Raw genomic sequence first — 115,343 nt, forward strand, 5'->3', positions numbered from 1 at the left:
GCTACATCTGTCACAGGAGGAGAAGACTTTTGGACCGGGCGATTCATCTCCCGCCTACGCTGGGCTACGCCCCGAGACGCTTAGAGGAGGGAGAATTCTCGCCTGATTTAGTTAAAGAACACTAACAAAAACCGTTCAATCGAAGCAGGACGCGTTGTCGCAGCTTCATTTGAACGGTTTTAGCGTCATACCATCTTAAGAAACGTCTTCGCCTGTTGTTCGAGTGTAGCGGCTGAATCCGCTAATTTCTCGAACTCTCGGACCGTCTGTTCGAGCTGTCCAGAGCTATCTTTCACTTTGTGAGAGATACGTCCGATGCTCGTCGACACGTCGTCGATCCGTTTGACGATGCCCTCAATGTTATTGTTCACTTCTGAAATGGAGAGCGAGACTTTGTTTGAGAGATTGCGAACTTCCGTGGCGACGACATTGAACCCGCGCCCATGCTCACCTGCTCGTGCCGCCTCGATGGCCGCATTGAGTGCGAGCAAATTCGTTTGGGCAGCGATTTCGCGAATCGTTTGGACGATGTCCGTGATCGTCTTTGCCTCTTGTTGGAGTGCAAGAAGGTGTTCCCTGTTTTGAATCGATTCTGCTTCAATTTGTTTCACATTTTCTAGCACATGTTCTCCGTCCTGCTTACCAACCTTAGACTGTGCGGATAAGTACTCTGATGTTTCTTGAAGGTTGTTTGCTAGATGGAGAACATCCTGTTGACGTGATGTGATATCAGCTGCAATCTTAGAGACACCAATGACACGTCTGTTCGTATCATCAAAAATAGGCATATAGGTGGCTTCTAACCAAACCGTTCGACCATCTGCAGCAAGACGTTCGATTTTGTCATGATAACTGACTCCTTGCATCAGTTTTCGCCAAAACAAGTCATACTGGGGACTGTTTGCAAACTCCGGCAAGCAAAGGTCACGATGGTGTCGTCCTATCAATTGAGTGACTTCATAGCCCATCGTTCTGGCGAAAATCTCGTTGACGTAGGCGACTCGTCTGTCTTCATTAAATCGGATGATGGCCAAATTATTCTCGATGGCTCGAATCACATGTGTGTCGGTGACATGGGTCGTACTAGAGTGCAGTTGCATCCTAACATCCTCCCTATATCGTTTAGCTTGTTTGTTTTAGGATACCTGATAACTGTAAAAATAAGTATATTATTGTGGCAGAACAAAAAAAGACCTCTTCCACGTGGAAGGGTCAAGGTGTGAGTGTCGCCATGCTTTCATGTAAGTATTCACCGATTTGACGTTCGATGTCGCTTTCTGAACGTTCAAGAGCGAGCGAGAGTTCTTTCACCAAAATGGTTTTGGCGTTCTCTAAAATTTTACGATCTTGTTCGTACAGCTTTTTGTTTGCCTGTAGTGCCTCGATGTGTCGACGGCTCAACGTATTCACGACTTGAGCGATCTCGTGACGATTCCCAGAATGGACAACATTTAAAAATTCACGATTGCGATTGTTCGAATGCGGATTCCATTCAACGCCAGGCGAGCGGAACGACTCTAAAATCTCTAATGCTTCGTCTGCTTCGAGCAACGTCAACATCATCACATTGTCATTATCGACCGGGATGCTGATCTGCAACTTCTGTGAGTTGTTGATGGGGTGAAGCGTATAGTACGATTTCGTTTCTCCTGCGACCGTTTTGTCCGAAATGTCGTCGATCCGACATACGCCATGGGTCGAGTAGATGATTAAGTCTCCAGCTTTAAACAAGTCGATCACCTCTTCCTTACCTATAAGCATAGTCATTCAGAAGGTGAAATGTCAACTCGGTTGACGTTTAGTGCAAGGTGTGCATATAAAAATCGTGACGAGTGAACCCGACACGATTACAGTTTCCAGTCCATCCGTAGAATGGTTTTCAGTTGATCGAACGCCTCTTGTCCGATGCCTTCTTGGATTCGTTGCTCGAGTTGCGCTTTGAGCGCCTCATTCTGTTCATAACAAGTGTGACCGAGAGAGGTCAGCTCGATGCATTTGTCCTTTCGATTTTGCGGATGGTCCGTCACGAGGACGAGCGCCTTACCTTCTAGATTCTTAATCAGTTTATGAATCGCTTGCCGCGAGATGTGGACGTCTCGTGTGACCTCGGCAATGGTCGTTTTAGCTTGATAAAGTGTAGCGAGAATATACCATTCGGAGTTTGAGATGTGGATGTCACTCTGCTCATTCCAGGATTGTTCACTTATGCGTCGCACTTGATCGTTTCGTTCTGTCAGTAAATCAAGTAGACGTGTTGACGTTGATGGAGTCAAATCAAGTCACTCCTCTTTCGTTTCCGGCTTTTAGACGTTCCTAACTATACAAAAGCAACTATACCCCGTCAACGTCAATCTAGAACAAAACGAGGCACAAGGCCCCGTTTTTTACTGGCAATCTTTATTTTTGAAATCGATGACCATCCGTCCCTGAATTTTCCCTTGTTCCATTTCTTCAAAGACATCTTGTACTTCGTGAAGACAACGTTTGTGAACGACCGGCACGACGAGTCCTTCAGCCCCGAACTGGAAGGCTTCCTCTAGGTCTTTACGTGTCCCGACGAGAGACCCGACAACTTCAATTCCATCGAGAACGAGACGGGGGATGTTTAAATCCATCGTTTCAGAAGGAAGACCAACAGCCACGACTTTCCCGCAGGCTCGAACGGCGTTGACCGCTGAATTGAAGGCGACTTTTGAGACGGCCGTAACGACTGCAGCGTGTGCTCCGCCGAACTTCTCTTGAACGATGTTCGCCGCATCTCCCTCGTTCGAAGGGTTGATCGTCAAATCGGCGCCACTCTCTTTAGCGAGTTCGAGCTTGTCGTCGTTCAAATCGACAGCGATGACGTGCGCGTTGAAGACGTGTTTCGCATATTGGATGGCTAGGTTGCCGAGTCCACCACAACCGTAGATGACGACCGTCTCCCCAGGCTTCACGTCCGCGACTTTGATGGCCTTATACGTCGTGACGCCCGCACATGTGATACTTGAGGCTTGTGCAGGATCCAAGCCTTCTGGCACTTTGACGGCATAATCTGCCACGACGATACTTTGCTCGGCCATGCCACCGTCAACGCTATAGCCGGCATTTTGAACGTTTCGGCAGAACGTCTCGCGTCCCGTCGTACAATATTCGCAGCGACCACACGCATGGTACATCCAGGCGATGCTGACACGATCGCCGATTTTGAGACTCGTAACATCGTCCGCGATTTGTGATACAATCCCAATCCCTTCATGACCGAGCACACGTCCTTGCACATCCCCGAAGTCACCGGCCGCGACGTGAAGGTCCGTGTGACACACGCCACAGTACTCGACATCGACGAGCGCTTCCCCGGATTGTAATGGACGAATTTCCTTTTCCACGACTTCAATGTTGGCTTTGCTTGCTGAATTGACAACGACTGCTTTCATGTTTGAACACACTCCTTGTGAGAAATTAGCGAATCTGCCTAAACAACACTCTGAATCACACCGTCAGGATATCACAAAAAATGGAAAGGAAGCGCTTTATTTTTGGATAGCATTTGTCTGAAACATGAACTTTTGTCACATGAAGATTTAGGGAAATAGAGATGAATGAAGCAAACGAAAGGAGTGTCAGTTACATGACGCGGACGGAGTTATTTCACACATACAAATCGAAAATTTTACAGTTATCAGATTTGGAGGAAGAGACGTTAAAAAGCGAAGAATTCTTGTTGGACCGTGACGAAAAGAAACAACTCGACATCTATTACGCACCATTCGAATACATTAATCCAAATGCGAAAGTCGTCATCGCGGGAATCACACCTGGTTTGTATCAAATGCGTCAGTCGTTCGAGGCGATCCGTGACTTGAGGGACGCGACAGACGAAGAGGCGCTTCGAGCCGTCAAACAACGTGGCAGTTTTTCCGGTCCGATTCGGAAGAACTTGGTGACGATGCTGGATGATTTAGAGCTACATCATCACTTAGGAATCGAGTCCTCGCTCGATTTGTTTGGGTCAGCAAATCATCTCGTACAAAACACGGCGGTCCTCCCTTATCCGGTCTTTTATAAGGGCAAAAACTATAACGGGTCGAGCCCAGATATGATTCGAACGGATTTGTTTCGACAGTACGTGGAAGGAACTTTCGCTGAAGAGATGGCATATCTTCAAGATGCACTCATCTTACCGATGGGCGTCAATGTGAAGCGAGCTGTGGAATTATTGGTTGAGCGAGGACTCTTGGATCAGGATCGCGTAGTGAGCGGGTTCCCACACCCCTCTGGTGGAAATGGTCATCGCCATCGCATCTTCGCCGAAAATCGAGACGCCATGAAACGACACATCGCCGAACATTTCAAACGCCATCCACTCTGAACCGCACTGCGGTTCTTTTCGTGTGAGCACATGACCTGACATCGACTCTTTACTTCGCTAAAATGGTAAACGGTTGACTCACTCACGAGATGTAGAAAGGATGTCCGCCATGATCACATTGTCGTCCGTCCATAAACGTTATGGACAAGAGATGGCCGTTCGCGATGTATCGCTTCACATTCGAAAAGGAGAGATTTACGGGATCATCGGCGCGAGTGGTGCCGGGAAGTCGACGCTTCTTCGATTGATGAATGTATTGGAGCGACCCGATAGTGGAAGTGTCATAGTCGATGGCGACCAATTGACCGAGCTCTCCAATCGGGAACTCCGCAAGAAGCGCCATCGGATCGGTATGATTTTTCAACAATTTAATCTTGTCGCGAATAAGACCGTCTTTGATAACGTCCTCGATTCACTGAAGCTTGCGAAGCGCCCGAAAGCGTCATGGGAAGCACGCGTGATGGAATGTCTCCAGTTTGTCGGACTTGAAACGTATCGCGATAAATATCCTTCCCAGTTGAGTGGTGGACAAAAGCAACGGGTCGCCATCGCTCGTGCACTCGCAAGCGAACCGAGCGTGCTCCTGTGCGATGAACCAACCTCTTCCCTCGACCCGAACACGACGGCAGAAGTGCTACGTGTCCTCCAGTCAGTCAATGAACAACTAGGCGTCACCATCGTCCTCGTCACGCATGAGATGGATGTCATTCGTCAAATCTGTCATCGCGTCACCGTTATGGCAGAAGGAGCCGTTCATGAGACGATTGAACGGGAGCCGACGGGTGTGGTCGCCATCGATCAGAATCCGAGTTGGTTCGTCGAACAGTTACGGAAGGAGGCTGAACCGAATGCCTGACATCTTGTTGCGCTATCAATCGGAGATTTGGCAGTCCATTGCCGAGACGTTCATCATGGTCGGGGTATCGATTCTTGCCGCGATCCTAGTTGGACTTCCATTAGGTACGTGGCTTTATCTTTCGCGTAAAGGACAACTGTTAGAGAACCAAGTCGTCTTCTCCGTCCTCAACCTGGTCGTGAATATCGTTCGGTCTTTCCCGTTCTTGTTACTCGTCGTGTTTTTGATTCCATTTACACGGCTCATCATCGGGACAGCCATCGGAACAGCGGCGGCGACGGTGCCACTTTCTATCATTGCCATCGCGCATTATGCGCGCCTCGTCGAACAGTCGTTGATTGATGTTCCGCGAGGAGTCGTTGAAGCGGCGCTTTCGATGGGGGCGTCGGTGAAAGATATCATCTTCAAGTTTCTTTACGTCGAAGCCAGATCCGGTCTCGTGCTCGGATTGACGACATCCATCATCAGCTTTATCTCGTACTCGACGATTATGGGGGTCGTCGGGGGCGGTGGCATCGGTGACTTTGCCATCCGTTATGGGTATCAGCAGTTCCAGACCGAACTCATGCTCTATATGATTCTCATCATGCTCGTCTTCGTACAGCTGATCCAATTCACGGGAACGACCGTGGCACGTATCATCGACAAACGCTAAACAGAAAGTAGGAAATGAATATGAAAAAATTGATGGCACTTCTTGCCTCACTCACACTCGTCCTCGCCGCATGCGGGAACGACACAGAAACACAAACAGAACAAGCGAACGAACCGCAGACATTGAAAGTCGCGTCACTCATCCCACCGATGACAGATATGCTTGAAATCGCGAAAGAACAGCTCGCAGAAGAGAACATCGAACTCGAAATCGTCGTCCTCGGAGACAACGTCCAACCGAACTCGGCACTTGCGGCGAAAGAAGTCGATGCGAACTTCTTCCAACACGTCCCGTACATGGAAGAGTTCAACCGTAGCAATGATGCGAATCTCGTTCCCATCGAACCGATCTATTTCGCAAACTACGGCGTATACGCGAAAAACTATGACAACATGGAAGACATTCCGGAAGGCGCGACCATCGCCATCGCCAACGACGTATCGAACATCGACCGTTCGCTCTCCCTTCTCGCACAACATGATGTGATCGAGCTCGGAGAGAAAGAAGGCACGTACTATACACAAGCCGATATCACATTGAATCCGAAGAACTTCAAGTTTGAAGAAGTCGACTTGTTGATGCTCGCTCGTGCATACGATGATGTCGATGCGGTCTTGATGACACCGGCTTACGCAGCACCGCTCGGTTTGACACCGAAGAGTGACGCACTCCTCACAGAAGGTGTCGAGAACGACTTTGCGATCACGCTCGTCGCACGTGAAGACAACCAGGACGACGAAACAATCCAAAAACTCGGTGAGGCCCTCACGAGCGATGAAGTTCGTGCGTTCTTAGAAGAAAATTATGAAGAAACAGCCATTCCGGCGTTTTAAATAAAAAAGATTGAGCCTTCGTCGGCTCAATCTTTTTTAGTACTCTTCGTATTCTCTTGGATCTTGATCATCGATGCGACCATCTGGCTTCGTCAACGCATTGAGCGTCTCCATCTCTTCATCTGTCAATTCGAAGTTGAAGACGTCGAGATTCTCTTTTTGGTGTAACTCACTAGAAGAGCGGGCGAGCGGAATCACACCGAGCTGGATATGCCAGCGCAAGATAACTTGAGAGACGCTCTTGCCTTTTTGTTTGGCGAGTTCGGTGATCTTCTCGTCATGGATGACTGTACGGGCGCGACTGAGCGGGCTCCATGCCTCTGTGATGATGCCGCGTTCCTTATCGGCTTGCCGCTGCTCGACTTGCGAGAAGTACGGGTGTAACTCGATTTGGTTGATGACCGGTGTTTCTCCCGTCTCCTCAATCAAACGGTCGAGATGTTCCGGCATGAAGTTCGATACCCCGATGGAGCGAATCCATCCGTTTTTCTTCGCCTGAATCAAGGCACGCCATGCCTCGACGTACTTGTCTTGTTTCGGGTTTGGCCAATGCAAGAGGAACAAATCCCAATAGTCGAGGTTGGCCCGATACAAGGACTCCCGAATCATCTCGAGTGCCTGGTCGTAGTCATAATATTGCGCGCGCAATTTTGATGTTAAGAAAAGTTGTTCGCGCGGGATGCCGGATTGGCGAACCGCCTCACCGACTGTACCTTCATTATCATAACGAATCGCCGAATCGATCAGTCGATATCCGTTTCGGATGGCACACGTAATGGCGTCGACCCCTGCTTCACCTTTTAAATAAACCGTCCCGAGTCCGATGACCGAGATCTCATAACCGTCATGTAGCTTGATTGTTGGAATACCCATCAAATGCCTCCCCATTCAAAATCCGTTCTCTAGTCGGGTATTCCACTTTCCCCGGAAATGAAACGTTTGAATGTGAGGTCAACGACGAAAGGCTTTGATCAAACCTTCGGCCAGGTCGAGGATACACACGACGATGATCGTGAACAAAATACTCCATACACCCCAGCGACTGATTGTTTCGATGTCGATATTCGTTTGTTCAGTAATCAAAGAGAGCGCTTCGGTCGAAATTAGATCAGGTTGCAGTAAAATGAGTGCCGTGACGATGATCCATACGATATTGAAGAGGGCGTTACACAAGGCGAGCGGCTTCGTCCAGTGTCGAACGATCCATTTATAAATGGCAATCGTGATGCCGAAAACGGCCAAGGCAATGACAAATGGGAAGAATTGATTCAAGACGGACGAATTGAGTAGTGGATAGGATTCGCCATCCGTGACGACGCGAATCAACTGTTCGGCGTTCACATACAATACGACCATCAAAACGGTGGCGACAACATCAAACAAGATCGAACCAAGAGAGATCGAGGTCGAACGAGGTTTCACCTTTTTCAGTTGCTCAGGTTTCCATCTAGAGAAGGGGACCTCGCCCTCAGGTACAACCCGTTCGATGATGAAAAACGTGAGGGTAATCCAGAATAGCGTCTGGACGACAACGTTGAAGATGGCAGCACCGGTCTGAAGGAATGCTTGAATTAAGAATTGACTCCAAGACGTGTCGTCAATCGGGTTGGTCAAATAACCGATGATGGAGAGAATCGTGATGACCGTGACGGCAATCGGTAAGACAATCTTGATGATGTTCACGTACTGTGTGAAGAAAGCTGGTCCGATGAGATGGAGGGGACGATTCGCATAACGAGCAGCGAGAACATGAGGGTCGCCGAGTTCGCGCAACGCTTCAAATAAGGCAGTTTCAGACGGGTCATTTCCAGTCATGTCATCGATGGTCGATTCCAATTCAAGGGCGACATCTTGCCGCATCGATTCAGGGATTCGAGAAGTGACTTCATCGATATACACATCACGAAGATTCATGATTATTTCCTCCTTCAATGAGACGGGTCAACGTTTTCGACATCTTCATCCATTCTTCGTACAACTCCTTCAAAATAGCCATTCCATCCGAGCTGAGCACATAGTACTTTCGAGGCCGACTCTCCGTCGTGTCCCAGGAACTCGTGACGAGTCCTTGTTTTTCAAGTCGACGTAAGAGCGGATAGAGTGTGCTTTGATCAATGTTGATCTCGGCATCAAGTAATGCTTGGACGAGCGAGTAACCATACTGTGGTGTCTTTAACTGACTGAGCACCGCAATCGTCAACGTACCACGACGCAACTCTGTCACCAACGAGGCTTTGACATCGGACATTTTTTCGCCTCCTTCATTCGTTCATCTTTATACTGTATATCATACACTATGAGTCATCATACATCAATGTAGTTAATTATCTAAAAAAGAAATTGAGTCTTTTCCTGATTTTGGGATAATGAAGGGGAGGTGATGTTCATGAAGTGGTGGTGGATGGTTGGCGGTATCGTAATTGTCATGTTGATGGAAGTGAACGTTCGGATATATGGTGGAGCCGCAACGTTCGGTGTGCCGATTGGATGGATGATCACGCTATTGGTCATGACCCAGTTTCGAAAGCCGACATCAACTCGATGGGTTGTGGCGTTTGGGGTGATTAGCGTCAGTATTGGAATCGTGTTATCTGTACCGACTTATTCGGTAGCGGAAGCGGAAGAGACGTTGGACAAAACGTACAGTGATGTGACGTACATGGAAAGCGTACCGACAACCGGGGGAGAATGGAATCCATTTACCCCTCGAAGGGGCTACCGATTTGAGACGGGGAGCGGAAAAGCGGTCTTATTCATCCCGGACTCCGGGAAAACGTTTGAATTGTAAAAAGACTCGCTCTCATGATAGAGGGCGAGTCTTTGTATTAGTTGCGAATCATGTAGTCGAAGGCGCCGAGTGCGGCTGTCGCACCAGAACCCATCGAGATGATGATTTGTTTGTAGGCGCTGTTCGTGCAATCTCCTGCCGCGAACACGCCTGGGACGTTCGTCGCGCCATGACGGTCGACAACGATTTCCCCGAAGTTGTTGCGTTCGACCGAGTCGAGCCAGTCCGTGTTCGGGACGAGGCCGATTTGGACGAAGACGCCTTCAAGTTCGACATGGTGTGACTCGTTCGTCTCACGAGACACATACGAGATGCCGTTCACTTTGTCCGTACCTGTGATTTCTGTCGTCTGAGCGTTCGTGATGACAGTCACGTTCGGGAGGCTGTGGAGACGGTCTTGAAGCACTTGGTCGGCCTTGAGTTCAGGAGCGAACTCGAGGACCGTTACGTGCTTGACGATCCCTGCGAGGTCGATGGCCGCTTCGATTCCAGAGTTACCGCCACCGATGACCGCGACACGTTTCCCTTCGAAGAGAGGACCGTCACAGTGCGGGCAGTAAGCGACCCCTTTGTTTTTGAACTCCGCCTCACCTGGGACGTTGACATTACGCCAGCGTGCACCGGTTGAGAGGATGACACTCTTACTCTTCAAGACAGCGCCGTTCTCGAGTTCGATTTCGACGAGGTCATTTTTCTCAAGACGCTTCGCGCGTTGGAGGTTCATGACGTCGATTCCGTACTCTTTGACGTGCTCTTCTAGACTTGCGACAAGTTTTGGACCTTCCGTATAAGCGGTACCGATGAAGTTCTCGATGCCCATCGTGTCCATCACTTGGCCACCGAAGCGCTCCGCGATGATTCCGGTACGGATTCCTTTACGAGCCGCGTATACGGCCGCACTTGCACCAGCTGGACCGCCACCGACAACGAGGACGTCGTACGGGTCTTTGTCCGAGAACGCAGACGCGTCAGGACCTGTACCGAGTTTCGCTAAGATCTCTTCGAGTGACATCCGACCGTTACCGAACGATTCTCCGTTCAAGAAGACCGTCGGGACAGCCATGATCTCTTTCGCTTCCACTTCATCCTTGAACGCGGCTCCGTCGATCATCGTGTGGGTGATGTTCGGGTTGAGGACGCTCATGACGTTTAGCGCTTGCACGACGTCAGGACAGTTGTGGCAGCTGAGGCTGATGTATGACTCGAAGTGATACGTGCCTTCGATGTTTTGAATCTGTTTGATCGTGTCCGCATCGACTTTCGGTGCGCGCCCGCTCACTTGGAGGAGGGCGAGGACGAGTGATGTGAACTCATGTCCGAGTGGAATCCCCGCGAAGACGATTCCTGTCTCTTCAGACAGACGGTTCACGCTGAAGCTCGGCGTACGCTCGAGTGTCGCGCGTTCGACCGAGATGCGTGATGACATGCTGGCGAGTTCGTTGACGAGCTCGAGCATCTCGTTTGAGACTTTGTCTTCCCCAGCGCTCACACGGAGGACGACATCGCCCTCCATGAGCTGGAGATATTGGTCGAGCTGTTGTTTAATCGCTGCTTCTAACATGCAATCGCTCCTTACAATTTACCGACGAGGTCAAGGCTTGGGCGGAGTGTTTCAGAACCCTCTTCCCATTTCGCTGGGCAGACTTCGCCTGGGTTGTTGCGTACGTATTGTGCTGCTTTGACTTTGTTGACGAGCGTGCTCGCGTCACGGCCGATGCCGCCAGCGTTGATTTCGACAGTTTGGATGACGCCGTCTGGGTCGATGATGAACGTACCACGGTCTGCGAGGCCGTCTTCTTCGTTCAAGACGTCGAAGTTGCGTGAGATGACGTGTGATGGGTCACCGATCATGATGTACTCGATTTTTCCGATTTTCTCAGATGTTTCGTGCCAAGCTTTATGTGTGAAGTGTGTGTCTGTTGAGACAGAGTAAACTTCTACACCGAGGTTTTTAAGTGTAGCGTACTCGTTTTGAAGGTCTTCGAGTTCAGTTGGGCAGACGAATGTGAAGTCAGCTGGGTAGAAGCAGACAACGCTCCATTTGCCTTTAAAGTCGTTCTCTGTAACTTCGAGGAATTCACCTGTTTGGAATGCTTGTGCTTTGAATGGTAGTACTTCTTTGCCGATTAATGACATGGGTTATGTCCTCCTTGTTTTTTACTCTAGCGTTTCTATCTCGACTAGAATAATTATAATGTAATACTAACTTCATATAACGAGCTGGAATTGTCAAGGCGTTTGCATGCTTTGAAATGTGTTGAAATAACTAATGAATATTTATGATTAGCTTAATATCAATGAAGAAAACGGTTACAATAATGATGTATTTTCTTTCTTTAAGTAGTATCTTTACAAAATATTAAATGAGTCACAAACTCGATTGAAAGATGGAGAGTGTATCGTTATTCTCGTCTTTCTGTTCGTGATTATCATTTACAGACGGGGGATTTATTATGAATTATCGAGTTCATTCCCACCGATTCGGTGAGACGATATTGCAGAATAATGAAGAGTTCAAGGAGATTTGGTCAGAGATTCATGACATCATTCAATCAATTAGCGACGATGACATCATCAAATTATTTAATGAAAAATACGCTAAAAAGAACAAGAGTCTATCAAAGGCTTTGAACGAACTATTCAGACTGGAATTTTTGAGAAGAGGATGGATGAGCGAGAGTCCGATTTTTCAGGATCGTGACTATTCAGAGAATGTGTGGCGTCTTGATTTCGCCAAAGACAATATCTCACTCGAGGTCGGATTTAACCATGCGGGTACCATCGCTTGGAACTTATTGAAACCGGTCATCGCAAGCGAACTGAATCACGTTGAAAAAGCGATTCAAACTCGAATCGGAGTAATCATTTGTGCGACTCAACGATTACAGCGAGCTGGTAATTTTGATGGAGCTATTGGGACGTATGAGAAATATGTCCACCATTTGAAGCCGCTGAACACGCAACTCACCGTACCGATTGTCATTATCGGACTTGAAGCACCTGATACATTCAAAATCGTTGAATATTTAAACGAGAAAGGCGAAAAAAGAGGCCACGTAGAGGAATTCTACGCGAACCTGCTTGTCGATGAAACGACCGAGACCTATGATGAACCGATGTTCGATAAAGATTTGGACTGACGTACTTTTTAATCTCAACCACTTCGTATGTGTCGGTTTTGCTTGGCCATATCAACGAAATGAGTGATGGTATAGATGACATGATCAAAATCATCATTGACCTGGTGTTCCCAAAATCGAAGGATGATCCAACCTTCCTCTACATAATGTTGTGTGACGTCGGCATCACGCTCGATGTTACGTCCAATCTTTTGACGCCAAAAATCGGCATTCGTCTTCGGTAGTTTGAAGTGGAGGGGACAGCCGTGCCAATAGCAAGAGTCCAGAAATACGACGACGCGTAATCCAGGAAACGAGATGTCGGGCGTCCCGTAAAGTTTGCGATTGTTTTTGCGGTACCGATATCCGGCCGCCCACAGCGCTTTTCTGACTTTGACTTCCATCTTCGTATCTTTCCCACGGTTTCCGCTCATCGTCTTGAACACGGCTGGACTCGATGCTTTCGGTACGTTTCTGGCCATACCCTCTCCTCCTTGAGTTCTTAGAGAAGGTATTCCCTATACAATCAGCAGATTATCAACAGAATATGTTCAAGATTTAATCATCATGGATTGCTGAAACTTTTTGTGTAAAAAATCTTTGTTGAACATGAAGCATGTTTTTCGTCCACCTTTGAAAAAAGCTTCATAACAAGAGTCACCTCTTCCGCCTTTCGTAGAAATGACTAGAGGAGAATCTGGACATTTGGTCGCTGTTGGGAGGTCCGAAATCTTGTTTGTGATAAGCGCCTTCTGAATCTGTTTATACGTCTTTGCGAAGTCCTCGATTTCGTCAGGGGTGAATGCGACTTTGAACAAACACTCTAACTTTCGCTGTCCATTTTTAGAGGAGTTCTTTTCGCCGAGATAACCGACATAGAAGAAAGTACTCTCTTCAAAAAATAACTTCCAATCAGAAATCTCCCAAGCATCTTGAAAATCTTCTCTGTGGAGAGTTCGGAAGGTTGCTTTTTCAAGGGGATAGTAGTTTGTTTTTATGGGGATACTCCTGATGTCATACGTCAATTTATTGAAAATCTCGACCTTCTCCAAATCCTCTTCGGTGCCAATGACACGTTTCTTAATCATTCCACCTATGCCTTTCGGGATTTTATCTTTAGCAGAATCGGGGTCTACAGTCTTCAGGATTTCAATCTGGGTCATCCCTTTGAATTTTCTCAATCGATTCCACAACCACTCTTCCGGTGTAAGTTCTTTCGGTAGATGCACATCATAGCTTGCGCGATGCTCTTTCAAGACACCTTTTATGAAAGAGTTTTTAATCGAGAAGGCTCTTGTTTTAGCTTTGATGGGAGAATAAGGTTGAACTTGTGTTTGCCCAGACGCGCCTTTGGTGGCGGCTCCTAAAACGACGCTGTTTCCCTCAGATAGTTCGTGTGCGAGTCCTTTCTTTACAAAGTCTTGAATCACCAAGTAATCTTTTTCGATTACTGGTTCGATGGCCGTCATATCGTACAATTGATAGTCACGAATAACAAAATTTCTAGGGTCGCCTCCTTTGACAAATTCATACCAAATAAATAAAATTTTTCGGTTTTTTGAAATTAAAGAACTATATTGAAACTCTTGCTCAACGATTTTTGAAAAGTTGATTTGAGAGAGTGATATCCGTTCTTTGGCAGACCATAGCCCCTTCTTAGTCACTGTGAACCCGGAGACTTTTAGTTCAACCCCTAAATTGTCAAAGTCCGCTTCGGCTTTGTTGTTGTTAGGATATCCATAAAATCCTGTTTCAACTATTTTTCCGAGGATTCCCTTGTCATTCGAAAGTCGTTCAAAATAATTTTCTGTGTCGATTTCACCAAAAGTTTTACCAACAATTTCACTCGTCTTACTTAAAAGTGACTCGATTGAATCAAATTTCAACAATATATAGACCTCCAATAATGGTTATTATTAACATATTACTATAGATTATGATTATATTTTGTAGAAAAGATAAAATAGGATAGGCTTGATCCTTTTTGATATAGGTGATAAACTGTTTTCATTGAGAGAAATGTGTAAATGAAGTAAATTAAAGATAGAAAATACGAAAGGGTGTTCCCATTGATTAAAGTAGTTGAGTTATTTGCCGGTGTAGGAGGTTTCCGCATCGCGCTTGAAGGAATTGAAGATGTGAATGCCGAGCCTACATCCGACAAATTCGATGTGGTTTGGGGCAATCAGTGGGAGCCGGCGACGAAGGTACAACCGGCCTTTGATTGCTATGCTGAACGTTTTAAAGGACGTGGTCAACACGTGAATGAGGATATCGCGCTGTCGTGGATGGAAGCAGGGCCACACCATTTGCTTGTTGGTGGCTTCCCGTGCCAAGACTACAGCGTGTCACGTAGCTTGAAGAATGAGCAAGGGATTCAAGGGAAGAAGGGTGTCTTGTTCTGGGAAATCATGAACATCATCGAGCAGGAAAAGCCACCTTACGTCTTACTTGAGAACGTCGATCGCCTCATGAAGTCACCTGCGAAACAAAGAGGGCGTGATTTCAGTGTCATGCTTCGTGCGTTTGCCGATCAGGGATATACGGTCGAGTGGCGAGTCATCAATGCTGCCGATTACGGTTTTGCTCAACGCCGCCGTCGCATCTTCATCTTTGCGACTCGAGCAGATTTAAAGCATTCAACCCGAGCGGGGAAAGCAAATCCTGAGCAGTGGTTGTTGAAAGACGGGTTCTTTGCACCGACTTTCCCGGTCATGGAGATGACGAGCGAGAAGCATCCGGGCTCGACATTCGAATTGCCGAAAGACATCGTCGAAATCTCGGACACATTCTCTGCGACTTATCGAAATGCAGGTGTGATGACGGGAAATCAAGTGACGACGCTTGAGACGCTCCCGGTTCGAGAAACACCTAAGACGCTCGGCGAAGTCGTCCAAGAGGTGTATGAACAGTTTGGTCCTGCCCCGAAACACTATTACCTGGATACAAAGAAGATTAAAAAATCCGGACGTACAGAAAAAGAAGAATTGGCTTATATGAAAGGGCCGAAAAAAATCGAACGTACTTCTGCGAGCGGTCACGTCTATGTCTATGCCGAAGGAGGCATGTCATATCCAGATTCGCTAGACCTTCCAGGTAGAACGATGTTGACGAGCGAAGGAACGTGCAATCGTTCGAGCCATGTCATCGAAGACCCGTATACGAAAAAATTGCGCTATTTGCGTCCGGAAGAATGTGAAGGGTTGAATGGCTTCCCATACGGATGGACCGCGACAATGACAGACCGCAAGCGATACTTCACGATGGGGAATGCTCTCGTCGTCGGATTGATTGAGCGGATGGGTCATCGAATTGCGGAGATTCATGAGCAAGAAGATGAAAAGAGCTTGTTGCATGAAGTGAAACAGATGCAGTTGTTGGGGACATATAATAACTTTAAATGACAAAAAACTCCCATTATAAAATGGGAGTTTTTTGTTTTGTATTTAGAAAGTATCCCCATGTTTGTTATTATGTAATTATGAAAATATACGTGAAGGTGGTAGTTTGACATAGAGAAATCAGTACTTTCTATTCTAAATTCCTCACAACAAGTTGAAGAGTTTTTAGATAATACTTATTCAAAATATAATGAAATTCCAGAAGTTATTCCGGTAGAGACACATCCGGCAACGACATTTGGACTCCCTAGTTTTTTGTCAAAATTAAGAAAGCAAATTTTTTTATTAGACAGATTACCCACTGTAAAGGAGTTTGCGGAATATTTCACCGAATCTGTATTATCAAACGTTAACCAGTTAGAGTTAGTAAAATACCATATTCAAAGTAAGGCACAAACAGCATATTTAGGACTGGTTCGAGATTTCCATTTCGCACTCCTTCTTAGAGAATCAGGATATTTCGATGAGGTAATCAATCATGAAGAAACGGATCTTCAGATGAAGCTAGATATCATTGTAAAAAAAGACGATATCTTTATGGGGATTCAGCTGTTTGCTGGAGATGAAGATGAAAAAACATCAAAAATGTCGAACGCCCTTAAAACGCGATCCATTCAGTCAGGGATAAAAGAATACTACTTTCCATTGGGTGGGAAATTTGCTAGACCGCAACGGAGAAAAACTAAAAATGGAAATACGACATATGAATTGTATAGTCGTGCCGATGTCGAACACATCGCTGAAATCTTCATAAAAGAGTCTCCGAATAAAGTCGATTCTTCTGCAGTTCCAAATCAATTTATATCATTGTCACCTCATCTGACCAAAGAGGCTTACCGTACTGGTGAAAAGACTCCTTATTCAATCTTATTGATTGAAAATGAGCTTTCAAATTGTCGAATAGAAGAGCTAAAAAAATGGGCAACGCAGGGGACGAAGGTTGACGTCATTACAAGAAATATAAGTAGCATAGAAGAGCAAAAGAACCTTGCGGTGTATGAGCTTTCTCAAAAAGTTGATGAGACGCTTTTGATTAATGATGGCCGGATGTCTTCGAAGCATGAACGTTACATAGAGAACAACCATTTGAGTTCCCGGTTCAACTGGGGTCAATATCGTGTTGAACACGCTCCATCAACTGCAGACATTATAGTGAACGCTGGTGCCGGTAGCGGGAAGACAACCACGATGATTTCGCGCATCATGTATTTAATTCATACAAGTGACGTCAAACTAGACTCTATAGTGATGATTACATTCACTAGAGAGTCTGCGGCGCATATGCGAAAAAAAATTAAAGAACGTCTCCAATCTTATTATCAGACTACAAATCTAATTAAATATTTAGATTTGATGGAGCAAGTCAATAGTATGAGAATTATGACGATAGATGCCTTCTCCAAATATTTGTTTGAGCAATTAGGTGTGGTCGAAGGCTGGGGGAATACTGTCAGTGTTGCATCATATAAATATCGAACAGAAACAATCATTCGAGAAGAGTTTGCAAGGTACCTTACTGAAGAGATTGACGAAGAAGAGGTTTCTTATTTTTCTGATGTTAAAGAGTATGAAATGATTAAATTTTTCATGCACGTCCAAAGCGAACTAGATAAAAAAGGATTAAGCGGTGACAGCGAGTCTCTCACTTGGGATCTTGCAGAAGACAGCCAGAGAGACATGAAGTATCAGCAAGCGACCCAATATGTAATTGAGCGCATGGCGAATCGAATCAAGCAAGAAAAATTGAGAGATAATGCCCTGACGTTGTCGGACATAAAACGCGATTTATTAAAAGTTGTTAAAGGTAATCGACAACTGTCGATAGAGCCTAACATCGATTATATCTTTGTTGATGAATTTCAAGATACGGATGATCCTCAAATCGAATTACTCGTATCTTTATCGAACTCACTGAAAGCCAGGTTGTTCGTAGTGGGAGATATCAAACAAGCGATTTATCGTTTTCGTGGGGCGAGTCATACAGCCTTTGAGAGTTTAAAACGACTAAAAAATGACTTTCTCTCTTATGAATTGACAATTAATTACCGAAGTTCGAAAGCGTTGCTAGTAGAAATGGAAAGACTGTTCAAAGCATGGAAGCAGAAAGGTCGATTACCAAATGAAATGAAAAATGGTATTGATACGGGTAGATTAATTTCTCATCTATCCTCGTCAGTTGATAAAAAAGAAACTTTAAATATCTCGACAACTAAAAATCCTAAACTCGACGATAGCATTCTTCACATGTATGATACATTGCCATCAGATGATAAAAAACAATCAGTACTTGGTATTTTAGTAAGAAAGAACAAAGAGGCACAAAAAATAAAGGAGTTATTAAGAGGTATAAGGAAAAATGGTCGAAATGATTTAATATTTGAAGTTTCCGTAGGTGGAGGTCTCTTTAAATCGTCAGCGGCCAAAGACCTCCTTCTGCTGATTCGTGTATTAAAAAATGAGGGTTGTCCGGAAAGTTTTTTTGCTCTTCGTCAATCATCTTTCGTTGAGGACGTGTTTGATGTTAATCATCTTGTGCAGTACGAAGGGGATATTGCTCGACTGACTTTAGAGATGAATCGAAACCTAGATGACGAAAGATGGCAGTGGATACGCAAGGTGCGAGAAGATTTACGAATCAAACCTTTTTATAAAGTGCTTCAAAACGCCGTGATGGAACTTCCGTATAAGAGAATCATGGGAGAACAAGGGTACCAACCACACGAACTCATTCAGTATGAAAGAAATCTGTATAAAATACTAGATATTGCAGTCAAACGTTTGAAGGGCGAGGTCAACGATCCAGTCTCTATATATGATTGGTTGAAAATTCAATTGGCAACGAATCGAGACGAAGATGAAGCCGATATCGATTCCAAAGATATTAACGAAGATAGAGTCATTCGAGTTATGACTGTTCACAAGGCGAAAGGACTTGAATTCCACTCTGTATTCCTTCCGTTTACCGATTCAAGTCTGATACAAGGTCATCAACATAAAGTACTACTCACTTCTAAAGGTCTGAGCAATCATGAAAAAGTATTAGCTTTTCACTTTAAAGAAGGTGATGAAGTTGTGACTACAGCTTCATTCAAAACGATAAAAGCTGAGGATATCGCCGAAACGTTAAATGAAGAAACGAGACTGCTCTATGTTGCGATGACCCGAGCCGAACAACGTCTATGGATTAATGCGGCTCGACCTCATACTCAAAAGGGATTAAGGGATAAGGACACGTGGGAAAAATTAATACGAACTGCTGCACGAAAGGAAACATCAAATGAATAGACAGGTACTTACTTACCGGGTGCCGAGTGACTTAACATGGAAAGACTCAAAGTTTCAAAAAGAATATAATGATGTCCTCCATATCACAGCGACACCTACGTTACATGAATCAATTAATGAGAATCTGAGGATATATCAATGGTTAAAATCACCTCTTCTAACGATCAATCCATTGTTAGAAGAGGTGCAAGGCAAGGCGTGGAGTGGTCAAAAGAATCAAATGCGTCAATACTTAGAGATTTCACAAATTCTTAGAAATAGATGGGAGTCTTCGTCGCAAGCTGACGTTCGAATGAGGAAACATATTCTATCATTCGAAAAAAATAGAAAAGAACTGATTTATACTATCCGATTATTAAAAGAGTTGCGGTTAGACAATGTGTTTTCGACTCTTGTCGACAAAAGTGATGAAGAGTTATTGCTCCATGACATTATGAGTGAGATGCGTGATGATATTCGACCGGTCGAATGGGAAAAACAACTACTGTCAAACCCCGCGTATTTTTCTCGAATTGTAAAAGAGTTCTTGCAGCAGAATTCGAAAACCAAGAATAATCTGCATCAGTTTAATGTTGGTGAAGAAGAGCAGATTAATGATCGGGTTGAGGCTTCTTTAAGTAAAAGAAAGATAGTCTTACATGGCTTTTACTTCATTACCCCGTTGCAGGAGTATTTTTTCAAGCATTTAGAACAACAGTTTGAATTGATATTCGTGAATTATTATGATGAACTTTTGCCTCATACTTATGAAACGGTAGAACGATTCCTATGGAAAGATGAGGTACCGTGGTCAGCCTCATTCAACGAACCAGCTGTTCAACATCCATACTCGGTACAGTTGTTAGAGGGGATTGAAGGTCGTCAATTCCATTCTTTCAAAGAAGAAAAACTAGGAAAAGTGACTGTGTATTCGAACATGCTAGAGTTTCTTTCGAAGGAACGGGAAGTTCGAGAGCGTGAAAAAGATGAAAAATATGAACATTTCGTTTCTTGTCGAGGTGGAGAAATACGGGAACAGTTATACTATGCTGGGTTGATTGAAAAAAAAGCGCCATCATTAATTGATTATCCTATTGGTCGTTTTCTATTCGAACTGCATAACTTGTACACAGAGCAAAAAACACCGCACAATAATTCTTCGGTTATTGAAAAGGTATTGAAACCAGATGTATTACAAAGATTATTTAACAGTGGACATCTTTATGTCGATGGAAAAGATGGTTCCAAAATCAACATGTCCATGTACACAAAACAGTTAGACCAGCTCCTTCCTTATTTTTACCTTGGTGAAGGATTTCTTGATGGACGAGAGGCTCAATTTCTGACAATAGAAGAATGGCTTGAAAAGATAAATTTTTTGATAGAAGAAAAAATGAGATGGGAATCATTCCGTCCATTGCCTGCGGGACGTGTCCATCGCCTCCACGGGAGGCCTCTTGAGCAGCTTTCTTATTTCAAAGTAAGCATCGAAGATATGAAAGTGATACAACAGGGTCTCCTTATGATTGGTCGAATGGTTCATCAACTTTTCGAAGTGGAAACTGACGTGAGAATTGGAGAACATCTTGAAAAACTCAAGACCTATGTCAGTGTCTCTGCCGAAGAGAAACGTCATGAGGAAGAAGTAGTCTTGTTGAAAGACTTGATGATGAAACTTGGAGAATTGAAAGATGAGACTTTGAAATTCTCACTATTAGACATCATGGATGGTTTACGTTTTTATCTCCAATCTGGACTACAAAGTTATGACGATGAAGAAGAGATGATAGACAAGGTGGGGGCGCTATTCGTCGCAGATGGGATGGCGTTTAAGCAAAAACGAAACATCCACCTGGGCTTCACTGATGCGGACGCGTTACCGATGAGTACCAAATATAAAATCTGGCCACTTTCAAGTAAAACTATCGATGAATTGAGCGTCTTCAGATCAGAGCTACACCTTTTCAAAGAGTTGAAGGATCACTCTGGGGCCATAACTAGATATTTGTTATATACGTTGTTAATTGGCGCAGATGATGTAAGGATTTCGTACGTAAGAAATTTAGAAACGGGTTACGATTTAGACATGGCTTACTATTTCAAAGTGGCTAATTTCATCGAAGAACCTTCGAACCTAAAAAATGAAGAGATTGATTCAACAGAAAAGAAAGACGATATTTCCTTACCAGATTTTAAAGATAGACTCTTAATAGATGAGGCCAATCAATGTCCACAACGTGCTACATTCTCATATATCTTGAATGATTTTGGCACTTATTCGTCTCGGTTCCATCAACAACTTTTATATAAGAAAATGTTGAGAAGCGTTTATCATACCTTCAAAAATTGGGAAAAAACTGAGATGTATCTTTCTTGCCTCTATCCGCAGTTGAGCGGGGCATACAAGAAATTAATTTTGCAGGAGGTTAAAAATGAAGTTGCCCAATATCCTCGTCAAGATGATCGATATAAAATCGAAAACGTTAGTTATAACGGTTCTTTGAAGAAATTTAGATTATTTTATAATTCACCTAATCAGACAACTGACAGTCTAGCTAACCCAGGAAGCCATTGTCGATTTTGTGAGTTTCTAGAGATATGTCGAGAGGGGCATTACGCGATTGATGATGAAAAATAGGAATCGAGAAAAGTTCGAAACCTTGAGTCAAGAGTTTATATCGGCATGGATAATACCTCTTGTGAAAAGAGAGCCGCAAGGGATTCGGCAGGAAATTACCGATTTAAGTGTTTTGAAAAAGCAGGATCAAGAATTAGAGGAACAAAGACGGAAGAGTTTTTTTGAAGACGACTTTTTTTAAAGATGGAGTGATCACATGGTTAAAATCACCGTTACAAAACAGCAAAACGACGCCATCAACTTTCAGGCAGAGCACGTGTTAATCAAGGGAGCTCCGGGTAGTGGGAAAACGACTGTCCTCTTAATGAAAATTGAAAAGATTTTACAAACAAATCCAAGTGCTAAAATTTTGTTGATTACATACAATAAGACATTGGCCGCCTATGCGCAGAAGTATTTAGCAGACAGAGGATACAGTCAGAGAAACCTAGAGGTGCGCACGTTTCATTCTTGGGCGTATAAGTACTTGAAACCGATTAAGGGAAGGTTTTCTTCCTCATCTTATCAAGAGGCTACGCTTTTTGATAACTGTTATGAGGATCGAAGAACGACAAATCATCGCTTCTATAGCGATGAGAAATTCAAATCATTCTTGAAAGACGAGATTAAATGGATTAAAGGGAAAGGCATCATTTCTGAGGAAGAGTATTTGAACGTGCGACGGAGTGGACGTGTAGTCAGTCTTCAGCAACCTGATCGCAAAGAAGTGTTCGCATTCATGAAGCACCTGGATAAGGGCTTGGCTATGAAATCTCTTGTTCCTTTCGATGATTACGGCATCCAACTATACAAAAATCTTGATGTGGTTAAAGCGAGAGAGACATATGATTACGTTATGATTGATGAAGCTCAGGATTTAACACAAGTTCAGCTCATCGTATTGAGAGAGTTGAACCCAAAGAGCCTAATTGTCTCTGCGGATATTGGTCAACGTATTTACAAGACAGATTTCACTTGGAGAAGTGTTGGAATTAATATTGTCGGAGGACGCACAAAACATTTGGAAGAGATGCATCGATCATGCCGAGAAATTGTCACCATGGCACTTCCGCTCTATAACAAAGATTTGAACAGCAATTCCTCAAAAAACAGTGAAGAAGCTCGAGAAGAGCTTGTTATACCTAAAAAGAGTAGCGGGTTCACTCCAGAAATCTATCAGTATGATACTTACCAAGATGAGTATGAGGGTCTCGTAGAATTGATTAAAGAGCAGTGGGATAAAACTACGAATAAAGACATTACAATTGGTGTTCTATTCCGACACAACAAACAACTCAAAGGATTTATAAAGATGCTGCCTTACAATATCCCGAATGAGCATATCGAAAAGGAGAACGGGAGTTGTTTAACACCCGGAGTTAAACTCGTGACGATGCACTCCGCAAAAGGGCTCGAATTCGATATTGTCATTATTCCGAGATTTACCGACAAAAATCTTCCGAATCTAAAAAATGTAGATGAAGAAGAAGTTGAGGACGCTATTCAAGTGGAAAGAAGATTGCTATATGTGTCGATGACAAGGGCAAGGAGCAGGCTTTTCTTAACTGGATACGGCAAGAAAATGAGTCGCTTTATGGACGAATTTGATAAAGCGACATATAACCTCATCTCATATATCTAGGTTTTTGGAGAAAAAAATAAAGTTAAGCAAAACCTCTTTTAAGAGCGATTTCGTGAAGGATTTATCACTTGAATTCTAACCGTTTCAATCAATCTAAAAAGAGGTTTTTTATAATGGATTTATGAAATTTGTAAAAATAGGAGGATGTTTATGTATTTACCACCGTTGCAACCTAGTGGTAGGGACCGAGAATTTAAACAATATAGTGAATTACAAAGATATCAAGTGATTATCGGACATTTGATGGATGGATTGACACATAGAGAGATGGATGAGAGATTCTTAGGTTTAGATTCAGAAGAATCAAAGGGTTACCAATCCATGGGGATTCTTCATTATCTGGGTTTGAAGAAGGCATTCAAGTCAGTGTTTAAAAGTTTTACATTGGAACAGATGTTTCAAGAATTTAAGAGTCAAAAGGGTTATGAAAATATCGTTGCAGTTCTATCGGAAGTTGATTTAGGCGAGTATAACGCAATGGAAGATATCAGAGCGGAAGAAGCAGAAGATGGTAATTTTGTTTATGAAGGTAAAGAGAGATACTACTACGGTAAAAAGTATGAACGAGATGCTTCGAACCGGAGAAAAGCCATAGAATTTCATGGGGTCAACTGTATCGTGTGCGGCTTCAATTTTGAGTCTGTGTACGGTGAGAGAGGTAAAGATTTTATTGAAGTACACCATTTAAAACCATTGAGCACTCTAGATGAACCTGTGATAGTAAATCCTAAAACTGACTTGATTCCCGTCTGTTCTAATTGTCATAGGATGATTCACCGGAGAACTGAACAAGTACTGTCACCAAATCAGCTACGGCAGCTGATGAACAATAGATAAATGAAAAGACAGAGGTCGCCCTCTGCCTTCACCGTCACTCCGCCATCAACGCACACACCGCATTCGAATACGCTACCGGATCTTCAATCGGTAATCCTTCAATGAGGAGGGCTTGCTGATACAAGAGGTCTGTATATTGTTTCGCTTTTGCTTCATCTTCCTTATAAACACGTTGGAGCGTCTGGAAGATGGCATGCTCAGCATTCACTTCAAGTACTTTCTCCGCTTTCATACCGCTGCCATTTGGCATCGCGTTCAAAATCTTCTCCATCTCGATCGAGACGTCACCTGCGACCGTCAGACAGACCGGATGTGACTTGAGGCGTGTCGAGGCACGCACTTCTTTGACGCGGTCCCCGAGTTCTTCTTTCATGAAGGCGAACAAGTCTTGGTTGTCCTCGTTGAGCGACTTCGCTTCCGCGTCATCGAGACCGAGGTCGCCGCTCGCAATCGATTTGAACTCTTTGTCTTCATACGACTGAAGCATCTTGATTGCGAACTCGTCGATTTCTTCTGTGAAGTAGAGGATTTCATATCCTTCCTCTTTTAAGCGCTCTGCTTGTGGTAAGAGATCGATGCGATGGATTGATTCGCCTGTCGCATAATAGATGTATTTCTGATTTTCTTTCATCCGCTCAATGTACTCTTTGAGCGAGACGAGTTTCTTCTCATGAGAAGAATGGAAGAGAATCAAGTCTTTCAATTCGTCTTTGGCTGCGCCGAACTGGTCGTACACGCCGAACTTCAATTGGCGACCGAACGACTCGTAGAACTTCTCGTAGTCCTCGCGCTCGTTTTGGAGCATCTTCTCGAGCATCCCTTTGATTTTGGACTTCACGTTCTTCGCAATCACGCGAAGCTGGCGGTCTTGCTGCAACATTTCACGGGAAATGTTGAGTGAGAGGTCTTCAGAGTCGACCATCCCTTTGACGAAACCGAAATAGTCCGGCAAGAGGTCTGGTGACTTCTCCATGATCAAGACGCCGTTCGAGTAGAGCTCGAGCCCTTTCTCAAATTCTTTCGTGTAATAGTCGAACGGAACCGTTGACGGGATGTAGAGAATCGATTGATAACGAATCGTCCCATCGACGTTCAAGTGAAGATGCTTGAGCGGCTCATCAAAGCCATAGCGCTTCTCGTGATAGAACGCTTTGTAATCTTCGTCTGTCAACTCGCTCTTACGTTTTCGCCAAATCGGCACCATGCTGTTGACGGTCTCTTCTTCCTTGTAGTCCTCATACTCTTCTGAGTCCTCTTTTTGACGATGCTTCGTCACATCGAGTTTGATTGGATAACGGATGAAGTCCGAATGTTTCTTGATGAGCGAACGAATCTCATACTCTTCAAGGAATGACGAATACGCATCATCTTCCGTGTCTGCCTTCAAGTGGAGCATGATTTCTGTACCGATGTCCGCTTTGTCTATCGGTTCAATCGAATAGCCATCTGTGCCTTCTGACTCCCATACGTATCCTTGTTCACTGTCAATCGAGCGAGTCCGCACGATCACGCGGTCAGCGACCATGAACGCGGAATAGAACCCGACCCCGAATTGACCGATGAGGCTATGGTCTTCTTCCATCTTCGTCGCCTGTTTCATGGCGAGTGAACCGCTCTTGGCGATGATTCCGAGGTTCGTTTCGAGTTCTTCTTCTGTCATCCCAATCCCTGTATCGCGAATCGTGATTGTCCGCGCTTCTTTGTCGAGTTCGACTTTGACGAAGTAATCGTCTTTGTTGAACTCGATGCTCTCGTCGGAGAGGGCGCGATAATACATCTTATCGATCGCGTCACTTGCGTTCGAGATGAGCTCGCGCAAGAAGATGTCCTTATGTGTATAAATTGAGTGGACCATCAACTCTAAAATTCGTTTCGATTCCGTTTGAAACTGTTTCTTTGTCATGATCGTTCTCCCTTTTTTGTCTGTATTTTGGCACTCTCGTATAAAGAGTGCTAACACTATTGATTATCCTAAAAATTAGGAAGATGTCAACCGGATTTGAAGAAAAGATTGACGAGGACGTAGGTTTCGCATATAGTTGAGTACATGCGATGAGCTGGTCTATGTAAGACGGCGGACATTCCCTTGAGGAGCACGTTGTGGAGCGTGGTCCGTCGCGGTAGACTTTCGAGAGCACCTCTAGTGAGAGGTGCTCATTTTTTGTATACGGGGGTAGAAGGATGAACTTACACACGATTCACCACGTCGCAATCATTGCGTCGGATTACGATAAAGCCAAGCAGTTTTATGTCGAGGCACTCGGATTCGAAGTGATTCGAGAACACCACCGCCCCGAGAAACAGGATCACAAAATCGACTTACGTCTTGGTACATATGAGCTCGAGCTGTTCATCAAACCGGACAGTCCCGAGCGTCCAAGTTTTCCGGAAGCATGTGGTCTTCGCCACTTGGCCTTCAAGGTCGAGGACATCGAGTCCGTCGTCGCCGAATTGAATGAACGTGGGATTGCGACAGAACCGATTCGTCGTGATGATTTTACAGGAGAGAAGATGACTTTCTTCTTCGACCCCGATGGACTACCGTTAGAACTGCACGAATAAACCCCTTCACAAGGAAGGGGTTTTCTTATGCCCGAATGGATGCGAGGAACATCTCTTTTAAAGCACGCAATTGTACGGCCGGTTCGATATCGTCCTCTAAATAACTGATGTGAGACTTCAATAGGATGTTGTTGCCGAACGTCCCGAACGTATTGATGATTGTGACGACGGTCACCTTCACATCGATATCCGAGCGGAATGAACCGTCTCGTTTCCCGTCTTCAATCAACGGTTCGAGTGTCTGCATGATTCGTCGTTGTACCTCAATGTATGTCTCGATGCCAGGAAGGGGTGTGGCGACGAACGATGCATAGCTCTCGAACGCCTCACGAAAACGGGCGTGGTCCGTCCGCTCCAACTGCATCTCGAAAAAGTGGTTCAAGATGATCTCGAGCCGTTCATAGGCATTGCCTTCCTCATTCACAAACTGTTCAAATCGCTCGAGTGTCGGCTGTAGATTTTTGACGGCCGCTGCGACGATCAATTGGTCTTTCTTCGGAAAATAGCGAAACAGTGTCGCTACCCCAATCCCTGCCGCATCCGCAATGTCCTGCATTTGAACTTTCTCAAAGCCATTCTCTAAAAATAAGCGTTCGGCCTCTTGGATAATCAGCTGGATTCGTTCTTCTTTGTTTTGTTGTCGTTTACTCAATTCCATCACCTCATTGTCTGTCCCTAGTATATCGTCTTCGAGCAGTTTCGTTGAGATTAATGCCATATCCAATTATGATTATGATAGTTAGACTATCATAATTTAATGAATGGAGCTGGGACAATGCGTTTACAGGGGAAAGTAGCGGTCATCACAGGGGCAGGAAGCGGTATGGGAGAGTCGACGGCATGTCTATTCGCAAAAGAAGGAGCGACGGTCGTCGCAACAGATATCAATGAACAAGGGGTACAAAGCGTAGTCGAGTCGATTCGTGCACAAGGTGGGGAAGCCATCGCAGTGAAGCATGACGTGACCTCACGCTCGAGTTGGGAAGACGTGTTTGCAGAAGTGGAAGCGACGTGTGGCAAATTGGATATCCTCATCAATAATGCCGGAATCGCACTCGCGAAACCGTTCTTGGAACAGACAGAAGAGGACTGGGCGCGCACGTATCGCATCAACATCGATGGGGTTATGTTAGGGACGCAGTATGCAATTCCGCTCATGACAGAGAATGGCGGAGGATCGATCGTCAACATCTCCTCCATCTCAGCACTGACAGGTATGGCAGGTGCCGGGGCATACACGGCCTCGAAAGGTGCTGTCCGTTCTCTCACGAAAGCAGCGGCCGTCGATTACGGGAAGCAAAACATTCGCGTCAACTCGGTACATCCAGGGTACATCGTGACACCGATGAGTGCGCCACACATGGAACATCCAGACTATAAGCAACATTTCTTGAATCAAATCGCTTTGCCGAATCTCGGACAAGCGGATGAGGTGGCGGCAGCCGTGCTCTTCCTCGCGTCAGACGAAGCGAATCATATTAGCGGGATCGAACTTCCGGTAGACGGTGGCGTGACGGCGAAATAACACCATGTGGATTTAGTTCTTCTGAACTGAATCCTTTTTTGTATTCTTGAGTCGTAACTGTCTATGCTAACTAGGAGGTAGTTTCGTTATTTAGGAGGGATTAGATGAACTGGTATTTAGATGATGCACATGCATTGCATCGAGCAGCTCCTTATACGTTTTATATACCGAGCACAGCGGTATTGAGCCGATTAAAAGTCGATGACTATGTGAAATTGATTTTTGCGACTGATGTTGCTGAGCCTGATGGGTATCGGGGAGAACGGATGTGGGTCCGAATCACATCGGTCAACGGTAATCAGTTTGAAGGTGTGCTCGATAATGAGCCGTATCGTTTACCAATCACGTTAGGTACCGTCCTTTCGTTCGGGATGGAGCATATTTGTCAGACCGAACTTGAAGATCCAGCTGAGGATGAGTGGGATTATTATATGGATACGCTTGTGACGGTCAGTGCGGATGTGTTAGAACGTGAAGAATTTCATTTTATGTTGCGAGATGAGCCACATGAGGAAGGGGATTCAGGTTGGTCCTTTTTGAGCGGATATGAAGATGATGCTTACTTAAATGATGCAGATCATTTTCACATCGTTTCAATCGGTGTCATCTTGAATATCGATGACTCTATCCTAACGTTCGTTAAACAGCCACCACTTTGTGTGTATGAACGTGACGAGGATGGAGAGTTTCAAGAAATTGAAGACTTCGACTGGGATGGGTATTTGAATGGCTAACAAAAAGTCGTCGGTGTGCCCTTTGTTTACCAGATTAAATAGGCACGTTAATTTAGAGGAAGTTGGTGCGAAAAGTGAAAACTCAATTCGAGATGGAACGGATTTGGATGGATGAGACTGAGCTGTTCTATCAGGTTAGGCTTCAGCTCCATGCATCCGTCTGTTCGAGCAATCAAGATGTATATATACAGGACGAGACGTTGCAAGAACTGATTGACTCAATCGATGGATTCAATAACATATGGGGAAAGAATCCCGTGACTTGGGAGTTGTTGAACCCGGATGCGGATGACCAAAAAATCAGCCTCACGTTCACACTGATTGATCGGACAGGCACGATTCAAGTCGACGTCTTCATCCATGACGAGTGGCCACACGATTCGTTCGATCACTTCCATGCGACTTTCAAGTTCAGAACGACAATGGGTCAGCTCGATGACTTGAGCGCTCAACTCAAACGTTTCATTCGCCGTGAGACCGACCATGTCGCATCACTTCGACCAGAATAAAAAAACAAGCCTAGACGCGCGTCTAGGCTTGTTTTAGTACCATTCTTTCGGTTCGTAATTCAATTCACGGAACAACTGCTCGCGCTCTTTTTTCGAAAGGTCGCGCCATTGTCCAGGCGGGAGTTTCCCGAGCGTGATGTTCATGACACGCACGCGTTGAAGACGGAATACTTCATAGCCGAGCGCCTCACACATCCGACGGATCTGACGGTTGAGTCCTTGCGTGAGGGTGATGTTGAAGTCGAATTTCGAGAGCGGACGCACTTTACACGGTAGCGTCTTCTGTCCGAGGATTTTGACGCCGGCTTCCATCTGTTCGACGAACTCTGGTGTGATCGGCTTATCGACCGAGACGATGTATTCTTTCTCGTGCTCGCCTTCTGCGCGGAGGATTTCGTTGACGATATCGCCATCGTTCGTCATGAGGATGAGACCTTCTGAGTCCTTATCGAGACGACCAATGTTGAAGATGCGGAGCGGGTGGTTGACCATGTCGACCAAGTTTCCTTTTACTTTCTTCTCTGTCGTACTCGTGATCCCGACCGGTTTATGGACGGCGATATACACGTTGTTTCGTGCGACACGTGCGACCGAACCGTTGACGAGGACTTCATCCCCCGGTTTGACCTGGTCGCCGATTTTTGCTTTTTTCCCGTTGATGGTGACGCGTCCCTCTTCGACGAGACGGTCGGCTTGGCGGCGGGACGCCTTGCCTGATTCACTGATGAATTTATTGATGCGCATGTATACACGTCCTTTGTTTGGCTTCGTCCTATCACTATAACGCATTTTATGAACTCTCGAAAGCGGGAAACGAACGGGAGAGGAGGGATGACATGGAGGCAGTACAATTGTTACAAGATGCAATCCGATTTCAAGCAACGTTATGTGAGACATCGTTTGGTCAAGAACTGATTTCGGAGGCATCGCCTGTCCTTTGGTACGGTCGTCCTCGTGCGAATCAATGGCTGACTATTGGGACGAACCCGTCACGCGGCGAGTTTTTACATCGAGATGGGACACCGAGAACGGGGCAAGCCCAAAAGTTCTATTGGCGTGACGCGCTCTCGTTTGAAGATTACCTCGGAAATGAAGAGGCGCTACAAGAAACGATTGAACGAGCATCGGCCTATTTCGAATCAGGTCGCGCGACGACGAGCTGGTTCGGAAAACCGGGTGGCGCCAAACTTGAGGCGCTGTTGAACGGGATGGGGCGAACGTTTTATGACAATCCGGCCTCTGTCATCCACGTCGATTTTTTTAAACTTGCGACGTATGAACAAATGGGGAAGATGAAGGCCGGACGCGGTTGGATGGAGCATCCGACCTCAATCGAGTTATTAGAGCGCACAATTACAACCATCAACCCGACCCGTTTGATTGTGCTCGGGCGAGAGAATTGTCGTGCCTTCACAGGTTTCTCGACGACGGGGAGACTGGAAGCTTATCCTGCCATCACCTATGAAATCGGACGCCATGAATCAGGCATCCCGATGATTGGACTTCATATGAAGCCGTCTGAAGTGTTCGTCGGGCTCGGGAATGGTCGTGATTCAAACGGGCTACATTACGGGTCATATGCAAAGCGCGAGCATCTGTTACGAATCGGACAAGCGCTTGAAACGATTATGGACGAGTGGCTGGTGGATGGACGCGTGTGATACTTCCCCAGAAATTGAATTCATTGAAGTCGATATAGCGCACGTCTTTTGAACGGTTGTCGAGCACGGCCAACAAGATGACGTCCGGAAAACCCCGTTTTTCAAACTGTAAATAACCGATTCCCGTGACGGAATGATTTTTATAAAAACCGTTCGCCATATTCAACACAAACGGGCGACCCGCTTTCAGCTCACGCTCAAACGTCGACCATTTCCATAGATAGCGGGAACTGCCTCGACCGTCATACCCGTATCGCTTCCACAGTTTCGTAATGATGGTGGCGATTTGAGTCGGGGGTGTCCCTTTCTCATCTTTGAAATGATGCCTGAAGGCGATCTCGCGCACATCTTCTTGAATCTGTGTCACATCATCTGGGATATTCGTATACCCATGGTCTCGATAGAAACGAAAGATTGCGGTGATGGACGTCAACGTACAGTTGTTCTTTCCGTTTTCGAACTGGCGTTGGAGTAAGACGGGCACGCCTTCAATCTGTACAGAGCGCTTTAATGTCCAGCGTCCGTGATACCGATCGTTCACGTAAAGCTCTGGGTCGATGATTCCGGCATATCCGTTGTTCGCGACCTCGAGTTGTCCTGCAAATGGGTGCTCCATCTTGATCTCCCTCCTTTTTCTTTTAGTATACAAAGGACGCCCTATCTCATAAAAGAGAAAGGGCGTCGTTTTCGTTAAAAGACAAGATGCGCGATTCCGACGATGATCGGAAGCGTGATGAAGGTGCGTAACAAGAAGATTAAGACGAGGTCGAGGAATGAAATCGGTAGTTTTGAACCGAGCAACAACCCCCCGACTTCAGACATGTAGATCAGCTGAGTGACAGACAGTGTGGCGATGACGAAACGTGTCAATTCGCTCTCGATGCCGCTTCCGAGGACGGCCGGCAAGAACATATCTGCGAAACCGACGACCATCGTCTGAGCGGCCTCTGATGCCTCAGGCACTTGCAGGAGCATCAGGATTGGTTCGAACGGCTTTCCGATAATGGTAAAGAACGGCGTATATTCTGCGATGACGACCGCGATTGTCCCGACCGCCATGACGACAGGGAGAACACCGATCCACATATCGAGGACGTTTTTGAAGCCGTCTTTGAGTGTCTCTAGGAAACTTTTACTCGAACGTGACTTTTGTAGCGCTTGTATCAACGCCCACTTCCCGAGTGAAACGTCTGACGGCACCTCTTCTTCCGGTTTAAGCTCGGTCTTCTCATAAGCCGTATCTGCTTTTTTAGATAGTGGATAAATCCGTGGCATGATGAGCGCTGCGACCAAGCCAGATAAGACAATCGCTCCGTAGTATGGCAAGAAATATTGGTCGAGTTCGACATATTGTAAGACGACGATGGTGAACGTGATCGAGACGACGGAGAAGGTCGTCGCAATAATCGATGCTTCCCGTTTCGTGTAATAACCTTCCTCATACTGTTTGGTCGTCAGTAGAATCCCAATCGTCGCATCCCCGACCCATGAAGCGAGCGAGTCGAGTGAGGCGCGCCCTGGCAAGCGGAAGAGTGGGCGCATGATTTTCATCAAGAACGTCCCGACGAACTCGAGAAGCCCAAAGTTCAAAAGGAGCGGTAACAACATACCTGCAAAAAAGAATGTCGCAAACAAGATTGGAATCAAATCAAAGAGGAGCAAACCTCCTGTGAATTCTGACGTGATCATTTCTGGTCCGAGTGTGAGTAGCGTCATCACACCGGCGACAAAACCGATGATGCGCATGACGAACCAAAACGGTGTCACGCTAAAGAGTGCGTTGATGGACGGTCGTTCCACCATAAAAGCAGGACGTGTCGTAAACAACAATAAAGATCCGACAATCGAAATCCCCATCATGATGACAGCGAGTGTCGGGACGAATTCGCCAATCCACTCAATCAATAGATTGGATAAGAAAGCGACCGGAATCGTAAAGCCTTCTTCTGATGAAATTGGTACGATGAAAAACATGATGCCGATGAGCGATGGAATCAAGAACTTAAAAAAGTCTCGACTCGAAAAAGAAGGTTTCTTTCCGTCTGGTGTTGATGAACCATTCATGATGCATTCCCCATTTCCCCGAAGTGTTTGTACTGTCTATGTATCCCCATTACACATCCAGCCCTTATTAAAACGTATTTCTTTATTAGTATAAAAAATAGGACCAGGTGCTATCAACCGAATGCGTAAATTTTCTGAAAAATATAAAGCAGACACTAGGCAAAACATTCGTATTCCCTTGAAGCATTTAGTATGATGACGGCGAGTCCAACAAATTCAAGATATTTAGAAACTTCATTATAGAGATAGGAGAATGCATCATGAGATTGAGTGTGTTAGACCAGGCGCCGGTCACATCGGGTCATACAGGCGAGCATGCGCTGAACAGCGCGGTCGAGCTCGCACAAGTCGCAGAGGAGTTAGGATATTACCGGATGTGGATGGCGGAGCACCATGGCGGCATGTCGTTCGCGAGCTCGGCTCCGGAAGTCATCACGGCCTATCTGGCAGCAAAGACGAACAAGATTCGTCTCGGGTCCGGCGGCATCATGATGATGCACTATTCGCCACTGAAGATGGCGGAAGTGTTCAAGACGCTCAGCGCCCTTGCACCAGGACGCATCGACTTCGGTGTCGGACGCGCCCCAGGCGGTGACGCGAACGCGATTTATGCGATGTCACAAGGGCAGAAGCCGATGATGGACGGTCTATACGAAAAGCTCGATACGACGCTTCAATTAATCAAAGATGAAGCACCAGAAGAGAGATGGTATAAGAACACACCGGCCGCCCCAACAGGCGTCACGCTTCCGGAAGCGTGGTTACTTGGGTCGAGCGGAAACAGTGCCGTACAAGCCGGTCGGATGGGACTCGGCTATTCCTTCGCACAGTTTTTCAATGGCGAACTGAGTGCCGACACACTCGATACGTATCGTCACCACTTCACTCCGTCTGACTTTATGGAGAAGCCGGACATCAGCGTCACGTATTTGGTCACGACGGCAGAGACGGAAGAAGAGGCGGAATATTTGGCTCGGCCGTCCGATTTGTCGCGTCTCTTCTTGATGCGCGGACAGTTGAGACAGCTGTTGAGTCCAGAAGCAGCCCACGACTATCCGCTCACGGAAGTCGACAAGATTCATATCGCCAACAACCGGGCGATTCACCTCGTGGGGACGCCCAAAAAAATCGCAGAACAACTGCGAGACGAGTCGGAGCGCTATGGTTTTGACGAAGCGATGATTTGTAGCATCCAGCATAAACAAGAGGATCGCTTGAACGTCTATCGCCTGTTGGCGAACGAGTTGCTTTGATTCGACGAACACCTTCTCAGATTGAGGAGGTGTTTTTGTATGAATGAAAAACGTTTTCCCATTTTTTCAAAGGTTTTCTCCATAGTCGGAGCGAAACCAACTACACTATAAGAAAAAGGAACAGGTGGAGGTATACGATGCAACGGATGAAAGGCGACCCATATTATCTATTCGAGCTGTTCACACGCTTGTATCGAATGGTATTTCTAATGGAAGTGACGGATGAAGGCTATCGTTATGTTCATGTGAGCGATCAGGGAAAAGTCGCTTCCTCGCTTCCTGATGATGTGGAAGGTCAGTATTTACATGAGATGTATCGCTCAGAAGTAGCAGATGAATTGATTGGACATTATGATGCGGTCGTCGAGACGGGGGAACCGGTCTATTTCATGTCAAAAATGAATATCGAATCCAATACGGCCCGATTCGCCTCCTCTATGCTTGTGCCGATCGAAGATGAATCGGGTGTCGTGCGCTACGTGCTCAGTTTGACGACGGATTTGTCAGAAGAAGCGGAAATCAAGTTGTTGCGTAGTATCGAACATATGGACTATTTGACGGGAATGCCGAATTTGATGAAAGTCAAATTGGACCTTGATCAACTGTTTGAGCGCCAGAGCACGGAAGAAACGAGTGTGATGCGCCTACATATCAATCGTTTCAAGATGATGATGTCGCTCCAAGGGGTGGAGCGCTCGAATGAATTGATTAAAGACATCACGCGTCAATTGGCGAATACACTCCCGCAAGGTTCCATCATCGGTCGGGTCGATGGGGAAGATTTTATCGCGGTCTTGCCCCACGTCCCGATGAAGACGGCCTTTATGTATGCGGAACATTTACTTGATGTCATCGCGAATCAGTCTTACAAAGTGGCCGATGCAGAATTCCCATTATCAAGTTGTATCGGCATCGGTTCAGGAACGTCTGACGCTGATCGCGTGATTATGAACGCTTCAACCGCTCTGCTTGAAGCACGCCAGGCCGGTAATCAAACGATTCGTTTATATGAACACGATGAGTATGTACAGCGTTACATTGATGAAATCATGATCGAAACGGAACTGGTAAAGGCGCTCAAACAAGACGAACTATATATGGTCTATCAACCGAAAGTGTCGATGGATGGGTCGATTCATTTTGAGGCGCTCATTCGTTGGAATAGCCCGGTACTTGGGTTCGTCTCTCCTGAAACGTTCATTCGTGTTGCGGAACAGTCACTTCTCATTGAAGACGTGACGCAATTCGTCATGAATCGAGTCTGTCAGGACGTATCTGCACATCCAGAGCAATTCGAAGGTCGTCGTGTCGCCGTGAATGTGTCACCGAATTTGTTTCATGAGCATCACATGAATGAATTGGTGACCATCATTTCGTCATATGACCTGAAGCCGGAGCAGTTTGAGTTCGAAGTGACGGAGCACACACTTATGCATGAACCGGTAGCTGCCATCAAAACGGTTGAATCGTTGAAGCAGCAAGGATTCCGATTGATGATTGATGATTTTGGGGTAAGTTATTCTTCTTTAAATTACTTGAAGCTATTTGAAATCGATGGCATCAAGATTGACCGATCATTCGTTGCACAACTCGATCAAGAGAATGGGATGAAAGAATACGAAATCGTCAAACTGATTGTGTCACTCGCTAAAAAGTTAGAACTCGAAGTGACAGCAGAAGGCGTGGAAACGGAAGAACAGTATCGTATTTTACGTCAGCTCGGCTGTGATGAAATTCAAGGTTATTTCTTTAGCCGTCCGATGGCGCTCGAAAACCTAGATGAGGCACTCGAAATCTTGTATTCTCACCAGGCGGTCTTATTGAAAATTGAACAGCCGTCGCAGTTACTTCATCCTTCACTTGATGAACGCGAGATAAAGCGAATAAAGGCCATCTTACGATTGGAGATTTTAAACACGCCACAAGAAGAACGGTTTGATCGGATTTCTCGTTTGGTCGCACAAACGTTGCAGATGCCGATTGCCTTCATCTCCATCATGACGACGGACCAGCAATGGTTCAAATCGTGTGTCGGGATCGAACTCGAATCTTCTCATCTTAAGCGAGAGTGGACGCTATGTACGCGAGTCGTCACGTCGGAACGTCCGATTGTGATTGAAGATGTGGCAGCTGAAGCATTTGAGAGTGACAGTCCGTGGCTCGATCAAGTCGGGTTTTATGCCGGGGTGCCGCTCCGGACGAAACAAGGTCACGTCATCGGTACGCTTTGTGTGGTAGATGCTCAGGCGAGAACATTCACTGAAGAGAATCTACATGCGCTCGAGTCGTTCACACACTGGGTCATGGCAGAGATTGAACATACAGAAATGTCACGGCGACAAATCAAACGCCAACAAGTCGTAGAGGCGTTGTATGAAGCGACGGCACTTCGCATGCCGTTTCAAGACCAGTTGGCACGAGTTCAAGAAATCTTATTGGAATGGGTCGGTTACTCGCATGCCGTGATCTTCTCAAGTGAATCCTCACATCGTCTCTTGGTCGAGAATGGGGTGTCTCGTCTGATGTGGGAGGAAGAAGAACTGCGCACCCTCCATCAACTGACGACGGTCGGTTCACAAACTCTTCAAGAAGGAGAACTGATTGTAGATGGAATTGAGTTCACAACGATTGTCAGCTTCCCTTTGACACATAAACACCAAGTGTTTGGGTGGATTGTCTTATTGGCGGAACAAGGTAATTTAAACGATCAACTCGACGAAGAAACCCTGCAAGAGTTGGCAGACACGATTCGATTGCTTGCAAGATGGTTAGAGAACGGAATCCGGAAAGAGCGGAAACAACGCGAAATGATTCGAATTGCGACACAGGATCAACTAACAAAACTCTGTAATCGATATACACTCATGACCGATCTATATAGACAGATTCAGCGTTCACAAACAGTCACATTGTTGTTGATCGATATAGACGACTTCAAACGGATTAATGATCAATATGGTTACCTGATCGGAGATGAGTTATTGATTGAAATCGCACAACGATTGAGCGGATTCGTGGAAACGTTCGGAGGTCAAGTATATCGATTTTCAGCTGATGAATTCGTTGTCGTTCAAGAGGATGGACCTGTTGGCTTAAAGGAGATGAACAACGTTATTTCCCAGGGAATAAACGCGTCAAATGGTGAAACCATACGTCTTACAGTAAGTATCGGAGTCGCCACAATCCAATCTACCTCAACGATTGATTCGATTCTTCAGCAAGCGGATGCGGCTATGTATATTGCGAAGAACAATGGTGGCAACCAATGGTTTCAATACGATGGATATTCAAATGGTGAGGAGTTTTGAATATGGGGAAATTGTGGTTGATTGAGGGGCTGCCGGGAAGTGGGAAATCCACATTTGCTGAAAAGATATGTGCGTTGAAAGAAGGTATCTTCTATTCGGAAGTGGACGCTGCTCACCCCGTCGATCTGCATGAAATCTACTGGGTAACGGAACCACCTTCACATGGTACGATTCTTGATGAAATTGAAGGCGGGTGGCTCGTTCGTTACGATGAAGGGGAAGAGCGCGTAGGAACGGATGTCTATGAGTTGCCCTTTGCACTCCACACACGAATCATGTGCGAACGATGGCGACGTTATGTAACGAAATTCGAGCAGGAAGAACGTGACGTCGTCTTTGAATGTGCGTTGTTTCAAAATCCGTTCACGATTGGGATGGTCGCCCAAGACGTTTCGTTAGAGGCGATTGAAGCATACGTTCAAGAAATTTCATCGATTCTAAAACCAATCGAACCAATCATCATATATTTGGAGTTAAACGATGTCGCTCGGATATTTCCAGTCGTCTACGACGAGCGACCGATTGAATGGCAACAGGGGTTTGTCGAGTATTACACGACAGGGTCCTATGCATCGAAACGTAACCTTGTCGGTGTATCGGGGACGATTGCGGTATTGGCGGACAGACAGCGACTTGAGCTTACATTGCTTGATCGGATCCCGTTTCGTCATGTCCGAATCCAAAATGATGAGCGTTCTTCATTTGAAGAACTAACCAAATTGATAGAAGAGGAGTCGAGCCGTTCATGCAAACCTTGATCAAACATTCGGAACGTTTTTGGTATATGACGCCGGTTGCGCATACGGACCGTCCGATTCTTGGTGCCGTTGTCGGTGACACACATACGTTACTCATTGACGCGGGCAACTCCGTGGCCCATGCCTCAACCTTTTTAGGACAGCTTCAAGAGCGTGGCCTCCGTGCGCCTTCGATGGTTGCATTGACACATTGGCACTGGGATCATATCTTCGGTCTTCCTGCCTTAGAAGGAGTGGTCTCAATCGCAAGCGAGGCGACAAAGCACGAGATGGAGAAGCTCGTCCCTTACGCTTGGGACGATGCATCATTGAATCAACGAGTTGCTGAAGGAATTGAAATCGAGTTTTGTGCCCAGGCGATCCGCGAAGAGTATGGTGATTCGCGAGACATTCAAATCGTTCTGCCGACACTGACGTTTCAGGAATCGTTGACGCTCGATCTTGGTGGGATCCATGTCATATTGAGGCATGTCGGTGGCGACCATGCAAAAGATGCTGTTGTCCTGTATGTCGTAGAAGAGCGGGTTCTATTTTTAGGAGACGCGTTATACGCGGACATCTATTCTCCGACACGGCGAATGACTCCGGAAGAAACCCTTCGGTTGTTGGATATATTGGAGGCGTTTGATGCCCAACAGATTGTCTGGTCACACGGTGAGATGGTGAGTCGTGAAGCGTTCGCAGAAGATTGTCTGGCATTAAGAAGAATCGCCACCATTTCGCGTGATTTCCCGGGAAATGGTGATAACATCACTCAATCATACGCTTCACTCGTCAATCGTGAGATCAACGAGGAAGAGGAGGAATTGATTTCGTTTTTTGTGAATGGGACGGTGGAGAATTAATGCATACGATTGTACGAATCCATGAAGAAGACGAGTCATTTCAACAGTTTTTGACTGGGAAGCTACGTGATTATAACAATGTTCACTCTGCGCATCATCGCGAGATTCGCGAGGCGATTGTACCGGCCATTCAATTGAAAATCGAGCAAGAAGGACGGATCATTGCTGGCTTGTACGGGAGTGTGTATTGGGGATGGTTCGATTTAGACCGTTTATGGGTGGAGTCGAACGTTCAGGGACAGCGGCTCGGGAGTCGGTTGCTTGAAGAAGGGGAGACGATTGCGAAGTCGCTCGGTGCGACGCGTGTGAAGTTGACGACGTTCTCGTTTCAGGCGAAATCATTTTATGAGCGCTTTGGCTATACGGTCGCCGGTGTGCTACCGGACTACCCGCCTGGATCTGACTATTACATGATGATGAAGGAACTATAAAAGGCGACACGAGGTCGCCTTTTTTTAGTATACTTTATCCCCATTGAAGATTGAGTTTTTCACCATGACATAGTCTACCGTGCGCAATGCTTCGAGACTGTCGCCACCCGCGTAAGAAATCGCCGACTGGAGGTCTTGCTCCATCTCGGTCAATGTGTCTTGTAGTGCCCCTTTGTGTTCGACAAACATCTTTTTCCCCTCGACGTTTTTTCGCTCACCTTTTTGGAACTCGGAAGCAGAGCCGAAATACTCTTTCAGTTGTTTGCCGTCTTGCTCGAACGTTTCCCCTGGAGATTCGTCATGGCCAGCGAACAATGAACCGATCATGACCATCGAAGCGCCAAAACGAATCGACTTGGCGATATCCCCATGTGTACGGATTCCCCCATCCGCGATGATTGGCTTCGTCGCTGCCTTGGCACACCAGCGAAGTGCCGCCAATTGCCAGCCGCCCGTGCCGAATCCCGTTTTGATTTTCGTGATGCATACTTTCCCTGGTCCGATTCCGACTTTCGTCGCATCCGCTCCGGCATGCTCCAATTCACGAACGGCCTCTGGTGTCCCGACGTTCCCCGCGATGACGAATGATTCAGGAAGATGGTGTTTGATATGCTGAATCATGCGAATGACCGCATTCGAGTGTCCATGTGCGATATCGATCGTAATGAATTCTGGTGTATGACCAGTCGACTGAAGCATCTCGATAAATCCATACTCATCCTCTTTCACCCCGACGCTGATTGAGGCATAGAGACCTTTCTCATGCATATCTTGGATAAACGCAAGGCGCGTCTCAGGATTGAAGCGATGCATGATGTAAAAGTAACCGTTCTCGGCCAACATGAGCGCCACTTTCTCATCAATAATCGTTTGCATGTTAGCCGGAACGACCGGTAAACGGAACGTGAAGCCTCCGAGCTCGACGGTCGGATCACATTCCGAGCGACTGTCGACAATACATTTTGCAGGAATTAATTGAATATCTTCATAATCAAATACTTTATCCATAAGTTGCACCCCTATTCACGAACATTAACGTCTTGAACTATGAAAAAACTTCGCCCATTCGGTAATATAACGTGAACGACTCTCAAAGTCAAAGGAAAACTTCGTAAAAATGGTCTAAAAATGAATGTATTTAGATTTATGAGTGTTTAATGTTCGTGTTTAAGGGATGATTAGATGTTTCACGTGAAAAAAGGACCATAATCATAGGTCCTTTGCGAGTACATATTGGTTTCGACCGTCTGCTTTCGCCTCATATAAAGCGAGGTCGGCACGTTTCAACAGCTGTTTAGTCGACAATCCTTTTGTATAACGAGCGCCACCGACGCTCGAAGTTGTGATGAATGTATGCTGGTCGATTTCCCAAGGTCGTTGTAACGCTTGGATAATCTTTTCGGCGACACGATGGAGAGAAGAAGGATCGGTGAATCGGATGAGGACGGCGAATTCATCGCCCCCGAGTCTTGCCACCATATCTTGTTTTCGGAGTACCGACGTCAATCGGCGCGCCAATTGACGCAAGAGCTCATCCCCGACATCATGACCGAACGTGTCGTTAATTTGTTTAAACCGGTCGACATCGAGCGCGAGAACGCCTAATTGCTCTTTCTCATATCTCGTCTCTTCGATGGCTTCTTCAAGATAGGCGAGGAAGTAGCGTCGGTTCGGCAAATCAGTCAGCGTGTCGTGATATGCCAAGTGCTTTAAGCGCTTCTCAAGCGCTTTTCGCTGCATGATTTCTCGACTGACCGTCAAGTAGTGCAGAAGATGCCCTGATTCGTCATAGATAGCTTGAATTTTTGTCTCGAGCCAAATCCAGCGTTGATCCGCGTGAAAGTGTCGGAATTCAAGAGTCAGCGAGACGTCTTGCTCTTTCAAGTCCTTCAATTGTGAACGGACGATTTGAATGTCATCTGGATGAATATAGTCGAGCGTATTCTTCCTTTCATAGTAATCGGCCGCAAAGCCGAGAACCGTACGATGAGAAGGGGAGGCGTAACGAACCGTCCCATCCCGTTCTAATATGCAAACGAGATCACTCATGTTTTCCGTAATCAGTCTGTATTGTAACTCACTTTGTCTCAGGGCCTGTTCCATTTCTCGTTTTTCCGTGACATCGCGCAAAATCGTCAATACGGCCAGCCGTCCTTCATAGTCGATGAGGAGACTGCTGATGTCCATATGAAATCGGTCCCCGCTCGGCGTCACAACGACCATCTCGGTATCTTGAACAGGTCCACCTAATTCAAGGGTAGCGAGACGTGTCTGAGTAGATTGGTGATATTCTTCTGCAATGAAAGAAAAGATGGATTCACTCTCGAGATAAGTCTCTCCAATCGTTTCGAGCGCCATTGCGTTCGCATATAAAATCTTCCCATCTTGGTGAACGATGATGCCTTCCGGAATCGTTTCGATCAGTTGGCGATAGCGACGTTCACTTTCGATTGTGGCCCGTTCAGCATTCTTCTCAGGCGTCAAATCGATGATGATGGCAAACAATCCGGTGATGTTGCCACCGACTTCGATCGGGATGTTCAATACGGACAAATCAAGCCGTTCCCCAGACTCATGAATGGCGTAAACCGAATACTTGTGCGGAATGCCGGATAACGTGAACTGCAACCCTTTCCGCACACGAGAGCGTTCGTCCTCGGGAAGCCAGTAAAGGAACGGTTGATGGAGCATCTCCTGCTCGGCATATCCAGTGATGCTCGTGACGGCCGGATTGACCGATTTGATATTCAGATGTTGATCAAGTACAAAAATGCCATGAGGCGAGTAACGTCTTAATGACTCATGATGATCTTTCAAAATGGACAATTCCAGTTCACGACGTTTCCGTTCCGTCACTTCACGGACGACAGAGACGATATGTGTACATTGTCCTTCGTCATTAAAAATAGGAGTCACTTCTGACTCAAAGTAATGAAGGGGGAGCGTCAATACATCATTTGCTTCTACCGTATCGGTGTAGAACGAGTCAGCAAGACGATAGTCTTCATAGACGACACTTTTTTTTGTTCGAATCGCTTCATCGTAATAGGTTGTGATGAGCGCGGCCGTTTCAGCGGGGACGAGTTCGTCAATCTGTTTTCCGACATCTGCGTCCGACCAGTTGATTGCGCGTTTTGCGGGTTCATTCACAAAGACGTATCGATAAGCTGAACCATCGACTTCCATAAAGAACACATAGTCTGAAATTTTATCGAACGTCCGTAATAAAATCGATGCGTTGTATTGAAGTGTTTGGTCAGCCTTCATCTCGTCTCCCTCATTTCGTTCTATTTTTTACACGTCATTTTTATCTTAACGTATCCTTCGATAAAATGTGTGAACTTTCAAAAAAAGACAGGATGCAATCACATCCTGTCAGGCAGCTTCTTTCAATTGTTTCTGTTCGCTCCGGCCGTTCATGAGGTAATACAAGAAAATGGTAAAGAGAACGACGCCGGAAAGCATCAAGTATAGCGTCGAAAATCCAGTCAACGGAATGAGTAGACCGATGAAATACGGACCAAACCCGAGACCTGCATCAAGTGCGATGAAGAACGTCGAAGTAGCCATACCCATCCGGTGGGGTGGGGAAGCCTTGACGGCAATCGCTTGTGTACCCGACTGGATATTTCCAAACCCGAGCCCGATTAGAGCACCTGCGAGTAACAGCATCCAGCCGCTATTCGCTTGACTGAGCACGAGAAGCCCGGCGGCAAAAATCGCGATTGCTGGATACATGACGACATTCGCCCCGCGCGCGTCCATCAATTTCCCGGTAATCGGACGAGACAACAGGACGGCGACGGAGTAGACAAGGAAGAAGATACTCGCCGCTTCAATCAAGTCAAGTTCACTCGCGTAAAAGTTGATATAGGACAAGACGCTCGAGTAGCTGAGCGCGGCCATCCCGATGATGAGTGCGATCGGTAACGCCTTCGGTTCAACGAATGATTTCAATGAGAAACCACGAACGACTTCCGGTGCGTCTACTTCTGGCACGTTCACGAAAAACGTACTCGCCAAACTGATCAGTCCAATCACGAAACAAAGTCCGAAAATGACGGTGAAGCTCGTATATTGGCTAAGGAGTAACCCAACAAATGGTCCGATGGCTGTCGCCAAGGTAGAGCTCATACTGTAGTAGCCAATCCCTTCGCCTTTTCGTGTCGCAGGAATGACCTGTGCCACGATTGTTCCGGTTGCGGTACTCGATAATCCCATCCCGAGACCGTGTACGAAACGAGTGAGCAATAAGAACCCGACGCCCCAATGGACGAAGTACAACAAGATGGTGGCGGTGAAAAAGACGAGCCCGATATAAAGCGTCTTTTTCCGGCCGATTGAATCGATGAGTCGACCGATGAACAATCGCCCGGTCAACGTTCCGATGATAAAGATGCCGGTGACGAGCCCTGCTTGACTCGTCGTCGCCCCGTACGACTCGACGGCATGTACTCCGATGGTGACCATCAATAAGAAAAAGATGAGCGTCAGGAAGAAGTTGATGAGCGAGATAATCAAAAAGTCTCTCGTCCACAGTTTTTGAATAGGTTGTTGCATCGAACACGACGCCTCCTTTTCTTCAAATTCGAATAGTTAATAAACATAACTAAAAAAGTATACCAAATCAAAACAGGATTGTCTGAGATGATGCATTCCACGAGTTCATGGAGCAAATAAAAACTCGACTCGTGAATCGAGTCGAGTGGTATCGTTATGCGCGGTCCCAGAAGCGGGCGGTCGCGATTCCGTCGATGAACGTATCGAATCCATCGAGGTTATGCGCATCAAACGTGAAGACGCCAGGCTGGTCTGTCTTTACACGACATGTTGCGAGTGCTTCTTTATGATGCACGTGCAGGGCGAGCGGTTTAAAGTGCTTATACGTATTCTCGATGAACTCGAGGACATCATCTTCGACCGAGGTTGCGGCACTCACCAAGAAGGCGGCGTCGAAGAGGCTCGAGTCGACCGTGTCGTACGTCTCTTTTACTTTCAAGTCACCGAGCATATAGGCTTTCTTACCGACGAGACTATAGTTGACGTTGTGGTCGGCGAGTTGCTTCACCCATTGCTTCACTTGATTCGCATCCACGTCACCGGCGAGGAGAAGGGCGACGCTCTTCGTGTCCGGTTTTTTGATCGTGTTCGCCATCGAGAGGGCAGGGGACGTCTTGTCTGACTGGACTTCATTGTTTTCTTCAGGTACTTGCACGCCCAAATTATCCGCGACGACCTCAGCGAGATGACGGTCAATCCGGTTTAATAAATCAACAGCGTTTTCTTTCACCATATCGGACTCACATTTCCCGAGCTCGAAACTGCAGGCGTCTTGAATGTGTTGCTTCTCGACATCGGTCATGCTGTTATAGAAGAGTTTCGCCTGTGAATAGAAGTCTAGGAAGCTGTCGCTGCGTCCTCGAATTTTATGTCCGTCAATCTTCTCTTGATAATGCTCAAATCCGCCTTGGTCAGCTGGTACGGGTTCAGGCTGATTGTTATTGAGCGCATTTTTATGATAACTCGTCTGTCCTTTGTGGACGGCCATTTGATGCATACCGTCACGCTGATTGTTGTGGAACGGACAAACGGGTTTGTTGATCGGAATCTGGTGGAAGTTTGGTCCACCGAGACGCGAGAGTTGTGTATCTGTATAAGAGAATAAGCGCCCTTGTAAGAGCGGGTCGTTCGAGAAATCGATTCCTGGAACGAGGTGTCCCGGATGGAAGGCGACTTGCTCGGTTTCAGCGAAGAAGTTATCGACGTTTCGGTTAAGTGTCATCTTCCCAACGAGTTTCACAGGGATTTCTTCCTCAGGCCACAGTTTGGTCGGATCTAAAATGTCGAAGTCGTAGTTGAACTCATCTTCTTCAGGGATGAGTTGGAGTCCGAGCTCCCATTCCGGATAATCTCCTTTGTTGATGGCTTCATACAAATCGACACGGTGGAAGTCCGCATTTTTCCCGACTGCTTTTTGAGCTTCGTCCCATACTTGTGAATGGACACCGAGCTTCGGTTTCCAATGGAATTTGACGAAATGTGCCTTTCCTTCCGCATTCACGAGACGGAACGTATGAACCCCGAAACCTTCCATCATGCGTAGACTACGTGGAATTCCCCGGTCACTCATCGCCCACATGACCATATGAGCGGTCTCATGGTTTTGTCCGACGAAGTCCCAGAACGTATCGTGCGCGCTTCCCCCTTGCGGCACTTCCGTATGCGGTTCAGGTTTTACGGCATGGACAAGGTCAGGGAATTTGATGGCATCCTGAATAAAGAAGACAGGGATGTTGTTTCCGACTAGGTCATAGTTCCCTTCGTCTGTATAAAACTTCGTCGCAAAACCGCGTACATCACGTACCGTATCCGCGGACCCACGTGAGCCTTGGACGGTCGAGAAACGGACGAATACCGGTGTCGTCTTTGAAGGGTCGTTCAAGAAATCAGCTTTTGTGATGTCGGCGAGCGGTTCATATACTTGGAATTCCCCGTGAGCACCGACGCCGCGAGCGTGGACAATCCGTTCTGGAATCCGCTCGTGGTCAAAGTGGGTCATCTTCTCCCGAAAATGAAAATCTTCAATCAAGGTCGGACCGCGACGCCCTGCCTTCAGTGAAAATTCATCTTCCGCCATCTTCAATCCTTGGTTCGTCGTCAAGCCTGCTTGTTGTTCGTTATCAATCGTATGTTGTTTTAACTGCTCTTCTTTCTTGTTCCCCATGTGATTGCCTCCCTTAAGTATGACTGACCGTTGTAAGTCACGTTTTGACCTACTGTATCGGTGTTCCCTAACCCAAATAAAAAAATCCCTCTTTTTTCAAAAAAGAGAGATTTCACACAAACGAGTGACTCACTTATAGTGCGATCCATACGTGCTGTTTTAAAACGGTTTGTTGCACCATTTTCGGGTCGAAATCATATTCATCGGAGACGATTCGTGTCACTTTTGACTTTACGTCCGGGTCGTCTGGATCCTGTTTCGTATATTGTTCCTGCCATAATGTCCAGATTTGAATCTCTTTTTCGGTCAATTTCGTCGACCACTCTTTTTCACGAAGCTGCCAGCCGAACGTCATCTCGTCTGTTTGACCAGGTTCGACCCAGTCCGCAAGCGCATAGTCGCCTTCAGGAGCGAATACGGCCTCACCGAGTGGGGGTTCTGTCCCGATATAGGCGGCGTCATCATAAAATCGTAACAAGGCGGCCTGGAATTGGTCGGACTGTTGGACGTCTTCGATGACGTCATGGCTAATGGATTGAAGTTCATCCGTACTTGGTTCACCATGCACCACAACGTCATATTCATATCGAGTCACACCATCTTCTACAACGGGTGTACGCTTTTCAATCGTATATATTTCCTCGGAAATAGAGACTTGTTCAGACTTTAATTGCGTGGTGGGTGTCGACTCGTTTGGCCAAAACCAGATGACGAAGCCAAGAGGGACGAGAAACACGATTAGTCGGCGAAACGTGTATACCCACCTTGCTTTTCTTTTTTTCTTCAATCCAAAAACACTCCTTCAATATGTAACAACCCCAAGATAAAGGGGTTATATTCGATCTAGACGAACGAGATCAGCGTCTGGATGATTCTGACCACGAACGAGGGCGCTCAGGATGTGAGAGCCGAGCATGCTGTACACCGTCCCATTTCCCCCATATCCGAGCAAATAAAACAAATTCGGTCGATTCGGGTGCTCTCCGATGAAGGGGAGTTGGTCAACCGATTCTCCAAACAAGGCGACCCAGGCATAGTCGACTTCGAGGTCGTACATCGGGAAGAGTTCTGCAATTTTTTCCTTCACCCGTTCAGCCCGGTCGTTCATAATTGCCTCATCGTGAGGTGTCTCTGCTTTGTCTTCGTCGAGACCGCCAGCGATAATCCGACCGTCCGGAGTCGTACGTAAATATAGGTATGGTCGTTTCGTCTCCCAAATGAGCGCGCGCCCTTCCCATTCGCTAAATTCTGCAATCGGATTCGTGGCGATGGCATACGAGCGATTCAAATCGATCCGATGAGAATCGAGTAAGGGGGCAGGACCGTAACCTGTCGCAAAAATGACTTTGTTCGCTTTGAATGTACCGTTTGACGTGAGGACAATCCATCCTTCACCGTCTGAAACGACCTCATCCACCGACGTCTCTTCAAAAATCGGGACGTTTTGTTTCGATAAATGACGAATGATTTGACGGCTGAGTGTGAGCGGATTGACTTCGGCATCACCTGTTGTAATCAAGGCCGCCGGTTTGTCGAACGGGAAACGTTCACGCAATGCATCGCGGTCGAGCCATTCCACTTCAAAACCATGCTTCGAAAGCATCTCATACTCAAGTTTCAATTTGGCAACATCGGCCTCCTCACTCGCAAAACAAAGGCTATCCCGGCGAATATAAATATCGGCTGCCCCGACATCTTCCGCTACCTGATCAAGTGATTCGACGGCATCGAGACAAAGACGATAGAAGCGTACCGCCGCGTCTTCTCCGATTTTTTCGGCGAGTTCATGTAACATAATGTCATTTGAATATTGAATAAGACCGGTGTTGGCCGACGTGCTGCCTGTTCCGACTTTTCGTCCGTCGAGCACCGCGAAATCCACACCATCCTGTTGCAACGTGTAAGCTGTCAGCGTTCCCGACATTCCTGCTCCGATGACGAGCACGTCATACTGCTCCTTTTTCTCAGGTTGTTGCAACACCACGTCATCTGATTCGGTCGTTGGCCAATATAAATCTCCGTTATACAATTCCATCCGTTTCATCCTCCATGATTCAGCATCTTCCTTTTTATCCCCGCTTAAAGGGAGCTGAAACCAAAAAAAACGCAGACGATGTGTCTGCGTTTCAGCATGTTATTTCTTGATGGTGATGGATGATGGGGAAGCACCTTTCGCATATGTGATGCGCTGGACATTTTTCGCCCCACGAATCTCGGCAAGGTTTTTTCCGTCAACGATCACTTCTTTCACTGTTGCGCCTTTGAAGTCGATGATGGCACCGGCTTCTTTCGGTTTCACTTGAACGACGACGTTTTTCAACGCATCACCCGTCAATTCCGTGTAAGCGCCACGGACAAAGATTCCGTTTTTAAAGTTTGTTCCTTTTCCAATCGTCACACCGATAAAGTCCTCTTGAAGGACGAGGCGAGCGGCTGGATGATTTTCTACCGTGTAACGCGTCAATTCCACTTCAGGTTCTGGAGTGAAGTCGATTTGTGCGAGAACCGGATCATGGTCACTCGCGCGACCTGACATCTCGGTGAAGTCCGCATTGACGTGAATCATGTCAATCTTCGTAGAAGCGGCCAAGCGGTTCGACACGAGGATGTGGTCGAGTACTTGTGAGTTTCCTTGATAGACATATGAGTAGCGGTCAACAGCAGGGACTTTCTCGACCATGTTCGTCATCAAGTCTCCTTTAAAGATCTGAAGCGCATCCGAGAATTCGAAATCGTTAAAGTCTCCAAGTGCGACAACGTTCGCTTCCGGGTTTTTCGTCTTCACGTCCGCCACGAAGTTGTGGACGACTTGTGCAATCTTCTTACGTTGTACTTCACTTCCGAGTACGACCGGTTGTTGTGAACCGAAGAATCCAGTATCGCCGCCTTTTGAGTTCCAGTGGTTCGCGATGACAATCACGTTCTCACCTTGGAAATCAAATTGAGCTGCCAACGGTTTACGTGAGCGATTGAACGCTTCGTTCGTCGGGTCGATACGTCCCGGGTTGTGCGTCAACTTCCCGTCAACATATCCGACTGCCGTCGTCGCGTCACCGGCAGGCATTCCATCCGTCAACGATACACGCGCAGGGTCATACAAGAAACCGACACGAATGTTGGCATCCGGTGCACCACCGTCTTGGTTGTTCTCAGGGTCGATGTTGACATACTTATACGTTTTCCCGCCGACAGCGACGATGTTGTCGATCAAGCGTTGATAGCTTTGATCAGCGGCAGAACCCGCACCTTTGTCTTGTCCATCGTTGTCCTGTACTTCTGTTACGCCGATGATGTCAGGGCTGTTCAATTCATTGACGAATGCTTTTGCCAATTTGAGCGCCTTCTCATCTGACGTTTCTTTAATGTTGTTCGAAAAGTTTTCTAAGTTGTAAGACGCAATCGTCAATTGATCTTCTTCTGCTTCGATGAACGTCTTCTCACGCTGCGCATCCCCTTTGACGAAGGCAGCTTTCATGTCTTCGAGCGACGCTTGAATCTTGTAGTTTCCGAATGAGTAGCCGACGACACCAACGATTGGTCCGTTGAAACGGTCGCCTGTCGCCACATCGAAGTCACGCGCTTCTGCGTTCGGTTCGAGACGGAATTGAATGCGCTCCGGGTTTGCGTCGTTCTTTTTCAATAAGACACCACCATTGTAAGTCTCCGTTGGCGTATCTTCGAGCACGGTCACGAGGTCACCGTATTCTTGTGGTCCGACTGATTTCAAGTTGTTCGTTTGAACGCGCATGCCTTCGAGACTTTCCCAGAAGTCAATCGCGTCCTTCTCCGGGTTGAAGACAGCGAGGTTATCACTATCGATAAACTCTGTCGGTAGGTTTGAAGCATCGATTGTAATCGGAGTTGGGAGTGTCACACCGCTCGCGACGACTTCGACTTTTCCGTTACGTGTATCGATTTGCGTCATCTTCATGTCTGTCTGTTGGCGATCACTATATCCTTCAATCGCGTATTCGCTCACTTTCCCGTTCACCTTGACGAGGTCACCGACTTGAATACCAGCGATTGAACGTCCACCGTAAAGGACAATCCCTTCAGATGTGCGTGCATCGTTGTCGGCTTCAGCATCCGGTGTCTGGATGAAGTAATATGTCGTCCCGCTCGAGATGAAAGTAGACGTGACGATTCCTTCGACGCCCTCAACCGTCTGTCCGTTCATTGGAGCCGTATGGTTCGCTCCTTGGATGTCGTGAATGCGAATCTTATCTGTGATCTTGTATGAGAACGTCGAGACAGCGCTGAACGTGTCACCTGTTTTCACGACCGTCTTCACCGTAGTCGAGTTTTCGATACGAATCGAACCTTCGTAACGAGTCCCGTTCTCTTTTGGATCTGAACCGTCGAGCGTATAGAAAATTTCAGCATCTGCCGTCGTCGTTGAGAGCGTGACGTCTTGCGGTCCGACAAACGTGCCGGCACCTGGTTTTGCGACGGCCGGGCGAAGGACCGACGTATCGATGACCGTGTCCGCTGGGTCACGCGGGATGATTTGATAAGCATCGTCAAACTGCTGAACGATTCCTGTGATGGATGAATAGTTCACATCCGTCTGTAAATCGAGGATGCCCCGTTCGTCACGAACGATGAACTCTTTCGTTCCGTCCGTTGCCGTCAAGTTTTGACCGCTCCCTGTGAGCGTAACATTGTTGACGGTTACGAGTTCTGATTCGACGTCTTCGTTGATTTCTTCTCCCGTCACTACTTGTGCAGTAGGAAGCGTCGCTGCTTGTTTCGAGACGACGACCGCGCTGTTCAATTGCAAGAGTTCACGATACGAACCGACAACGCCTGTGACGACGACTTCATCCCCAACGTTGACCGCAAGGGACGTCGGTCGGATAGAAAGACCGCCTGTCGCATCTTGAATCGAAATCGTGTTCGCAAGCTTTCCAGTGACGACTCCTTTTACAGTGACCGTCTCATTTTCTGCTTTTGTCCGTGCGTCTGCGATTGAAATCGGTGTGACCGGTGCAGGTGGTTCTGTCGTACCGCCATCGCCGTACTCGACGCCTTGGAACGTATGCGCCCCGAGGTTATCGAACGAGTCTTGTGGTGTCGATGTCCATTCGACAGCAGGATCGAAAGCATCGCTTCCGTCACTGTCGCCACGCGTCACTGTATCTTTACGAATGAGCGATTGGTCGGCAGTCGCGACAGTCGTTCCCCATTTCGTACCTGGGTCGACACCGAGTTGACCGAAGACGTCGAGAACAGTGTCTCCTTTTTTCAAGACAATCGTGTCATCTCCGTTGAAGTTCGTCACAGCGCTCGTCGTATTCGATTTCGCTTTCAATGCGTCCGACGCACTACCGTTCACGATGACATATGTAGCTCCTGGTGCGAGTGTTCCCGTCAAATTCAATGTGTTTCCGGCAGTCGTGCCACCGTTTGAATAGAGTTCAATCTTGTAGGCAGAAAGGTCGATTGTCGCGTTCGTTCCGTTAAACAACTCGATGGCTTTATTGTTGCTTGAGCCTTCTACATACTCTGAGATGAAAAGATCTGAAGCATTCAACGTCTCGGCATGTACATTTGCCGCGATCGGCGTCATGCTACTGACGATGAGTCCTGCTGACAAGGCGAGTCCAGTGACTGCCTTAAATGATTGTGTTGGTTTCCCCATGTGTAAGTCTCCCTTGAATGTAATTGTGTAATCCGATTTCCCCATCGTACGTTGTCATAAATTGATTATAAACAACCCTCCTTCACATCAAAAAACACCATGATAACGCTTACATTACTATCCTTTTAACGAATCACTTGAAAAATTATTCGTGTATTGTCAAAAACGACAAACACATTTCCCAAGTTTTAAACTACATGTTAAACATAACCAAGCAGACGTCAGAACTCAATCCACTAAATACGAAGTTATGATTACAGTTTGATGACAAAGTAAATGATCATTGAAGAACTTGACGATTACTCGGATAACTTTTACACTCTTCTAATACTAATTAATTGTATCTGTTAAGTGTGTATTAAAAGGAGGCAGTAATGAGAGCGATCAACTATCCAGTCATTCCTGGGGCAGGCGCATTTTATTATGAAGGAAACGAAATCGGAATTTTGCTTTGTCATGGGTTCAATGGAACGCCTCAAAGTGTTCAAGACGTCGGAATCGAATTGATGAAACAAGGCTTTACGGTGTATGCTCCGCGTTTGAAAGGGCATGGGACAGATCCAGAAGATTTTCGATGTTCAACGCATCGATGTTGGTACAAGAGTGTCATCGAAGGAATTGAACGATTGCGCGAGTCGTGTCGGACGGTCATCGTCGTCGGTCAATCAATGGGTGGGACGCTAGCGCTCAAAGCTGCGCTTGAAGAAAAGGTAGATGCCATCGTCACAATCAATGCAGCCTTATCCGTACCTGGGTATGCGTGTCATGCGTCTGATACCGAGTGTCGATTCATCGATGAAGACGCGCCCGACATTCTAGCAGAGGATGTATACGAGATTGTCTACGACCGCGTGCCTACAAAGGCGATTCGGGAATTGCTGGCGTTAATTGACGAGGTACGCCCGCACGTCGGGTCGGTTGATGTGCCGGCATATGTCATCCATTCGGCAGTCGACAACGTCGTGCCACCAATCGATTCGATTTGGTTGTTCGATCAATTGCAAGGTACAAAAGAATATGCGGTGCTCCCGAACTCGTATCACGTCGCGACGATGGACAATGATTGGAAACACTTATCGAAGCTCATCGCCACTTTTTGTGAACAAGTTGGGGCGCTTCATTCAAATGCAGTGTAAACTGCATTTTTTTGTGAGCTGATTCTTTGCAAACGCTTGCACTAATGCTATGGTAGATGTGAATCATACCTTATTGTAGGAGGCACGTGCCGTATGGAGACGTTGTTCAGCCAAACAAAACAAACAGAAGTGAGTCGCGTATGGTGGAAAGAGGCGATTGCTTATCAAATCTATCCACGAAGTTTCAAAGATTCGAATGGGGATGGAATCGGAGATTTACGTGGGATTATCGAAAAGCTCGATTACTTAGAAGACCTTGGCATTGACGTGATTTGGATTTGTCCGATGTATAAGTCGCCAAACGATGACAACGGATATGATATTAGTGACTATCAAGACATTATGGAAGAGTTCGGGACGATGGAGGATTTCGATGCGCTATTAGAGGCCGTACATGCACGTGGCATGAAACTGTTGCTCGACCTCGTCGTCAATCATACATCGGATGAACATCCGTGGTTCCTCGAGTCGAAAAGCTCTAAAGATAATCCGAAACGGGATTGGTACATTTGGCGAGACGGAAAAGATGGTGCGCCACCGAGCAACTGGGCGAGTATCTTTGGCGGCTCTGCTTGGGGATACGATCAACAGACCGATCAATATTACTTACACGTCTTCTCGAAGAAGCAACCAGATCTGAACTGGGAGAACCGTGAAGTTCGAACGGCCGTCTATGACATGATTAACTGGTGGCTCGATAAAGGGGTGGACGGATTCCGTGTCGATGCGATCAGTCACATTAAAAAGATGCCAACAGGGACGATGCTTCCATCTCCTGACGGCAAGCCAATCGTCACGGCGTTCTCGATGTACTCGAACATCGACGGCATCCATGACTATCTTCAAGAGATGAAACGGGAAACGTTCTCGAAATACGATATTATGACGGTCGGTGAAACGAACGGGATTGAGCCGGAAGCAGCAGATCTTTGGATGGGTCCAGAAAACGGCGCAATGAATATGGCGTTTCATTTTGACCATGTCGACATTATGCGGCGGTCACGTCTGGCCCCACTCGATGTCGTCGAGTTGAAACGAATCTTCGATAAGTGGCAACAAGGTTTACGTGAAACGGGTTGGAACGCGCTATATATTGAAAACCATGACATGGTGCGGGCGGTCTCGCTCGTTGGGGATGAGCATCATTATTGGCGGGAGAGTGCGACCGCGCTCGCGATGATGTACTTCTTTATGCACGGAACACCGTTTATTTACCAGGGACAAGAGATTGGGATGAAGAACGTACCGCTTCCATCCATCCATGATTACGATGACGTCGCGACGAAGAATGAATACTTCGAACGGATTGCGAACGGGATGAGTGAAGTCGACTCGATGCAGCAAGTATGGGGCACATCCCGTGATAACGTGCGAACACCGATTCAATGGGATGCGTCACCGCATGCCGGTTTCTCGACGACAACCCCATGGATGCCGATTCACGAAGAGTATGAGACACTCAACGTCGAGGCACAGCGAAACGATCAGCACTCGATTCTCTCGTTCTACAAGGAAATGATTCGTCTTCGCCGGGCCGAAGATACGTTTACGTACGGTCGTTATCGTGATGTCTTGCCAGAGCATAAGCAGGCTTTTGTCTATGAACGTACATTTGAGAACAATCGATTCTTCGTGGTCGTCAACTTGACTGCGAATCCGGCAGAAGTGACCATCCCGGAGATTGCGGGTGCGACGCTTGTCATGACGAATGAAATCGATCCGGAGACGATTGATACCGAGACATTCATGCTGCGACCATTCGCAGCGCGGTTATATCGTTTATGATAGAGAGGTACCTTCCTAGGAGGGTACCTCTTTTGAATGAGAGGTGGAGTAAGGATGCATACGATTGAATTTTCAAATGGGAATGATACCGTACACGTCGCGATCGAAAGTGCCACTCGCGAGCGATTAACCGTAAAGATTGGGGAAAGCCGGATCGTAACATCCGTGACAGCGTATCTCAGCTTTGCGGAAGCGTTCGCGGAAGCTTTTCATGCTCTTCAAGGAACAGCGACACTTCGCGATATAGACGAAAATGAGGTCATCGACGTCATCTTCTCACATCGGGGAGTCCGTATTGAGTTTCATAATCCTCTTTCGGAGAAGACGCTACAGACCGATCAAAGTTACATGACGGAGTCGATGCGACAAATCGGGATCTGGAATAGGCTGTGACAAATAAGGGAAAAGAGCATATGATAGAGATTGACTAAATGGAAAGGGGTGTCGGGTATGGATGGAACGAAACGTGCTGACATTCGCCCAGGACTCCATGTCCAAATCGTTTTGAAACAAGATCAACGAAGCGGGAAGCTGACGAAAGGCGTCGTTCAAGATATATTGACGAACTCGCCACGTCATCCGCACGGAATCAAAGTGCGTTTGAGCGATGGACAGGTCGGTCGTGTGAAAGTGATCGAAGCTGGAGGTGAGTAAGATGAGCGAGAAAAAACTATCTTTTCAAGAAGCGATGAAACAAAAGCTTGCAGAAAAGAAACAGAACCAGACGAAGGTTCCGACGGGTTTACATGGTACAAAACAAAAACCGTTGACGAGCCAATTGACGAAAAAACCAAATAACCAGAAGAAACGTACTGGTATTTAAGACGACAGCTACTCGAAAAGAGTGGCTGTTTTTTTTGAATATGCGTTTCATCATAAATGAATTTAATCATGATTTAATATTTCTAAACATTTTTATGTAAGCGCTTTAAGTACTTATAAATAAGGAATCTTTCCTGAAACATGTGAAAAAATAGTGAAATTACCTATAAAAAAATTGTTGCTAATTGTCAGAATCTTTGTATAATTCAGAACTAAGACATCATAAAAAAATTCTCAACTTCAGATTCACACAACAGGGAGGAACTTATTCATGGAAGCGATTCAAGGTATGTTACAGGGAAGCGTCGACTTTTTGAACAACATCTTATGGTCGTACGTATTGATCGCCGTGCTCGTCGGAGCCGGGATCTACTTCACGGTCAGAACACGATTTATGCAGTTCCGTTACTTAAAAGAAATGTTCCGGACGATTACAGATAAATCGGACGTGACACCATCGAAAGATGGAAAGAGTATCACACCAATGAAATCATTCTTCATCGGTGCTGCGACTCGTATCGGTACAGGTAACCTTGCCGGGGTTACAGTAGCCGTCACACTCGGTGGACCAGGAGCGGTCTTCTGGATGTGGATCGTCGCCCTTCTCGGTGGAGCAACAGCCATGATTGAAAGTACATTGGCTCAAGTATACAAAGTGAAAGACGATGTTGCGTACCGTGGTGGTCCGGCTTACTACATCGAAAAAGGATTAAACAACCGTGCACTCGGAATCGTATTCGCGGTTCTCATCGCCGTCACATTTGGTCTCATCTTCAACTCGGTTCAATCGAACACAATCGCTGCAGCATTCGATAACGCGTTCGGCGTCGATGCAGTCATCGGTGGAGCTGTCTTAGTCGTCCTTACAGGTCTCGTTATCTTTGGTGGCGTACAACGTGTCGCGAACTTCTCGGCAATCGTCGTACCTGTCATGGCTGTCTTGTACCTTGCAATCGCACTTTACGTTGTCGTTGTAAACTTCGCTGAACTTCCAGCTGTGTTCGCGATGATCTTCCAAAGCGCATTCGGTTTAGACGAAGCGGTCGGTGGTTCAATCGGTGCTGCAATCTCAATGGGTGTCCGTCGTGGACTCTTCTCGAACGAAGCTGGTATGGGTTCTGCACCAAACGCAGCAGCTGCTGCTGAAGTATCGCACCCAGCGAAACAAGGTTTCCTTCAAGCTCTCGGTGTATTCTTGGATACATTGATCGTTTGTACGGCAACTGCAGCAATCATCCTTCTCTCAGACAGCTATGCTTCAGGGAACGGTGAAGGGATTGTCCTTCTTCAAAACGCTTTGACTGAACAAATCGGTGCACTTGCTCCAGCATTCATCGCTGTCAGCGTCTTCTTGTTCGCGTTCAGCTCGATCGCAGGAAGCTACTACTACGGTGAAACGAACATCGAATTCATCAAGAAGAGCAAAGGTGCAGTCCTCGGATTCCGTCTTGCAACAATGGCATTCGTCTTCATCGGAGCGGTCGCTAGCCTCGGATTCGTTTGGAGCCTCGCTGACCTCTTCATGGCAGGGATGACATTGATCAACATCGCGGCCATCACATTGCTCGGTGGCGTTGCCTTCAAAGTTCTTAAAGACTACGAAGAGCAACGTGCTCAAGGTCTCAACCCACGCTTCTCTGCTCGTAAACTCGGCATCGAGAACACAGAGTGCTGGGACGTGGAAGAAGACGAAGTGGCACAAGGTTCTGTTCAGGCAGCCGCTGCTGATTCTTCAAAATCTTAATTCGTAAAATGCAACAAACAGGGACCCTGCTAATCGGGGTCCCTGTCTTTTTATGCGCGTTGACGAATCGGTTTGATGGCTTGATCCGTCTCCGATTTATTCAAATATAAGTAACTTCCGGCAATGAACAACGCACCACCGACAATATTACCGAGTGTAGCGAAGAATAGATTATAAAGGGCACCACTGAAGTTAACAAAGTCCGACGGTACATAGTGAAGCGCAAGCGCGAAAACACCCATGTTCGCAATCGAGTGCTCGAACCCGGCAGCAAAGAATACGACGACTGGAATCATCGTCAGCATGATCTTCGCAACGTCGTTGTTCGTTTTGAGCGGCATGAAGATGGCCAAACAGACGAGCACGTTACATAAGATGCCTTTCAGGAAAATCGCGAGAGCATCTCCACCGATTTTTTTCGCTGCGACGACGGCGAGTAAATGGTCACCCGTCACTTCTCCCATGCTGTGGGCACCGATGACGAGTAAGGACAGGATGACGGCGCCAATCAAGTTACCGAACCAACTGAGTCCCCATATTTTTGCTAAGTCTAACCAGGCGACACGACCTCGTTTTGCCCCGGTGTAGAGATACATCGTGTTACTCGTAAATAGTTCTCCACCCATCCAGACGATAAAGACGAGTGCGACCGAGAAGCTCACGCCGGCGATGAGCATCGTGCCGGGCACGTCGATGAACATGTTTCCGACCGTGAACGAGAAGACGACCCCGATCCCAATCAAAAACCCAGCGATAATCGAACGTAACATGTATTGCGAAAATGATTGCTGAAGCAATGACGATTTTTTAAATGCGGCTTCTTCCATATAGTCGATGACTTGCTTTTCCATAAGAAGACCTCCTTTAGACATTTTCAGTCTAGGAGGTTGCCATAAAGTTTGCAATTGTTTTCACAAACTTTCAAGAAGTTCTCAAGAAACCGTTCACATCGTTGCCACGAGTTCAACTTTGATGCGGTCCGGGTCTTCAAAAAACAGTGCTGTATAGTTCGGACCACCTGCGTGTGGGAAGCGGTCTGCATACAACTCGCGAAAACCGTGTGACGTGAGTTGCTGTCGGATTTCTTCTAGTTGCGCGAGCGATGAGGCATGAAACGCCAAGTGATTGAGTCCAGTCTTTTTTCGATGGTAGGACGGAGTAAGATGGTCTTCCTCTGTCTGAACGAATACGAGATATGTATCGCCGTAACGATAGCTTCGACCCTCTGGCCACGACTGATAGAGCGTGTACGCTAGCTGGTCACAAAGAAGCCATTCCCAAGCACGTATACTGTCATTTAGGTTGGATACGTATAGTTCGATATGGTGTAGCATGAGAATCATCCTTTCGATGGACGTTTGAACTTGCCCCATTCGGTATAATTGAACTATACAACGAATGGGGGAGGAAGCGTATGGATCGGACAGGGCTCGTCTCAAATATTTTGATTGCTGGAAAGACCGGTGTCGGAAAGAGTGCGTTCATCAATTATATATATGGACATGACGTCGCCGAATCGCGTGCCGGAAGTCCGGTCACTGCAGAAGGGCTTCATGAGTACGAGTATTACGATTTAGAACGGGGGATCTTGTTTCGGTTCTTTGATACGTGGGGGCTCGAGGCAGACCGTTCCGAAGAGTGGCATCAAGCCATCCTATCCATCGTTCATCAGCGCGAAGGGGCGCTCGATATCGCAGAATGGTTTCACACCATCTATTACTTGTTGTCCGTGCAGTCAGGACGTGTTGAGGCATACGAGCTTGAGGCGATTTTAAAGCCGTTATATGAACGGGGGAGCAACGTCACCCTCATTCTGACCAACTTTAATGAAGAAGACCCGATGAGTGTGCAGAAGGCAGAAGCGATGGAACGGGTATTGTTACGTGAACTGCCAATCGATGAAGGGGACATCATTCGTGTCAACAGTGTCGAGAAGAAGTTACTGACCGGGAAACGTGTCCCGGTAAGAGGCTACGAGGACGTATGGAAACGGAATCGAACGAACCTTTGGAAAGACATTGAACGAAAACTTCCCATCAATCTGACGAATCATCTTTTAGAAGAGTTGGAAGGTTGGCGGATTCGAAGTATCGACTCGGCAGAAAAAATCCGTATGCTCACCCCACAGGCGATGATCAGTTGGAAAGCCCGTCACATTGAAAAGGATTTAGAGAAAACACTTGAGCAGGCGGCCGTGACGACAGAAGATGCGATGGCTGAAGGGGTACGTCACTATATCCAACTCATGCAACGTTACCCATTAGTCGGTGAACAAGCAGACCATTTGTTTAGAACGAGACGAGTCGAACTCGGATTTGACTATTCATTTGGAAAAACGGTCCGAAAGATGGTTCTCGGAATGATTCCCGGAGTGCATTTCATTTACTGGGCATTTAAGCGCCGAACGGCAGAACGAGGCATCAAAAAGGCCATCGATCAGCAATACACATCTGTGAAACAAACGATTGAAGAAGAAATTCGACGTGGCTTTGAGCGCGAGATGCGTCAGCTTGGACAGACGCTCAACTCATAAAGGGGGAAACGAGAATGGAATCGACAAAGCGGTTTGATTTTAAAGACTATGATTTGAAAGCAGAGCTTGAGCGACTTCGTGGAAATGTAAAGAAACCAAACATCCTCATCGCAGGGGCGACGGGAGCGGGGAAAAGTTCGGTCGTGAACCATGTGTTTGGTCGGGATTTGACAAAGGTGGCGGCAGGGGAACCCGTCACTCGGGGAATTCATCAATATAAGAGTGACGATATTGCGGTCACGTTGTTTGATAGCGAAGGGTACGAGATTGGGAGTGCCCGCCAACAACATTACGAGGAAGAAGTCATCGGGTTTGTGGAGAACGCAAAGAAACAAGAAGCATCCGAACGAATCCATCTCGTTTGGTACACAATCAACGCCGCGACAAAACGTGTCACGCCACTCGACAAGGCGCTCATTCGTCGTCTTCGTGAATCGACTGCTGTCGCTGTCTTATTTACACAGATTGACCAAGTCGATTTAAATGAACTGACAGCGTTACGAAATGAACTGGATGGGGTCGTATCGGAAGAATCCGTGTTTCAGGTCAGTATCGCCCCGGAAATAGTAAACGACGAAACATTGAGACAGTATGTTGATTGGGAACGATTGATTGTATGGTCGGTTGAACAGCTAGACGCTTCTTTGCAGGAAGGACTCCTGATGGAGATTCAAGCAGAGAGTGAGACGATGCTCAAGTTGAAACGGAAGAAAGCCAATCGCATCATTTCAGGGTATGTGGCGAGCGCAGGAACGGCCGCTGCAGTCCCGCTTCCGTTTGCAGATGCCGTGGCCTTGACACCGATTCAAGTGACGATGAGCGTCCATCTGTTTCGCTATTGGGGCGTGAAGGCGAGTGATGATTTACTGAAGACGCTCATTGGAAGCACGATTATCCCACAAATCGGACGTACGTTATCGAAAACGATTCTATTGAATGTCATGAAGTTCTTCCCGGGAGCGAATGCGGCTGCCGGTGTCATCAATGCGACGGTCGCCTCAGGGATCACGTGGGCGATAGGACTCGCTATCAACGAGATTGCTTATCGAAATGCGATGGACTCTTCAAAAACGATCGAGCAGTTGTTGAATCAAGAGTTCGGCTCCTTGTTTGAAAAGTTTCTGAAACAAACTCCGAAGTCGGATCAACCATCTTAATGGCTCCCTTTTGTTAGACTACAAGTAAGTGTAGAGAGGGGGAGAAAGATGAAAAAACGAATCTATATTACGCGGCGTTTGCCGGAAGAAGCCGTCGCACCACTTCGTGACCATTATGATGTACGTATGTGGGAACACGAGGGTGAGAGTGTCCCACGTGAGGTTCTTTTAGAAGAGGTGGCAACTGCACATGCACTGTGGACGATGCTTAGTGACACGATTGACCATGAAGTGTTTGAGCGTGCAACGAAATTAGAGGTCGTCTCCAACTTGGCTGTCGGCTATAACAACATCGACTTGAAGGCAGCGAAAGAGAAGGGTGTCATCGTAACCAATACACCGGACGTCTTGACGGAAACGACAGCGGATTTGACGTTTGGACTCATGATGATGACGGCGCGACGTCTCGGTGAAGCCGAGCGTGATTTACGTGCCGGTGAGTGGAAGTCGTGGCTTCCGATGGGGTATGTCGGCATGGATCTCTTTCAAGCAAAGCTCGGCATTATCGGCATGGGACGGATTGGTGAGGCGGTCGCACGACGGGCGCGAGGATTTGACATGGACGTCTTATATCATAATCGGACGCGTCGTCACGAGTCAGAGTCGATGTATGGCTTCACGTATGCGGACCTCGATGAACTGTTAACGCAATCTGATTTCGTCGTCGTTCTCGCACCACTCACGGACGAGACGCGTGGAATGCTTGGGGCAGATGAGTTTGCCAAGATGAAAGAAACAGCGATTTTCATCAACGTGGCTCGTGGAGAAATCATCGACGAACAGGCGTTGTATGAGGCGCTCAAGGCGAAGAAAATCTGGGGGGCTGGCCTCGACGTGTTCACGAAAGAACCGGTTGACTTGGATCATCCACTATTGACCCTTCCGAACGTGACGACACTACCGCATATCGGGAGTGCCTCGATTCGAACGCGTCTCGCGATGATGGCGTTGAACCGGGACGCTATCGTGAACGTGCTGGAAGGAAAAGAACCGAAGAATCGATTGACGTAAATAGAGCCTGACGCGTCCGCGTCAGGCTCTTCTTATCATTAAAAGCGTCGAATGTTGTCTGGGTCTTCGACATCGTTTCGATACGCACGATCATCAAGACCACGTAGTTTTTCTTCTCGGTCAGGATTCTTCGTTTCTTCGTCTAATTTATCTTGTTCCGGGTCTACAGGGTGACTTGGATCAACCGTCTGACCTTCATGGTAAGGTTTCGAATCGATTTCTAATCCGTCGTCTGTATGACTACCGAGATGAGTGGATGATGCGTCTTGATACGGTTTCGCATCGACCGTCACCCCTTCCTGATGACGACGCTCGAAGTCCTCATCCACATAGACGAGAATCTTACCGGCTTCAACGTCGTCATAGTGACGTTTCACTTCATCTTCGCTAAGTCCCATATTTCGTAAACCGGCATGAACATCTTCATGTCCGCTTAAGAAGGATCGGACCTTATCGAACCAACTTGTATGATGTGCAGCTTCCGTATGAATATCTGTGTCCCGTCTCAAAATCGATACGTTGTCTTCATGCTTCGTGACGACGTAAATGTGTGAGTCCTCGTACCCTTTTGCCCGTAACTCTTCAATTTTTCCAAGCGCCGCATCTTGTGTGTCGTGCATACTGATGAATCGTTTCTCGTTCATAGTAATTCCTCCTTATAATCGTCGATGGTCTTCTAAACCTGAATGTCCGCGAACAATCGGGTCATCCTTTGTCCCTTTTGGTTCCTCGTCATGATCGTTGAACGGCTTTGCATCAAAAGCAATCCCATCCGCCTTCTCACCTTTGTCATGATCGAGTTCACTATCTTTTTTGTACATATTCGGGTAACGATCATAAGAATGACGATCGACATAGAGTAAGATTTGACCTTCGTCGATGGCATCGTAGTATTGTTCTGCCTCGGCGTCGCTGAGCCCCATGTTGCGAAGTTCATCGCGGATACGGTCACTTCCATGTAGGAATGCTTTCACGCGATCGAGCAAATTTACGTCTCGAACTCCAGCCTCGGCGTTTACATCCGTATGGTCACGCAATGCGGAGATTTCCCCATCTCGCTTGGCAACGACATGCATATTCTTTTCGGCTTCCCCTGCAGACCTCAACTCGTCTACTTTATGCATGACTTCCTGTTCCGTCTGAAACAGACCAATCATTTTACGTTCTGACATCGAATACCCCCTTAAATTTGGCCAACCTTCAATTAGCGTCACAATAGGAGTAATTTCCGTTCTATCCGCAATTGAAACAAAAAACGCCATCTCCTAATAGGAGCGGCGCAGATTAATAATAAAGCATGAGCGTGTCGTCTCCGAGTGAACAACGTGTACTCTTCCAGACAAACTCAATCAACGTCCAAATGGCCATGAAACCACTGATCGCTAACAAAATGAGCGCATACAGTGGAGTCAATTGAATGATGAACGACCAACCAAGTGTCATCAATAACGGTTGAATCAAAAAGATGGACGTGACATAGACGACCACGATGAGTAAAGCGAAGGCAATCCGTCGTCCGAGCGTGTGGATGTGGTGCCGAAAACGGGTCAATATACCAAAGATGGCACCCGTCACGAGAACGGGTAACAGGAAGGCCAGGTAGTCAATCGGATATGTCGACATCGGTGCAGTGAACAACCGTCCGCTGAAAACATCGTCGATGACGAGCAGTAAGTTGGCGTATGAGAATGCCAAAATCATACCGAGCAACCAGCCGAAACGGTTCCAAATCGTCCGTGATGATTTGAGCGCTTCGATTTTCGTGTAAGCGAGGAATGCAAGATCACGAACTTCAATCTCTTTCAATGAGAGTTTGGCTTCGTCTAGTTGATTGACCGCCCAATCGAAATCTCGATTCGCTTGAGCTTTTTCATGAGGTTTTAATTCATCCGAGGCATCGATCAAGACGTGGTAGCGACGGCGATATTCTTCATTTGTTTCTGGTTGTTCGATAAGGAAACGAGCGTACTCATGCGGATCTTGGTTTAAGAGACTGTCTAACGACTGTCCACTTTTCTCCGCATGGCGGATATAGCCGGCGAGAGCCAGCAAGAGGCGGTCCGCTTCCGCCTCATCTCCAATCAGTTCGATCAAGCGCTTGCGCACCTCGTTGAAAAACTGTTGGACGTTCGGGTCATGAATCATATTCGGTTCCAGGGAGATTCCTCTCCTTTCTTGGTTTGTCATGGTCACGCAGGTGGTTCGTCATTATGAGAAAGTTTAAGCGACTCGAAATCACCTTGTTCGATGCTTCGAATCAAAATCTCGCTTCCTCCCATATTTGTCGAAAGGGGGATGGAATACACGTCACAAAGACGCATCAATGCGCTCACGTCTGGTTCGTGAGGTTGGGCAGTCAATGGATCTCGGAAGAAGATGATCATATCCATCTCACCGCGTGCGACGGCAGCTCCAATTTCTTGGTCCCCTCCAAGAGGTCCTGAACGGAAACAATGCACCGGTAACCCGGTCGCTTCCGCAATCCGCTTACCAGTTGTACCTGTTGCGAACAATTGATGTTTTTCTAGAATATGTGCATACGTTTTAATGAGAACAATCAAATCGTCTTTCTTTTTGTCGTGAGCCACTAAAGCGATGTTCATTCGAATTCCTCCTAAAATGACTTCTCATGTTATTCGTATCATATCTCGCGGGATTTGACACGATTTCTCTCTTAACTTACGTACCCATTTCTATGGAATCGTAATAGTGATGTGAAAGAGTTGTCATGTGCACGATGTTTGATGATTTTGAAATATAGGTATTTAAAGAAAGAACACTGTTAAGGAAAAGCAATCATCTCATAAAAAAGGAGGAAGATTCGATGAACAATACAACGTATAACTTCAATTCGTTCATGTCATGGCTACCAGAGCTTTTGCTGGCAATTGTTATTCTCGTAGTTGGTTATATCTTGGCGAAAGTATTGGAAAACGTGACACGAAAAGCATTGAAGAAGGCACGACTCGATGAGCGGGCCGGTATTAAAAAAGAGGGGGAAAAAGGAGATAAGTGGACACCTGAACGCATTATCGCAAAAGTGGTATTCTTTGGGGTCTTACTTCTCGCATTCCTGATTATCTTTGAATTTATGAACGTTCCTGCAATCACGGAGCCGTTCAGTCAGATTTATGAAGGATTCTCTGGATTGATTATCGGTGTCATTAAAGCAGGTCTGATTTTACTCGTTGCATGGGTCATCGCTACCCTTTTGAAAAAAGGGATTCAAATGGCGGGACATCGCTTGAATTTAAGCAAGTTGATGGAAAAGACGGGACAAGAATCGACAAGTGTCAACCAAACGAAATGGGTCGATACGGTCGCGAACATCGTCTTCTATCTCGTTCTCTTATTGGCATTACCGGCTGTACTTGACGCACTTGGACTTCGTGGGGTCAGCGGACCATTCGAAGACTTGTTGAACAGTTTCCTTGGATTCATTCCGAAACTTGTCGCAGCGGCGCTCATCTTCGCAATCGGTTATGTCGTCGCGAAGATTGTACGTGATATTTTGACGAAGTTCCTTGAAGCAGCAGGATTAGATCGATTGGCAGAGCGATTCCATCTTTCTGACTATGTGAAGGGATCAAGTCTTGCGAAAGCAATCGGTACAATCGTGTTCATCTTCATCATGATTCCGGTCACGATTTCGGCACTTGAAGCGCTTGATATTCGAGGCATCTCGGAACCAGCGATTGCGATGCTTAATGATGTCCTTGTCATGATTCCAGACATCCTTGTCGCAATCGTCCTCGTCCTCGTCGGTGTATTCGTGGCAAGATGGTTGAAAGGTGTCGTTGTATCGCTCCTTGAAAACCTTGGCGTCAATTCATTGGCTCATAAAATGGGCTTCGAGGAACGAGCATCTTCGATGTCGATCGCCCAAGTGGTCGGTGTCGTTGTACAAGTGATCGTCATCTTACTCTTCGTATCTGAAGCACTTCAGGTGGCGAATCTCGAGTTCATGGCGTCTCTCGCCACTGCGATCTTCGCTTACTTGCCAATGGTGATTGCGGCACTCATCATCTTGGCAGTTGGCTTCTGGTTAGCTAATATGGCAGAACGTTTGGTCGGAAGTGTTCTTGTCGATGGAGCAGGACAACCGAGCGCGCTTCGCTACGTAGCGAAATATGCGATTCTCGGACTCGTCTTCTTCATGGCCATCAGTCAGCTCGGCATCGCACCGATGATTGTCAATACGGCCTTCCTCCTCATTCTTGGAGCCGTTGCCCTTGCCTTCGGTCTTGCTTTCGGTCTTGGCGGTCGCGAGACGGCAGCACGCTACTTGAAAAAAGCGGAGCACCGTATTGATGAGACGGAAGTTTCAAAAGAAGGACTCGAAAAAGAAAAAGAACAGATGAGTCGCGAAGCGGAAGCTGCGAAACAGCAAGCCAAACAAGGTGTTGAGCAGTCGAAGCAGGAAGCGGAACAATCGAAGAACGAAGTGAAGCGAGACGTTCATGATTCAACGGGAGATCACGTAGACGGACCAGAACCAAATCCGTTCCACGAAAACATTACTCCGGATCAAGACAATCGTTCACTGGATGACAACGATGGTCCGTTACGCCCTTAATTGATTCTTTCACGGATCTCCCATGTGGAGGTCCGTTTTTTGTGTTCAACTTTGAAAGGAACCTGGTCGATAGATAAAGAAAAGAGTGACAGAGGTGAGAGGGATGTTTGAACGATTTCAACGAACACTCGTTGTGAACTATGTGATTGGCTCAGGATTAGCGGTTTTTGGTGTGGGGGGCGTTTTCATTTTTCAGACGCTTGAGTTATCAGTTCGTGAAATCGGACTGCTTCTAACCATTATGTTCGGTTCAGGGATGATTATGATTACGTCAGAACTTCTTTTGTATCGTAAACATATTCGACCAATCCGACGATTTTTTAAAGTTGACTCTCCAACGAGCCAAGAATTGACGTCTGCGTTCGAACAGGCGAGCCGATTCCCAACTTTAACAGTACAGCGAATTTTGGGTCCTCATTTATTTGGACTATCCATTCCGTCAATCGCTTTGACGACCGTCTGTATTTATAATGGCTGGATTGATTTACCGTATCGTTTGATTGGTCTCGCTGCGATTGGTGCCATCATGATTGCCGTGTTGCACGCGTTGATTGAGTACTTCTTGACGGTACGGTCGGTGGAGCCGCTGCTCGTGTATATGAAAGAAAGTCACTTCGAACTGTATCATCAGCCTATCCATGCAACGTATCGGTCATTCAGTGTCCGGACTAAATTATTGATCAGCATGCTCATTACGGGTGTCTTTCCGATCATGTTGTTTATGTTGGCCTCGAGCGTTCAATTGTCGACCTCGACTCGGGCGGATACATATTGGAATTGGGCGTTCGTGATTCTTGTTATTATCGTTGGGATTGCGGTGTTATGTAGTTTCTTACTCTATGACAATATTAAACGCCCGATTGGCCTTTTGACGTCAGGAATCGAACAGATGGAATCAGGACAGCTCCAAAAAATCGAAAACCCCTATTTAGATGAGTTCGCTCAATTGATTGGGGGCTTCAACCAAATGGTCGAGACGGTGAACGCTCGGGAACAAGAGAATGCGCAACTGCTGGACAGCCTCTTCATCTTATTCGCGGCAACCCTCGATGCACGTGACCCTTATACGGCCGGTCATTCAGAACGTGTGGCAATGTACTCGGTAGAGCTTGCCCGTGCGCTCCATTTGCCAAAGGAACAAATCGATTTACTCAATAAGTCTGCACTTCTTCACGACATCGGAAAAATCGGGATTCGTGATGATGTCTTGCTGAAGGAAGGAAAATTGACAGACGAAGAGTTCTCAAAAATTCAGGAACATCCGACGATTGGCATTCATATATTGAGTCAAATTCATTTACCGGCATCCCTTCAACCGATTTTGGCTGGGGTTCGGTCGCACCATGAACGAATCGACGGAAAAGGGTATCCGGACCGCTTAAGTGAGGTCGACATTCCGTTGTTCGGAAGAATCATGGCGATTGCCGATGCTTATGACGCCATGACGTCTGATCGACCTTATCGCTCTGGGATGCCGATGGAAAAGGCACTCTCTATTTTAGAGAGCGGTCGTGGCACGCAATGGGACACCGAATTTGTAGACGTATTCGTAAGGCTTCGTCGACAAGCGATATCTGCATAAAAAAGGAGCGGCACCTCGTGTGCGGCTCCTTTTAGGATAGGGTTTGGAATACGTACACACCGAATACGGCTCCGATGACGACAACGACGAGATTGACCCGGAGTAGCGCAAGTGTCGTAGCAATCACTCCTCCAAACAAAGCGGACGTCGTAGTGGTTGTCGAAGACAAGACTCCCGGAAAAATTAAACTAGCCAATACCGCATACGGGATGAAAGAAAGAAATCGTTTCATATACGCCGGTAACGCCAATTCCTTTAACCAGAGTAGCGGGACGAGTCGAGGAAGATACGTGACAAGCGCTAATCCTAAGACGAGCAAAAATAAGGACATCATGAAATCTCTTCCTCCTTAAATAGAAAAGCACCGATTCCGGCCGCGACAACAGTCGCGATGATGATTCGAATTCCGTCCGAGATTGGAAAGAGCGGCGTGATGATCCAATGAAGCACCGCTTGCATGATGATGGCGAAACTCGTGACGACGAAGACAGGTCGAGTCGTCAAGGACGGGACGAGTAACCCGATGAACATCGCATATAGCGCAATGCCCATGCTCGCTTGTAACGTGCTTGGAAGACCGAAAGCGAGAAACACACCAATCCAAGTACCGATATTCCAGGCAAGAAAGGCAATCGTATTCAACCCGAGAACGAACAGAGCAGAACGTGCTTCTTTTCGGGTGGAAGCGACACTGAACGTTTCATCGGTGACACCGAACGCAATGGCAGCCAATAGTTTTCTAGATGTATTTTCAATCCGTTGGGATAGCGAGGCGGACATTAAAAAATGACGAGAGTTTAGAATGAACGTCGTCAGAATGATTTCCCAATACATCGAACCGGTCATCAGCAATTGCACGGTGATGAACTGACTGGCACCGGCGAAAATGAAAAACGACATGGATAACGTGATCACGTTTGGCAGATCAAACGATTTTGCCAAAAGACCGAAAGCGATGGCAATCGGGATATATCCAATGGCGACGGGAATACCTGCTCGCAGTCCCGCGCGAAATGTCGACTGTTGTGAAGATGGGGATATGGATTGAACTGAAGTCGCCATGACAGCCCTCCTTGATGATCAAGATGATTTCTATGTCATTCGGGATGAATGGACGGTTTCCTGCTGAAACGATGAAAAAGAGGGTATACATGTATCGTTAAGGAGGGTGGTCACATGAGTCGTGCTGAAGAATTTTTGGCATCCTACCATCGAATCGAGGACTACTTGAGTCGAGAGATGGGAGATGGCCAGCATTTCAGTTTTAGCAATATGGTGAATCGGTTAGCGAAACAAAATCCAATCATCAATCGATATAAAGAAGATTTACATCAGATGAGTCAACTGCGAAATGCCATCGTTCATGAGCGTCGTGAACCTGATTTCATTATCGCTGAACCCCACGAGTCGCTCGTTGAATTGATTTTAGAGGTGGAGCGTGAACTGCTTCATCCACGTCTAGTCATCCCATTGTTTGCGAAATCAGTGGTGACGTTTCAGTCCGAAGATTTTTTGACAGAGGTGCTCCGAGAGATTCGCGATAAAAACTACTCGCAGTTTCCCGTGTATCACGACAACGGCTCTTGGCGTGGTCTTCTGACGAAAAAAGGAGTGACCAGTTGGTTGGCCGAGACGATCGACGGAACCAACTTATCACTCAAAGGAGTTCGCGTGAAGCATGTTCTCCATCATGATCCGCATATGCATCGGTATCGATTTATTCGAAAAGATGCGACGGTGATTGAGGCGGAGCATTGCTTCACACAAATGAAAGAGGGCGCCCGATACGACGCCCTCCTGATTACAGAGACTGGTAGTCCGAATGAAACGCTACTCGGAATCATCCGTCCTCAAGATTTATTAAACGCGCTCCGTTGAGGCGAGGTGTTCAATCGCGACCTCATATTGGGTAACGGTGTTGCCGAGGACGATCGGTTTTACTTCCGACGTCCCGTCATCTCGTTTCTTATGGGCGTGCTTGTAGGCATTGCTGTCGCGCCAATTTTCAAAGCTTGCCGCATTCCGCCATGTGGTCATGATGACCACATGGTCCATTGCTGCATCGGACGTATCCGTCAACACTTGCATCCGGACAAAGCCATCCATCGCTTCGATTCCTTTTGTCGTCTCGAAACGCGCTTTGACCGCATCGGCCTTTCCTTTTTCAACGTCTAGTTTATTCATGACAATCCACATTCGGCATGTCCCCCTATACGAATAAGATGATTCCATTATACCGTGAACAGGGAAATGCCTGAAAAAGGATGCTCACTCAACGTTTGCTCCACCATTCTTCAAACACCCAGTTCTTCTGCTTCATCATCGTAGCTTCGGTTAACCCGACATAGCGCAAGTGCCATGGTTCATAATTATATCCAGTGATTTTTTCTTTTCCTTTCGGATAACGGACGATAAAGCCGTAACGATGGGCGTTTTGAATCATCCACTTTCCTTCAGGCGATTGGTCAAAGGAGGCGTATAATCCTAGACGCATACGTTGACTCGTCATATCCACCGCCAGACCGGTTTGATGTTCACTGTACCCGGGACGGGCGACATATTTTGAAGCGTATGCGACCCCGCGTGTATTGACCCAGTAAGTATATAGCGATTTTTGAGTCGAATAGGAGCGATAGGCGCTCAGTGCGTACAACGTATGACCCTGCTTTCGACCTGCGTAATACAGTTTCGCTAGCGCGTAAGCGGCTTCTGCTGTCATCAATGTACGTTCGCTTCCTTTTTGATAAACAGTTGGGACGGTTAAGGTCACAAGTTGTGGGGAACGATAAGTGGACGGGAGCCCATTTGTTTTATTGACGAGTCGTAACCGGTCGGCCGTTGGCATTTTAGGGATGCCGGCTTTTAGGTTAGCGGTCGGAGTGAAGTACTTTGTACTCCCGATATAGACATTGGACCAACTTCGGTTATACGTGGTGTAACGGATAGGGACATTTGTTCGTAACGTCTTCAACACAGGTGAAGATTGCATTGCACGACCATATAAGTAGGTTGTTTTGATGGTGTAACCTGGTTGTGGGGACGGTGATGCCGCTGTCACCGGCGAAGCTTGTAACAGGAGCAGACAAATAATCAAGATACGCAGGGACTTCATGGCAAAACGCCTCCTCGTGGGTTAGATGATGTTCCTTTTCCCGTTTTCTTGATGGACTGAGCATCTTTTATCCATCCTCAGGTCGGATGAGGATACAGCTTGGGTCCGATGAAGCGAGGAGTCAAATCCGATACAATAAACATAACGAATGAGATCGTAGAAAGGAGTGAGCGAATGGAAGTCTTATTTGGATTACCACTGTTGTTGCTCGTCCTGTTCTTTGCCTTTTTATACTTTAATATTAAAGGGCTATCGAATATGTGGAAGGACTACAATCGAACGAAATCGATGATTCCGCTCGGATTCTTCATCGTCGGGATTATCGGAATTTTTACAGGAGTGTGGACGTGGCTCGTCATTTTGATTTACTACGTCGTCCGCCCGAAAGACTAAACACTGTATGCAGACGCATACGGTGTTTTTGCTATACTAAGGACGAGGTGTTGAGATGGAGAAGTTAATAAAAGCATGGTTTATCGTGACGTTGATCGCGTTTGTAATCTTTAAGCTTGGTGAAGTAATGACAACCCCGTATTCGGAAACACCGAGCGAAGGGAATATATACTGGATTGTGCTCTTGATTGGATGGCCGTTTCTGTTATTGTTCATTTGGATTACGGTTCGTATGACACGTCGAGTCACGGCATCCGTGCGACCGATGGGGAGAATCGTGTTAGGTTTGGGTAGTCTCATCATGGCCGGGATTTCCTGGGTGACCAATCAATCGCAAGCGACGTCTCTTCGGGAAGGGATTCGTTTATCTACGAATGAGTCTTTCGCCGAAGGGTGGAACCAGTTCACGAATATCATTTATATGAACCAGCTGACTTTCTTTTTCCTGACAGTCAGTTGTATGGGGGTTGGGATTGTCCTTTCGTTCATCCCGACCAAAAAACAGCGAGAAGAAGCCGTATAAGCTTCCTCTCGCTATTTTTATAACCGTTCTTGATAAAGACGGGCATATCGATCAGCTGCGATGATGGCGTCTGCAACTTCTTCTGGCGTGACATCAAAACCGCTATGAATCGTTTCGCCTTCTGCCGTGGCGGCTTTTCCGACTTTCAAGATATCTTCTCGAGATGCATCTTTCAATTTGATATCTTCGAGTGTGACCGGCAAGTCGAGTGCCATATAAAAGGCAACGTACTGCTCGAATTCTTCTTGAGGACGTCCTTCGAGTGCGAGTTGCACAAGTGTTCCAAATGCAACTTTTTCACCGTGCGTCAAATGGTGGATGTCCCCTTCTAACGCGGTAAATCCATTGTGAATGGCATGGGCTGCAGCCAAACCACCACTTTCAAAGCCGAGACCACTCAATAGGGTGTTGGCTTCAACGATGGCTTCGAGCGCAGGTGTGACGACTTTTGCCTTGACGGCTTCATACGCTTGAATACCATATGTGAACAATACTTCTTCACAACGTTCAGCAATCGCTTCCGCCGCAAGCGTTGGGACACCACCGGCCATCGTCTTTCCTCCGAATGAAAGGACACTTCGTACTTCGACCCACGTCGCCAAAGCATCGGCAATGCCTGATGCAAGGAAGCGCGGCGGTGCCTGTGCAATCAACTCGGTGTCCACCAGAACGAGATCAGGATTCTTTTTATAAAAACGGTAACTTTCAAAATTACCTTCATCTGTGTAAATGACTGACAGGGCGCTCGTCGGTGCATCTGTCGAGGCAATCGTCGGTACAATGACGATGCGCGCATCCAATTCATCTGCGACCGCTTTTGCTGTATCAAGCGTCTTACCGCCACCGAGACCAATCACGAACGCTGTGCCACTTTCTTTGGCATCTGTGGCGATTCGAGTGATCTCATGCTTTGATGCTTCTCCGACAAAATCTGCTTTCGTCGCTTCAATATTGCTCGCCTGCAGTGAATGTGTCACACGCGAACCGACCAATTCCCAGACGACGTCATCCGCGATGAGTAAAGCGTTTGAACCGAAGTGAGCGACATACTCTCCGATGCGATCAATCGTTTGTTTCCCTTGCACATACTTAGCCGGACTGATGAAAATACGTTCTGACATAGTAAACTTCATCCTTTCATAACGGGTTTAGTGTAAGTGCTTACAACGACATCATACTACAGTTTGTGAAGGAATACCGTGAAGATTACATGAAGATTGGCAACTGACCGAGCACAAGCAACAAGATGATGATGGCGACAACAATGAGAAACCCCCAGTCATTCATTCGTTTCGTCATACGAGATATCCCCTTCATAGGTCTAAGTGTCGATTCATCTACAGTATAAAAGAGTGTTGAAATAAAGGCAGGACGAATAAATCACCAGGTTAAAAATAAACATACCTTATGACGTCGAGACAGCTCATCAGGTTTAACGGATGATGAATCGGGAACAATAGTGTCGTATGTTCATTATCGAAGGAGGAATTGAGTATGTCGAAACATGTACTGATTGTCACGACGTCAGCGGATCAATTATCAAATGGCCACGCAACGGGACTTTGGCTTGAAGAGTTTGCTGTACCTTACTTGTTATTCGAAAAAGAAGGATACAAAGTGACGGTCGCGAGTATCGAAGGTGGAGACGTGCCAATCGATGCGAATAGTTTAGAAGATGGTTTGTCAGATGACATTCTAAATACGCGCGAGTTGCTCAAAGACACAGCGCGACTCGATCAAGTCGCAGACGAGTCGTATGACGCAATTTATTTGCCAGGCGGTCATGGGACAGTCGTCGATTTCCCAGAAAATGAAACGCTACAACGCGTTATTCGTAACGTCTATGAGAGTGGAAATATTGTCGGTGCGGTGTGCCACGGACCGATTGGATTGGTCAACGTGAAACTGAGCAACGATGAGCCACTCGTCAAAGATAAACAAGTGACAGGGTTCACCGATGCAGAAGAAAAAGAAATGCAACTCGATTCAGCTGTACCGTTCTTACTTGAGACGGGACTACGCAATCAAGGTGGACAGTTCAAAGGAGCTGACAATTGGGCGGTGAATGTGGCAGTCGACGAGCGACTCGTCACAGGTCAAAACCCTCAGTCTTCTGAAGCGGTCGGCAAAGAACTTGTCAAATTGTTAGGATAAATACATGAAGCAACTTCGGTCATTCGAAGTTGCTTTTTATTTTTGGACATATGTCCTATTCAAAGGGTCATTCTTTTTGTACAGTCAGACGAAGAGAGAGGGGAATGACATGGGAATTCTATTTGCCATACTATCTGGCACGTTTATTGCTTTACAAGGAATCTTTAACGCCAAACTAGGAGATGCGGTAGGGGCATGGATGTCCGTCACAATCGTCCATTTTGTCGGACTTTTGTTGGCACTCATCATTTACTTTTTCAAACGAGATGCAGACATGACGGCCTTCAAACGCGTCCCTTGGTATTATAGTCTAGGTGGATTATTCGGTGTATTCGTCGTCTTCGGCGAACTGACAGCGATTCAACAACTGGGAGTGACATGGGCAATCTGTGTCCTGCTTGTGGCACAATTACTAGGCGCCTTTATCATCGATTTGAACGGTTGGTTTGGTGTCGAACGGAAGCCGATGAATACGGGACAGGTCATGGGACTCGTCTTAATGGTCGTCGGGATCGGAATTTATACATTCGCGTAAGGAGTTCAATTCTCATGATGAATATGATGGATGCACTGACACGACTGCAGTGGAATCACCTTTTTTCTAACGAAACGCTTGAAGCTTCTTCTTTAGTCACTTATGAATCTGGTACAATGCTTTGTTCGAACAATCAACACATTGAATCCTTGTTCGTCGTTCTCGAAGGACGTGTCAAAATCTATACACTCAGTGAAGAAGGAAAGTTGCGCTTGCTTCGTTTGAAAGCTGCACCGACGCTCATTGGAGATATCGAATATGCGAGTGGTCGTAACGTATTGCATACTGTCGAGGCGGTTGGTTCGGTAACCTGCTTACGGATTCCGTTTGAGGCACTTCGTCGTCATAATCGTACGGTCGAATTCACGGAACACCTATTGCGTGGGGTGTCCGAAAAGCTGTTCATCGAGGCGAATGCCTCATCCAACCATCTCATGTCGACACTTGAAGAACGATTGGCGGGTTATTTGATCTCGCTTAGTGAATCGGGTAATGAGCTGTTTCAAGCTGAGATGAGTCAACTGAAGCGTAAAGAAGTCGCCGAATGGCTTGGGACGAGTTATCGTCATTTGAATCGGACGTTGCAGGCGTTCGTCGATGAAGGATTGGTCACGCGAACGAGAAAAGAAGTTGTCATATTAAATAGTGAGCGATTGAAGGAACGTGCGAACGGCATGTTTTATGAGTAAGGAGAGATTATATGATTTTTGGAATCATCTGTTCAGCAGTGGCTGGAGCATTCATTAGTGTCCAGGCGGCAGTCAATGCAAAAATGAATACAAATTTAGGAGCCTGGGCGACGACAGTGTTGGTTTTTATCGTTGGATTAATCGGATCCATCATTCCGTTACTGTTATTCGGAGGCAATCTTTCCGGATTACGTGATGTGTCACCCATCTATTGGCTTGGTGGGTTACTTGGGGTCGGTGTCGTGTATTGTGTCATGCGGAGCATCCAGCTACTTGGACCGACTTTGTCCGTGTCACTCATCCTCGTTTCACAACTCATTTGGGCATTACTCGTCGATTTGTATGGCGCTTTCGGGATGCCTCAAATTACATTATCGGCTGGACAAGTCGTTGGGCTTACGGTCCTGCTCGTCGGAGTTATTCTCTTTAAACAGTCTCAGACCGCAGCCGTCGCCAAACAAGCTGTCAACGAAGCCACTTCATAAGGAGTGGCTATTTTTTCGAGCAAAACGGGTACAGGTTGGTAACGATTTTTTGTTAAAATGAAGCAGTGGTTTAAAAATAGCTGAGGTGATGAAAAAAGTGGATTCTTCCATAGTGATTGATTTGTTGATTGTTTTGTTTTTGATTGTGTTGAACGGGATTTTTGCGATGACAGAAATTGCGCTCATCTCATCGAAACCTGCAAAACTTGAGGTTGAAGCAAATCGAGGGAAGCGAAGTGCCAAGATTGCGCTTCATTATTCGAAAGACCCGACAGATTTGTTGTCGACCGTTCAAGTCGGAATCACATTGATTGGGATTATTAACGGGGCCTACGGGGGCGCGCGCTTCTCGGCACCGCTTGCATCGGCGTTTGAACAAGCCGGAATGAGTACGCAGTATGCCGGAACCGTTGCTTATGTGGCCGTCGTTACGATTATTACGTATCTGTCGCTCATCATTGGTGAATTGGTCCCGAAACGGATTGCGCTCGTCTCACCTGAAAAAGTAACGATGGCAATCATTCCGTCGCTCGATCTATTCAGTAAGTTGATGCGCCCATTCATTTGGATTTTATCGAAATCGACGCTCTTCTTATTCAAGCTCCTTGGATTAAAGGCAGAACAAACGAGTGGAGAGACTGAGCTTGAGATTAAACAGCTTCTCTTTGAAGGAGCTCAGCAAGGTCAGTTCGCCCATGAAGAAGTGCAACAAGTCGAACGCGTCTTTGCGTTCCACGATCAATTGATTTATGAGCTCATGCAACCTCGGACGACGCTCGAATGGGTCGACTTAGAGGATGACATGGATGACATGAAAAAATCGATTTACGAGAGTAAGCATAACAAGTTACCAGTCGGTCGCGACTCACTCGACGACTTTGTCGGATATATCGATGTGCGTGACATTTTGACGTTACCGACATTGCGTGAACCGTCACAAATTTTAAAGCGCATCAAGCAACCGCTGATTGTGCCAAAACAACGTGAAGCGAGCCAAGTGCTTCAGATGATGCAGAAAAATGGTGTCGAGATCGCATTCGTCTTAGATGAATACGGTGGATTCCTCGGGATGGTCACGTTGTTCGATATTTTGGAAGAAATCGTCGGAGAAGTCATGATTGAAGAAGATACACCGGAAGTGGTTCGTCGTGAGGACGGATCGTATTTAGCGGACGGGTTACTCGGGATCGAGGACTTAAAACGAACGTTTGAGATTCGGGACGATCGCTTCGATGAGGGACGCAACTCATATCATACGCTCGCGGGACTCGTTATTTACGCATTAGGTGATTTTCCGAAGCGGGGGGACGTGGTCGAAGCGTACGGCCTTCGTTTCGAAGTCGTCGATATGGACGGCAAACGAGTCGACCAAGTACTCGTTTCTGAATTAACAGAACCAGTCAAAGAAGAGGATTGATGCGATTGCATCAATCCTCTTTTTCATGTGTCATCCATGTTCGTTGTAAAGCGCCTAGCAAAATGTGAGCCGTGTGTAACATCGCTCGTTCATCCACATCGAAACGAGGATGGTGGTGAGGGAAAATCGCTGAGAGTTCAGGGTTCCCAGCTCCCGTGAAAAAGAAGCTGCCCGGTACTTGTTCTAAATAGTAAGCAAAGTCTTCTCCGACCATGAGTGGTGCCATCTCGATGACACCGTCTTCGCCGACGGTCTCTTTCGCGCTCTGGCGGACGAATTCTGTTTCTCTCACATGGTTGACGACGGCTGGATAACCTTTTATATAGTCAAGTGCGTACTCGGCATCGCTCGCAGCACAGACAGAGCGAATCATGCGTTCCATATTCGTGATGATTTTTTCTTGCGTCTCTGAAGTGAATGTGCGCACGGTTCCAGATAACTTGGCTTCTTCGGCAATCACATTGAACGCTTGACCGGAATGGAGAGTCCCAATGGTCAAAACGGCTGGTTCGAGCGGGTCGATGCGTCGACTGACCACTTGTTGGAGATGGTTCGCCACATTCACGGCGACCATGAGGGCATCGACCGTATGTTGCGGAATCGCACCATGACCACCTTTTCCTTTGATGGTCAATTCAAAGCGATCGGCTGCCGCCATGACGGGACCTGTTTTGACGCCGACTGTTCCGAATGGGAGGGGTGTCCAGATGTGCGCACCATAAATATAATCCACATTGTCGAGACAGCCGTCCTCAATCATCGGTTTAGCGCCACCGGGAGCCAATTCTTCGGCGAACTGGTGAATCAGTACGACGTCTCCCGGAAGGTCCAGTTCGGTCAATACTTTCGCTAGAACCAAAAGCGTCGCTGTATGGGCATCATGGCCACAAGCATGCATGACCCCGTTTACTTTTGAACGATACGGGACGTCTTTCACATCTTGGATGGGAAGCGCGTCAAAGTCGGCCCGTAACGCGATGGTCGGACCATCACCGCCTTTGATTCGACCGACGACCCCATTACCGCCAACGTGTTCACGTACTTCAATCCCAAGTTCGCGGAGATAAGAGGCGATCATCTTCGGCGTTTCAACTTCTTGAAAAGATAGCTCTGGATATTGGTGAAAATGGCGTCTTAGTGACACCATTTCTTCGAACAACTCGGTCAAACGTACTTCGGCATTCGTGACAACCATTGCGCACACTCCTTTGTGATCAACGCATTAAGAATTGCATCCATTTGCTAATTTTTATGAAAGTTAAGCTTATCTTATACGAGTAAAGGGAATTAATACAGGAGAAAATGAAGAAATGAGGTGCCAACATGGGGTGGATTATTGCGATTGTAGCGGTTGTCGTGCTCGTACTCATCTATTTTTCGATGTACAACGGGCTCGTCAAATATCGAAACTGGGTCGACGAGGCATGGGCTCAAATCGATGTGCAGTTGAAGCGGCGGTATGACTTGATTCCAAACTTGGTCGAGACGGTGAAAGGGTATGCGAAACACGAGCAAGAGACGCTCGCGAAGGTCGTCGAACTGAGAAACCAGCTCGGGGAGAAGTCGAATCGCCAAGATCAGATGGCGGTGAACGACCAACTGAGCGGGGCGCTGAAAAATCTGTTTGCGCTTCGTGAAGCGTATCCGGATTTGAAGGCGAACGAGAACTTCAAGATGTTGCAGGAAGAATTGACGCAGACAGAAAACAAGGTCGCGTATTCGCGTCAGCTCTATAACAATACGGTCATGAAGTACAACACAAAAATCGAATCGGTACCGACGAACATCATTGCCTCTGTGCACCATTTTGAAAAGCGCGATATGCTTGAGGCGCGTGCCGAAGAGCGCGAGAACGTTCGCGTCTCGTTTTGATGAATCGAGGTGGCAAGTATGCTCCTCTATGAACAGATTCGAAAGAATAAAGTGAAGACGGTTTTCATCGTCACAGGGTTTGTGTTGTTTGTCCTTCTCGTCGGAGCGGCCATTTCCTATGTGAACTATGGAGACGCAATCCCAGGTTTGATTTTCACACCAATCTTCTCCTTGTTTTATGTCGGCATCGTCATCATGTCGAGCACGAATATCGTCATGAAGATGAATCGGGCGCGAGAGGTGACATCGGTGGAAGAACACCGCTTTTTATGGCATACGGTCGAAAACATGGCGATGGTCGCGCGAGTGCCAATGCCCCGTATCTTTATCATCAACGATCCGTCACCGAACGCATTTGCAACCGGACTGAAACCAGAAAAGGCGGCCGTCGCCGTCACGACGGGGCTACTAGAGCGATTGTCTCGTGAAGAAGTGGAAGGTGTGATTGCGCATGAGGTCGCACACATTAAAAACTATGACGTGCGTCTCTCGACGGTCACACTCGCACTCGTCTCGGTCATCGCCATTATGAGTGATATCGGCTCACGTATGTTATTTTTCCGAAGCATCAGTGGGGGACGACGTGACCAAAATCAGAATCCCATCTTCCTCATCATCGGACTTGTTTTATTAGTGTTAGCTCCGCTCATCGCGATGCTGATCAATATGGCGATTTCACGTAATCGCGAGTTTCTAGCAGATGCGAGTGGGGCGGAACTGACCCGTAACCCCGATGCACTTGCCTCAGCGCTTGAGAAGATTGCCAACGTCGAGACACCGGTCGAGCAAGCCTCGAGTGCCTCGGCCCCACTGTACTTCTCCGATCCACTTAAGAAGAAAGTGAGTGGTCTGTTCTCGACGCACCCTGATCCAGTCGAGCGGATTTCCCGACTTCGTCAAATGTAATCAGAGCCTGTCCGGTTGCGGCAGGCTCTTTGTGTTACACTGAACTGGGAAAATAAGGGGGTGAATGAGTTGGGTAAAAAGATATACATAGGTTTAGGAGTTGCTTTATTAGTCGTATTGTTTTTATTAGGATTAGGACCATATATTGTACATACAGTACTCAAGACTTTCATGTGGCTTACGCAATACATCTTGCCATGGATTTTTCTCTACTATTTCATTCAATTCTATAAACACTATGCACAAAAACAAGAAAAGCCACCTGAATGAGGTGGCTTTCGATGTTTATCCGGCGCGGTGGCTACGGATTTTTTCGATTTCATCGAGGACGAACTGAACGTTTGTGCCGACGATGACTTGAATGTGATTCGGACTGACGACTTTGATTCCCGGGATGCCGGCTTTCTTGATTTGATCTTGGTTGACGGTATCCATGTCCTTCACATCGACGCGTAGACGTGTGATACAAGACTCGATTCCTGTGACGTTGCTGTCACCGCCGAGACCGTCATAAATCATGTTCGCCATGGCTGAGAATTCGTTACCTGAAGCAGATGCGACCGGTGCGACTTTCGTTTCGCCGTCTGTCGTTTCACTTGCGACTGCATCCACAACTTCATCCGATTCACGACCTGGTGTCATCAAGTTAAACTTCACGATCATAAAGCGGAAAATCGCATAGTAAATGACTGAGAAGAATAGACCTTGAACAATGAGCATATATGGCTGATTGGCAAGAGGTAATCTTGAACTGAGGAAAAAGTCAACGAGACCTGCACTGAATGTGAATCCAGCTGTCCATTGGAACGTTGCTGCGATAAAGAGTGAAATTCCTGTAAGGACAGCATGTACAAGGTAAAGAACTGGTGCGAGGAACATGAATGAGAACTCAAGAGGTTCTGTCACACCTGTAAAGAATGAAGCAAACGCGGCTGCGAATAGAAGGGAAGCCGCTTGTTTTTTCCGTTTCGTTTTCGCTGTATGGTACATTGCAAGAGCTGCGGCCGGGAGACCGAACATCATGATTGGGAAGAATCCGGCTTGATACATTCCCGTCACACCTTTTTCACCTTCGCCTGACCAGAAATTTCCGATGTCGTTGATGCCAGCGACGTCGAACCAGAAGACAGAGTTGAGGGCGTGGTGAAGTCCAGTTGGGATTAAGAGACGGTTGAAGAATCCATAAAGACCGGCACCGAATGCGCCGAGTTTTGAAATCGATTCCCCGAATCCGACGAGTCCTGTGAAGACGATTGGCCAGATGAAGTAGAGCGCGACCGAGACGAGAATCATTGAAAATGCCGTCATGATTGGAACGAGACGCTTACCGCTGAAGAAAGCAAGGGCATCCGGTAGTTTGACATGACTGAACCGGTTATACATACTAGCAGCAATCAATCCTGATAAAATACCGATAAATGCATTTTCAATTCTTGAGAATGCCGGGTTGACGGCTTCGACATCGATGCCTTGAAACAACGCGACTGTTCCAGCCGCTAAAAGTGTCGTGACGGTCAAATAAGCCACGAGTCCACTGAGTGCTGCCGAACCATCGCGGTTTTTTGACATTCCAAGACCTACCCCGACTGCGAAAAGAATCGGAATGTTATCGATAATGGCCGCACCCGCTTTAATTAAGAATGCAGCTGCGACGTTTCCTGACCCCCAACCAGATGGGTCGATCCAGTAACCAATCCCCATGAGAATGGCTGCAGCCGGAAGTACGGCAACCGGTAACATAAGGGAACGTCCGAGACGTTGTAAATAGTTCATCATTGTTGATTTCCTCCTTTTTGGTGGTGTTGATCTTGTAGGCGTTGAATGTGGAGCGTAATATAGCCAAGTTCTGACTCGGGCAAGACGATGCCATATGTCTCTTCCATTTCTTTTGCGACATCAGATGCGCACGCATAGGCAGACGTGAATTTCGTCTGAATCATGCGGAGCATGTCTTCATCAATCGTGTGATGATCGTAATGGTTGACCCGATCCATGACGAACCGTAAATGAGTTAATAATCGTTGATAGGATAAGTCATCTTCTTCAATGGATACATCGAGTCGTCGTGAAATCGATTGAATCATGTCGCGGACAATCGTTGTCTGTTTGACCGTCTTGCGTAAATCACCTCCTTTCACTTTCATCGTATGGATATGAAGCGCGATGAACGCGGCTTCGTCTTTTGGCATTTGGACGTTCAATTTTTCTGCGATGTGTTCAATCGCCCATAATCCAATCTCGTACTCATTCCGATAAAGGATTTTAATCTCGTTCAACAGTTTGTTCCGAAGTGAGATGCCTTCCATCTCTCGCTCAATGGCAAATGAGATGTGATCGGTTAAGACGATGTGGATGTGTTCATTGAACGATGTCTCAAGCCGTTTTTCTGCGTACGAAATAATGTCCTCGGAAACGGTAAAGTGTTCAACGGGAATCCGGCTCAACAACTGTTGGAACTTGTCGTTTTCCGGCATGATGAACAACTTTTCAATTTTATGGGGATTCACGATGTCATTTTTCGCTTTTTTAAAGGCGACGCCAGGTCCAATCGCAATCTTTTCTTCCCCATCGTCTGAGACGATGACCGCATTGTTGTTTAGAATCTTTTTGATCTTAATCATGTGTCCTCCTTGTTCCGGAGTCACGCTTCCACTCGGGCGACAATCGTCTTACCTGGGACGGCTTCCTTCGTGAATGTGAAGGCGTAATGATGGGCAAGCGCGCCACCATTCGTCACGACCATTGGCGTGACCGTGTCTTTACCAGCTTGATGGATTTGGGCCAAGTCGGCTGTCATTAACAGCTGTCCTGTTTTCACGTGGTCACCTACATTTACACGAAGGTCGAACGGTCGACCTTCGAGTTCGACGGTGTCGAGCCCGACGTGAATCAAAATCTCAGCACCATCCTCGGTCCGAATACCGATGGCGTGCTTGGTCGGAGCGATTTGTACGATCTCTCCGTCAGCTGGTGAGACGACTGCTCCGTCTGTCGGTGTGATGGCAATGCCATCACCCATCATCTTTTCACTGAAGACCGGGTCCGCTACTTGATCGAGTGGAATAACGTCTCCTTCCATTGGCGAGTGCAGTGTCGGTTTGTGTCGATTCATTAATTTATTCCATAGCATATCTTCTACATCCTTTCTTAACGCAAAACGAGGAAAAACAAAACAGGCATGGAGTATAGACGGGTGGCATGCACCGTACGTCTTACCCCATGCCTGATCGAATCAGTCACATGTGATCGCTATTCGTTTCTTCACGTTCAACATAACATGTGTGGATTTGAGACACAAGTCTTTTTTTGAAAGCGTTCTCTAAAATTTTACAAGGTGATGAATCTGTTGTATAGTAAAGGCGAATCTATTGAAGAAAGGTGTTGCATGTTGATGAGTGAGGTTGTATCTGCCTAACGAACTGAAAAATGTCGGATGACACGTCTTTTTGTCATGCCGTCATGTTCCGTTACAGATACCGCCCATCAAAAACTGCCAGACACCGGTCTGTCTTTTTGCGTTGGTCGTCATCGACCGACGCTTTTTGTTTGCGCGGTATCTCGATTCTACAATTTGAGGAGAGAGACACATGAACGAACAAACATTTGAAAAATTACAATACAATGAATTGATGACAAAAGTAGAGCGTTTCTGCATCAGCGGATTCGGAAGACGACTACTCAGACAGCAACGTCCGACGAGCCATATTTCGACGGTGAAGAAACGTCTTCAGGAAACGTCTGAAGCACGAGCGATTTTAGATGCGACGTCACATGTCCCATTCATCGGGGTATCTGATATGGAAACCATCATCGGGAAACTACAGCGAGGGATCCAACTCGAGGCAACAGAACTTGAAGCAGTCGCTGAATTTTTACGAGGCGCGCGCAAGCTGAAGCGATTCATGCTCGAACATGAATTTTTCGCACCACTCTTGTCCGCATATGCTGCCGGAATGGGCGAATGGCGAACACTCGAAGAAGACATCACGCAAGCGATTCGAGCCGGTCAGGTCGTCGATGAGGCGTCAAAAGAGTTGAAGCGGATCCGAAAACAAGTCGACATTCTCGAAGGACGCATTGAGGAGCGGTTAGCCAAGTTTTTGAAGAGCGCCGCGAATCGCGAGATGATTCAAGACGGATTCGTCACGAAAAAACAGGACCGCTTCACCATCCCAATCAAAGCTTCATATAAGCATAAAGTGGCGGGTACGATTGTGGACACATCGAATCGCGGCACGACGGTCTTTATTGAACCGGAAGCCATTTCGAAGTTGAACGCCGAACTCGTCGTCAAACGGACGGAAGAATCGGTAGAAGTGTATCAAGTACTCGCGACGTTGACAGGAGCGGTGGCAGAAGTTCTTCCTGACATCGAGGCGACGCTCGACGTCATCGCCCAGTACGATATGGTCTTCGCCAAAGGGAAGTACAGTCAGTCGATTGATGGCGTGACACCGCATGTGAATACGACCGGGCGCATCCAATTGAAACGAGTACGCCATCCGCTCTTAGAAAGCGCTGTGCCACTCGATTTTGCCATCGGTACGGACTATCGCGGCTTGATCATCACGGGACCGAACGCCGGCGGGAAGACGGTCGTATTGAAAACGATTGGACTCCTCAGTCTCATGACGATGACGGGTCTCCATATCCCGGCCCATCCTGATACGGTCATCTCGACATTCGATGAGGTGTTCGTCGATATCGGAGACAATCAGGATCTGGAGTCGGCGCTCAGTACGTTCTCGGCACATATGCACAATGTGGCGAAAATCATGCAAACCGCTGGAAAACGGTCGCTCTTGTTATTCGACGAAATCGGAAGTGGGACGGAACCGAATGAAGGGGCCGCTCTTGCGATTGCTATTTTAGAAGCGGCATATAAACGGGGCGCGATCGTCGTGGCGTCGACGCATTATGGAGAAATCAAATCGTATTCTGAAGCGCATCCGGATTTCATGAACGCTGCGATGCAGTTTGACCCGGAAACGCTCGAACCGAAATACAGACTCCTCATGGGGCAGTCTGGCGACAGTAATGCCTTGTTTATCGCTCGCAAGATGAAGTTGCCGGAAGCGATTCTCAAACAGGCATCTCGTTACATGAACGAGAAAACGTATGACACTACGAAAGTCGATGAATCTAAAATAACGCGAGAAGTGGAAGTGGTACCACTTGAAGAAGCAGAGCGTTTTGAAAAAGGTGACCGTGTCCGTCTACTCGAGACGAATCAAGTCGGTCTTGTCTATTCGTTTGATGCATCGCGTCGGCATGTACGAGTGTTTGTGGATGCAGAGTACGTAGAGTTGCCGGGTCGTCGTGTCCGGTTAGAAGCACGGGCAACGGAACTTTATCCGGCTGATTATGATTTGGATACGTTGTTTACGACGTATCAAGAACGAAAGGAAGCGCACGACTTTGCACGAGGATCGAAAAAAGCGTTACGACGAGTGGAGAAAGAGATTCGAGAAAGAAAGAAACAAGAGCACTCTAACCGAAAATGAATGTAGCATACGATGAAAGGGTAAGAGCACATAAAGAGAAGTCTTAATCTGGGAGGGGCTTATGTGTTCGAGTTAAGTTTTTGGTTTGCACTCGGTTTTGCCGTGATTCACTTTTTTTCAGGAAAGCTCATTCACGTGCGTGAAGTGCCGAGGAGCCGTTTTTTGTCAGTGGCTGGCGGGATTGCCGTTGCTTATGTATTTCTTCATCTCTTACCAGAGTTAAATGAATATCAACGCGAACTTGAAGGAGAGATTGGAAATAACGTCTTCGCTTCCCTTGAGAACCATATCTTAATTATCAGTATGTTAGGACTGGCTGTCTTCTATGGACTCGAACGTTTCGCGACGGCGAATAAACGCAAACAAAAACCGTATGTATTTTGGATTCACATCGGTTCGTTCACGCTTTATACGTTTAGCATCGGGTATGTACTCGCAGAAAGTGAGTTTCAATCGAATGGCACGATGTTCCTTTACTTTGTGGCGCTCGGCATACACTTTGTCACGGTCGATCAAGGATTGCGTCAGCATCATCAGCAACTTTACGATCGACAAGGGCGCATCTTCTTAGCGCTTGCCGTGCTTATAGGATGGGGAGTCGGTACATTTGCAGAAGTGAATGAACTCGGCTTGTCCATCGTTGTCGCCTTTTTAGCAGGAGGGGTGATTTTGAACGTCATGAAAGAAGAGTTGCCTGCTGAACGTGAAAGTAGTTTTGGTGCGTTTTTGATCGGATTGTTGGGTTATGCGTTGTTATTACTCGTCATATGAAAAGGCAGCCACTTGCGGTGGCTGCCTTTTGACTTATAAGCTGTTGCTTTGATTTTCTACGTTGCTGTCGCCCTCTGTTGAAGCATCATCATCTGAAGAGGATGAATCGTCATGATGTGGACCGTGCCCATGCCCATGGCGACCACCTTCACGTCCGCCACGCATACCGCGAGCATCTTCTAAGTCATCGTAACTTGTCACATCGGCAAAACGTTCTTCGTGGTCCGCAAGGATTTGATCGGCCTCTTCTTGCGTCAAGTTTCCTTCCTCCACAGCGGTTGCGAGTTTTTCTTCATGCGACGTCATGATGGCATCGATGAACGCTTCGATTGAGATCCCTTTTTCTTCTGCAAGCTCAGGAAGTGATTGCCCGTTTTCGCGAGCAGCATCCACTTCTTCTTCTGTTAAACCGAGCGCTTCGATGAGGGCGGCATGCCCCGCTTCTCGTTCACCGAACATACCAGGACCCCGTTCACCACGTTCGCATTGTGTGGATGCTGTCGTTGTCGATTCATCTGTCGTCGTGTCATTCGTCGCGGCATATACGCCAGTGCCCGAGACGGCTAAAAGCCCCGCTAAGGCGATTGCTAGTTTTGTTGATTTCATGTGTATCTCCTCCTTTGTTACTTCAAGTGTAGAACTGAAGGCTTCGGAAGTTGTGAGGGAGTTGCAAGATTTCTGCAAATTGTCTTTGGGAAACGGTGGGACGTTCGATGTGTGCGATATAATGGATGTGGAGGCGATATGAGATGAACGTACTCGTTGTGGAAGATGAACAGAAACTTGCGGACGGCATGTCCCGCTTTTTAACATATGCCGGATTTGATGTGACCGTGGCGATGACCCTTAGAGAAGCGAAGCGACAGTTACATCAGCGCTTTGATGCAGTTTTACTCGACGTCCGTCTCCCTGATGGAGAAGGATGGACCTTGATTCCGACATTGAAAGCGCAACAGCCCGCACCTGCCATCATCTTGACGACGGCACGAGGTGAGGCAGATGATCGTGTATTTGGATTGGAACTTGGAGCGGATGACTACTTGGTCAAACCGATCGTCCTGAAAGAGTTGGAGATTCGGTTAAAGCGTCTCGTCAAACAAACGGATGTGATTCAGTTCGGTGCACTCACCATCGACATCAAATCGAGAATGGTACAAGAAAATGGTCATCCGCTTCGTTTGACGAACAAGGAATATGAATTGCTGTTATATCTTTGGAAACATGTCGGGGAGGCGTTAGACCGAAACCGTTTGCTCGATGATGTGTGGGATTACGCATTTGTCGGAGATACGCGTACGGTCGACACGCATATTAAACAATTGCGTGATAAGTCACCAACATTAAAAGAGCAGCTGAAGACCGTTCACCGGGTCGGTTATCGATTAGAGGAACTGTCATGAACCGCTTGATGAAGAAATTATTGTGGACGGCTGTTCTACCGCTTGCCGTGATGGCACTCTTAACTTTCGGACTCACGTCATTATTAATCGGGCGCTTCGCAGAAGATGAAACATATGCACAGTTAGAGCGCGAGGCGGCGATTGTGTATGAAGCCATACAAGAAGGACGTGGGATTCCAGGTCAGTTAGACGTGCTGATATTCCAAAACGGGCAGCGTATTGAGTTCGAACGAGGTGGACGGATGCATCGCATGACACCAATCAACCTTGAGCCGGATGACTTAGCGGTTCAGGACGAAGTGAGTGTGAACGGCACCCGTTTCTTGACGTATTTACAAGAAGAAGGAAACATTCAAATCGTAACGTACAGTCCTGTACCGTTCTCGAATCCGCAGTTCCAGCAAATCTATCTCATCTTAGCAGGGGGATTTATCCTGGCACTGTTGGTTGCCATCGGCGTCACATTTTGGATGAGTCGTCGGCTCACGCAGCCGCTCGTGGAGTTGAAACAAGCGACCGCATCGATCATGGAGGGACGACACGACATCACTCTACCGAATGTGACGAATGACGAGATTGGGGATTTGACCGTCACGGTCGGTCGTATGAATGAATCGCTTCAAGAAAAAGAGGCGCTTCAAAAATCATTTATATCCGGGGTGACGCATGATGTGCGTACACCACTCGCCATCGTTCGGAACGAGGCGGAGATGCTGGAGCTAGGTGTTGTGGAGACATCGGATATTTCGATGACCGGGAAAAGTATTACCGAGGAAGTGGACCGGATTGACCGACTCGTCAACCAGATGCTCGAATATTCAAAGTTGTCGTCCGGTACGATTCCGCTTGAAATAGAGTCGCTTCAACTAGATGACTTGATTTGTCGACTGACTTCACGCATGACCGAGTGGTTCCGACAAAAAGACGTGACGCTCGATTTACAATTGGAGTCTGTAATGATTCAAGCTGACCGTCTAGCGATGGAACGGGTTCTCTCGAACTTCTTGAGAAATGCGTATGAAGCGAGTCCTCCTGGGGGATGCATCACCATCAGACTGACGCCAAATCGATTAGAAGTGACCGATGAAGGGAAGGGAATTGACCCTACCATCCAGCATTCCATTTGGGATATGTATGTGAAAGGAGACCGCTCGAACGGACATGGCCTAGGTCTCGCCATCACGAAATTACTTCTTGAAGCACAAGGACTTTCTTACGGGGTTGATTCAGAGAAGGGGGCGACATTTTGGATCGAATGGACATGACTTTGTTTTTGCGTGGGGTACGGTTAGAGAGGGAACGCATCCGTTCGATAGGCTATCCGTATACGTTACCGATTTTTCAGACACTCGATGAACTATCGTTTCATCATCCTGTCACGTTTCTTGTCGGAGAGAATGGGAGTGGGAAATCGACATTGATTGAGGGGATGGCCGTGGCGGCCGGATTCAATCCAGAAGGCGGAGCACCTTCCTTCCAATTTGAAACAGAGTCGACGCATAGTTCCTTGTTTGAAGCGCTTCGTCCGATTCGAGGCCCGTATCGTCCGAAAGATGGTTTTTTCTTACGTGCTGAAACGGCATACCAGCTATCGAGTTATGTGGATGAGATGGCAAAGTCAGGACGTGATCCTGAACGGTTTTATGAATCATATGGCGGACGTTCCCTTCATGAACAGTCACACGGTGAAGCGTTTCTATCCCTCATGCTACATCGATTTCGTGGAGACGGTCTCTACATTTTGGATGAGCCAGAGGCCGCATTGTCACCGATGCGCCAACTGACGATGCTCGCGCGCATGCATGAACTCGTACAATCGGGAAGTCAATTCATCATTGCGAGTCACTCACCCATCTTGATGTCGTATCCAGGTGCGATGATTTTGCAAGTGGAGACGGGGCTTACTCCGACTGCATTCGACGATTTGGAACATGTAAAGGTCATGCGCGACTATTTGGATGCGCCAGAGCGGATGCAGCGGGTCTTGTTCGATGAATAAAACGGTCATGATGTAAGCGTTTCAATTTTATGTTGACGTCAAGATGTCTAGGGAGTATGCTTATATCGAAAAGAAGAAAATCCACTTTGGGATTGTTACTGGTGATGCAGGCAAAACCTAAATTGATGCCATGACTCCATATTGGACTCTGGTGTGAATTTAGGTTTTTTTCTTTTCAGTTCAGTTGAATGAGAGCGAGGTGAGGAGACCATGCATATTTCAAAAGTGTTCAACAACAATGTCGTAGCCATCGATGCGAACGGTCAAGAGCAGGTTGTGATGGGGCGCGGGATTGCGTTTCAAAAGCGACCAGGCGATCCAATTGACCAAACACGAATCGAAAAAATCTTTACGCTCGAGAGTAAAGAAAGCTATGAGCGTTTCGTTCACTTTTTAAATGAAATGCCGACAGATGAGATGGAAACGGTGAAGCAGATTGTCAGGTTGGCTGAACAACGATTGGATCAACCCATCCATGATTCGTTATATGTGACGCTAGCAGACCACCTTCATTTTGCACTCAGTCGGTATCAGGATGGAATCCAAATTCGAAATCCTCTCGTTTGGGAAGTGAAACGATTTTATGCTCCGGAGTTCGCTATCGGAAAAGAAGCGGTTAAACTGATCAATGAGCGGCACAAGGTCAAACTTGATGAAGACGAGGCAGTTGCGATTGCCTTACATCTCGTCAATGCGACGATGTCTGGTGTCAAAGGTGAAAACCTGCATCTTGTCACCGAGATGACGCGAGCTACGCAAGCGATTCTGACGATCATTACGTACCATTTTCAAATCGAATTGGACGAAGAGTCATACGCGTATGCACGCTTTTTGACACATTTAAAATATTTTGTGCAGCGCCTTGCATCTGGAGAGAAGGTCAAGTCAACGGGTGACGAAACCTTGTTCCTGATGGTGAAGCAGCGATACCCGGAAGCATTTGAGTGTGTCGAAAAAATCGCCGGGTTGATCGCGACGAAATATCATTACGACGTATCAATGGACGAACGGCTGTATATGATGATTCATATCGAAAACTTAATGAAAGAACGCCGACCCTAAGGATGGTTACTGATGATGCAGGCCAAACCTAAATGACTACACAATTTGTTGTGTGGTGATTTAGGTTTTTCTTTTTACCTAAAATGATAAGGAGTGAACAAGATGGACCAATACAAACAACTGGCAGAAACGATTGTGCAACATGTCGGTGGTAAAGAAAACGTCAAAAGCGTCTTTCACTGTGCAACGCGGTTGCGCTTCAAACTAAAAGATGAATCAAAAGCGAGTGCGGCGACATTAAAACAACAAGATGGTATCATCACCGTCGTTCAAAGCGGCGGACAGTTTCAAGTCGTCATCGGAAACAATGTACCTTACGTCTACAAAGAGGTGGTTGACGTTGGTGGTTTCCAGACATCTTCAACCGAGGATGAAGAAAAATCAGGTGTATTCAACCGATTGATCGATGTGATTGCCGGAATCTTTACGCCGATCCTCGGACCGATGGCAGGTAGTGGTCTGTTGAAAGGATTACTTGCGATTCTCGTCGCGCTCGGATTATTAACGCAAGAGATGGGGACGTATGTCGTCTTAAATGCCGCGGCAGACGCACTATTTTACTTCCTACCAGTGATTTTAGGACATTCGGCTGCGAAGAAATTTGGTGGGAACCCGTATATTGGGATGATTATCGGGGGAGCGCTCGTTTATCCTTCGATTGTCGCTATTCAAGGAGCCGGTGAGTCGTTAACGTTCCTCAATGTACCAGTCGTCTTGATGAGTTATGCGTCTTCGGTCATCCCGATTATCTTGGCGACATATGTGTCTTCAAAAGTAGAAACATTCTTCAACCGTCATACACATGAGGCCGTCCGAAACTTCACGACGCCGATGATGGCATTGTTACTCGTTGTTCCGCTAACGTTTTTAGCAATCGGACCGGTCGCAACGTATGCGAGTCAAGGATTGGCGAACGGATACTCATTCTTATATGACTTGAGTCCTACAATCGCCATCGCATTCATCGGTGCGTTCTGGCAAGTGCTCGTCATGTTCGGGCTTCACTGGGGTCTTGTGCCAATCATCATCAACAACTTATCAGTCGTCGGTATGGATACGATCGTTGTCGGTGTATTGATGGCGACATTTGGTCAAGTAGGTGCGGTTCTCGCGATTACCTTAAAAGCCAAAAACCCGAAAGTGAAAGGGTTAGGAACATCTTCCACAATCGCAGGTGTGTTTGGAATTACGGAGCCGGCTATCTATGGCTTGACGCTTCCGCGTAAAAAACCATTTGTGTTTGGAGTAGTTGGTGGAGCGGCTGGTGGTGTAGTAGGAGGTTTGTTCGGTACAGCAGCTTATGCGATGGGAGGACTCGGAATTTTTAGCATTCCGGTCATGATTCCTCCAACGGGTGTCGATTTAGCATTTTACGGAGCATTTATCGGAATGGCGGTAGCAACGGTGGTCGCTCTCGTGTTGACAATGGTCTTCCACAAAGAAGAAGCGACGGTCGAGTCGCAAGAACAAGAGGTCGCCCAGTCTGTATCTGAGCAGGTAGGCTTTCCGGTCTCAGCTCCATTGAAAGGAGAAGTCGTGTCGCTTGAAACGGTTCGAGATGAAGTATTCTCAAGTGGGGCGATGGGGAAAGGGATTGCCATCATGCCTTCAGAAGGTACCGTGTATGCTCCGTTTGACGGCGAAATCGTCACGGTTTACCCATCAAAACATGCAATCGGCCTTCGATCTGATACAGGTGTAGAAGTATTGATTCACATTGGTTTAGACACGGTTAAATTAAACGGGAAGTACTTTGAAACACTTGTGACGGATGGACAGAAAGTGAAAGAAGGAGATTCGCTCGTCCGGTTTGATATGGATGCCATCGCTCGTGAAGGATATGACACGATCACACCAATCATTGTGACGAATACCGATCATTATTTAGACGTATTACCAACTTACACAGGAGCGGTAGAAGCGAATCATGGCGTATTGCGCGTCATTGTATAACAAAGGAGGAGACAATATGAAACAAGTATCGAGTGAATTTTTATGGGGCGGGGCCACTGCGGCCAATCAACTAGAGGGCGGTTATCAGGAAGGTGGTAAAGGACTTTCGATCGCTGACGTGATGCCTGGTGGGAAGCACCGAATGAAGATCATTCATGACCCAACGTTTGATTTTGAATTACATGATGAATATTCGTATCCGAACCATGAAGGGATCGACTTTTATCATCGCTACAAAGAAGATATCGCCCTCTTTAAAGAAATGGGATTCAAGACGTTCCGTATGTCGATTGCTTGGTCACGAATTTTCCCGAATGGAGATGAAGTTGAACCGAACGAGGAAGGTCTTCAATTCTACGATCGCGTCATCGATGAGTTGGTCGCACAAGGCATTGAACCACTCGTCACGATTTCTCACTATGAGATGCCGTTGCATCTTGCAAAACATTATGGAGGTTGGCGTGATCGCCGTCTCGTGGAATATTTTGAACGGTATAGTCGCGTCTTATTCGAACGTTATCAAGGTAAGGTCAAATATTGGTTGACGTTCAATGAAATCAACGGAGCACAATTTATGCCAATGCTCAGTCTAGGAATTGCGGTTCGCGAAGAGGAAAATACATTACAACTCACATATCAGGGACTTCATCACCAACTGGTCGCAAGTGCACTCGCAACGAAAGCGGCACGCGAGATTGACCCAACGATGCAAATTGGATGTATGCTCATTGCAGCTCCAGTCTATCCATACAGCTCAAACCCGGACGATGTGTGGTTTGCACACGATGCTGAGCGGATGATGAACTTCTTCTGCGGGGATGTCCATGTACGTGGGAAATATCCAAGTTTTGCGAAGCGCTTCTTCCGGGAGAACGGCATTGAACTCGAAATGGAAGATGGTGATCTTGAAATTCTAAAAGAAAATACAGTTGATTTCTTTTCGCTCAGTTACTATATGTCGCGTACTGAAAAGGCAGAAAAAGACCAAGATGAAGCGGAAGGAAATATCATGAGCGGGGTCAAGAATCCATATTTACAGGCGAGCGATTGGGGATGGGAGATTGACCCGACCGGACTTCGTGTCATCTTAAACAAGTTATATGAGCGTTATGAGCTCCCGTTGTTCATCGTCGAGAACGGATTAGGTGCATATGATCAAATCGAGTCGGATGGAACAATTCATGATCACTATCGGATTGATTACTTACGCGACCATTTAAAAGGGATGATGGATGCAATCGAAGACGGGGTTGAAGTGATGGGGTACACGAGTTGGGGCTGTATCGACTTGGTGAGTGCCTCGACAGGTGAGTATAGCAAACGGTACGGTTTCATTTACGTAGACCGACATGACGACGGTACCGGGACGTTAGAACGAAAACGAAAAGAATCGTTCTTCTGGTACCAAGATGTGATTCGTTCACAAGGCGCGAGCTTATATGAAGAAGAATCAGTCAAATGAGAAAAGCGGCCTCGGCCGCTTTTTTCATGCTTTCGTAATCTTTCGCAATAAGATGATCGCGAGGCTAACGCCCCCGGCAACCAACATGTATAAGACAATCTCCATCCATGTGCTCATTCGTCGTCTCCATCTGCAAACACAGCAAGTTCACCTTGCGGCATCGCGACCAACAGATAGGCATCTCCGCCGAGCGGTCGCGCGTCACCTGCTTGCCAACATTCAAATTGTTCTTGAAATCCATTGATGAATAGGAGAGAACCTGATTCAAATTCGAGTTCGAGATGGGGATGTTCGTGACCGAGTCGTACGTGATGGATGCGCTCACGACGAAGCCGCATAAGTTGTTCGAGTTGTTCACCTTCGTCAAACGTGCTTTGTGTAGCGTGGACATGCCACGGTCCCTCAATCGAGATCCAGGACTCTAGTCCCTGGCGACTGAAATAAAGGAGATGGTGATTTGGGCCAGAACCAAAATCAATTCCGACAAAGGAAGAGGCGGTAAAGAGGTGATGCAAAATAGATGTCGCTTGTCCGTACTCTGTGGTAGACACACCGTCACCTCACTTTAAAAGAGTTGTTACCATTATCATTCCACGTTACCACACTAAAGTAAACGAATCGCACTTAATCTTCAGAAAAAAATAATGATGGGTGTTCCATCACGAAACCGCTTCAACCGGAGCGTTTCCTAATTGTCCAGATTGTTTGGGTTATACTGGAATATAATCAAGGAGAATACGCTCGATTTCGTTTTGGATAGGGGGACATGAGATGATCGTATCAATCGACAAAGCAGGATATGAGGTAAACGAGCCAGTCATTCAAGACATTTCGTTTGATGTGCGGTCAGGCGAGATTTTAGGGGTGATTGGGTCGAACGGTGCGGGAAAAACGACTACGATCGCCTGTCTGACAGGAACGATTCCATGGATGAAAGGAACCATCGAGATGGAACGCTATGCGTACATCCCGGAGCAACCAGTTTACTACGATTATTTGACACTATCAGAACATATTGCGCTCGTACAAGAATTGACGGGTGTCGAGTCGAAGGAAAAGGCGGAAGGGTTGTTGCAGCTTTTCCGACTCGATCATGTGACAGATCGGTATCTCTCTTCTTTTTCAAAAGGGATGAAACAAAAGGCGATGATTTTATTGGCGCTCATTCAAGAAGCACATGTATTGATTGTCGATGAACCGTTTATCGGATTGGATGCAACGACGACGATTCAGTTACTTCGACTGTTAGAAACGGAGCGTGCGAGGGGGGCAAGTGTCTTATTAGTCACACACGTTCTTGATACGGCCGAGCGGTTGTGTGACCGGTTCGTATGGATTGATGACGGGCAACTGCTGGCGAGTGGGACAAAAGCAGAGATTCGTGAGGCACTCGAAACAGAGGGGATGACCTTGTTCGATATGATGGAAGATGTGGCGCTCCGATGATTGCGAAGCGATTATTTTGGATGCGTGTCTCCCGATACATAAAACAACAGTGGAAGACAGTTCGATTGATTGTCGACTGGACGATTTTTTTATACGGCGTCATTCCTCTTCTTATATGGGCAGGCTATTCCTACTGGCTCATTTGGCAAGGTGATTTTGACTGGTTGCGTAACGTGCCCTATCTGTTATGGGCAATCCTGTTCGGATGGGTGATGTGGCAGGACCGAATGTTTGTGTGGATTGAGCGTGCTGACATCGTGCTCGTGTCTGACCGGAGCATAATTCGGGATTTAAAATGGTATTCGGTTCTGTATCTCCTCGTTCAACATGTCATTCAATATGGATTCTATCTTTTGTTGATTGCACCGATTTTACACATGAAGGGAGGGAGTACTGTCGAGATTCTTGCGTTCGGATCTGCGTTTCTCCTGCTTGCCTGGTGTCACGCATGGATTCAGTATCAATTTTGCCTCCGACACGCCCATCTCATGAAGCGAGTATTGATTGTACTCCTTGCTTTTGTAGGCGTGTATGCGTTATTGGTTGAGTCGGTGTTACTCAGTGTGTTGATCGGAAGCATGATGGTCACATTTGCGTTATACGTAGGAGAAGGATGGGTGTCGAAACATCCGAATATCGGTCGCGAGATTGAAATCGGGGAACGTGAGCGTGCCTCATTCGACCGAGTCCTGCTGACAACCTCAGGTGCCATCGAGAAGACGAGTGAGCGGACACGTCCACTATATCGACCGAAACCGAATCGTTTTGGCACCGTCAGGCGGACGATGGCGATCCTAATCTATTTCAGGACGCCGAGCCACCGGAATCTATGGTTTCGACTCATTCCGCTCGGGGTCACGAGCGTGATTCTTCTCCCGAGTTGGTTCAAACTAGTGGTTCCAATCTATCTGTTATATGTCGCCTATCAGGAACAGACGTCATTTACGCGAGAAATGGAGCGGCATCCATTCTTCCAATCCATTCAAGAAAGAGGTTCATCATGAACGAACAGCAATATGAACAACTCCTACAGATCGAGACGGCCAAACTACAGCAGGGATTTCCATCTTCGGCGGAATATCACCGTTATGAACCGACTCCTTACGAGGCACTCGATTTGCTTCGGGACGCTTATCCGTTAGAGTCCACAGATACGATTGTTGATTTCGGTTCGGGCAAAGGACGTCTGCCGTTTTATTTGGCGTATACGTTTCACGTGCGGGCAATCGGTGTCGAGATGGACGGTGGATTTCACGAGGAGGCACTCCAGAATTGGGTGTGCTATACGAAGAAACATCGTAATCGGGGAAGTGTTCAATTGGAACAGGGACTCGCGGAGGAATTCACGATTCCATCGGATGCGAATCGATTCTACTTCTTTAATCCGTTCTCAGTGAACGTCTTCCGCCAAGTGATTGCCAACATCATCGAATCTGTTGAAATAGATCCTCGCCCGGTCGATGTGATTTTATATTATCCGGCGGATGAGTACCTCCATTATTTGAACGACGAGACGCCTTTTCAGTACGTACAAACGGTGCGATTGCCGCTGAAGAATCTTCATGAGCGATTTTTGATTTATCGGTTTGATATGATGGAGTCATCTTGGTAATGGAGGAGTGAACACGATGAAAAAGAAAGACATTTTAGAAGCGTATCGTTGGCGTCAAGCGACGAAAGCATTCGATGCGGATCGTAAAATCAAAGAAGAGGACATGGAGTTCATTTTAGAGACGGGACGTCTTTCGCCGAGTTCATTCGGATTCGAGCCATGGCAATTCGTCGTGGTGCGTCGGGAAGATTTGCTCCAAAAAATTAAAGATCATGCATGGGGAGCGCAAGGTCAGGCACTGACTGCCAGTCACTTTGTGTTGATCCTCGCAAGAACTCCGAAAGCCATGCGTTATGATGCGGACTATATTCGTCATATCGTTACGGGTGTACAGGGCCGCACGGAAGAAGAATACGCACAACGCGTGAAACGGGTACAAGAGTTCCAGGAGAACGACTACCGTCTCTTAGATGATGAGCGTGTCTTCCAAGAATGGATCAAGCGTCAAACATATATCCCGCTCGGAAATATGATGACGGCTGCCGCACAAATCGAAATCGATTCATGCCCAATTGAAGGGTTTAATCAAGAAGAGATCGATGAGTTGCTCATCTCAGAAGGTGTGATGGAACGAGGCGAATGGTCACTTTCGGTCATGGTTGCATTTGGGTATCGGGCGCGTGATTTCGCACCGAAAACACGCCGGGACTTCAACGAAGTCGTCAAATATATCGGATGAAAAAAGGGTCAATCGCTTCGGCGATTGACCCTTTTGAATTATTTCCAGTCTGTGATGCGGTCGACCGGGAAGCGGACTGATGGGTATCCTTCTTCTGCTGCTTTCCCGATTGAGAGAAGCATGACTGGAAGGTAACGTTCTTTGTCGAGACCGAACGCTTCAGCAATGTTCGCTTTGTCGTATCCGCCGATTGGGTTTGTGTCATATCCGTGCGCACGTGCGACGAGCATGAGTTGCATCGCAACAAGACCTGAATCGAGCATGATGCTGTCTTTGACCATTTCTTTCGGTGCATCTTTGAAGATGCCTTTGATCATGTCGACTTGACGGTCGCGGACCTCAGCCGGCATCATGCCGCGCTCTACCGCTGTATCGAAAATCTCTTCTGTGTAATCTGCCATTTGATAGTCAGCGAAGAGTGCGATGACAGCTGAAGATGTTTCCACTTGGCGTTTGTTGAAGCTTGCGAGTGGAAGGAGCGTTTCTTTTCCTTCTGCGCTATCGATGACGACGAAGCGCCATGGCTGTAAGTTAAGTGACGAAGGAGCTGTTGTCGCTTCTTCAAGGATTTGTGTCATTTCTTCTTTTGAGATTTTGACGTTCTCGTCGTATACACGAATCGAGCGGCGTCCTTTAACAATCTCCATAAAGTCTTTTTGTGTAGCAGTGTTCATATTGTAGTCTTCCTTTCATGGTCAATAGTATCTTGTAACATCGTTAGGGATGCTAATAACTGTTGTTGATCCTCTACCTTCATGTTGGCAAAAAGTCGGTCCGTTAAGCACTCTTTTTGCTCAGTCCAATGTGCAATTTGCTCACGACCATCGTCTGTCAACTCGACATAGATGACACGGTTGTCTTGTTCACAGCGTCTCCGCGTGATCAGTCCTTGTGTCTCTAATTGTTTCAGGTGTCGGGTGATGGCGGCATGGTCGACATCGACGCGTTGTTGCAGTTCACGTTGCCGCAATGCGCCGACGTGATACAGGTTGCTTAAAATATCGTAGCGACTCAAGCTGAGCCCGTCCATTTCAGAATCGAATAATTGCCCCAATTCTTTTTGTACGGTGATGATGTGATAGAGAATTTGATCACGGAGCGAGCAAGAATCTCGCATGCACATCGCCTCCTCAAATCGTTGATGACTCAATCATTGATGGGTCACACAACGTATAGTAAACCCATCCTGACGAGATTTCAAATAAAAAGTTTTAAGAAATGGGTTGTCAAACTGTTATATAATAGTCTATATTGTAATCAACTGATATATAACAATGATTAAAGGAGGATGTGAGCGCTTGGAACACTATGAACGACTAAATACGTATCATGTTCATGAAAAGCTGGTTGAATTTGTGAATAAGAACGTACTCGAACCCCAGGAAATCAACGTTTTTTGGGAAGGCGTTGAATCGCTTCTAGAGCGTTTCATTCCAGTGAATCAGACACTTCTGGAGCAGCGCATGACATATGAGCGATTGTTACAGGAGTGGTACAGTCGCCAAGAAGAAGTCGATCCAATCGAATATGAGACATTTTTAACGTCAATCGGCTATATCGAACCGGTCGTCGAAGATTTTAACATCGATGTGTCGGGTGTCGATCGTGAAATCGCGCATCAAGCGGGACCGCAACTCGTCGTACCGTTAGACAATGCCAGATATGCACTTAACGCCGCCAATGCCAGATGGGGAAGTCTCTACGACGCCCTTTATGGAACAGATATGATTGAAGAGGCGGACGGTATGGAAAAGGGACGGGGATATAATCCCATTCGCGGTAATGAAGTTATTCGGTTGGCGAAACAGTTTCTAGATGACACGTTCCCGCTACCGTCAGGGTCGCACAAGGAAGTGACACGATACGTCGTTCGTGACGATGTCGCCTATGCGGTAATCGGGGATGACAAGCATTCGTTCGCAGATGATTCTTTCGTCGGTTACACTGGGGAACCGAACGAGTTGAAGACGTTGATGCTCAGACACCATGCCTTACACGTTGAACTGCAATTTGACCGCGAACATCCGGTCGGAAAAGTCGATCCTGCTGGACTGATGGACATCGAGCTCGAAGCAGCCCTATCCGCAATCGTGGATTGTGAAGACTCGGTCGCAGCCGTTTGTGCGGAAGACAAAGTTCATCTGTATCGCAATTGGCTCGGCTTGATGGATGGAACACTTGAAGCCTCGTTCCAAAAGAACGGGAAGCGACTCTCTCGACGTTTAAACGAAGATAAGCGTTTGATTGGAAAAGATGGAGTGGAAGTTGTCCTCCCAGGACGCGCACTCTTATTCATTCGGAACGTCGGACACTTGATGACGACGGACTTGATGCTTGATGCGGAAGGTCGTGAGGTACCAGAGGGGATCATTGATGCCATCTTCACTTCATTGATTGCGAGTCGCCATCTACATCGTCGCCTCAACTCCCGAGAAGGATCGATTTATATCGTCAAACCGAAAATGCACGGGTCTGAAGAAGTAGCCTTCACCAATGACTTGTTTGACGCTGTAGAAGATCTATTGAACCTTCCGCGCCATACGTTAAAAGTCGGCGTGATGGATGAAGAGAGACGAACGTCACTCAACTTGAAAAATTGTATCGCTCAAGTGAAAGAGCGGGTCGTCTTCATCAACACGGGCTTCCTCGACCGGACGGGGGACGAGATTCACTCCTCGATGACACTCGGACCGATGCGTCGAAAGGGAGAAATGAAGACGTCACCTTGGCTCGCTGCATATGAACGATTGAATGTATCGACCGGTCTCGAGAGCGGGTTCCATCATCAAGCACAAATCGGGAAAGGGATGTGGGCGATGCCCGACCGGATGCGGGACATGATGCGTGAAAAAATTGCGCATGTACGCTCAGGGGCGACGACGGCGTGGGTGCCTTCGCCAACAGCGGCGACGCTACATGCGATGCACTATCACAAACTCGATGCTTTTGATGTACAGCGAGAATTGATCAAGCAACCTCATTCGAAACGTGAGCGACAACAGCTCCTCGACATTCCGCTCGCAACACGTATCTATTCGCAAGACGAGATCAAAGAAGAACTCGAGAACAACTTACAAGGATTGCTCGGATACGTCGTTCGTTGGGTCGAACAAGGTGTAGGCTGTTCGAAAGTGCCGGATATTCATCATATCGGACTGATGGAAGACCGGGCGACACTCCGGATTTCGAGCCAACACGTGGCCAACTGGCTGTATCACGGCATCTGTTCAGCAGATCAAGTGGAAGTCACGCTTTATCGGATGGCACAAGTCGTCGACGAGCAAAATGAGTCAGACCCGAATTACCGACCGATGACACCGAACGTCGATCAGTCAATCGCCTATCAAGCTGCTCACGAACTCGTGTTTCATGGGTTGAAACAGCCGAACGGGTACACGGAACCAATCTTGCATCGCCGCCGCCGTGAATTTATGAAACGACAAACCGTGGAGTTCAATTTAAAAGGAGGAACCTCATCATGACAACGAAAAAAATGGAAAGCGAACAGTTGATTGAACGTTGGGTCGTCCGCCGCATCGTATCTGGAGAATCGACAGCATCACTTGCGAATACAGCATTCGTATACGGCAACGACTTGATGCGCCTCGTCTTGGACCGTACCGACGGCTCGCTCCAAATCATGAAAGAGCCGATCGATGAAGTCGTCGTATTCCGCAAGCCGGAAGATCGGGACGAAGAAAATGTCTGTCGTTGCTGCGGGATGGAGCATTCGACGTTCAAAGCAGCGTTGGAGTGCTGTGCTTACCTCGACTAAAGCATTCAGTTTGCACTATCTGTTATATAACAAATTGAAATAATTAAAATTAATATAATACAGGAGGGTTTATTAATGAAACAACGCGAAGAATTGGTGAACAGCTGGAAGTCAGAACGATTTGAAGGGGTAGAGCGTCCATACTCTGTAGAAGACGTCATGAAATTACGAGGGTCCATCGTGATTGAACAAACGCTTGCGACAAAAGGAGCGGAACGCCTGTGGCAATTGATGCATGAGCGTGATTATGTTCATGCACTCGGCGCGTTGACAGGGAACCAGGCCATTCAGCAAGTGAAGGCAGGACTCGAAGCCATCTACTTAAGCGGTTGGCAAGTAGCGGCAGACGCTAACCTGTCAGGTCACATGTACCCGGACCAAAGTTTATATCCGGCCAACTCGGTTCCAAGTGTCGTCAAACGAATCAATCAGGCGCTTCAACGTGCCGATCAAATTCAAACGGCGGAAGGAAAAGGTGACACGCATTGGTTCGCACCGATTGTCGCAGATATGGAAGCCGGGTTCGGTGGTGTCCTCAACGTATTCGAATTGACGAAGGCGATGATCGAAGCAGGTGCTGCCGGTGTTCACCTCGAAGACCAGCTCTCGTCTGAGAAAAAATGTGGTCACCTCGGTGGGAAGGTGTTACTCCCGACGCAGACGGCTGTGAAAAACTTGATCTCGGCTCGACTCGCGGCAGACGTCATGGGTGTCCCGACCATCATTGTAGCGCGGACAGATGCGCACGCGGCGAACTTGATCACGAGCGACATCGATCCAATCGATCATCCGTTCATCATTGGAGAGCGTACACCGGAAGGCTTCTATCGTACGGAAGCTGGTATCGAGCAAGCCATCGCTCGTGGTCTCGCTTATGCACCATATGCAGACCTCGTCTGGTGTGAGACGTCTGAACCAGATTTGGCAGAGGCACGTCAATTTGCCGAAGCAATTCATGCGAAGTATCCAGGGAAGCTACTCGCTTACAACTGCTCGCCATCGTTCAACTGGAAGAAGAAGTTGTCAGACGAAGAGATCGCGACGTTCCAACAAGAAATCGGCGCAATGGGCTACAAGTTCCAGTTCGTCACACTCGCTGGATTCCACGCGCTCAACTTCGGCATGTTCGAGCTCGCACGTGGGTACAAAGACCGTGGCATGGCAGCCTACTCGGAGTTACAACAAGCAGAATTTGCCGCTGAAGTACATGGTTACACGGCGACACGTCATCAGCGTGAAGTCGGAACGGGTTACTTCGATGAAGTCTCACTCGTCATCTCAGGTGGGCAATCATCAACGACTGCACTCGCCGGTTCGACAGAAGCAGAGCAATTCACAAATTAAGGAGAAGCAAATAACCGCTGCACGTGCAGCGGTTATTTTTGTGTATGGCGTGTCATTTCGGAATGGTCAACACTTGTCCGACGCTGATGAGATTGACGTTTGTGATGTTATTGGCGGCTGCGATCTTCGCGACGGTCGTATTGTACATCGTCGCAATCTTATACAGTGTGTCGCCCGACTTTACGGTGTATTTCACGGTCGTTGTAGGTGGAGGTGTGACGGTTGTTCCTGGAATGATGAGCACCTGACCGACAGTGATGGAGTTGACGTTGGTGATATTGTTAGCGGCTGCAATTTTCGCGACGGTGGTATTGTACATCGTCGCAATCTTGTAAAGCGTGTCGCCCGACTTCACGGTGTATTTCACGGTCGTTGTAGGTGGAGGTATGACGGTTGTTCCTGGAATGATGAGCACTTGTCTGACATAGATTAAGCTGTAGTTCGTGATATTGTTTGCGGCAGCAAGAGCCGATACGGTGACACCGTATGTCCGTGCAATACTGTACAACGTGTCACCGGACTTCACGGTATACGTTTTGTTCGTTGACGTGTTTTGATAGGCGAGTAATTGCGAGACCGTGACGAATTGGTACCCTTTTGCTTTCAGTTGCGAAATCATCGTCGGTAATGCGAGTGGTGTACCCGGTGCACCTGCACCTGTATGCATCAAGACGATTGAACCCGGTTTGATATTGGTTTGTACTTTTGTGTTGATTTGACTCGCGGTCAATCCTTTCCAGTCAATCGTATCGATATTCCATTGAATCGTGTAACCATATCCGGCAGCACCGACGCCGTTCAACACAGTACTATTGACGGCTCCGAACGGTGCTCTGAAAATCGGTTTTGTCGTTTTTCCGGTCAATGATTGAATCAAAGCTTCCGTGCGATCAAGTTCTGATTTCATTTGAGTGGCAGTTAGTTTCGTGAAGTCAGGATGTGTATACGAGTGATTACCGAGTTGATGTCCTTTTACGGCAATATTTTTAATGTATTGGGGATGGTTGTTCGCACCGGATCCTGTTAAAAAGAAAGTAGCTTTGACATTGTTTTTTGCCAAAATGTCTAAAATCTTGTTCGTATTCGCGCCATCTGCACCGTCATCGAACGTCAATGCGACGACTTTACTCGTCGTATTTACGCTTGTGATAAATGTTGAAGCGGCGGCACTGACGGAGATCGATTGCGTGATCACCATCGCCAATAAGATGAATAATGCCATCGCCCCACGAATGACCCTACGTTTCATCTGAATTCGCCTCCATTCATGATGTCATCCTCTTGATGTTAAGACTTTCCAAATGTACGCCTTATATATATTTTATATACCCCTTTTTAGAAATGATGGACTAATATTCGGAAATGGATGAAACAAATTTTGATTCAACTATATGTGTGAAATTTGTGAGAACGTATCGTGGGATATATCACAGAATGCTCACACTCTTTTTGGAAAGAGATGGTATCATGAACAATGTGTGAAAGATGTAAGCGATTTATAAGGAGGACTTATGATGAAAAAGATGATGACACGGTTTGGGGTCGTGTTTGGACTCATCGGCCTATTCGTACTCGGTGCTTGCGGCACGGAGAAAGAAGCAGAAAGTGCAACTGTTCCACAATCGATGGAGCCGGTAGAGGCAGAGTTGACGGTTGCTGCGACGGCAGAAAAAGAAGAAACAGTACCTTTATCTGTAAAAGTTACGCAAGATGGTCAACCCGTAGACGATGCGGATGAGATCAAGTTCGAAGTATGGAAGAATGGTGCGAAAGAAGAGAGTGACATGATCAAGGCGTCGCTCACAAAAGATGGCGTCTACGAAGCGGAGACGACGTTTGCGGAAGAGGCGGTCTACACGGTCCAAGTTCACGTGACAGCGCGTTCGATGCATACGATGCCAACAACGAATGTGACGGTCGGACATCCGAAAACGGCTACCGAAGCGGAAGAGGATAGTGACCATCATCACCATGCAGGAGCGGACATCACGCTTGAACCGAAATCGGCGACAGCAGGTGAGGAACAACCGTTCATGGTACACGTCATGATTGAAGACGAGATGTTAGCGGGGGCAGACGTACAACTCGAAATCTTCCAAGACGGGGCAGAGAAACATGAGTGGGTGAAGTTAGAGGAAGCAGATGCTGGGATGTACAAAGGGATGTACACCTTTACTGAATCTGGCGCATACAACGTTCAAGTCCACGTCACGAAAGGTCATGACATTCATGAGCATGTGATGGAGACGGTAGATGTCAAATAAAAATGATCGGCTCACGCGAGCCGATCATTTTTATTATGCATTTTGGTAAAGTGATTCAACTTGTTGTTGGAGCGCTTCGTTCTCCAAGTACTCATCGTACGTTGCTTCTTTATCCACGATGCCATTCGGTGTCACTTCGATGATGCGTGTCGCAATCGTCGAGATGAGCTGATGGTCATGTGAACTGAAGAGGAGTACACCTTTGAATGACTCGAGACCATTGTTGAGTGCTGTGATTGATTCGAGGTCCAAGTGGTTCGTCGGATCATCGAGGACGAGCACGTTCGAGTTTGAGAGCATCATCTTCGAGAGCATGCAGCGTACTTTTTCTCCCCCTGAGAGGACAGACGCCTTCTTCATGACTTCTTCACCTGAGAAGAGCATACGGCCAAGGAATCCACGGAGGAACGTATCTGACTCATCGGCTGGTGAGAACTGGCGCAACCAGTCCAAAATACTCTTTTCTGAGCCTTCGAAGTACTCCGAGTTGTCTTTCGGGAAGTACGACTGAGTCGTCGTCACGCCCCATTTGACCGATCCTGTGTCTGGTTCCATCTCACCCATGAGAATTTTGAAGAGTGTCGTGATGGCAACGTCCGAACGACCGACAAATGCGACTTTGTCCGTCTTGTTAAGTGAGAACGTGACGTTATCGAGCACTTTCACGCCGTCAATCGTCTTCGACACGTTGTCGACATAGAGAACATCGTTTCCGATCTCGCGCTCCATCGTGAATCCGACGAACGGATAACGACGTGACGACGGACGGATGTCATCAAGTGTGATCTTATCGAGCAACTTCTTACGCGACGTCGCTTGACGCGCTTTCGATGCGTTCGAGCTGAAACGTGCGATGAAGTTTTGAAGTTCTTTAATCTTCTCTTCTTTCTTCTTGTTCTGGTCTGCCGCCATACGTGTAGCAAGTTGGCTTGACTCATACCAGAAGTCGTAGTTCCCGACATACAATTGGATTTTTCCAAAGTCGAGGTCTGCCATGTGTGTACAGACTTTGTTCAAGAAGTGACGGTCGTGGGAAACGACGATGACCGTGTTTTCAAAGTTGATTAAGAACTCTTCCAACCATTGAATTGCTTTTAGGTCAAGTCCGTTGGTCGGCTCGTCCAAAAGCAAGATGTCTGGCTTACCGAAGAGTGCTTGGGCAAGAAGAACTTTGACTTTCTCGCCACCTGTGAGTTCGCTCATTTGTTTCTGGTGAAGCGCTTCTGTGATCCCGAGACCTTGAAGAACCATCGACGCTTCCGACTCTGCTTCCCAACCGTTCAACTCGGCGAATTCACCTTCGAGTTCAGCTGCGCGCATTCCATCTTCGTCTGAGAAATCCTCTTTCATATAGATGGCATCTTTTTCTTTCATGACGCTGTAAAGACGCTCATGACCCATGATGACGGTCTCGAGTACAGCACTGTCCTCGTACGCGTAGTGGTCCTGCTTGAGGACCGCGAGACGCTCACCCGGTGTGATGCTGACATCACCCGTCGTCGTATCTTGCTCACCTGATAAAATCTTTAAGAATGTCGATTTACCGGCACCGTTCGCACCGATCAATCCGTAACAGTTGCCTGGTGTGAACTTGATGTTCACGTCTTCGAACAACTTACGGCCGCCAAATTGTAGGCTGACGTTATTTACTGTAATCATGTATGGTATCCCTCGTTTTTCTGATTAGTTTACGACGTGTATTGTATCACGTTTTTAAAAATCGCGCAGTGTCACGTCATGATTCACAAACGATAAAGAAAAACTTGTGCATCAGGATAGAGGATTATACAACGTAAGATGGAAATATTATGTAGAACAGAAATGCACGTGAATCAAATGGGGGGTACTATGAAACAAATTAGACTCTGGCTGATCATCCTATTCATTGCGGTCAGTTCAAGTATCGTGAATTCGCTATTGAAGAATGAACTTCAAACGTTTGAGGTAGGGAAGTTTGAGTTTGGGAAATATGATGATTTTGACGAGGCATTGGCTAAAGGTCTAACTTATGACATGAATAAATTGATTTATATAACACGACACGATGGGGTGACCATCGTCATGTACACGACGATTCCGGATCCTGTAGAGTTCCAAGATGTCATGGAGTTTCAAGATGATATGGAGTTTCAAAACAAGATGGAGGCATTGGTCGTCCAGTTCTTTGAGGGGAATGATGAAGAAGGGTGGGAGCTTCTTGGACCAAGAGGGTGGACGCACTATGAAAACGACAATTTCACCTCATATAGCACATTTTTACGAGAATACGATGACGCCGGAAACGTCGAACATTCTTTCAATGTGGGATTTGGAGAAGTGAACAATCCAGAAATCGATACGATTGAAACGAAATCCCATCACGACAATACGTTCACCGAGACAACGATGATTCAAAAAGGCCCGTACCGATATTATTTTCAAATTGGAGAAGACGCGGTTGTACGAGGAATTTCTGTGGACGGTGAGATCATCGATCAACAAGGTAGCTGACACTTCGATGCACAGAAAAAGCCATCATCACGATGGCTTTAGTCGACTCGTACAACAGTCGTATTCAATTCAAACGCCACATTTCCTGCGAGTGCGCGTGAGATCATACATTGATCTTTCGCTTTTTTCGCAATGCGCTCGACTAGCGTGATCTCTCGGTCGGTCATCTCTGCAGGTACTTGAATCGTTGTCGCATAGCGAATCGTCTCGTAGGTGAAGATGCCGTTCGTCACATCGACGATGCCTTCCGCGTCAATCGTGATGCCACGGTGAGTCAGGTCACTTCGCCCGAGTACGGCTGTGAGTGTGATGATATAACACGTGGCCGCGGCTCCGAGTAACATCTCATCCGGATTCGTACCGACTCCGGGACCGTCCATTTCGGGTGGGATTGAAATCTGTGTCTTTAACCGCTCGGCCTCGAGGGTACCGACGTCATTTCGTCCGCCATCCCAGCCGAGGTTCATGCTAAATGTATGTTTCATCAAAAATCGCCTCCAATGTCTCTAGTGTAAAAGAGAACGATTGGAGGCGCATTTGTTATGCTTGTGCACGCTTCGCGAATGTGCGTAGTGTTTCGATGATGACGGTTGTTGCTTTTTCCATATTGTTCACAGAGATATATTCGAACTTCCCGTGATAGTTTTCGCCACCCGTGAAAATGTTTGGTGTCGGAAGACCCATGTAAGAAAGTTGCGATCCGTCTGTCCCACCACGAATCGGTTCAATCTTCGGTTCGATGCCAAGGCCGCGCATGACGTCAGCGACGGTATCGACGATGTGTTTCACCGGTTCGATTTTTTCGGCCATGTTGTAATACTGGTCTTCCATCTGGAGTTCAATCCGTTCTTCCCCGTATTTTTGCTTCCATTCGAGGACAAGTTTCTCCATCAACGCTTTACGCGCTTCGAACTTCTGTTTGTCATGATCGCGGATGATGTATTGAAGTGTCGTTTTCTCCACATCCCCATTAAAGCCGTTCAAATGGAAGAATCCTTCGTAGTTGCTCGTGCGCTCTGGTGCCTCATCAGCCGGTAAACGGTTTTGGAACGCCATCGCGAGCTTCATCGAGTTTACCATCTTGTTTTTGGCACTACCCGGGTGCACGTTCGTCCCGTGGAAGGTGACGGTCGCACCGGCTGCGTTGAAACTTTCATACTGTAACTCTCCGAGCGGTCCCCCGTCCATCGTGTAAGCGAAGTCCGCGTTAAAACGAGCGACATCGAATTTATGTGGTCCACGTCCGATTTCTTCATCCGGGGTGAAGGCAATGCGGACCGGTCCGTGCGGAATCTCAGGGTGAGTCAATAAGTATTCGACGGCTGTGACGATTTCAGCGATCCCTGCTTTATCGTCCGCACCGAGGAGTGTCGTGCCGTCCGTTGTCATGAGCGTATGCCCAACATACCCGTCAAGTTCTGGGAAGTCTTTTGGTGACAAGACGACATTTAAGGACTCGTTCAAGACGATATCGCCACCTTCATAATGCTCAACGAGTTGAGGGGAAACGTTCGTACCCGTGAAATCGGTCGCCGTATCCACATGAGCGAGGAATCCGATCGTCGGGACGTCATGGTCGACGTTACTCGGAAGTGTGGCGAAGAGATAGCCGTATTCGTCCGTCTCGACATCTGTCAGTCCAAGTTCTTTCAGTTCTTTCTCCAGATGACGAATCAAATCCCATTGTTTGGCCGTCGATGGTGTTGTCGTACTCGTGAAGTCAGACTGTGTATCGATCTTCGCGTATGTCATTAAGCGTTCAATTAGTTTCTCTTGCATGGATTGCCCTCCTCTAAAAAGTTTCATCTTCATTAGTTTATCACGCGCGCTCGAAGTCGAAACAAAAAAGTCACGCCCATCGATGAAATGAGCGCGACCTGTTCAAAAGAGAAACGGGTATAAAATGGGCAAGATGAATGAGGTGAAGATGGCCGTCAATCCCATCGCGGCTCCACCTGTGGCACCAGACAATGGGTGTTCCGTCGCCGCTTGAGCGGTCCCAATCCCGTGACTGATGGTGCCGAGTGTGAGCCCACGCGTGAACGGGTCGTCTATACGAATCCATGTCAATAGTACCGGGCCGAGCATCGCACCTAAAATACCGCAGGCGACGGCAATCGAAGCTGCAAGCGTTGCATCCCCTTCTAGTTGTCGAGCCAATTCAAGGGCAATCGGGGACGTGGCCGATTTGACCGATAGCGCAATCAATACGTTTTCGGTGAACGAAAACAATTTGCCGAAAAGTACAGCAACAAAAATCGTGGAGAGAGATCCGATAACAATCGCACTTAATGCTCGCTTTGCCCGAGCGAGTAACACGGGTAAGTTGCGATAGAGCGGCAATCCGAGGGCGACCGTCGCCGGACCGAGTAAGATGGTGATGAGATCGGTAGCCGGTTTATACGTATCATAGGACTGTCCTGTCACAAGTAACAGAAGAATCAGAATCGCAGTACTTAAGAAGACGACATTAGTGAACGGGGATGCCCACTTTTTCGAAAGTTGACGACTAAACGTATATACGAGAATCGTTAATCCAATCCAAACGTATGTCACGATGTCTCACCTTCTTTCCCAGAAACAAACGCCGTCACAATCATACCGACCGCCATGCTGACGAGTAACGTCACGAGAAGAGGGATGCCGGCGGCTTTTAACAACGTACCGTACGCCATGAGACCGACGGCAATCGGGATGAAGAAGAAAGCGAGGTGCTTCGTCAAAAATCCAGCGCTGTCTTCAATCCATTCCACGCGGATGACTTTTGTTACTAAGAGGACGAGCAACAGCACCATGCCGATGACGCTGCCCGGTACTTTCCACGAGAACGTCTCAACCATCCAGTTGCCGAGCGTGCTCAATCCAAACAAGAGTGAGAGCCCAATCATCCATTTCAATAATTTCATCTATAAGACTTCCTTTCGCATCATTCAAAACGTATGCATCTTCTCAAATTCATCCTCATCGGTCAAGAAAAGGGTATAACAAAAAAGATAATGGGTACATACGTTCGGCATGCTATACTATATCTATCATAAACAAGCGGGGTGTCGAGATGGAACTAAAAACGATTGAGCAATTTATTGAAGAGCATGGATTACAAAACGGGGAAGACATTTTACGTGCGTTCACGAAGCGGGTCAATTTGACGCTTGTACCACGAACCACACGAGAAGAAGTTCAAATCGGCCATTCAAAATTCGGTGGGCATCCCGATTTGCCAAATGCTGACTTGCACCCTGGGGAGAATATGACGTTTTTAGCTCAGTTCCGTTTAAGTGATTTAGCTGAGTTTGAATCCGTGGATGCACTCCCGAAAGAAGGTTTGTTGTCTTTCTTCTATGACTTGGAAGAACAACCTTGGGGAGATGAGGACGAGCGTCATCTTTGGCGTGTCTTGTATACGGAAGAAACGCAACTTGAGCGAGTGCGGGTTGGAGAAGCATTGAATGAGCGTGCCGTTTCTTTCAAAGAGAGCTATGCGGAGAATGGATATGATTTGTACGATTTGCTCGGTGACGACCTGTACGAAACGCTTGTCGAACAATTCGAACAAGAAGAACTCCACGCAATCGGTGGACATCCGAATGAAGTGCAGAATGACGTGTTTGAAGAAGTGGAAGAAACATATGGGGAACGATTCGATGATCCATTCCTGCTCTTTCAAATGGATTCTACTGAAGAATTAGATGTCATATTTGGGGATGTTGGAATTCTTTATTTTCTTATTCCAGAAGAGGCCCTCCGCGCCAAACGGTTTGAAGAAACCGAAATCATCATGCAGTGTTATTGAGCGCAAAAAAGAGAGTTGACTTGTTAAGGTCAACTCTCTTTTGTTTATGCTTGTTTTTTCTTACGGAATCGTGCGAAGAACTCATAGACAATCGGTACGATGAGCAACGTGAGAAGCGTCGAACTTGTAAGTCCGCCGATCACGGTGACTCCGAGACCTTTCGAGATGAGTGCCCCACCCTCGAGACCGAGTGCGAGCGGTGCGAGTGCACCAATTGTCGCGAGTGCGGTCATCAAGATTGGGCGAAGGCGTGTGCCTGCTGCCTCAAGTAACGCTTCACGTGTTGATAAACCAGCTTCTTCTTTGTGAATGACACGGTCAATCAAGACGATGGCGTTCGTGACGACAATCCCAATCAACATGAGTGCCCCGATCAAAGCAGAAACCGAAATCGTTTCACCAGTGATGAGGAGGGCGACAAGTCCCCCGATAATCGCATACGGGAGTGAGAACAACACGACGAATGGTGTGAGTGCCCCTCCGAATGTGATCACGAGAACCAAGTAGACGATGGCGATTGCGGCGAGCATCGCAAGACCAAGCTGTGTGAACGATTCTTGAATCTGTTCCGTTACACCGCCTACATCATACGATACGCCAGACGGGAGCTCGATCTCTGATACGCGTTCTTCGATCGCAGCAGACGCTTCTGTCGCTTTATCTGTGCTGAGTTCAACACTTACTTGTGCGAGCAGTTTTCCGTCGCGCTCGACGAGTGTGTCCGGCGTTGTGCCTTCTTCGATTTCAATGAAGTCTGAAATCGGGCGTGGTCCGAACGGTGTCGTGATTTCTTGTGCTTGCAGGTCATCGACACTATCATACGTCACTTGCTCGTTCGGGATGACGACGTCTAACTGTTTGTCATCCACTGTCACGCTCGCAAGTGGGCTTTCTGGTGCCTGGAATTGGCTGATGACTTGTGCGATTTGACCTGCAGATACACCGGCTTCCGCTGCGGCTTGTTGGTCGACGTTGAACGTGTATTGTACATACGATTCACGTAAGTCTGACGTTGCCTGACGGACGTAATCCGTTTCTTTTTCAATCGTTTCGATGAAGGTCGGCACGATGGCTTCTAAATCTTCAAGCGAGTTGGCATAGACGTTATATGTCACACCGCTCGTTGCGCCGCCACCTGAGAAGTCTTGTTCTTTCCACTCACCGTTTGAGGCGAGTTCGTTCAACTTCTCGATATCAGCCAACTTCACATCTGCGAAATCTTCTGTATCCGGGTCATACTGGACGATAAAGATTCCTTGTTTATTGTTTCCTGGGTTCAGCGGGTTCTCTCCACCGACCGTGAACTGAACGTCCGTTGCGTTCGGTTGTTCTTTCATGAAGTATTCTTCTGCCACTTCAGCCGCGGCAATCGAATCTTCAAGCGTTTGACCAGGTTCTGGGTCGAATGTGACGAACAACGTCTTCTCCGAATCTTGGTTCAAGAAGTTGACCCCGATCGCTGGGACGAGGGCAAAACTACCAATCAATAGGGCGGTCGCGAGTCCGAAGACGACGAGTTTATGGTTCAGTGACCAGTTCAAGACGCCGCGATACCATTCCGCGAGCTTTCCTGGACCTTCTTCTGGCTTCAACTTGTCGCGGTTTTTAAAGAACGAGTCGGCCATCATTGGTACGACCGTGATTGCGACGAGTAACGAAGCGAGTAGGGCGAAGACGACAGTCAATGCGAACGGCAAGAACAATTCACCGACAAATCCTGTGACGAATCCGAGCGGTAAGAATACCGCGATTGTAACGATTGTCGACGAGGCGATCGGGATGAATACTTCTTTTGTTGCCGCGATGATTAATTCTTTACCGCGAAGTGGTTCGTTCGATCGTGTGAGTCGACGGTAAATGTTCTCGATGACGACGATGGAGTCATCGACGACGCGTCCAATCGCAACGGTCATCGCACCGAGTGTCATGATGTTCAACGTGATGTCCAATTGCTTCAACACGATAAGTGCCATGAGAAGCGATAACGGGATCGAGATGACAGCGATGATCGTCGATCGGAAGTTACGTAAGAACACTAAGATGATAAGGATGGCGAATAAGCCACCGAGCAATGCTTTCGATAACATCGTCTCGACCGATTCTTCAATCGGTTGTCCTTGGTCGAGTGTAATCGATACATTCGCCGTATCGTTTTCTGCTTCGAAATCGCTCAATATCTCTTTGACGGCGTTGACGACATCGACCGTGTTCGCATCTTGTGTCTTTGTCACTTGTACGCCGATGGAGCGTTCACCGTTCGAGCGAGAAATCGATTCCTCAATTCCTTTGTCCTCGATCGTCGCAAGCTCGCTCAACGCGACAGTCGGCACCGTCGTCGGAACGTTCGGTGGTAATGCTGATGGTGTTTCCGTCGGGACCTCTGTCGGCACGTCTGGTGTTTGACCAGGTGGCAATTCAGTCGGAGCAGACGGTGTCGTCGGCGTTGATTGAGCTGGTGAGTAAGGGATTTGGATGTCGCGGAACGCTTCGAGCGTCTCAGATTTCCCATCGATGACGACCGCTTGCTCCGTGTCACCCAATTCATATAGTCCGAGCGCGATACGGGCATCGTTCGCTTGAATCAATTGTTTGACCGTGTCTTCTGTCAAATTGTATTCAGCGAGCGCTTCTTGATCGAATTGAAGTTCGACGCGACGAATCTCTTGTCCGGCAATTTGGACGGTTTGTGCGCCTTCTACGCCTTCAAGAGCGGGTTGGACTTCTTCCTCGACGAGTTTCGTCAATTCCGCCAAGTCAAGACTTTCATCCGAGATGGCAGCTCCGATGACCGGGAAAGCGTCGAAGCTGAGACGCGACACTTGAGGTTCTTGTGCTGATTCAGGTAGTTCGACGTTACTCAACGCATCTTTGACTTGCTGTTCTGCTTCATCCATATCTGTACTGAAGTCGTAATCGATTTGGATGTTCGAAGCGTTTTGGAATGATGAAGAACGAACTTGTTCCACACCATTTAGACTT

Annotated in this window: 109 protein-coding genes (1 of these 109 running past the window's edge); 60 read left to right on the forward strand and 49 right to left on the reverse strand. The window is 47.1% G+C overall.

Annotated features, from left to right (window positions below; translation table 11 throughout):
- Positions 1-185: 185 nt before the first annotated feature.
- The 4 genes from KNO99_RS06460 to adhP all read right to left on the reverse strand — a co-directional run bounded on the left by KNO99_RS06460 (position 186) and on the right by adhP (position 3,416).
- Complete coding sequence (locus tag KNO99_RS06460) at positions 186-1,100, reverse strand: methyl-accepting chemotaxis protein (RefSeq protein WP_214746523.1); 915 nt, start codon at positions 1,098-1,100, stop codon at positions 186-188.
- Positions 1,101-1,212: 112 nt separating this feature from the next.
- Complete coding sequence (locus KNO99_RS06465) at positions 1,213-1,740, reverse strand: CarD family transcriptional regulator (RefSeq protein ID WP_353047694.1); 528 nt, start codon at positions 1,738-1,740, stop codon at positions 1,213-1,215.
- Positions 1,741-1,847: 107 nt separating this feature from the next.
- Positions 1,848-2,273, reverse strand: coding sequence for a MarR family winged helix-turn-helix transcriptional regulator (locus tag KNO99_RS06470; RefSeq protein ID WP_214746526.1), 426 nt, complete (start codon positions 2,271-2,273; stop codon positions 1,848-1,850).
- Positions 2,274-2,384: 111 nt separating this feature from the next.
- Positions 2,385-3,416: an alcohol dehydrogenase AdhP gene (gene adhP / locus KNO99_RS06475; protein WP_214746529.1), complete on the reverse strand. Its 1,032-nt coding sequence runs from the start codon at positions 3,414-3,416 to the stop codon at positions 2,385-2,387.
- A 194-nt stretch (positions 3,417-3,610) separates the two neighbouring features.
- Here adhP and KNO99_RS06480 point away from each other — a divergent pair, with 194 nt between their 5' ends.
- The 4 genes from KNO99_RS06480 (at position 3,611) to KNO99_RS06495 (ending at position 6,695) form a co-directional block, all read left to right on the forward strand.
- Positions 3,611-4,351 (forward strand): hypothetical protein, encoded by a 741-nt coding sequence (locus KNO99_RS06480; protein WP_214746532.1) that lies wholly within the window; start codon positions 3,611-3,613, stop codon positions 4,349-4,351.
- A gap of 109 nt (positions 4,352-4,460) precedes the next feature.
- Positions 4,461-5,207 (forward strand): methionine ABC transporter ATP-binding protein, encoded by a 747-nt coding sequence (locus KNO99_RS06485; RefSeq protein ID WP_214746535.1) that lies wholly within the window; start codon positions 4,461-4,463, stop codon positions 5,205-5,207.
- The gene (locus KNO99_RS06490; protein ID WP_214696647.1) at positions 5,200-5,862 is read left to right on the forward strand and encodes a methionine ABC transporter permease; all 663 of its coding nucleotides are present in this window, start codon (positions 5,200-5,202) and stop codon (positions 5,860-5,862) included. Before KNO99_RS06485 ends, KNO99_RS06490 begins: the two co-directional genes overlap by 8 nt.
- Before the next feature lie 20 nt (positions 5,863-5,882).
- Positions 5,883-6,695, forward strand: coding sequence for a MetQ/NlpA family ABC transporter substrate-binding protein (locus KNO99_RS06495; protein WP_214746538.1), 813 nt, complete (start codon positions 5,883-5,885; stop codon positions 6,693-6,695).
- A 36-nt stretch (positions 6,696-6,731) separates the two neighbouring features.
- Here KNO99_RS06495 and KNO99_RS06500 read toward each other — a convergent pair whose 3' ends face one another.
- From KNO99_RS06500 to KNO99_RS06510, 3 genes are all read right to left on the reverse strand, one after another.
- On the reverse strand, positions 6,732-7,568 hold the full coding sequence (locus KNO99_RS06500; protein WP_214746541.1) for an aldo/keto reductase: 837 nt from the start codon (positions 7,566-7,568) through the stop codon (positions 6,732-6,734).
- 78 nt (positions 7,569-7,646) lie between these two features.
- Positions 7,647-8,609, reverse strand: coding sequence for an HAAS signaling domain-containing protein (locus tag KNO99_RS06505; RefSeq protein WP_214746543.1), 963 nt, complete (start codon positions 8,607-8,609; stop codon positions 7,647-7,649).
- On the reverse strand, positions 8,596-8,943 hold the full coding sequence (locus KNO99_RS06510) for a PadR family transcriptional regulator (RefSeq protein ID WP_214746546.1): 348 nt from the start codon (positions 8,941-8,943) through the stop codon (positions 8,596-8,598). The genes KNO99_RS06505 and KNO99_RS06510 overlap by 14 nt, the downstream gene beginning before the upstream one ends.
- 138 nt (positions 8,944-9,081) lie before the next feature.
- Here KNO99_RS06510 and KNO99_RS06515 point away from each other — a divergent pair, with 138 nt between their 5' ends.
- On the forward strand, positions 9,082-9,483 hold the full coding sequence (locus KNO99_RS06515) for a hypothetical protein (RefSeq protein WP_214746549.1): 402 nt from the start codon (positions 9,082-9,084) through the stop codon (positions 9,481-9,483).
- A gap of 37 nt (positions 9,484-9,520) precedes the next feature.
- Here the strand turns inward: KNO99_RS06515 and ahpF are convergent, their stop codons facing one another.
- Positions 9,521-11,044, reverse strand: coding sequence for an alkyl hydroperoxide reductase subunit F (gene ahpF, locus KNO99_RS06520; protein ID WP_214746552.1), 1,524 nt, complete (start codon positions 11,042-11,044; stop codon positions 9,521-9,523).
- 11 nt (positions 11,045-11,055) lie between these two features.
- A complete protein-coding gene (gene ahpC / locus KNO99_RS06525; RefSeq protein WP_214746554.1) occupies positions 11,056-11,619 on the reverse strand; it encodes an alkyl hydroperoxide reductase subunit C in 564 nt (187 codons plus the stop codon).
- Positions 11,620-11,936: 317 nt separating this feature from the next.
- Between ahpC and KNO99_RS06530 the strand changes: the two genes are divergently transcribed.
- Entirely contained in the window at positions 11,937-12,623 is a 687-nt protein-coding gene (locus KNO99_RS06530) for a BglII/BstYI family type II restriction endonuclease (RefSeq protein ID WP_214746557.1), read from the forward strand.
- Positions 12,624-12,637: 14 nt separating this feature from the next.
- On the opposite strand, the gene KNO99_RS06535 is transcribed toward KNO99_RS06530, so the two are convergent.
- Together KNO99_RS06535 and KNO99_RS06540 are read right to left on the reverse strand one after the other, a co-directional pair.
- Positions 12,638-13,084 carry a very short patch repair endonuclease gene (locus tag KNO99_RS06535; protein ID WP_214746560.1) on the reverse strand — a complete coding sequence of 149 codons (447 nt, stop codon included), beginning with the start codon at positions 13,082-13,084 and terminating at the stop codon, positions 12,638-12,640.
- 69 nt (positions 13,085-13,153) lie between these two features.
- Positions 13,154-14,491, reverse strand: coding sequence for a MutH/Sau3AI family endonuclease (locus KNO99_RS06540; protein ID WP_251130980.1), 1,338 nt, complete (start codon positions 14,489-14,491; stop codon positions 13,154-13,156).
- Positions 14,492-14,671: 180 nt separating this feature from the next.
- On the opposite strand from KNO99_RS06540, the gene dcm reads away from it, so the two are divergent.
- The 5 genes from dcm to KNO99_RS06565 all read left to right on the forward strand — a co-directional run bounded on the left by dcm (position 14,672) and on the right by KNO99_RS06565 (position 24,363).
- Positions 14,672-16,006, forward strand: a complete 1,335-nt coding sequence (gene dcm, locus KNO99_RS06545; RefSeq protein WP_214746566.1) for a DNA (cytosine-5-)-methyltransferase — start codon at positions 14,672-14,674, stop codon at positions 16,004-16,006.
- Positions 16,007-16,258: 252 nt separating this feature from the next.
- Entirely contained in the window at positions 16,259-19,288 is a 3,030-nt protein-coding gene (locus KNO99_RS06550; RefSeq protein ID WP_214746568.1) for a UvrD-helicase domain-containing protein, read from the forward strand.
- Positions 19,281-21,905 carry a hypothetical protein gene (locus KNO99_RS06555; RefSeq protein WP_214746571.1) on the forward strand — a complete coding sequence of 875 codons (2,625 nt, stop codon included), beginning with the start codon at positions 19,281-19,283 and terminating at the stop codon, positions 21,903-21,905. Before KNO99_RS06550 ends, KNO99_RS06555 begins: the two co-directional genes overlap by 8 nt.
- A gap of 196 nt (positions 21,906-22,101) precedes the next feature.
- The gene (locus KNO99_RS06560; protein ID WP_214746574.1) at positions 22,102-23,526 is read left to right on the forward strand and encodes a 3'-5' exonuclease; all 1,425 of its coding nucleotides are present in this window, start codon (positions 22,102-22,104) and stop codon (positions 23,524-23,526) included.
- 150 nt (positions 23,527-23,676) lie between these two features.
- The gene (locus tag KNO99_RS06565) at positions 23,677-24,363 is read left to right on the forward strand and encodes an HNH endonuclease (protein WP_251130981.1); all 687 of its coding nucleotides are present in this window, start codon (positions 23,677-23,679) and stop codon (positions 24,361-24,363) included.
- Between the two features lie 34 nt (positions 24,364-24,397).
- On the opposite strand, the gene htpG is transcribed toward KNO99_RS06565, so the two are convergent.
- Positions 24,398-26,266, reverse strand: coding sequence for a molecular chaperone HtpG (gene htpG / locus KNO99_RS06570; protein WP_214746580.1), 1,869 nt, complete (start codon positions 26,264-26,266; stop codon positions 24,398-24,400).
- 278 nt (positions 26,267-26,544) lie between these two features.
- Here htpG and gloA2 point away from each other — a divergent pair, with 278 nt between their 5' ends.
- Positions 26,545-26,925: an SMU1112c/YaeR family gloxylase I-like metalloprotein gene (gene gloA2 / locus KNO99_RS06575; RefSeq protein ID WP_214746583.1), complete on the forward strand. Its 381-nt coding sequence runs from the start codon at positions 26,545-26,547 to the stop codon at positions 26,923-26,925.
- A gap of 25 nt (positions 26,926-26,950) precedes the next feature.
- Here the strand turns inward: gloA2 and KNO99_RS06580 are convergent, their stop codons facing one another.
- Positions 26,951-27,577: a TetR/AcrR family transcriptional regulator gene (locus KNO99_RS06580; RefSeq protein ID WP_214746586.1), complete on the reverse strand. Its 627-nt coding sequence runs from the start codon at positions 27,575-27,577 to the stop codon at positions 26,951-26,953.
- A 123-nt stretch (positions 27,578-27,700) separates the two neighbouring features.
- Between KNO99_RS06580 and KNO99_RS06585 the strand changes: the two genes are divergently transcribed.
- The 3 genes from KNO99_RS06585 (at position 27,701) to KNO99_RS06595 (ending at position 29,693) form a co-directional block, all read left to right on the forward strand.
- Positions 27,701-28,450 carry an SDR family NAD(P)-dependent oxidoreductase gene (locus KNO99_RS06585; protein WP_214746589.1) on the forward strand — a complete coding sequence of 250 codons (750 nt, stop codon included), beginning with the start codon at positions 27,701-27,703 and terminating at the stop codon, positions 28,448-28,450.
- 104 nt (positions 28,451-28,554) lie between these two features.
- The gene (locus tag KNO99_RS06590; protein ID WP_214746592.1) at positions 28,555-29,184 is read left to right on the forward strand and encodes an immunity protein Imm33 domain-containing protein; all 630 of its coding nucleotides are present in this window, start codon (positions 28,555-28,557) and stop codon (positions 29,182-29,184) included.
- 65 nt (positions 29,185-29,249) lie between these two features.
- Entirely contained in the window at positions 29,250-29,693 is a 444-nt protein-coding gene (locus KNO99_RS06595) for a hypothetical protein (protein WP_371743049.1), read from the forward strand.
- 33 nt (positions 29,694-29,726) lie between these two features.
- Here the strand turns inward: KNO99_RS06595 and rluF are convergent, their stop codons facing one another.
- A complete protein-coding gene (rluF, locus tag KNO99_RS06600; RefSeq protein WP_015880301.1) occupies positions 29,727-30,437 on the reverse strand; it encodes a 23S rRNA pseudouridine(2604) synthase RluF in 711 nt (236 codons plus the stop codon).
- 92 nt (positions 30,438-30,529) lie between these two features.
- Between rluF and KNO99_RS06605 the strand changes: the two genes are divergently transcribed.
- A complete protein-coding gene (locus KNO99_RS06605; protein ID WP_214746595.1) occupies positions 30,530-31,354 on the forward strand; it encodes a hypothetical protein in 825 nt (274 codons plus the stop codon).
- Here the strand turns inward: KNO99_RS06605 and KNO99_RS06610 are convergent.
- Complete coding sequence (locus KNO99_RS06610; protein ID WP_214746597.1) at positions 31,320-31,970, reverse strand: C39 family peptidase; 651 nt, start codon at positions 31,968-31,970, stop codon at positions 31,320-31,322. The genes KNO99_RS06605 and KNO99_RS06610 overlap by 35 nt on opposite strands.
- 74 nt (positions 31,971-32,044) lie before the next feature.
- The gene (locus tag KNO99_RS06615) at positions 32,045-33,418 is read right to left on the reverse strand and encodes a YjiH family protein (protein ID WP_214746600.1); all 1,374 of its coding nucleotides are present in this window, start codon (positions 33,416-33,418) and stop codon (positions 32,045-32,047) included.
- Positions 33,419-33,678: 260 nt separating this feature from the next.
- Between KNO99_RS06615 and KNO99_RS06620 the strand changes: the two genes are divergently transcribed.
- The 5 genes from KNO99_RS06620 to KNO99_RS06640 all read left to right on the forward strand — a co-directional run bounded on the left by KNO99_RS06620 (position 33,679) and on the right by KNO99_RS06640 (position 40,013).
- Complete coding sequence (locus tag KNO99_RS06620; RefSeq protein WP_214746603.1) at positions 33,679-34,671, forward strand: LLM class flavin-dependent oxidoreductase; 993 nt, start codon at positions 33,679-33,681, stop codon at positions 34,669-34,671.
- 137 nt (positions 34,672-34,808) lie between these two features.
- Complete coding sequence (locus tag KNO99_RS06625; RefSeq protein ID WP_214746606.1) at positions 34,809-37,979, forward strand: EAL domain-containing protein; 3,171 nt, start codon at positions 34,809-34,811, stop codon at positions 37,977-37,979.
- Positions 37,980-37,981: 2 nt separating this feature from the next.
- Entirely contained in the window at positions 37,982-38,737 is a 756-nt protein-coding gene (locus tag KNO99_RS06630; protein ID WP_214746610.1) for a P-loop NTPase family protein, read from the forward strand.
- The gene (locus KNO99_RS06635; protein WP_214746612.1) at positions 38,725-39,582 is read left to right on the forward strand and encodes an MBL fold metallo-hydrolase; all 858 of its coding nucleotides are present in this window, start codon (positions 38,725-38,727) and stop codon (positions 39,580-39,582) included. Before KNO99_RS06630 ends, KNO99_RS06635 begins: the two co-directional genes overlap by 13 nt.
- On the forward strand, positions 39,582-40,013 hold the full coding sequence (locus tag KNO99_RS06640; protein WP_214746615.1) for a GNAT family N-acetyltransferase: 432 nt from the start codon (positions 39,582-39,584) through the stop codon (positions 40,011-40,013). Before KNO99_RS06635 ends, KNO99_RS06640 begins: the two co-directional genes overlap by 1 nt.
- Before the next feature lie 24 nt (positions 40,014-40,037).
- Here KNO99_RS06640 and guaC read toward each other — a convergent pair whose 3' ends face one another.
- The 7 genes from guaC to KNO99_RS06675 form a co-directional block, all read right to left on the reverse strand.
- Positions 40,038-41,021 carry a GMP reductase gene (gene guaC / locus KNO99_RS06645; protein WP_214746618.1) on the reverse strand — a complete coding sequence of 328 codons (984 nt, stop codon included), beginning with the start codon at positions 41,019-41,021 and terminating at the stop codon, positions 40,038-40,040.
- A 201-nt stretch (positions 41,022-41,222) separates the two neighbouring features.
- Positions 41,223-43,280, reverse strand: a complete 2,058-nt coding sequence (locus KNO99_RS06650) for a PAS domain S-box protein (protein ID WP_214746620.1) — start codon at positions 43,278-43,280, stop codon at positions 41,223-41,225.
- A gap of 108 nt (positions 43,281-43,388) precedes the next feature.
- Positions 43,389-44,573 carry an MFS transporter gene (locus tag KNO99_RS06655; RefSeq protein WP_214746623.1) on the reverse strand — a complete coding sequence of 395 codons (1,185 nt, stop codon included), beginning with the start codon at positions 44,571-44,573 and terminating at the stop codon, positions 43,389-43,391.
- A 154-nt stretch (positions 44,574-44,727) separates the two neighbouring features.
- A complete protein-coding gene (locus KNO99_RS06660; protein WP_214746626.1) occupies positions 44,728-46,737 on the reverse strand; it encodes a catalase in 2,010 nt (669 codons plus the stop codon).
- A gap of 133 nt (positions 46,738-46,870) precedes the next feature.
- Positions 46,871-47,524: a hypothetical protein gene (locus KNO99_RS06665; protein ID WP_214746629.1), complete on the reverse strand. Its 654-nt coding sequence runs from the start codon at positions 47,522-47,524 to the stop codon at positions 46,871-46,873.
- 45 nt (positions 47,525-47,569) lie between these two features.
- Positions 47,570-48,772: an NAD(P)/FAD-dependent oxidoreductase gene (locus KNO99_RS06670; protein WP_214746631.1), complete on the reverse strand. Its 1,203-nt coding sequence runs from the start codon at positions 48,770-48,772 to the stop codon at positions 47,570-47,572.
- A gap of 99 nt (positions 48,773-48,871) precedes the next feature.
- Positions 48,872-52,378 carry a lamin tail domain-containing protein gene (locus tag KNO99_RS06675; protein WP_214746634.1) on the reverse strand — a complete coding sequence of 1,169 codons (3,507 nt, stop codon included), beginning with the start codon at positions 52,376-52,378 and terminating at the stop codon, positions 48,872-48,874.
- Positions 52,379-52,752: 374 nt separating this feature from the next.
- Between KNO99_RS06675 and KNO99_RS06680 the strand changes: the two genes are divergently transcribed.
- The 6 genes from KNO99_RS06680 (at position 52,753) to KNO99_RS06705 (ending at position 57,865) form a co-directional block, all read left to right on the forward strand.
- The gene (locus KNO99_RS06680; protein WP_214746637.1) at positions 52,753-53,514 is read left to right on the forward strand and encodes an alpha/beta hydrolase; all 762 of its coding nucleotides are present in this window, start codon (positions 52,753-52,755) and stop codon (positions 53,512-53,514) included.
- 129 nt (positions 53,515-53,643) lie between these two features.
- On the forward strand, positions 53,644-55,299 hold the full coding sequence (locus tag KNO99_RS06685) for a glycoside hydrolase family 13 protein (protein WP_214747088.1): 1,656 nt from the start codon (positions 53,644-53,646) through the stop codon (positions 55,297-55,299).
- Between the two features lie 54 nt (positions 55,300-55,353).
- Positions 55,354-55,692 carry a hypothetical protein gene (locus KNO99_RS06690; protein WP_214746640.1) on the forward strand — a complete coding sequence of 113 codons (339 nt, stop codon included), beginning with the start codon at positions 55,354-55,356 and terminating at the stop codon, positions 55,690-55,692.
- A 57-nt stretch (positions 55,693-55,749) separates the two neighbouring features.
- The gene (locus KNO99_RS06695; RefSeq protein WP_015880320.1) at positions 55,750-55,953 is read left to right on the forward strand and encodes a YwbE family protein; all 204 of its coding nucleotides are present in this window, start codon (positions 55,750-55,752) and stop codon (positions 55,951-55,953) included.
- A 1-nt stretch (position 55,954) separates the two neighbouring features.
- Positions 55,955-56,122, forward strand: a complete 168-nt coding sequence (locus tag KNO99_RS06700) for a hypothetical protein (RefSeq protein WP_015880321.1) — start codon at positions 55,955-55,957, stop codon at positions 56,120-56,122.
- Between the two features lie 270 nt (positions 56,123-56,392).
- The gene (locus tag KNO99_RS06705) at positions 56,393-57,865 is read left to right on the forward strand and encodes an alanine/glycine:cation symporter family protein (protein ID WP_214746644.1); all 1,473 of its coding nucleotides are present in this window, start codon (positions 56,393-56,395) and stop codon (positions 57,863-57,865) included.
- Positions 57,866-57,915: 50 nt separating this feature from the next.
- On the opposite strand, the gene KNO99_RS06710 is transcribed toward KNO99_RS06705, so the two are convergent.
- A complete protein-coding gene (locus KNO99_RS06710) occupies positions 57,916-58,716 on the reverse strand; it encodes a formate/nitrite transporter family protein (protein WP_214746647.1) in 801 nt (266 codons plus the stop codon).
- Between the two features lie 93 nt (positions 58,717-58,809).
- Positions 58,810-59,199 (reverse strand): VOC family protein, encoded by a 390-nt coding sequence (locus KNO99_RS06715; protein WP_214746650.1) that lies wholly within the window; start codon positions 59,197-59,199, stop codon positions 58,810-58,812.
- An 80-nt stretch (positions 59,200-59,279) separates the two neighbouring features.
- Between KNO99_RS06715 and KNO99_RS06720 the strand changes: the two genes are divergently transcribed.
- The 3 genes from KNO99_RS06720 to KNO99_RS06730 are packed head-to-tail and all read left to right on the forward strand — an operon-like array spanning position 59,280 to position 62,566.
- Entirely contained in the window at positions 59,280-60,398 is a 1,119-nt protein-coding gene (locus tag KNO99_RS06720; RefSeq protein WP_214746653.1) for a GTPase, read from the forward strand.
- 14 nt (positions 60,399-60,412) lie between these two features.
- Positions 60,413-61,555 (forward strand): YcjF family protein, encoded by a 1,143-nt coding sequence (locus KNO99_RS06725; protein ID WP_214746657.1) that lies wholly within the window; start codon positions 60,413-60,415, stop codon positions 61,553-61,555.
- Between the two features lie 48 nt (positions 61,556-61,603).
- Positions 61,604-62,566, forward strand: coding sequence for a 2-hydroxyacid dehydrogenase (locus tag KNO99_RS06730; RefSeq protein ID WP_214746660.1), 963 nt, complete (start codon positions 61,604-61,606; stop codon positions 62,564-62,566).
- A gap of 38 nt (positions 62,567-62,604) precedes the next feature.
- Here the strand turns inward: KNO99_RS06730 and KNO99_RS06735 are convergent, their stop codons facing one another.
- The 4 genes from KNO99_RS06735 to KNO99_RS06750 all read right to left on the reverse strand — a co-directional run bounded on the left by KNO99_RS06735 (position 62,605) and on the right by KNO99_RS06750 (position 65,169).
- Positions 62,605-63,210 (reverse strand): YflT domain-containing protein, encoded by a 606-nt coding sequence (locus tag KNO99_RS06735; protein ID WP_214746663.1) that lies wholly within the window; start codon positions 63,208-63,210, stop codon positions 62,605-62,607.
- Between the two features lie 12 nt (positions 63,211-63,222).
- Positions 63,223-63,738: a YflT domain-containing protein gene (locus tag KNO99_RS06740; protein ID WP_214746666.1), complete on the reverse strand. Its 516-nt coding sequence runs from the start codon at positions 63,736-63,738 to the stop codon at positions 63,223-63,225.
- Between the two features lie 112 nt (positions 63,739-63,850).
- Entirely contained in the window at positions 63,851-64,753 is a 903-nt protein-coding gene (locus KNO99_RS06745) for a hypothetical protein (RefSeq protein ID WP_251130987.1), read from the reverse strand.
- Between the two features lie 2 nt (positions 64,754-64,755).
- A complete protein-coding gene (locus KNO99_RS06750) occupies positions 64,756-65,169 on the reverse strand; it encodes a methylglyoxal synthase (protein WP_026824646.1) in 414 nt (137 codons plus the stop codon).
- Between the two features lie 221 nt (positions 65,170-65,390).
- Here KNO99_RS06750 and KNO99_RS06755 point away from each other — a divergent pair, with 221 nt between their 5' ends.
- Together KNO99_RS06755 and KNO99_RS06760 are read left to right on the forward strand one after the other, a co-directional pair.
- Positions 65,391-67,142 carry a mechanosensitive ion channel gene (locus tag KNO99_RS06755; RefSeq protein ID WP_214746668.1) on the forward strand — a complete coding sequence of 584 codons (1,752 nt, stop codon included), beginning with the start codon at positions 65,391-65,393 and terminating at the stop codon, positions 67,140-67,142.
- Between the two features lie 103 nt (positions 67,143-67,245).
- Positions 67,246-68,724, forward strand: coding sequence for an HD-GYP domain-containing protein (locus tag KNO99_RS06760; protein WP_214746671.1), 1,479 nt, complete (start codon positions 67,246-67,248; stop codon positions 68,722-68,724).
- A 31-nt stretch (positions 68,725-68,755) separates the two neighbouring features.
- On the opposite strand, the gene KNO99_RS06765 is transcribed toward KNO99_RS06760, so the two are convergent.
- Positions 68,756-69,058 (reverse strand): AzlD domain-containing protein, encoded by a 303-nt coding sequence (locus KNO99_RS06765; RefSeq protein WP_214746675.1) that lies wholly within the window; start codon positions 69,056-69,058, stop codon positions 68,756-68,758.
- On the reverse strand, positions 69,055-69,786 hold the full coding sequence (locus tag KNO99_RS06770) for an AzlC family ABC transporter permease (protein WP_214746678.1): 732 nt from the start codon (positions 69,784-69,786) through the stop codon (positions 69,055-69,057). Before KNO99_RS06770 ends, KNO99_RS06765 begins: the two co-directional genes overlap by 4 nt.
- A gap of 114 nt (positions 69,787-69,900) precedes the next feature.
- Between KNO99_RS06770 and KNO99_RS06775 the strand changes: the two genes are divergently transcribed.
- Positions 69,901-70,602, forward strand: a complete 702-nt coding sequence (locus tag KNO99_RS06775) for a CBS domain-containing protein (RefSeq protein WP_214746681.1) — start codon at positions 69,901-69,903, stop codon at positions 70,600-70,602.
- Here KNO99_RS06775 and KNO99_RS06780 read toward each other — a convergent pair.
- Complete coding sequence (locus tag KNO99_RS06780) at positions 70,585-70,920, reverse strand: antibiotic biosynthesis monooxygenase (RefSeq protein WP_214746684.1); 336 nt, start codon at positions 70,918-70,920, stop codon at positions 70,585-70,587. The genes KNO99_RS06775 and KNO99_RS06780 overlap by 18 nt on opposite strands.
- A 76-nt stretch (positions 70,921-70,996) precedes the next feature.
- The gene (locus KNO99_RS06785) at positions 70,997-71,836 is read right to left on the reverse strand and encodes a M15 family metallopeptidase (protein WP_214746687.1); all 840 of its coding nucleotides are present in this window, start codon (positions 71,834-71,836) and stop codon (positions 70,997-70,999) included.
- Between the two features lie 174 nt (positions 71,837-72,010).
- Between KNO99_RS06785 and KNO99_RS06790 the strand changes: the two genes are divergently transcribed.
- Positions 72,011-72,229 (forward strand): hypothetical protein, encoded by a 219-nt coding sequence (locus tag KNO99_RS06790; RefSeq protein WP_074036747.1) that lies wholly within the window; start codon positions 72,011-72,013, stop codon positions 72,227-72,229.
- Positions 72,230-72,284: 55 nt separating this feature from the next.
- Positions 72,285-72,752, forward strand: a complete 468-nt coding sequence (locus tag KNO99_RS06795; RefSeq protein WP_214746690.1) for a hypothetical protein — start codon at positions 72,285-72,287, stop codon at positions 72,750-72,752.
- A 17-nt stretch (positions 72,753-72,769) separates the two neighbouring features.
- Here the strand turns inward: KNO99_RS06795 and KNO99_RS06800 are convergent, their stop codons facing one another.
- On the reverse strand, positions 72,770-73,873 hold the full coding sequence (locus KNO99_RS06800; RefSeq protein WP_214746693.1) for a glycerol dehydrogenase: 1,104 nt from the start codon (positions 73,871-73,873) through the stop codon (positions 72,770-72,772).
- Between the two features lie 373 nt (positions 73,874-74,246).
- Between KNO99_RS06800 and KNO99_RS06805 the strand changes: the two genes are divergently transcribed.
- From KNO99_RS06805 to KNO99_RS06825, 5 genes are all read left to right on the forward strand, one after another.
- Positions 74,247-74,906, forward strand: coding sequence for a type 1 glutamine amidotransferase domain-containing protein (locus tag KNO99_RS06805; protein WP_214746696.1), 660 nt, complete (start codon positions 74,247-74,249; stop codon positions 74,904-74,906).
- A 109-nt stretch (positions 74,907-75,015) separates the two neighbouring features.
- Complete coding sequence (locus KNO99_RS06810) at positions 75,016-75,441, forward strand: DMT family transporter (RefSeq protein ID WP_214746699.1); 426 nt, start codon at positions 75,016-75,018, stop codon at positions 75,439-75,441.
- A gap of 14 nt (positions 75,442-75,455) precedes the next feature.
- Positions 75,456-76,130, forward strand: a complete 675-nt coding sequence (locus KNO99_RS06815; protein WP_214695695.1) for a Crp/Fnr family transcriptional regulator — start codon at positions 75,456-75,458, stop codon at positions 76,128-76,130.
- Positions 76,131-76,141: 11 nt separating this feature from the next.
- Positions 76,142-76,615, forward strand: a complete 474-nt coding sequence (locus KNO99_RS06820; RefSeq protein ID WP_214746702.1) for a DMT family transporter — start codon at positions 76,142-76,144, stop codon at positions 76,613-76,615.
- Between the two features lie 88 nt (positions 76,616-76,703).
- Complete coding sequence (locus KNO99_RS06825) at positions 76,704-78,032, forward strand: hemolysin family protein (RefSeq protein WP_214695701.1); 1,329 nt, start codon at positions 76,704-76,706, stop codon at positions 78,030-78,032.
- A 10-nt stretch (positions 78,033-78,042) separates the two neighbouring features.
- Here the strand turns inward: KNO99_RS06825 and KNO99_RS06830 are convergent, their stop codons facing one another.
- On the reverse strand, positions 78,043-79,227 hold the full coding sequence (locus KNO99_RS06830) for an amidohydrolase (protein ID WP_214746705.1): 1,185 nt from the start codon (positions 79,225-79,227) through the stop codon (positions 78,043-78,045).
- Positions 79,228-79,355: 128 nt separating this feature from the next.
- On the opposite strand from KNO99_RS06830, the gene KNO99_RS06835 reads away from it, so the two are divergent.
- Together KNO99_RS06835 and htpX are read left to right on the forward strand one after the other, a co-directional pair.
- The gene (locus KNO99_RS06835) at positions 79,356-79,904 is read left to right on the forward strand and encodes a LemA family protein (protein WP_015880351.1); all 549 of its coding nucleotides are present in this window, start codon (positions 79,356-79,358) and stop codon (positions 79,902-79,904) included.
- An 18-nt stretch (positions 79,905-79,922) separates the two neighbouring features.
- Positions 79,923-80,810 (forward strand): zinc metalloprotease HtpX, encoded by an 888-nt coding sequence (gene htpX, locus KNO99_RS06840; RefSeq protein WP_214746708.1) that lies wholly within the window; start codon positions 79,923-79,925, stop codon positions 80,808-80,810.
- A 285-nt stretch (positions 80,811-81,095) separates the two neighbouring features.
- Here the strand turns inward: htpX and nagE are convergent, their stop codons facing one another.
- From nagE to KNO99_RS06855, 3 genes are read right to left on the reverse strand one after another with little or no spacing between them, the layout of a single operon-like run.
- Positions 81,096-82,586: an N-acetylglucosamine-specific PTS transporter subunit IIBC gene (gene nagE, locus KNO99_RS06845; protein ID WP_214746723.1), complete on the reverse strand. Its 1,491-nt coding sequence runs from the start codon at positions 82,584-82,586 to the stop codon at positions 81,096-81,098.
- The gene (locus KNO99_RS06850) at positions 82,583-83,431 is read right to left on the reverse strand and encodes a PRD domain-containing protein (protein WP_251130983.1); all 849 of its coding nucleotides are present in this window, start codon (positions 83,429-83,431) and stop codon (positions 82,583-82,585) included. The genes nagE and KNO99_RS06850 overlap by 4 nt, the downstream gene beginning before the upstream one ends.
- A gap of 20 nt (positions 83,432-83,451) precedes the next feature.
- Entirely contained in the window at positions 83,452-83,940 is a 489-nt protein-coding gene (locus tag KNO99_RS06855; RefSeq protein WP_214746726.1) for a PTS sugar transporter subunit IIA, read from the reverse strand.
- 457 nt (positions 83,941-84,397) lie between these two features.
- Here KNO99_RS06855 and KNO99_RS06860 point away from each other — a divergent pair, with 457 nt between their 5' ends.
- Together KNO99_RS06860 and KNO99_RS06865 are read left to right on the forward strand one after the other, a co-directional pair.
- The gene (locus KNO99_RS06860) at positions 84,398-86,314 is read left to right on the forward strand and encodes an endonuclease MutS2 (protein WP_214746729.1); all 1,917 of its coding nucleotides are present in this window, start codon (positions 84,398-84,400) and stop codon (positions 86,312-86,314) included.
- A gap of 63 nt (positions 86,315-86,377) precedes the next feature.
- Positions 86,378-87,085 carry a hypothetical protein gene (locus tag KNO99_RS06865; protein WP_083600206.1) on the forward strand — a complete coding sequence of 236 codons (708 nt, stop codon included), beginning with the start codon at positions 86,378-86,380 and terminating at the stop codon, positions 87,083-87,085.
- A gap of 33 nt (positions 87,086-87,118) precedes the next feature.
- Here KNO99_RS06865 and KNO99_RS06870 read toward each other — a convergent pair whose 3' ends face one another.
- Positions 87,119-87,691: a hypothetical protein gene (locus tag KNO99_RS06870; protein ID WP_214746732.1), complete on the reverse strand. Its 573-nt coding sequence runs from the start codon at positions 87,689-87,691 to the stop codon at positions 87,119-87,121.
- A 143-nt stretch (positions 87,692-87,834) separates the two neighbouring features.
- Between KNO99_RS06870 and KNO99_RS06875 the strand changes: the two genes are divergently transcribed.
- The 6 genes from KNO99_RS06875 to KNO99_RS06900 all read left to right on the forward strand — a co-directional run bounded on the left by KNO99_RS06875 (position 87,835) and on the right by KNO99_RS06900 (position 94,961).
- Entirely contained in the window at positions 87,835-88,485 is a 651-nt protein-coding gene (locus tag KNO99_RS06875) for a response regulator transcription factor (RefSeq protein WP_214746735.1), read from the forward strand.
- Positions 88,482-89,750, forward strand: a complete 1,269-nt coding sequence (locus tag KNO99_RS06880) for a HAMP domain-containing sensor histidine kinase (RefSeq protein ID WP_214746739.1) — start codon at positions 88,482-88,484, stop codon at positions 89,748-89,750. Before KNO99_RS06875 ends, KNO99_RS06880 begins: the two co-directional genes overlap by 4 nt.
- Positions 89,741-90,484, forward strand: a complete 744-nt coding sequence (locus KNO99_RS06885) for an AAA family ATPase (RefSeq protein ID WP_214747097.1) — start codon at positions 89,741-89,743, stop codon at positions 90,482-90,484. The genes KNO99_RS06880 and KNO99_RS06885 overlap by 10 nt, the downstream gene beginning before the upstream one ends.
- A gap of 210 nt (positions 90,485-90,694) precedes the next feature.
- Positions 90,695-91,546: a BglG family transcription antiterminator LicT gene (licT, locus tag KNO99_RS06890; RefSeq protein WP_214746742.1), complete on the forward strand. Its 852-nt coding sequence runs from the start codon at positions 90,695-90,697 to the stop codon at positions 91,544-91,546.
- Positions 91,547-91,648: 102 nt separating this feature from the next.
- Positions 91,649-93,499, forward strand: a complete 1,851-nt coding sequence (locus tag KNO99_RS06895) for a beta-glucoside-specific PTS transporter subunit IIABC (RefSeq protein WP_214746745.1) — start codon at positions 91,649-91,651, stop codon at positions 93,497-93,499.
- Between the two features lie 16 nt (positions 93,500-93,515).
- On the forward strand, positions 93,516-94,961 hold the full coding sequence (locus KNO99_RS06900; RefSeq protein WP_214746748.1) for a glycoside hydrolase family 1 protein: 1,446 nt from the start codon (positions 93,516-93,518) through the stop codon (positions 94,959-94,961).
- 113 nt (positions 94,962-95,074) lie between these two features.
- On the opposite strand, the gene KNO99_RS06905 is transcribed toward KNO99_RS06900, so the two are convergent.
- On the reverse strand, positions 95,075-95,512 hold the full coding sequence (locus tag KNO99_RS06905) for a hypothetical protein (RefSeq protein WP_214746751.1): 438 nt from the start codon (positions 95,510-95,512) through the stop codon (positions 95,075-95,077).
- Between the two features lie 220 nt (positions 95,513-95,732).
- Here KNO99_RS06905 and KNO99_RS06910 point away from each other — a divergent pair, with 220 nt between their 5' ends.
- From KNO99_RS06910 to KNO99_RS06925, 4 genes are read left to right on the forward strand one after another with little or no spacing between them, the layout of a single operon-like run.
- Positions 95,733-96,407, forward strand: a complete 675-nt coding sequence (locus KNO99_RS06910; RefSeq protein ID WP_214746754.1) for an ABC transporter ATP-binding protein — start codon at positions 95,733-95,735, stop codon at positions 96,405-96,407.
- Positions 96,404-97,411: an ABC transporter permease gene (locus tag KNO99_RS06915; RefSeq protein WP_214746757.1), complete on the forward strand. Its 1,008-nt coding sequence runs from the start codon at positions 96,404-96,406 to the stop codon at positions 97,409-97,411. Before KNO99_RS06910 ends, KNO99_RS06915 begins: the two co-directional genes overlap by 4 nt.
- Positions 97,408-98,019 (forward strand): class I SAM-dependent methyltransferase, encoded by a 612-nt coding sequence (locus KNO99_RS06920; protein WP_214746760.1) that lies wholly within the window; start codon positions 97,408-97,410, stop codon positions 98,017-98,019. Before KNO99_RS06915 ends, KNO99_RS06920 begins: the two co-directional genes overlap by 4 nt.
- A gap of 16 nt (positions 98,020-98,035) precedes the next feature.
- The gene (locus tag KNO99_RS06925) at positions 98,036-98,698 is read left to right on the forward strand and encodes an NAD(P)H-dependent oxidoreductase (protein ID WP_015880376.1); all 663 of its coding nucleotides are present in this window, start codon (positions 98,036-98,038) and stop codon (positions 98,696-98,698) included.
- Between the two features lie 38 nt (positions 98,699-98,736).
- Here KNO99_RS06925 and KNO99_RS06930 read toward each other — a convergent pair whose 3' ends face one another.
- Positions 98,737-99,372, reverse strand: a complete 636-nt coding sequence (locus KNO99_RS06930) for a nitroreductase family protein (RefSeq protein ID WP_074036693.1) — start codon at positions 99,370-99,372, stop codon at positions 98,737-98,739.
- On the reverse strand, positions 99,369-99,815 hold the full coding sequence (locus KNO99_RS06935; protein WP_214746763.1) for a MarR family winged helix-turn-helix transcriptional regulator: 447 nt from the start codon (positions 99,813-99,815) through the stop codon (positions 99,369-99,371). Before KNO99_RS06935 ends, KNO99_RS06930 begins: the two co-directional genes overlap by 4 nt.
- Positions 99,816-99,996: 181 nt before the next feature.
- Here KNO99_RS06935 and KNO99_RS06940 point away from each other — a divergent pair, with 181 nt between their 5' ends.
- The 3 genes from KNO99_RS06940 to aceA all read left to right on the forward strand — a co-directional run bounded on the left by KNO99_RS06940 (position 99,997) and on the right by aceA (position 103,817).
- Positions 99,997-102,180 carry a malate synthase G gene (locus KNO99_RS06940; RefSeq protein ID WP_371743050.1) on the forward strand — a complete coding sequence of 728 codons (2,184 nt, stop codon included), beginning with the start codon at positions 99,997-99,999 and terminating at the stop codon, positions 102,178-102,180.
- Positions 102,177-102,473: a hypothetical protein gene (locus tag KNO99_RS06945; RefSeq protein WP_031424308.1), complete on the forward strand. Its 297-nt coding sequence runs from the start codon at positions 102,177-102,179 to the stop codon at positions 102,471-102,473. The genes KNO99_RS06940 and KNO99_RS06945 overlap by 4 nt, the downstream gene beginning before the upstream one ends.
- Before the next feature lie 75 nt (positions 102,474-102,548).
- Entirely contained in the window at positions 102,549-103,817 is a 1,269-nt protein-coding gene (gene aceA, locus KNO99_RS06950; protein WP_214746768.1) for an isocitrate lyase, read from the forward strand.
- A 52-nt stretch (positions 103,818-103,869) separates the two neighbouring features.
- Here the strand turns inward: aceA and KNO99_RS06955 are convergent, their stop codons facing one another.
- Positions 103,870-105,066, reverse strand: a complete 1,197-nt coding sequence (locus KNO99_RS06955; protein ID WP_214746772.1) for a LysM peptidoglycan-binding domain-containing protein — start codon at positions 105,064-105,066, stop codon at positions 103,870-103,872.
- Between the two features lie 265 nt (positions 105,067-105,331).
- On the opposite strand from KNO99_RS06955, the gene KNO99_RS06960 reads away from it, so the two are divergent.
- Positions 105,332-106,081 carry a FixH family protein gene (locus tag KNO99_RS06960; RefSeq protein ID WP_214746775.1) on the forward strand — a complete coding sequence of 250 codons (750 nt, stop codon included), beginning with the start codon at positions 105,332-105,334 and terminating at the stop codon, positions 106,079-106,081.
- 33 nt (positions 106,082-106,114) lie between these two features.
- Here KNO99_RS06960 and KNO99_RS06965 read toward each other — a convergent pair whose 3' ends face one another.
- Complete coding sequence (locus KNO99_RS06965) at positions 106,115-107,740, reverse strand: ABC-F family ATP-binding cassette domain-containing protein (protein ID WP_214695756.1); 1,626 nt, start codon at positions 107,738-107,740, stop codon at positions 106,115-106,117.
- Between the two features lie 189 nt (positions 107,741-107,929).
- Here KNO99_RS06965 and KNO99_RS06970 point away from each other — a divergent pair, with 189 nt between their 5' ends.
- Positions 107,930-108,571 carry a hypothetical protein gene (locus tag KNO99_RS06970; RefSeq protein ID WP_214746778.1) on the forward strand — a complete coding sequence of 214 codons (642 nt, stop codon included), beginning with the start codon at positions 107,930-107,932 and terminating at the stop codon, positions 108,569-108,571.
- A 38-nt stretch (positions 108,572-108,609) separates the two neighbouring features.
- Here the strand turns inward: KNO99_RS06970 and KNO99_RS06975 are convergent, their stop codons facing one another.
- The 4 genes from KNO99_RS06975 to KNO99_RS06990 form a co-directional block, all read right to left on the reverse strand.
- Positions 108,610-109,059, reverse strand: a complete 450-nt coding sequence (locus KNO99_RS06975; RefSeq protein ID WP_371743051.1) for an SACOL1771 family peroxiredoxin — start codon at positions 109,057-109,059, stop codon at positions 108,610-108,612.
- A 52-nt stretch (positions 109,060-109,111) separates the two neighbouring features.
- Complete coding sequence (gene pepT, locus KNO99_RS06980) at positions 109,112-110,350, reverse strand: peptidase T (protein ID WP_214746785.1); 1,239 nt, start codon at positions 110,348-110,350, stop codon at positions 109,112-109,114.
- 102 nt (positions 110,351-110,452) lie between these two features.
- Positions 110,453-111,127 (reverse strand): LrgB family protein, encoded by a 675-nt coding sequence (locus KNO99_RS06985; RefSeq protein WP_214746790.1) that lies wholly within the window; start codon positions 111,125-111,127, stop codon positions 110,453-110,455.
- Positions 111,124-111,477 (reverse strand): CidA/LrgA family protein, encoded by a 354-nt coding sequence (locus KNO99_RS06990; RefSeq protein WP_214746792.1) that lies wholly within the window; start codon positions 111,475-111,477, stop codon positions 111,124-111,126. Before KNO99_RS06990 ends, KNO99_RS06985 begins: the two co-directional genes overlap by 4 nt.
- 149 nt (positions 111,478-111,626) lie before the next feature.
- Here KNO99_RS06990 and KNO99_RS06995 point away from each other — a divergent pair, with 149 nt between their 5' ends.
- On the forward strand, positions 111,627-112,364 hold the full coding sequence (locus KNO99_RS06995) for a YwqG family protein (protein WP_214746795.1): 738 nt from the start codon (positions 111,627-111,629) through the stop codon (positions 112,362-112,364).
- 44 nt (positions 112,365-112,408) lie between these two features.
- On the opposite strand, the gene KNO99_RS07000 is transcribed toward KNO99_RS06995, so the two are convergent.
- Positions 112,409-115,343, reverse strand: partial view of an efflux RND transporter permease subunit gene (locus tag KNO99_RS07000; RefSeq protein ID WP_214746798.1) — the 3' portion only. Its footprint extends 218 nt past the window's final position; only the last 2,935 of its 3,153 coding nucleotides appear in the window; its start codon lies beyond the right edge, outside the window; it ends in the stop codon at positions 112,409-112,411.

The sequence above is a fragment of the Exiguobacterium sp. s189 genome, assembly GCF_018617615.1.
In the GTDB taxonomy this organism is placed as follows: domain Bacteria; phylum Bacillota; class Bacilli; order Exiguobacteriales; family Exiguobacteriaceae; genus Exiguobacterium; species Exiguobacterium aestuarii_A.

What these genes read in the sequence shown, in the direction of transcription:
- KNO99_RS06460 (WP_214746523.1), bottom strand. Translation starts at nt 1,100, where the DNA reads ATGCAACTGCACTCTAGTACGACCCATGTCACCGACACACATGTGATT.
- adhP (WP_214746529.1), bottom strand. Translation starts at nt 3,416, where the DNA reads ATGAAAGCAGTCGTTGTCAATTCAGCAAGCAAAGCCAACATTGAAGTC.
- KNO99_RS06480 (WP_214746532.1), top strand. Translation starts at nt 3,611, where the DNA reads ATGACGCGGACGGAGTTATTTCACACATACAAATCGAAAATTTTACAG.
- KNO99_RS06485 (WP_214746535.1), top strand. Translation starts at nt 4,461, where the DNA reads ATGATCACATTGTCGTCCGTCCATAAACGTTATGGACAAGAGATGGCC.
- KNO99_RS06490 (WP_214696647.1), top strand. Translation starts at nt 5,200, where the DNA reads ATGCCTGACATCTTGTTGCGCTATCAATCGGAGATTTGGCAGTCCATT.
- KNO99_RS06495 (WP_214746538.1), top strand. Translation starts at nt 5,883, where the DNA reads ATGAAAAAATTGATGGCACTTCTTGCCTCACTCACACTCGTCCTCGCC.
- KNO99_RS06500 (WP_214746541.1), bottom strand. Translation starts at nt 7,568, where the DNA reads ATGGGTATTCCAACAATCAAGCTACATGACGGTTATGAGATCTCGGTC.
- KNO99_RS06505 (WP_214746543.1), bottom strand. Translation starts at nt 8,609, where the DNA reads ATGAATCTTCGTGATGTGTATATCGATGAAGTCACTTCTCGAATCCCT.
- KNO99_RS06510 (WP_214746546.1), bottom strand. Translation starts at nt 8,943, where the DNA reads ATGTCCGATGTCAAAGCCTCGTTGGTGACAGAGTTGCGTCGTGGTACG.
- KNO99_RS06515 (WP_214746549.1), top strand. Translation starts at nt 9,082, where the DNA reads ATGAAGTGGTGGTGGATGGTTGGCGGTATCGTAATTGTCATGTTGATG.
- ahpF (WP_214746552.1), bottom strand. Translation starts at nt 11,044, where the DNA reads ATGTTAGAAGCAGCGATTAAACAACAGCTCGACCAATATCTCCAGCTC.
- ahpC (WP_214746554.1), bottom strand. Translation starts at nt 11,619, where the DNA reads ATGTCATTAATCGGCAAAGAAGTACTACCATTCAAAGCACAAGCATTC.
- KNO99_RS06530 (WP_214746557.1), top strand. Translation starts at nt 11,937, where the DNA reads ATGAATTATCGAGTTCATTCCCACCGATTCGGTGAGACGATATTGCAG.
- KNO99_RS06535 (WP_214746560.1), bottom strand. Translation starts at nt 13,084, where the DNA reads ATGGCCAGAAACGTACCGAAAGCATCGAGTCCAGCCGTGTTCAAGACG.
- KNO99_RS06555 (WP_214746571.1), top strand. Translation starts at nt 19,281, where the DNA reads ATGAATAGACAGGTACTTACTTACCGGGTGCCGAGTGACTTAACATGG.
- KNO99_RS06560 (WP_214746574.1), top strand. Translation starts at nt 22,102, where the DNA reads ATGGTTAAAATCACCGTTACAAAACAGCAAAACGACGCCATCAACTTT.
- KNO99_RS06565 (WP_251130981.1), top strand. Translation starts at nt 23,677, where the DNA reads ATGTATTTACCACCGTTGCAACCTAGTGGTAGGGACCGAGAATTTAAA.
- htpG (WP_214746580.1), bottom strand. Translation starts at nt 26,266, where the DNA reads ATGACAAAGAAACAGTTTCAAACGGAATCGAAACGAATTTTAGAGTTG.
- gloA2 (WP_214746583.1), top strand. Translation starts at nt 26,545, where the DNA reads ATGAACTTACACACGATTCACCACGTCGCAATCATTGCGTCGGATTAC.
- KNO99_RS06585 (WP_214746589.1), top strand. Translation starts at nt 27,701, where the DNA reads ATGCGTTTACAGGGGAAAGTAGCGGTCATCACAGGGGCAGGAAGCGGT.
- KNO99_RS06590 (WP_214746592.1), top strand. Translation starts at nt 28,555, where the DNA reads ATGAACTGGTATTTAGATGATGCACATGCATTGCATCGAGCAGCTCCT.
- rluF (WP_015880301.1), bottom strand. Translation starts at nt 30,437, where the DNA reads ATGCGCATCAATAAATTCATCAGTGAATCAGGCAAGGCGTCCCGCCGC.
- KNO99_RS06605 (WP_214746595.1), top strand. Translation starts at nt 30,530, where the DNA reads ATGGAGGCAGTACAATTGTTACAAGATGCAATCCGATTTCAAGCAACG.
- KNO99_RS06610 (WP_214746597.1), bottom strand. Translation starts at nt 31,970, where the DNA reads ATGGAGCACCCATTTGCAGGACAACTCGAGGTCGCGAACAACGGATAT.
- KNO99_RS06615 (WP_214746600.1), bottom strand. Translation starts at nt 33,418, where the DNA reads ATGAATGGTTCATCAACACCAGACGGAAAGAAACCTTCTTTTTCGAGT.
- KNO99_RS06620 (WP_214746603.1), top strand. Translation starts at nt 33,679, where the DNA reads ATGAGATTGAGTGTGTTAGACCAGGCGCCGGTCACATCGGGTCATACA.
- KNO99_RS06625 (WP_214746606.1), top strand. Translation starts at nt 34,809, where the DNA reads ATGCAACGGATGAAAGGCGACCCATATTATCTATTCGAGCTGTTCACA.
- KNO99_RS06630 (WP_214746610.1), top strand. Translation starts at nt 37,982, where the DNA reads ATGGGGAAATTGTGGTTGATTGAGGGGCTGCCGGGAAGTGGGAAATCC.
- KNO99_RS06635 (WP_214746612.1), top strand. Translation starts at nt 38,725, where the DNA reads ATGCAAACCTTGATCAAACATTCGGAACGTTTTTGGTATATGACGCCG.
- KNO99_RS06640 (WP_214746615.1), top strand. Translation starts at nt 39,582, where the DNA reads ATGCATACGATTGTACGAATCCATGAAGAAGACGAGTCATTTCAACAG.
- guaC (WP_214746618.1), bottom strand. Translation starts at nt 41,021, where the DNA reads ATGGATAAAGTATTTGATTATGAAGATATTCAATTAATTCCTGCAAAA.
- KNO99_RS06650 (WP_214746620.1), bottom strand. Translation starts at nt 43,280, where the DNA reads ATGAAGGCTGACCAAACACTTCAATACAACGCATCGATTTTATTACGG.
- KNO99_RS06655 (WP_214746623.1), bottom strand. Translation starts at nt 44,573, where the DNA reads ATGCAACAACCTATTCAAAAACTGTGGACGAGAGACTTTTTGATTATC.
- KNO99_RS06660 (WP_214746626.1), bottom strand. Translation starts at nt 46,737, where the DNA reads ATGGGGAACAAGAAAGAAGAGCAGTTAAAACAACATACGATTGATAAC.
- KNO99_RS06670 (WP_214746631.1), bottom strand. Translation starts at nt 48,772, where the DNA reads ATGGAATTGTATAACGGAGATTTATATTGGCCAACGACCGAATCAGAT.
- KNO99_RS06675 (WP_214746634.1), bottom strand. Translation starts at nt 52,378, where the DNA reads ATGGGGAAACCAACACAATCATTTAAGGCAGTCACTGGACTCGCCTTG.
- KNO99_RS06680 (WP_214746637.1), top strand. Translation starts at nt 52,753, where the DNA reads ATGAGAGCGATCAACTATCCAGTCATTCCTGGGGCAGGCGCATTTTAT.
- KNO99_RS06690 (WP_214746640.1), top strand. Translation starts at nt 55,354, where the DNA reads ATGCATACGATTGAATTTTCAAATGGGAATGATACCGTACACGTCGCG.
- KNO99_RS06695 (WP_015880320.1), top strand. Translation starts at nt 55,750, where the DNA reads ATGGATGGAACGAAACGTGCTGACATTCGCCCAGGACTCCATGTCCAA.
- KNO99_RS06700 (WP_015880321.1), top strand. Translation starts at nt 55,955, where the DNA reads ATGAGCGAGAAAAAACTATCTTTTCAAGAAGCGATGAAACAAAAGCTT.
- KNO99_RS06705 (WP_214746644.1), top strand. Translation starts at nt 56,393, where the DNA reads ATGGAAGCGATTCAAGGTATGTTACAGGGAAGCGTCGACTTTTTGAAC.
- KNO99_RS06710 (WP_214746647.1), bottom strand. Translation starts at nt 58,716, where the DNA reads ATGGAAAAGCAAGTCATCGACTATATGGAAGAAGCCGCATTTAAAAAA.
- KNO99_RS06715 (WP_214746650.1), bottom strand. Translation starts at nt 59,199, where the DNA reads ATGCTACACCATATCGAACTATACGTATCCAACCTAAATGACAGTATA.
- KNO99_RS06720 (WP_214746653.1), top strand. Translation starts at nt 59,280, where the DNA reads ATGGATCGGACAGGGCTCGTCTCAAATATTTTGATTGCTGGAAAGACC.
- KNO99_RS06725 (WP_214746657.1), top strand. Translation starts at nt 60,413, where the DNA reads ATGGAATCGACAAAGCGGTTTGATTTTAAAGACTATGATTTGAAAGCA.
- KNO99_RS06730 (WP_214746660.1), top strand. Translation starts at nt 61,604, where the DNA reads ATGAAAAAACGAATCTATATTACGCGGCGTTTGCCGGAAGAAGCCGTC.
- KNO99_RS06735 (WP_214746663.1), bottom strand. Translation starts at nt 63,210, where the DNA reads ATGAACGAGAAACGATTCATCAGTATGCACGACACACAAGATGCGGCG.
- KNO99_RS06740 (WP_214746666.1), bottom strand. Translation starts at nt 63,738, where the DNA reads ATGTCAGAACGTAAAATGATTGGTCTGTTTCAGACGGAACAGGAAGTC.
- KNO99_RS06745 (WP_251130987.1), bottom strand. Translation starts at nt 64,753, where the DNA reads ATGACAAACCAAGAAAGGAGAGGAATCTCCCTGGAACCGAATATGATT.
- KNO99_RS06750 (WP_026824646.1), bottom strand. Translation starts at nt 65,169, where the DNA reads ATGAACATCGCTTTAGTGGCTCACGACAAAAAGAAAGACGATTTGATT.
- KNO99_RS06755 (WP_214746668.1), top strand. Translation starts at nt 65,391, where the DNA reads ATGAACAATACAACGTATAACTTCAATTCGTTCATGTCATGGCTACCA.
- KNO99_RS06760 (WP_214746671.1), top strand. Translation starts at nt 67,246, where the DNA reads ATGTTTGAACGATTTCAACGAACACTCGTTGTGAACTATGTGATTGGC.
- KNO99_RS06765 (WP_214746675.1), bottom strand. Translation starts at nt 69,058, where the DNA reads ATGATGTCCTTATTTTTGCTCGTCTTAGGATTAGCGCTTGTCACGTAT.
- KNO99_RS06770 (WP_214746678.1), bottom strand. Translation starts at nt 69,786, where the DNA reads ATGGCGACTTCAGTTCAATCCATATCCCCATCTTCACAACAGTCGACA.
- KNO99_RS06775 (WP_214746681.1), top strand. Translation starts at nt 69,901, where the DNA reads ATGAGTCGTGCTGAAGAATTTTTGGCATCCTACCATCGAATCGAGGAC.
- KNO99_RS06780 (WP_214746684.1), bottom strand. Translation starts at nt 70,920, where the DNA reads ATGTGGATTGTCATGAATAAACTAGACGTTGAAAAAGGAAAGGCCGAT.
- KNO99_RS06785 (WP_214746687.1), bottom strand. Translation starts at nt 71,836, where the DNA reads ATGAAGTCCCTGCGTATCTTGATTATTTGTCTGCTCCTGTTACAAGCT.
- KNO99_RS06790 (WP_074036747.1), top strand. Translation starts at nt 72,011, where the DNA reads ATGGAAGTCTTATTTGGATTACCACTGTTGTTGCTCGTCCTGTTCTTT.
- KNO99_RS06795 (WP_214746690.1), top strand. Translation starts at nt 72,285, where the DNA reads ATGGAGAAGTTAATAAAAGCATGGTTTATCGTGACGTTGATCGCGTTT.
- KNO99_RS06800 (WP_214746693.1), bottom strand. Translation starts at nt 73,873, where the DNA reads ATGTCAGAACGTATTTTCATCAGTCCGGCTAAGTATGTGCAAGGGAAA.
- KNO99_RS06805 (WP_214746696.1), top strand. Translation starts at nt 74,247, where the DNA reads ATGTCGAAACATGTACTGATTGTCACGACGTCAGCGGATCAATTATCA.
- KNO99_RS06810 (WP_214746699.1), top strand. Translation starts at nt 75,016, where the DNA reads ATGGGAATTCTATTTGCCATACTATCTGGCACGTTTATTGCTTTACAA.
- KNO99_RS06815 (WP_214695695.1), top strand. Translation starts at nt 75,456, where the DNA reads ATGATGAATATGATGGATGCACTGACACGACTGCAGTGGAATCACCTT.
- KNO99_RS06820 (WP_214746702.1), top strand. Translation starts at nt 76,142, where the DNA reads ATGATTTTTGGAATCATCTGTTCAGCAGTGGCTGGAGCATTCATTAGT.
- KNO99_RS06825 (WP_214695701.1), top strand. Translation starts at nt 76,704, where the DNA reads ATGAAAAAAGTGGATTCTTCCATAGTGATTGATTTGTTGATTGTTTTG.
- KNO99_RS06830 (WP_214746705.1), bottom strand. Translation starts at nt 79,227, where the DNA reads ATGGTTGTCACGAATGCCGAAGTACGTTTGACCGAGTTGTTCGAAGAA.
- KNO99_RS06835 (WP_015880351.1), top strand. Translation starts at nt 79,356, where the DNA reads ATGGGGTGGATTATTGCGATTGTAGCGGTTGTCGTGCTCGTACTCATC.
- htpX (WP_214746708.1), top strand. Translation starts at nt 79,923, where the DNA reads ATGCTCCTCTATGAACAGATTCGAAAGAATAAAGTGAAGACGGTTTTC.
- nagE (WP_214746723.1), bottom strand. Translation starts at nt 82,586, where the DNA reads ATGATGAACTATTTACAACGTCTCGGACGTTCCCTTATGTTACCGGTT.
- KNO99_RS06850 (WP_251130983.1), bottom strand. Translation starts at nt 83,431, where the DNA reads ATGATTAAGATCAAAAAGATTCTAAACAACAATGCGGTCATCGTCTCA.
- KNO99_RS06855 (WP_214746726.1), bottom strand. Translation starts at nt 83,940, where the DNA reads ATGCTATGGAATAAATTAATGAATCGACACAAACCGACACTGCACTCG.
- KNO99_RS06860 (WP_214746729.1), top strand. Translation starts at nt 84,398, where the DNA reads ATGAACGAACAAACATTTGAAAAATTACAATACAATGAATTGATGACA.
- KNO99_RS06870 (WP_214746732.1), bottom strand. Translation starts at nt 87,691, where the DNA reads ATGAAATCAACAAAACTAGCAATCGCCTTAGCGGGGCTTTTAGCCGTC.
- KNO99_RS06875 (WP_214746735.1), top strand. Translation starts at nt 87,835, where the DNA reads ATGAACGTACTCGTTGTGGAAGATGAACAGAAACTTGCGGACGGCATG.
- KNO99_RS06880 (WP_214746739.1), top strand. Translation starts at nt 88,482, where the DNA reads ATGAACCGCTTGATGAAGAAATTATTGTGGACGGCTGTTCTACCGCTT.
- KNO99_RS06885 (WP_214747097.1), top strand. Translation starts at nt 89,741, where the DNA reads ATGGACATGACTTTGTTTTTGCGTGGGGTACGGTTAGAGAGGGAACGC.
- licT (WP_214746742.1), top strand. Translation starts at nt 90,695, where the DNA reads ATGCATATTTCAAAAGTGTTCAACAACAATGTCGTAGCCATCGATGCG.
- KNO99_RS06895 (WP_214746745.1), top strand. Translation starts at nt 91,649, where the DNA reads ATGGACCAATACAAACAACTGGCAGAAACGATTGTGCAACATGTCGGT.
- KNO99_RS06900 (WP_214746748.1), top strand. Translation starts at nt 93,516, where the DNA reads ATGAAACAAGTATCGAGTGAATTTTTATGGGGCGGGGCCACTGCGGCC.
- KNO99_RS06910 (WP_214746754.1), top strand. Translation starts at nt 95,733, where the DNA reads ATGATCGTATCAATCGACAAAGCAGGATATGAGGTAAACGAGCCAGTC.
- KNO99_RS06915 (WP_214746757.1), top strand. Translation starts at nt 96,404, where the DNA reads ATGATTGCGAAGCGATTATTTTGGATGCGTGTCTCCCGATACATAAAA.
- KNO99_RS06920 (WP_214746760.1), top strand. Translation starts at nt 97,408, where the DNA reads ATGAACGAACAGCAATATGAACAACTCCTACAGATCGAGACGGCCAAA.
- KNO99_RS06925 (WP_015880376.1), top strand. Translation starts at nt 98,036, where the DNA reads ATGAAAAAGAAAGACATTTTAGAAGCGTATCGTTGGCGTCAAGCGACG.
- KNO99_RS06930 (WP_074036693.1), bottom strand. Translation starts at nt 99,372, where the DNA reads ATGAACACTGCTACACAAAAAGACTTTATGGAGATTGTTAAAGGACGC.
- KNO99_RS06935 (WP_214746763.1), bottom strand. Translation starts at nt 99,815, where the DNA reads ATGCGAGATTCTTGCTCGCTCCGTGATCAAATTCTCTATCACATCATC.
- KNO99_RS06945 (WP_031424308.1), top strand. Translation starts at nt 102,177, where the DNA reads ATGACAACGAAAAAAATGGAAAGCGAACAGTTGATTGAACGTTGGGTC.
- aceA (WP_214746768.1), top strand. Translation starts at nt 102,549, where the DNA reads ATGAAACAACGCGAAGAATTGGTGAACAGCTGGAAGTCAGAACGATTT.
- KNO99_RS06955 (WP_214746772.1), bottom strand. Translation starts at nt 105,066, where the DNA reads ATGAAACGTAGGGTCATTCGTGGGGCGATGGCATTATTCATCTTATTG.
- KNO99_RS06960 (WP_214746775.1), top strand. Translation starts at nt 105,332, where the DNA reads ATGAAAAAGATGATGACACGGTTTGGGGTCGTGTTTGGACTCATCGGC.
- KNO99_RS06965 (WP_214695756.1), bottom strand. Translation starts at nt 107,740, where the DNA reads ATGATTACAGTAAATAACGTCAGCCTACAATTTGGCGGCCGTAAGTTG.
- KNO99_RS06970 (WP_214746778.1), top strand. Translation starts at nt 107,930, where the DNA reads ATGAAACAAATTAGACTCTGGCTGATCATCCTATTCATTGCGGTCAGT.
- pepT (WP_214746785.1), bottom strand. Translation starts at nt 110,350, where the DNA reads ATGCAAGAGAAACTAATTGAACGCTTAATGACATACGCGAAGATCGAT.
- KNO99_RS06990 (WP_214746792.1), bottom strand. Translation starts at nt 111,477, where the DNA reads ATGAAATTATTGAAATGGATGATTGGGCTCTCACTCTTGTTTGGATTG.
- KNO99_RS06995 (WP_214746795.1), top strand. Translation starts at nt 111,627, where the DNA reads ATGGAACTAAAAACGATTGAGCAATTTATTGAAGAGCATGGATTACAA.